The organism is Streptantibioticus cattleyicolor NRRL 8057 = DSM 46488 (genome assembly GCF_000240165.1).
GTDB classification, from domain to species: domain Bacteria; phylum Actinomycetota; class Actinomycetes; order Streptomycetales; family Streptomycetaceae; genus Streptantibioticus; species Streptantibioticus cattleyicolor.
The window spans coordinates 449915-565257 of the sequence record NC_017585.1; the positions used below are offsets into that span (position 1 = coordinate 449915).

Sequence of the window (115343 nt, forward strand, 5' to 3'; positions counted from 1 at the left end):
CGCCAGGCCGATGCCGGTACCGCTGTAGCTGTCGCGGCCGTGCAGCCGCTGGAAGATGACGAAGACCTTCTCGGCGAACTCGGTGGGCACGCCGATGCCGTTGTCGCTGACGGCAAGCAGCCAGTCACCGTCCCGTCGTTCGCAGGTGAGGCGGACCAGCGGCGGCTCGTCGGGGCGGCGGAACTTGACGGCGTTGCCCAGCAGGTTCTGCCACAGCATCACCATCAGCATCGGGTCGCCGATGATCTCCGGCAGCCGCTCGGGACGTTCGATCCGGGCGCCGGACTCCTCGATCGAGGCACCGAGGTTGGCCACCGCCTTGTCCAGCGCCGCGTCCAGGGCGACCGGCACGCTGGCGTCGTTGAGCCTCCCGACCCGGGAGAACGTCAGCAGGTCGTTGATGAGCACCTGCATGCGCTTGGCGCCGTCCACCGCGAAGTCCAGGTACTGCTTGCCGCGTTCGTCGAAGCTGTCGCCGTAGCGCTTCTCCAGCAGCTGGCAGAACGAGGCGACCTTGCGCAGCGGTTCCTGGAGGTCGTGCGAGGCGACGTAGGCGAACTGCTCCAACTCGGCATTGGAGCGGCGCAGTTCGACGGCCTGGGCGTCGAGGTCGGCGGTCTGTTCCACCAGGAGCCGGTGGGCGGAGCGTACGGTGCCCAGTTCGGTGACGATGCGGCGGCGCATGCCTTCGACGTCCCGGGCGACGGCACGCAGGTCGGCCGGGCCGTGGGCGGTGATGCGGTGCTCGAAGTCGCCGCCGGCCACACGGTAGGAGGCGGTACGCAGCCGGTCCAGCGGGCGGGTGACCAGCTGCCGGATGAGCACCGCCAGGACGACCCCGGTGATCAGGAAGGCGGCCACCAGTCCGCCGAGCACCCAGTCGCGTTCGGTGCGGGCTTCGGCCAACTCTCGCTGGGCGCGGGAGCGTTCCTCGGCCAGGTGGGTGTTCTGGGCGCGGAAGAGGGCGCGCAGGTGGTCGAACCTGGCCTTGCCGCCCTCGACCAGTGTCTTGTCCGGGGGGCGGGGGACGCCGGGGGTCACCGCCTTGATCATGGGTTCGGCGTAGTGGCCGCGCCAGTCGGCGGTGGCCCGCTCCACCGCGTCCAGGTCGGCGCGGAGCACCGGGCGGTCGCCGACCAGGCCGCGCAGCGTGGCGGCGAGCTGCGCCTCGCCGCGCCGGCCGTCGGAGTAGGGCTGGAGGAACTGCGGGTCGGCGGCGATGGCGTAGCCGCGGGCGCCGGTCTCCTGGTTGAGCACGGCCGCCTGGAGCTGGAAGGCGGCGCCCTGTGCGGGTTGTATCCGCTGGAGCAACTGGTCCGAGACGCGGGCGGTATGGGCGAGCACCTGGCCCCCCACCACACTGCCCGCCACGACGAGCAGCGTCATCAGCGCGAGCGCCAGCAGGAACCAGCCCTGCACCGTCATGGCGCGGAAGCCGCGGACGAGGTGCGGGTCGTCGGGCACGGGACGCGGGTCGTCGGCCACGGGCCGGGTGTCGTCGGATACGGGCGGGGTGTCGCCGGGCACGGGCGGGGTGTCGCCGGGCGTGGGACGCGGGACGTCGGCCACGGGCGGGGTGTCGTCGGCCACGGACCGGGTGCCGTCGGGCACGGGCCGGGTGCCGTCGGGCGTGGGACGCGGGACGTCGGGCACGGGCCGGGTGTCGCCGGGCGCGGGACGCGGGTCGTCGGGCACCGGGCGGGCGTCGTCGGGCACGGATCGGGTCATGCTCCGGTCTCCTCCTTCCGCCGGTCGCTCCAGCGCAGATGCAGTACGGCCACGTCGTCGGCGAGTCCGCCGTATTCCTCGGCGAGTTCCTCGGCGCGGGCGATGAGCCGGTCGACGAACGGCTCGGCGGGCAGCCCGGTGAGCGTACCGGCCAGCCGCAGCAGCCCCTCCTCTCCGAGCCGTTGCCCGTCCGGCCCGGAGCGGCCCTCGAAGAGGCCGTCGGTGAAGACCACCAGCCCGGCGCCGTGCGGCAGTTCAAGCTCCTGCACCGGCCAGTGCGCCCGGCCCGGCACGATACCCAGGGCCGGACCGCCGGGCACCTCGACCCAGCGCACCCCGTCCGCCTCCCGCCACAGCACCCCGTGGTGGCCGGCGCGTACCAGCCGGACCCGGCGCCGGTCGGGCGGCAGCACGGCGCTGGTGAGGGTGGCGAAGATCTCCGCCCCCGCCCGCTCGGCCACCAGGATCTCCTCCAGCAGCCGGAGCTGGCGCTGGGTGGGTGCCCCGCTGAGCACCAGGGTACGCCAGGCGATCCGCAGGGCGACGCCGAGCGCCGCCTCGTCCGGGCCGTGGCCGGAGACGTCGCCCACCAACGCGTGGACGGTGCCGTCCGGTTGCTGCACCACGTCGTGGAAGTCGCCGCCGAGCAGCGCCTGGCTGCGGCCGGGGCGGTAGCGGGCCACCACTTCGACGCTGTCGTCACCGTTGAGCAGCGGGGTGGGCAGCAGTCCGCGCTCCAGCCGGGCGTTCTCCTGGGCGCGCAGTTTGCCGGCCTGGAGTTCGGCGGCGGCCTTCTCGGTCTGCTTGCGCTGGATCGCGTAGCGGACGGCGCGGCCGAACAGCTCCGGTTCGACGCGCCCCTTGACCAGGTAGTCCTGGGCGCCGGCGGCCACCGCGGCGAGCCCGGTGCGTTCCTCGGCGAGGCCGGTGAGCACCACCACCGCCACGCCCTCGGCGCACTCCTGGACGGCCGCGAGCGCCTCGAGGCCGGAGGCGTCCGGCAGGTGCAGGTCGAGCAGCACGCAGTCGGGCACGGTACGGGCCAGTTCCGCGCGGGCCTGCGCCACCGAGCGTACCCAGGTCAGCCGCATCCCCATGCCGGGTGTGACGTCGGCCACCAGTTCCTCGACGAGCAGCGCGTCGGCGGCGTCGTCCTCGATGAGCAGGACCCGGGGCTCCGTCCGTCCCGGCGCCAGGTCGTCGGACGTAGCGTGTTCCACCGCGCCGCCGCGCGGCGCCGGGACCGGACCGCCGCCCCCCGTCACCCGGTCACCTCGGGACGAGGCGCCGACGGAGCTGAACTCGCCCGGAAGTACGGGTTCCGGCATCATCACCCAATCCTCTGTCCCCGGCGTTTCCTTGAGTCCTTCCACCACCGGGAGCCGACAGCGGAAGAATATCGACCGGGCCGGGCGGACACCGAACGTGTGGTTCCGTTACCCACGCTGACGCGCAGCGGCCCCCACGCCGCGGCTCACCGCCTACCGCGCCACCCCGCGACGGCGGCGGTGGCCAGCGCCGACGCCACCAGACCGGCACTGAGCCAGGGCACCGAACGGTAACCGGACCCGGCACCGAGGGCGGCGCCCGCCAGCGCCGGACCGACGGCGGCGCCCACGTTGAGCGCCGCGGTGGCGAACGAGCCGCCCAGCGACGGCGCTTCACCGGCCGCGTACAGCGCGCGCGTGACGAGGGTCGATCCCACGGCGAACGACAGCGCGCCCTGGACGAGGACGAGCGGCACGGTCGCGGCCGTACTGCCGACGGCGAGCGCGAGGAGCGCCCAGCCGGCGCAGAGCCCCGCCCCACCGGGCGCCAGCAGCCGCAGCGGACGTCGGTCGGAGAACCGGCCAGCGATCGTCACCCCGGCGAACGATCCCAGCCCGAAGAGCGCCAGCAGCGCCGGCACCCACCCGCCCGCACCCCGCCGGCCTCGGTGACCAGCGGCGCCAGATACGTGAACGTGGCGAACGTCCCGGCGTTGACGAGCGCGGCGAGCAGCAGGAGCACCAGCAGCGCGGGGCGGCGCAGCGCCCGCAACTCGTCCCGCGCGCGGGCGGCCGGGGCGCCGCCGGCCACCGGTGCCGACGGCACCGAACGCGCCACGGCGGCCACGGCCGGCAGCGAGAGCGCCGCCACCGCCCAGAACGCCGAACGCCACCCCAGCGCGGCCCCGGCCGGCACCCCGGCCACGCACGCCAGCGTGATGCCGCCGAGCAGCACCGAGGTGGCCCGCCCGGTCGCGTCCGGCGGCACCATGGCGACGGCGGCGGCCAGGCCGACGGCGAGGAAGCCGGCGTCGGCCGGCGCGGCGACGAAGCGGGTGGCCAGCAGTACCCCGAAGCTCGTGGTGAGCGCGCCGGCGACGTGCGCCGCCACGAACACCGCGAGGAAGCCCAGCAGCGCGCGCCGCCTGGGCCGGCGCAGGGCGGCCACCGCCATCAGCGGCGCCCCGACGATCATCCCCACCGCGAAGGCGGAGGTCAGCGCACCGGCGGCGGGAGAGACCCCCAGGTCACCGGCGATCCCCGGCACCAGGCCGGACAGCATGAACTCGGACGTGCCCTGGGCGAACACGGCAAGCCCCAGGACGTAGACGGCGAACGGCATGACGGACTCCACGGCCACGGTCGAGGACGGCAGCACGACGCCGCACCGCGAAAGGCGGCGGCAACGGCTCAGGGGTGCTGCGCGAACGGAAGGAACGGTCCTGCGACGGTGGTTCGGCGGCGGCCGGACATGCCTCAGCGGGGCGCGGCCCTCAGCGGCGGCGGCCCTTCAGCGTGACGAAGGCGTCAACCGGAAAGCCACCGAACGACCGGTGGCCGGCGTCTTGACGCCTCGGGAGCGGACATGGCGCCCACCCTGAAGAACGCGCGAACCCGTGGTCCAGCGCTTTTCCCGGCCGCGCCGACGGCCCGGACGGCCTGGACGGTCGGATGCGGGCGGATGCGGTCGCGTACGGTCGCGCGGGAACACCGCGGTCACGCCCAGCCGTACATCTCGTCGTCGTCCAGCCAGGCGGGACGCTCGCCGTCGTCGTGGACGGGTTCGTCGCCGCTCTCTTCGGGGAACTCGTCGGGGTCCATGCCCTCATGGTGCATCGGAGCACGGCCCGGCGCAGCAACCATCGCCGGGTCTCCCGGTGAACTTTCGCCGACGGGCGGTCAGAAGGCGGCGATCGAGGCCGGAGCGCGTTCGGCGCGGCCGAGGGCACGCAGCACGGCGGTGGGGCCGTGACGGTGTACCGCGAGCCGGGAGAGGAGCGCGATCACGGTGTCCACGGCGCCGGCCGGCAGCGGCGGGGTGGGGACGCCGACGCTGACGGCCAGGTCGTCGGCGTGCACGGCCAGTTCCATCATGCGGGTGGTCAGCATGTCGTCGAGGCCGAGCGACCAGGCGCCCCACAGCGGGATGCGCACCGCCCGGTCGTCCGCGCGCGGCAGAGCGGTCTGCAGGGTGTCGACCGCCCGGGCGGTGCGGTCGGCGAGCGCCACGGGCCCGTCGGCGGCGGCCCGTTCCCCCTCGTTGCGGATGCGGACGTTGGCCTCCTCGTCGAGGGCGGCCCCGATCCACCGCACCCGGCGGTAGTGCTCCAGCAGCGGGACGGTCTCCTCCCGGGGTTCGGGGGCCGCGAGCGCGTCGGGCAGGACGAGTACCTGGTAGGCGAGGTGGCCCGCGAGTCCGGCCACCCGGAAGCCGGGCAGCGCGCTGGGCCCGTGCCACGCCCCGGCGACCGCCGGCTCGCGCAGCAGCGCCACGGCCGACCGGGCCAGCGCCAGGAAGTCCGTTCTCACCTCGGCCATCTCGACCGCCTTTCCGGCTGGGGGACGCCGCCTCGACGCATCATCGCACCGCCGGCCCGGGCGGGCACCCGTCCGGCTCGAACCTGACATACCGTCAGTTCAGCCGCTGATGCGCGCCCGGGGTGTATCCGAAGGAGCGGCGGAAGACGTCGATGAAGGCACTGGTGGAGGCCCAGCCGCAACGGTGGGCGACGGTGGTGACCGGGGCGCCGTCGGCGAGCATCCGCAGCGCGTGGTAGAGGCGCGACTGGGTGCGCCACTGCGGGAAGGTCATGCCGAGTTCGGCGCGGAACAGCCTGCTGAGGGTGCGTTCCCCGGTGCCCGCGGTCCGGGCGAGGTGGGCCAGGGTGTGCCGGGCCGCCGGGTCCCGGTGGACCAGCGCGCACACGGCCGCCAGCCGGGGGTCGGCGGGGGCGGGCAGGTGCATCGGCCGCTGCGGGCAGGGACGCAACTGGTCGCGCAGGACGGCGCGGAGCCGATGGCGTTCCGGGGTGTCGTCGCCGGGCGCGGCAGTGTAGGCACGGATCAGTTCGCGCAGCAGCGGGGAGACGGCGAGCACCGTGGGAGCGTCGAGGCCCGGCGGGTTGTCGTCGGCGGGCAGGCCGACGAAGTGGAGTTCGAGGTGGCCGTGGGCCCGGTGGGCGTGGACGGTGCAGGCGGGCACCCAGATCGCCCGGGTGCCGGGGGCGAACCAGGTGCCGGCGTCGGTGGTGACCGCGAGCACACCGGAGCCCGCGTAGACGATCTGGTGGTCGTCGTGGTGGTGGGCGTCGATGCGTTCTCCGGGGGCCAGCGTGCGGACGCGGGTGGGGGCGTGCGGCTGGTGGCGGATTTCCGGCATGGGTCGGCAACTTATCGGAAGCGCGACGTCCGGTGGTACCGCGACGATCGGGGCATGCCGAGGAATCCGGGGGCCCGGCGGGGCGGGCCCGTGACGCTGTTGTCCGTGGGCCACGCCTGCGTCGACGTGTATCAGGGGACGGTGGCCGCGCTGGTGCCGTTCTTCGTCGCCGAGCGCGGCTGGGGGTACGCCGCCGCCTCCGGGGTGGTGCTGGCGGCCTCGTTGCTGTCGTCGGTGGTGCAGCCGTCGTTCGGGGCGCTCACCGACCGGTGGGCGCTGCCGTGGCTGCTGCCGGTGAGCACGCTGGCGGCGGGGGCCGGGATCGCGCTGAGCGGGGTGTGCGGTTCGTACCGGCTCACGCTGGCCGCGGTCGCGCTGTCGGGGATCGGGGTGGCCGCGTACCACCCGGAGGCGGCGCGGGTGGCGCGGGTCGCCGGGCGGGGCGGTCACACCGCGATGGGGTGGTTCTCGCTGGGCGGCAACCTCGGTTTCGCGACGGCGCCGTTGCTGGTGTGGGCGGTGGTGGCGGTGGACGGGCTGCGGGGTTCGCCGTTGCTGGCGGTGCCGGCGGTGGCCGGTGCGGTGGCGAGCGGGGTCGCGCTGCGCGGGACGCGGCGGGTGGCGGCCGAGACCGCGGGCGGGTCCGCGCGGGTGGCGGACGGCCGGGACGACTGGGGTTCGTTCGCGAGACTGTCGGGGGCGGTGGTCTGCCGTTCCGTGGTGTTCCTGGGGTTGTCCACCTTCATCTCGCTCTACGTGCGCCAGCGCACCGGCGGCGGCGCGGTGGCCGGCACCGCCGCGCTCTTCGTGCTCTACCTCGGCGGTGCGGTGGGCACGGTGGCGGGTGGCCGGCTGGCCGCGCGGTTCCGGCGGGTGACGGTGGTGCGGTGGGCGTACGCGCTCACGGTGCCGGCGGTGGCCGGTGTGGTCCTCGTGCCGGGTCCGGCGCTGTACGTGTTCGTGGCGCTGACGTCGGCCGGGCTGTACGTGCCGTTCTCGCTCCACGTCACGCTGGGCCAGGACTACCTGCCGCGGCGGATGGGCACCGCGAGCGGGGTGACGCTGGGGCTGACGGTGAGCGTCGGCGGCATCGCCAGTCCGGTGCTGGGCGCGGTGGCGGACGCCACGTCGCTGCGGACGGCGCTCGTCCCGCTGATCGCGCTGCCCGTGATCGGCTGGCTGTTGCTGCGTACCCTGCGCGAGCCCGAGCCGCCACGAGCCGCCGAAGGGCCGGCGACCACGGCGCGTTCCGGCACCGCGACGGCCCGTTGAGCGGGGCCGGTGACAACACCGGAAGCCACTTGCACATATAGTGCAGTTGCAAATAGAAGGCAACAAGTGAGCGCACCCGCCGACGGGAGGCGAGACATGACCGGATCACCCGTGGTCCTGGGCATCGAGTCGTCGTGCGACGAGACGGGGGCCGGTCTGGTGCGTGACGGGCGGTTGCTGGGGCACGCCGTGGCGTCGAGCCTGGACGAACACGCCCGCTACGGCGGGGTGGTGCCCGAGATCGCCGCCCGGGCGCATGTGCGCGCGGTGGGCCCGGTGGTGCGCCGGGCGCTGGACGAGGCCGGGCTGCGGCTGCGCGACGTCGGGGCGGTCGCCGTCACCACCGGCCCTGGGCTGGCCGGCGCGCTGCACATCGGGGTGGCGGCGGCCAAGGGTTACGCGTACACGCTGGGCGTTCCGCTGTACGGGGTGCACCACCTGGCCGGGCACGCCGCCGCCGACACGCTGGTGCACGGTCCGCTGCCGCAACCTTGTGTCGTCCTGCTCGTCTCCGGCGGCCACACCTCGCTGCTGCTCGTCCGCGACCTCGCCCGTGACCGGGTGGAACACCTCGGGGACACCCTCGACGACGCCGCCGGGGAGTGCTTCGACAAGGTCGCCCGGGTGCTGGGGTTGCCGTATCCGGGCGGTCCGGCGGTCGACCGGGTGGCCCGGGACGGCGACCCGCACGCCGTCCCCCTCCCCCGGCCGCTGACCGGGCCGCGCGACGACCCGTACGCCTTCTCCTTCTCCGGGCTGAAGACGGCGGCGGCCCGGTGCGCGGAGGCGGGCGGCCGTCAAGTCGCCGACGTGGCCGCCTCGTTGCGGGAGGCCGTCGCCGACGTGCTGACCCGCAAGGCCGTCGCCGCCTGCCTCGACCACGAGGTGGGCACCCTGGTGGTGGTCGGCGGCGTCGCGGCCAACTCACGGGTGCGCGAACTGGCCGGGCAGCGGTGCGCCACGGCCGGGATCACCCTGCGGATTCCGCCGCCGGGGCTGTGCACGGACAACGGCGCCATGATCGCCGCCGTCGGTGACCTGCTGGTCCGCGCCGGGGCACGGCCGGCCCCCTGGCCGGTCTCGGTCGACCCGTCGGCACCGCTGGAGTTCGCGGCGCTCCACCCGGTACCGTCCGGCGGCGCACTCGCGGCGTGAGCGGTACAGCCGTCCGGAGCCCCGCGCGTCCCGTCGCTCGCGTAGCCTGGCGTGCCATGCGTCCGACTCATCGCGTCGAGGCCGACATCCGGGCACTTTCCGGCCCGTCCCGCGCCGCCGCGCTGGACAGGCTGGTGGCCGAGTTGCGGTCCCCGGACCCGGTGGCGCGGGACGAGGGGGCGTACGTGCGGGCCCGGCGGTGGGTGCCGGAGCTGGACGCGGCGGAGCGCCGGTGGCTCGGTGACCGGATGGCCGGCCACTTCCGCGATCCGGCGGTCCAGGCGCGGACGTTCGCGCCGTTGGTGCTGGCCCGTCTCGTCGAGGCGGGCGAGTGGCGGCCGGGGTGGTGGGACGCCTTCGCGCGCTGGTATCCGGCTGAGACCGATCTGCGCGGTCACGACCGGGAACTCGGCCGGCTGCACGCCGTGGCCCACGGCGCCGACCTGCTGGCGGCGCTCTCCACGCGCCCGGACCAGGACCCGGTGCCGCTGGCGGCGCTCGCGACCGACCGGATGCTGGCGCTCACCGACCACCTCTTCGACGCCCAGGAGGACGACCGCCTCGCCCACGCCCTCGCCCGGGTGCTGTGCTCTCCCGCGCTCACCGTGGAGGCGTCCACGCGGTGGCTGGATCCGGTGGCCGCGGCGTTCCGTACCGGTGAGCCCGGTCCGGTGCCGCCCCGTACACCGCGTAGCGCCACGTCACCGCAGGGCGGCGGCGCGGGTGCGGAAGGCGGCGCGGTAGCTGTGCGGGGTGGTGCCGGTGACGCGTTTGAAGCGTTCCCGGAAGGCTGTCGGGGAGCCGAAGCCGGCTTGGCCCGCGATGCGTTCGATCGGGTGGTCGGTGTTCTCCAGCAGGTACTGTGCGCGGCGGACGCGGGCGCGCAGCAGCCATTGCAGCGGGGTGGTGCCGGTCTGCTCGCGGAAGCGGCGGCTGAAGGTGCGTTCGCTCATCCGGCAGCGCGCCGCCATCTGACGTAGCGTCAGCTCCTGGGCGAGATGGTCCTCGATCCAGGCGAGCACCGGTTCCAGTTCCGAGCCGCGCGGCACCGGTGGCTGGGTGTGGACGATGAACTGCGCCTGCCCGCCCTCCCGTTCCAGCGGCATCACCGACAGACGGGCCGCGTCCGCCGCCACCACCGAGCCGAAGTCGCGGCGGATCATGTACAGGCACAGGTCGAGTCCGGCCGAGGCCCCGGCGGAGGTCAGCAGCCGCCCGTTGTCGACGTAGAGCACATCGGGGCGCACCTCGATCTCGGGGTGGGCGGCGGCGAGCGGACCGGCGGCCAGCCAGTGCGTGGTGGCCGCCAGCCCGTCCAGCAACCCGGTGGCGGCGAGCACGAACGCGCCGGCGCAGATCGAGGCGATCCGCGCACCCCGGGCGGCGGCGTCCCGCAACGCGTCCAGCGCCGCGGCCGGCGGCGGCCCGGCCTCCTCCGAACAGCCGGGCACGATGATCGTGTCGGCGTCGGCCAGCGCCTCCAGCCCCCACGGCACCCGCAGCGTGAACGCCTCGCTGCGCACCTCCGGCGTCACCCCGCACGCCCGCACCCGGTAGGGCCGCCGGCCGTCCGGCAGCCGGACGCGGCCGAAGACCTCGATCGGCGTGGCGAGGTCGAACGGGACGACCCGGTCGAGGGCGAGCACCGCCACCGTGTGCAGAGCGCCGACGGCCGACGGGTTCCCGCCGGGCGGGAACCCGTCGGTGGACCACGCGACGGGCTGGGACATCGGAGGTGAGGACATGGCGTCCAGCATGGGCGGAAAGGGCGGCGCCGGCCACGGGCGTGGCGGGAATCCGTCGGTAATTGTCGTTCCGGCCCATGGGGCGGGGCGCGGCCGGGTTTCTAGCGTGTGCGGCGGCAGGTCCGGAGAGCGACGAAGGAGAGACCGCCGATGTTCGCCCATGTCCCGCTGTATGTCCGCCTCGACGGTGCCGAGCGGCGCGAAGGGTCCGGCCCGGGCGCGGCGCCGGTGGAGTGCCCGGCCGGCGCGGTGCGGGAAGGGTGACGCGGCGATGACCAAGTTCCTTCTCGCCGTTCACGTGCTGGCGGCCATCCTCGCCGTCGGCCCGGTTGCGGTGGCGGCCAGCATGTTCCCCGCGCTGGCGCGGCGCGCCGCGGAGCCCGACGCGGCCGGCGGGGCGCCGGCCGGGGCACGGATCACGCACCGCGTCTGCCAGGTGTACGCCCTCGCCGGGGCCGCCGTGCCGTTGTTCGGCTTCGCCACCGCGAGCATGCTCCGCGTGATGGGCAGCCCCTGGCTGATCGCCTCCATCGCGCTGACCGCCGTGGCCGCCCTGGTGCTCGGCTTCATGGTGCTGCCCGGGCAGGAAAGGGTGCTGGCCACGCTGTCGGAGCAGGGCGGAGCGGCCTCGCTCGACCGCTCCGCCACCGCTCGGCTGTCCATGGTCACCGGGGTGTTCAACCTGCTGTGGGCCGTCGTCACCGTGCTGATGATCGTGCGGCCGGGGTCGACCACCGGGGTGTGAGGGCCCGGGAGCCGGCCGCGCGTCAGACCGGGACGTGCCCGGTGTGCGACAGCGCCAGCAGGATCGCCGGCAGCGCGCCGACGAGCCCGGTGAGCGCGCTGATGGTGACGGGGACCCGCCGGGTGGGGCGCACCGCCTTGGCGAGGTGGCCGACGAGCAGGAAGTAGGCCAGGGTGACCACGACCCCGGCGGTCAGCCACAGGGCGGTCGAGGACGTACTGGTTGGGGTAGACATGACGATGCTCGCTCCTTGGTTACCGTGCCCGGTTCGGATGTGCGGCGCGCGGCGCGAGATGGCATCCGTCCGCAGCCCTTGGTAGGGAGGGCGCGAATCGGCTCGGCGCAGCCCGACGTGGCAATGACGGTAGCCCAAGGTGCCCGCTGTAGGCCAGAGTTGGCGGCGGGCACGAATGCGAGCAGGGGTCCCGGGATACCAGCCCGGGAAGCCCTGCCCGAGGCGCAAGCCGAACCGGGCGTGGTCACGGAAGCGCTGTCGCTCTATGCTGCCAGGCGGGGATAAGCGCCCGATGAACGAAGTTGAACGACCGATGAACACGGTGTCGGCCGCCGGAACGGACCCCGGCGGCACGAAGGGGGACCATGAGCGAGGTGACCGGGGTCCGCGCCATCGAGGCGACCCGGACCCGGCTGCGGTTCGCGCTGCTCGGCCCGGTGCGTGTGTGGCACGGTGACCAACCGCTGCCCGCCGGCTCGCCGCAGCAACGCGCCGTCCTCGCCGCGCTGTTGGTCAACCACGGCCGCCCCATGACCGCTGACGACCTGATCGACGCGGTGTGGGGCGACGATCAACCCAGTCAGGTGCTGGCGGCGGTGCGCACCTACGCGGCCCGGCTACGCAAGATCGTCGGTCCCGGGACACTGGTCTCCGAGGCAGGCGGCTACGTGCTGCGGGTACCGCCGGAGGCGCTGGACCTCACGCACGCCGAGAGGCACGCCCTGGAGGCCGAACGGGCGTCGGCCGCCGGCGACCACACCCGCGCCCGCCAACTGCTCACGGACGCGCTGGACCTGTGGGACGGGGAGGCGCTCACCGGGGTGCCCGGCCCGTTCGCGGAGACCCAGCGGACCCGGCTGGCCGAATGGCGGCTCACCCTGCTGGAACGCAGGCTGGAGGCGGACCTGGAGCGCGGGGCGCACGCCGAGGCGGCCTCCGAACTGACCGCGCTCACCGCCGACCATCCGCTGCGGGAACGGCTGCGCGCCCTGCTGATGCTGGCGCTCTACCGGGACGGCCGGCAGGCCGAGGCGCTGGCGGTCTACACCGACACCCGCCGCCTGCTCACCGATGAGCTGGGCGTCGAACCCGGTTCCCAGCTCAGGGAGATCCAGCAACGCATCCTGCGGTCCGACCCGGAGCTGCTGCGCGAGGAACCCGCCTCCGCCACGCCGCCCGTCCCGGCCCCCGCCGCGCCCGTGGTCCCCGCGCAACTCCCGCGCCCGATCCCGCACTTCCACGGACGCGAGGCCGAGATCCACCGCCTCACCGCGCTGCTCACCGCCTCCGACGAGCACGGCGTCCCGGTGCACGTGATCACCGGGCCGCCCGGGGCGGGCAAGTCGGCGCTCGCCTGCGTGGTGGCCCACGAGGTCGCGGAGGCCTACCCGGACGGGCAGCTCCACCTCGATCTGCGGGGTTCCGGGGGATCTCCGCTGGAACCGGCGCGGGCCCTGGAGGCGTTGTTGTGGGGTCTGGGGGCCGGCCCCGAGGGGCTGCCCGCGGACGCGGCGCTGCGGGCGGCGCTGCTGCGTACGGTGCTGGCCGGGCGGCGGGTGCTGATCGTGCTGGACGACGCCGAGGACGCCGAGCAGGTGCGGCCGTTGCTGCCCGGCACCCGGGGATGCGCGGTGCTGGTGACCGCCCGTGGCCGGCTGCCGGAGCTGTCCGGGGTGGACCGCACCGAACTGGGGCCGCTGGACCCCGACTCGGCGCTGCGGCTGCTGGCGGCGCCGGCCGGACCGTTCCGGACACAGGAGGAGAGAGCGGCGGCCGAGGAGATCGCCGTCGCCTGCGGTTTCCACCCGCTGGCGCTGGAGATCGCGGGCTCGCTGCTGGCCGCCCGCCCCGGCCGGCCGGTGGTCCGGCTCGCCGACGCACTGCGCGACGGTGACCGACGGCTGGCCCGACTGCGGCACGGGCGGCGGTCGTTGGAGGCCGTACTCGGCGAGCACTACCGGCGGCTCCCCCCCGACCAGGCGCACGCCCTCCGCCTGCTCGCCCTGGCGCCGCCCGGGTCCGTCCTCTCCCTCGACGCGGCGGCAGCCCTGCTCGACACCGGTCCCTCGACGGCGGAACACACCCTCGACGCCCTCACCGACCTCCACCACCTGCGTCCGGTCGGCACCCGGGGGTACGAACTCCCCGTGCCGCTCGGCGACTTCGCCAGGTTCCGCGCGGCCGACGCGGAGAGCCCCGCCGACCGGCGCGCCGCGCGCTCGCGGCTGCTCGGCTTCCACCTCGCGCTGGCCACGGCCGCGTACGCCGTGGAAAATCCGGGCGACCCGCTGCCGCGCCACCTCGCCACCCCCGGCCACCCGGCACCGCACCTGGCCACCCGCGAGGAGGCCCGCCAACGGGTCGACGACGAGCTGGCGTTGTTGTGGGCCACGGTGGAGCGGACCGTCGCGGAGGACGACCCGGACGGGACGACGCTGCGCCGCGCGGTGGACGCGCTGCTGGCCGCCGGGGCGCCGGAGCGGGGTGCCACCGCGTGGCAGGCGGAGCGGGTGCTGCGGGCGGTGGTGGCGGCGTCGGCGGCACGGCACGAGCCGGCCGCGGAGGGCAGGGCGCGGTTGCTGCTGGGCCATCTGCTGGCGGACGCCGGGCGGTTCGGGGCGGCGTGGGAGGAGGCCGTCCGTTCCCACCGGCTCGGGGCGGCCCACGGTGACCGGTGGTGCGCGGGGTACGCCGCCGTGCTGCGGGGCCGGCTCCGCGATCCGGAGGGCGCCGCGCTGCTGCGTTCGGCGTCCGATGTCTTCCGTGCCGAAGGCGACGCCTACGGTGAGGCGGCGGCCCTCGGCATCCTGGCCCGGACCGGCGATCCTGGCCCGGAGTCGGTCGAACGGGCGCGGCGGGCGGTGGAGTTGTACGCCCGCGAGGGGGCCGGCGCCCGCGCCGCCGACGGCCACTACGCGCTCGGCGTGGTGTTGTGCCGGACCGGCGCCGACGACGAGGCGCTGCCGGAGCTGGAGCGCGCCGCCGACCTCTTCCGGCAGGGGGTACGGCCGCTCGGCGCGGCCATGGCGTCGCTGCGTATCGCCCGGGTGCACCGCGCCGCCGGCCGGTCCGGTGCCTGCGTCGAGGCGGCGGGGCGTGGTGTGTCGCTGCTGCGGGCGCTCGGCCACGATTACCGCACGGCGTACGGGCTCGGCGTCCTCGGTGACGCGCTCGCCGGGGACGGCCGGCTCGACCGGGCCCGCGACTGCCACCTGGAGGCCCGGGCGCTCGCCGCCGCGCTGGAGGCCCCGGCGGCGGAACGCGTCCTGGCGCTCACCGGGGCCGCGGCGTAGGCGCTGTCGTGGCGGACGCACCACGGGCCATGGTGGGCGCCACCATGGCCCGGGCGTCCGTCGGCCGGGGCCCGCACACACCGGCCGACCGGCTTGGACGGTTTCAGAGGACGAGGCTCAGGCCCAGCAGGCCGCCACGGTACCCGCCGTATCCGTAGCCGTAGTCGCCGTAGTTCCAGTAGGCGTACTCGTAGTCGTCGCAGTAGCAGTCGTCCCAGCGGTGGTGGCGGTGGTGCCACGGGCCGGGTTCGTAGGCGCGGGTCTGGACGGTGACCGAGCGGGTGGCGGACGCCTGGTGGGCCGTGGTGGCGGCACCCGCGGTGCCCGCGCCGGCCACGACCGCACCGGCCGCCAGGACGGTGGTCGCGATGCCGGCGGCCACTCGGTGCATCGGACGGAATCGCATGGGTTACCTCCGTTGGTGTGCCCTGCGGGCGGCGGGGTGTTCCGTCGCCCTCACCCCTGCTTACGCCGAAGGGGCCGTCCTCCCCTCACCCGGAATCCGACGGCGCGTCAGAACCACTGGGGTTCCTGGCTACGTGTGGTGAGCCCGGACCCTCGGGTGGTGCGGAAGAGCGCGGTGTCCGGCCGGTCGCTTCGCGCGCCGCCCTTTCGGGGGAGTTGTCACCCGCGTTCCGCATGTCAGATTTGATGGGCAACGAGGCATCTTCTGTCCGGGGGGGGCGGGGTCTTCCGCTGCGTTTCCGCTCCTCTTCCGCGGCTGCCGGTGGCCGGTGCTGTCGGGAACACCGACGAGCAGGCCGCTCGCAGGAGCGTCGCAACTGGAGGTGACACCACATGACCGATCAGCGCACGCCGTACGACGTGTTGCTCACCGTGCTGGCGGAGAAGTTCGAGGTCGATCCCGGCCGTCTCGAACCCGACACCACGGTGGAGAACCTGGACCTGGACTCCATCACCCTGGTGGAACTCGTCGTCGTCCTCTCCGACGAACTCGGTGCGGAGATCGACGAGAACACACTCACCGGAGACCTCACGCTGCGCGAGGTGGCCGGGGTCCTCGAGGACGCCACCGGCGCGCGGCGGGGCGGCCGGTGACCGCCGGCCCCGCCGAGGTCGTGGTCACCGGCGTCGGGCTGGTGACCCCCGCCGGGATCGGCCGGGAAGCCACCTGGGAGGGGGTCTGCGCGGGCCGCCCGACCGCCCGCCGCGACCCCGAACTCGACGGCCTGGACGTGGACTTCGCCTGCCGGGTGCCCGGATACCAGCCACGCGAACACACCCCGGGCGGCCGGCCCTGGCAGTACGACCGCTACACCCAGTTCGCGCTGACGGCCGTGACGGAAGCGGTGGCCGACGCCCGGCTGGACCCGGCGCGCTGGAACGGCGACCGGGTGGCCGTCGTCTTCGGCACCGCCGCCGGCGGCACCGCCTCCCAGCTGGAACAGCACCGCACCCTCCTCGCCGACGGGCCGGGCCGGGTCTCGCCGATGCTGCTGCCGAAGTACCTGCCCAACATGGCCTGCGGGCACATCGCCATCCGCCTCGGCGCGCGCGGGCCGTCGCTGAGCACCTCCACCGCGTGTGCCTCCGGGGCCACCGCGATCGGCACCGCCTGGCAGTTGCTGCGCAGCGGTGCCTGCGACATCGCGGTGGCCGGCTCCGCCGAGGCGTCGGTGCTGCCGCTCTGGGTGGCCGGCTTCAACCGGATGGGCGCGCTCTCCCGGCGGCGGGCGGATCCGGCGACGGCCTCACGCCCGTTCGACGTGGACCGGGACGGTTTCGTGATGGGCGAGGGGGCCGGCGCGGTGGTGCTGGAACGCGCCGAGGACGCGCGGGCCAGGGGGTGCCCCGGGCGCGCGGTGCTGGCGGGGTACGGCGCCGCCACCGACGCCGTCCACGCGGTGGCGCCCGATCCGGACGGGCGCGGGGTGACCGGTGCGATGCGGGCCGCGCTGGCCGCCGCGCACACCCCGTTCGAGGCGGTGGACCACATCAACGCGCACGGCACCGGCACACCCCTCAACGACGCCGCGGAGGCCGCGGTGATCCGCCGGCTCTTCGGCCACCGGCCCACCGTGACCTCGGTCAAGGGGGCGCTGGGCCATCTGCTGGGGGCGGCCGGGGCGGTGGAGGCGGCGCTCACCGCGCTCACCGTCGAGCGCGGCATCGTCCCGCCGGTGGTCAACCTGCGCCGCCAGGACCCGGATCTGGAGATCAACGCCGTCACCGGCGACTGTCGCAAACAGCGGATCGACGTCGCCATCAGCAACTCGTTCGGCTTCGGCGGACACAACACGGTGCTGGTCTTCCGCGCCCGCTGACCCCCGCCCGCTGCCGAACGCGACCAGGAGAGGCTGTTTCCGCCATGAACATCGTCGCGGGCCTGCGCACCTGGGCCGCCGATCCCTCCTCCGAGCGTTGTCTGACGTTCCTCACCGGCGGTGAGGGCAGCGTCCGGGTGACCTTCGGCGAGCTGGACCGGCAGGCGCTGACGATCGCGCGATGGCTGTCCGCGCTGGGCCGCTGCGACCGGCCGGTGGCGCTGTTGTATCCGGCCGGGCTCGACTTCACCGCCGCGTTCCTCGGCTGTCTGTACGCCCGGGTGCTCGCCGTGCCGCTGCCGATGCCGCGGGCGGGCCGTCCGACGAAGGCACTGCGGGCGCTGATGCGGGACGCCGGGGTGGAGCTGATCCTCACCGACCAGTCCCAACTGGCCCCGCTCACCGTGGAGTTCCCCGAGGTGCCGGTGCGGGTCGCCGGGCTCGCCGCCCCGGTGGCGGACGGCACGGAGGAGTGGACGCCGCCGTTGCTGCGCCCGGACACGGTGGCCTACCTCCAGTACACCTCCGGCTCCACCAACGATCCGCGCGGGGTGGAGATCACCCACGGCGCGCTGGAACACAACCTGACGACGATCCGTACGCTGACCGGTCCGGCGTTCCCGCGGCGGCTGGCCGGCTGGCTGCCGCACCACCACGACATGGGGCTGGTGGGGCTGCAACTGCACGCCCTGCACGCCGGGGCCGACCTGGTCCTCACCTCGCCGTCGTCGTTCGTGGCCCGGCCGGTGCGCTGGTGGCGGATGGTCAGCCGGTACCGGGCGCAGCTGACGGTGGCCCCCGACTTCGGTTACGCCTGGAGCAGCCGGGTCGCCGAAGCGGACCTGGCCGGGCTGGACCTGTCGTGTCTGCGGTACGCGTTCACCGGGGCCGAACCCGTCCGGGCGGACACCTTGGCGGCGTTCGAGCGGCGTTTCGTCCCGGTGGGCTTCGACCCCGCGGCGTGGGTGCCGTGTTACGGCATGGCGGAGGCGACCTTGCTGGTGACCGGGGTGCGGCCGGGTGAGGGGGCCACGGTGCGCCGCTTCCACACCGGTCATCTGGAGCGCCACCGGGCCGTGCCGGACGCCGGCGGCACCCCGCTGGTCTCCTGCGGCCGGCCGGCCGGTCTCGAAGTGCGGGTGGTGCAGCCGCATTCGGGGCGGGAGTTGCCGGAGGGCGAGGTCGGCGAGATCCGGGTGGCCGGGCCCAGCGTGGCCCGTGGTTACCACGGCCGGGTCAGGGAGAGCAGGCAGACCTTCCGGGCCGGTGACGGCCGCTGGCTGCGCACCGGGGACCTGGGGTTCCGGCTGGACGGCGAGTTGTATGTGACCGGGCGGCTGAAGGACACCCTGATCGTCAACGGCCGCAACCTGTATCCGCAGGACCTGGAGCACGCCGCCGCCGAGGCGCACGCGGCGGCCGGGCAGGGCGCCGCGTTCGCCGTCACCCCGCCCGGCGGGCGGGAACACGTGGTGCTGGTGCAGGAGGTGCGGCGGGGACACGCGGCGCAGGCGGCGGAGGTCTCCGACCGGGTGCTGGACGCCCTCACCGCCGCCTTCGGGATCCCGCTCAGCCTGGTGGTGGTCGAGCAGGGCGGGGTGGCCCGTACCACCAGCGGCAAGGTGCGGCGGCGGCACATGCGCGATCTGCTGCTCGCCGGTGAACTCGCGCCGTTGCACGCCGCGTTGCAGCCGGCGGTGGCCAAGCTGACCGGGGTCCCCTCGTGAGCGCGGTGACCGGGCTGCGGGCCCGCTTCGCCCATCCGCTCGCCCTCGCCCTGGACGAGCGGGACGCCTTCCCGGAACGGGCCTGCCGGGACCTGGAGGAATGGGGGATGCACCACTACTACGTCCCGGCCCACCTCGGCGGGCGGCTCACCTCGTGCCCGGAGTTCCTGGGGCTGATCCGGGTCGTCGCGGCGCACGACCTGACGGTGGCGATCGCGCACTGCAAGACGTTCCTGGGCGCGGTGGCCACCTGGGTGGCCGGCACCCCGGAGCAGTCGCGGTGGCTGGCGGGGCAGATCCTGGCCGGCACCCCGGTCGCGCTGGGGCTGACCGAACGCGGCCACGGCAGCGACCTGCTCGCCGGGGAGACGACCGCCCGGCCGGTGCCCGGCGGCTACCGGCTGGACGGCGAGAAGTGGCTGATCAACAACGCCACCCGGGCCCCGCTGATGTCCGTACTGGCCCGCACCGTGCCGGACGGCGGCCCCCGGGGCTTCGACGTCCTGCTGGCCGACCGGCGGACCATGGCCGAGGGCGACTACCGCCTGCTGCCCAAGGAGTACACCCACGGCATCAGGGGCGCCGACATCAGCGGCATCCGCTTCCGGGGTGCCTTCGTCCCGGACCACCACCGGGTCGGCCCGCCCGGTTCGGGTCTGGAGACGGTGCTCAAAGGGCTCTTCCTCACCCGGATCCTGTGCACCGCGCTCTCCTTGGGGGCGGCGGAGCACGCGCTGCGCATCGCCGCCCGGCGCGAGGCGCACACCGCCGCGCGCCGCCGGATCCTCGCCGACGCCTACGCCGACCTGCTCGGCGCCGAGGTGCTGGCACTGCTGGGCGCCCGCGCGATCCATCTGCTGCCGGGCGAACTGTCGCTGCTCAGCGCCGCGGTGAAGTACACCGTGCCGACCTGGGTCAACGAGGCGCTCGACGCGCTGGCGCGCTACCTCGGGCCGGACGCGGGCGACCCGATGTTCCGCAAGGTGCGCCGGGACGCGGCGCTCGTCGGGCTCTTCGACGGCAGCACAGTGGTCAACCTGGCCGCGATCGCCAACCAGTTCGCCGTGCTGGCCGGCGGCCGGCGGGGCGCCCGTCCGCTGCCGGAGGCGCTGGCCGACGTGCGGTCCGCCCCGCCGCCGGGGTGGGACGCGCAACGCATCACGTTGCTGTCGCCGCGCGGGCTGTCGCTGCTGAACGGGCTGCCGGACCGGGTGGCGCTGCTGCCCCCCGGTGACTGCGCCCTGCTGGGCCGGCGGCTGGCCGCGCTGACCGCCGTCGTCCGCGCCGGGCTGACCCCGCCCGGGCCGCGTCCGTCGGCCGCCCACTTCGACGCGGCGGCGCGGCTCGCCTGCTGTGTCGCCGGGGCGGCGGCGATCGAGGTGTGGCTGGCCAACCGCCGCCACGCCACGGGTCCGTTGTGGCACCAGGGCACCTGGCTGGCGGCGGTGCTGACCCGGGTGCTGACCCGGCTCGGCGAGCGGCCGTCGGGCGACCCGGGACGCGACCGGCTGCTGTGTACGGTGGTGGCCGAACGCGTCCGGGCCGGCGCCCCGCTCTCCCTCGTCGAGGACCCGCGGTGAACCCGGCCCACGCCGCGCTGCGGGAGGCCGTGCGCTTCGCCGCCGCCCGGCGGCTGTACGGGACGGTGATCCTGGAACTGCCGCACGTCCGGGCCACCCTCGCCGGGGCCTTCGCCGATCTGCTCGCCGCCGACGCCGCGCCCGACCCGGCGACTGCGTACCGGCTGCGCACCGGGGCGTTGCGCGAGCTGGCCGTGGTGATGGGCGCCCGCGGCTACCTGCGCGGCGGCACCCACGCCGCGTTCGGCGCCACCATGTGGACGCTGCTGGGCACTCCCCCGCCGCCGGACGATCCGGCCGGCTTCGACGCCGGGCTGCTCCAGGCGGCCCGGCACGCGCTGATCCGGTGGCGGGCCGCCCGGCGCCTGGGCCAAGGCGACTTCCGTGCCGACGGCCACTGGATCAGGGCCGTCCTGCTGCGGGTGGCCGGCCACCGCTCCGGCGCCGTCCGCCCGCTGCCCGACCCGCTCACCGAGGCGCTGGTCACCGTACTCACCCACCCCACCACCGGCGGCCCGGAACCCTGCGGGCCACCGCCGACCCGACAGGAGGCCCCCATGTCCGAAGCGGACATCCGGCAATGGCTGACCGGACGGATCGCCGGCCACCTCGGCATCGCCCCCGAAGAGATCGACCCCGGCGTCAAACTCCGCACCTACGGCCTCGACTCGCTCGACGCCATGACCCTGTGCGTGGACATCGAGGAGGAGTACGGCCTGACCGTCGAGCCCACGCTGGTGTGGGACCACCCGACCGTGGAATCCATCGCCGGTCGGCTGGCGTCCCTGCTGGCGACGGCTTCGACGGGGCCCTGAACCCGGACGGCCACGGGTGGTGCCGGGGGCGCACGGTCCGGGGGGTGCGTCGGACACGGCTCACCGCCGCGCCCTCAGCCCCTCGACGATCAGGTTCAGACCGAACTCGAAGAGCCGGGTGAAGTCCGTGCTGGTGAGCGCGGGCAGCCCGGCCGCAAGGTGCGCGTACGTCCCGCCCGCCACCGCGTCGGCGAGGAGGCCCGGGTCGGCCGGGCCGTCGTTTTCCCCCTGGAGGGCGGCCTGCTCCTCCAGGGTGTGGCCCACGGTGAAGTTGGCCAGGGTGTAGAGCGCCCGCGCCGCGTCGTCGTCGGGGAAGCCGGCCGCGCGCATGACGCCGACGACCGTGTCGGCGAAGCCCAGCATGTTCGCCCCCGTCGAGTGCGTACCGGCGAACACCCGCGCTCCGTCACGGCGGGAGAGCAGGGCCGCGCGCATCGCGCGGGCCAGGGCGGTCAGCCGCTCGCTCCAGTCGCCGCCGCACGTCCCGGCGGCGGCGTCCACGACGCCGTCCATCATGCGCTCGGCCATCGCCGCCAGCAGGTCCTGCTTGGTCGCGAAGTAGCGGTACAGCGCACCGGCCTGCACGTCCATCGCGTCGGCGAGCCGCCTCATGGTCAACGCGTCCAGCCCCGACCGGTCCAGCAGGTCGAGGGCTGTCCGCACGGTGCGCTCGCGGTCGATGCGCGCGGGCCGGCCGCGGGCCGGGCTTGACGGGGAACTCATGGCGTCCCACTATACTGAACACTGTTCACGTGAACGTTGTTCACTAATAAGGGGAGGCCGACTCCGATGGACGTCGATGTGATCGTCGTGGGCGCGGGACCGACCGGGCTGATGCTCGCGTGCGAGCTGGCCCTGGCCGGTGTGCGGACCCGGATCCTGGAGCGCCGTACCGAGCCGCGGCGGGACTCGCGGGCGCTCACCCTGCATCCGCGCAGCCTGGAGCTGATGGATCAACGCGGGCTGCTGGACCGGTTCCTGGCGCTCGGCCGGACCGTGCCCGGCTGGCACTTCGCCCAGCTCCCCACCCGTCTGGACTTCTCCGCGCTGGACTCCCGGCACGGCTACACCCTCTTCCTCGCCCAGGCCCGCACCGAGGCGCTGCTCGCCGAGCGGGCCCGCGAACTGGGGGCGCAGATCCGGTACGGGCACGAGGTCGTCGCCGTGAGCCAGGACGGCGACGGGGTCGAGGCGCGGGTACGGGGCCCCCGGGGCGACGAGACGTTCCGCGCCCGGTTCGCGGTCGGGTGCGACGGCGGACGCAGCCGGATACGGGAGGCCGCCGGGATCGGCTTCCCGGGCACCGACGAGACACTCACCGGTGTGCTCGGCGACGTCGCCGTCATCGACGACGACCCGGCGGTCCTCGATGCGGCCCGGGCCCGTGGCGTTCTGGTCGCGCCGCTGGAGGACGGTCTGACCAGGCTGGTCTACGTGGACCCGGAACGGATGCGGGTGCCGGCCCGTGAGCCGGTGACCCTGGAGGAGTTCCGCGCGTCCCTGATCCGGATCTGCGGCTTCGACTGCGGTGTCGGCGAGCCCCGTTGGCTCTCCCGCTTCGGCAACGCCACCCGCCTCGCGGAGCGTTACCGCTCCGGCCGGATCCTGCTGGCCGGCGACGCGGCCCACATCCACTTCCCCGCGGCGGGCCAAGGGCTCAACACCGGCCTCCAGGACGCCATGAACCTCGGCTGGAAGCTGGCCGCCGCCGTCCACGGCTGGTCGCCGCCCGGCCTGCTGGACAGCTACGACGAGGAACGCAACCCGGTCGGCCGGGCGGTCACCGGGAACACCGAGGTGCAGACGCTCCTCGCGGAGCTGACGCTCGTCCCCCAGTACCAACGCCCCGGTGCGGCACTCCGCGAACTCTTCGACGAACTCCTGCGCGTCGAAGAGGTCAACCGCGAACTCGCCGCCCAGGTCTCCGCGCTCGGCACCGCCTACCCGCCGACGAACCCCGGGGCCGACCCGCTGGTGGGACGGCGGATGCCCGACATCGGTTTCACCACCACCGCGTCGGAGGCGACACGGGTCTACGAGCTGCTGCCCCAGGGCCGGTTCGTCCACCTCGACCTCGCCGGCGACCCTCGACTCGGGGCGGTCGTCACAGGCTGGGGCCCACGCGTCACCGCCGTCACCGTCACCGAACGGGACGACCACACGGACCTGGAGGGGGTGCGCGAAGTCCTCGTACGCCCCGACGGCCACATCGCCTGGGCCACCCGCACCGCCGACCTCGCCACGCGCCGCGACGAGCGGCACAACGCCCTCACCGCCTGGGCCGGGACGCCCTCCTGACAGCCGAACCCCCGCGAACGCGACCGGGCCCCGGCACGCGCCGACGCGTACCGGGGCCTGGCCGATGTCAACCGGTCAGGACACGCGTGTCAGCTTCGCGCCGAACGACGGCTCGGCGAGGTCCTTCTGCAACACCACGGGAACCCTCACCTCACCCATGCCGCCACCCGCCGTCAACTCGCCGACCCGCGTACCGGCCTTCGCCGTGTGCGGGAGGGCCTTGCCCCCGGTGGTGAGCTTCAGCTCGACCTTGAGACCGGGCCAGCCGACCACCGTCAGATCCTTGGCCGCCACCACCGGGGTCGTCCCGCCCAGGCCGTCGTCGACGTGGCCGACGACCTCGCCCTTCTTCACAACGGTGCTGGTGGTCAGCGCCTGGCCCACGGCCAGGACGAGCTGCTTGCTGTAGTCGGTGGCGGTGTCGATGATCGGGCTCCTGTGCTGCCCGAAGACCGCGCCGATGATCAGCTGCGTGGAGTCGCCGACCGTCTTCTCCGCGGCGAAGAGCAGGTTGCCACCGGCAATGGTCGTGGAACCGGTCTTGATACCGACGACGCCGTACATCGGGACGAGCTTGTTGAAGTTGCGCTGCGTCTTCTGGTACTCGACGCCGCTGCCCGTCCCGGACGCGGTCGTGGAGTCGTACTGGGTCGCCCTGGACATCTCCCGGAAGACCGGGTCCTGCATCGCCTTCTTGCCCAGCTTCACCTGGTCCTCGGCCGTGCTGACGGTGCTCTCCACCAGGCCGCTGGCGTCGGTGTAGGTGGTGTTCGCCATGCCGAGCTCCTTGGCGGTGTCGTTCATCTTCTTGATGAACGCCTCCTCGGTGCCCGCGTCCCAACGGGCCAGCAACCGCGCGACGTTGTTCGCGGACGGCAGCATGACCGCCTCCAGGGCCTCCAACTCGGAGATCTTCTGCCCCTTGTGGACCTCGACCACCGACTCCTTCTCCTTGAGGCCGTTGGTGAAGTCGTCCTCGGCCTTCTGGTCGACGTCGATCAGCGGCCCGTTCTCCCCCTTCTTCAGCGGGTGGTCGCGCAGGACGATGTACGTCGTCATCACCTTGGCCACACTGCCGATGGGCAGCGGCTTCATCTCACCGTACGAACCGACCCGGCCGAGCCCGTCGACGTCCACGATCGCCTGACCCTCGGTGGGCCAGGGCAACGACGGCGTGGCGCCCTCGAAGACGGAGGAGGACTTGCCGTCGATCGCCAGCTTCGGAGCAGGCAACGGGCGCATCGCCTGCACAACCACGAAGACGATCCCGAGGAGCACCACCAGCGGCGCCCAGATCTTCACCCGGCGAACCGCCGTGCGCACCGGGGTCACCGGCGGCGGAGTGTTCGTCAGCTGGGCGAGCAGGTCCAGCGGGGTCTGGGGTTCCGCCGGAGTCTCGGCCGGAGGAGCTGCCGCCGGCCGCGGAGGAGCCGCCGGTGTCGCCTCGGGCCTGGCCTGCGGCGTGGGTGCCTTGAACGGCGTGGGCGGCTTCGGCGCCGGGGCGTCGTCCGTCTTCAGCGGGACGAACGTGCTGGTGCGCGCGGGCTCGGAGTCGGAGGCCGCGTTCGTGTTCGCGTTCGCGTTCGCGTTCGCGGGAGCCTTGATCAGCTCGGTGTGCTGGTCGGCGGGGCCGGCCTTGCCGTCGCCGTCGCCGTCGCCGCCGTCCTCGGCCTCGGTGCCCCGGGCCGCGGGCTTGCCCTCACCGTCTGCACCGGCTCCCCAGGAGGCAGCCCTGGGCCGGGAGTTGGCCTCGTCCTCGGAGACCTTGCCGTTGTCGGCGGCGCCGGGCTTGGCGGAAGCCTGATCGGCCTTGTCGGCGGCACCGGCCGCGCCGTCTCGCATCGCCAGCCTCGGATCGGGACGCCCGCCGTTCCCGCCCTGTCGGGCCGCCTCGTTATCCCCGGTTCCCGAACCGGCATCGGCACCGGTACCCGCGTCCGAAGCCGACCGCCGGCCGCTCCGCTGCTCCGACATGTCGGGGGACTCGCCCGCCACCGATGCCTCCTCAGAATTCCCTCGCCGCAAACCCAGAGCCTCCGGACGCCAACGCGCCCCAGGGCCCGGACCTTCACTCACCGTCCACCAGCATCCTCTGTGATCGGCGCGCGATCGCGCACCCGCCCCCACAGAGGGCTTGGCCTGGGCTCACCCACGTATAGACGAGACGACATACCTGTCGGTTCCCACGGAGCCACCACGCGCTCCCGGCAGGCCGATGCGAGAGGGCGTGGTCGACGAGGAGCCGTCTGCCCGCCCCGTTGGAGCTATTCGGCCCAGGCACGCTCCAGATGGGTGCGGAAGGCGGCGGGCTCTCGCCCGATCAGCTCGGCCAGGGTCGGGTCGACAGCGGTGAACTCGCCATTGCGCGCCGCGGCGAAGATGCTCAGCATCAGGTCGGCGATCGGGGCCGGGGTGCCGTGCGCCAGGATCTGCTCGCGGAAGGCGTCGTCGGGGACGACGGTGCGGGTGAAGGGCCGTCCGGTGGCCTGGGACGCGATCTCGGCGACGGTGTCGAAGTCGAGCGCCGCCGGGCCGGTGAGCGGCGGGGTGGGCCCCTCGAAGCGGGCCTCCTCGGCGAGGATCACCGCGGTGGCCTCGGCGAGGTCGTCGTGGCCGGTCCAGGCGACGGGGCCGTCGGCGGGGAGGGCGATGTCGCCGGTGTGGCGGGCGGACTCCAGGAACTGCAGGGCGCTGGAGGCGTAGAAGCCGTTGCGCAGGGCCGTCCAGGGCAGGCCGGTGGCGCGCAGCAGGTCCTCGGTCCGGGCGTGGTCGCGGCATGCCTGGAAGCGGGCGTCGTGGGCGGCGCCCATCTGGCTGGTGTAGAGGATGCGGCCGACGCCGGCCCGCACGGCGGCGTCGATGGCGGCGCGGTGGCCGCTGACGCACTCCGGGCCCGTGCGGTCGAGGGAGACGAGGAGCAGTTGCTCGGCGCCCTCGAAGGAGTGCGCGAGCGAGGCGGGGTCGTCGAAGCTGCCCTGCCGGACGCGGACGCCGCGGTCGGCGAGGTCTTGAGCCTTGCGGGGGTCGCGGACGCTGACGCCGACGCGGTCGGCGGGGACGCGCTCCAGGAGACGCTCGACGGTGCGGCGGCCGAGCTTTCCGGTGACTCCGGTCACGATGATCATGGGGTTCTCCCGCCAATGTTTCCGATGGAATCAATCTAACGGTAACACTGGAAATTCCAGTGGAACCAGATCTTCGGTACCATCGGTTCATGGCTACGCGCGACTCCACCGACAGCCCTCGGCGCCGCATCGTCGAGGCGGCCGTCGAGCTACTGGAGAACGGCGGCCCCGACGCGGTGAGCACCCGCGCGGTCGCCGCCGCGGCCGGAATGCAGCCGCCGGCGATCTACCGCCTCTTCGGCGACAAGGAGGGGCTCCTCGAGGCCGTCGCCGAGCACGGCTACGCGCGGTTCCTGGAGAAGAAGCGCGAACAGCTCGACCCCGCCCCGCAGGACCCGGTGGAGGAGTTGCGCCGCGGCTGGGACATGGTGGTCGAGTTCGGGGTCTCCCGCCCCGAGTTGTTCGCGGTGATGAACCGGGCCACCGGCCGGGGATCGGACGCGGCGCACCGCGCGGGCCTGGAGATCCTCCATGGGCGGGTGCGTCGGCTGGCGGCCGGGGGGTGGCTGCGGGTCGACGAGGAGCTGGCCGCCCAGATCATCCAGGCAACCGGCCAGGGCGCTGTCACCACCTGGCACTCCACCCCCGCGGACCGCCGCGATCCGGCGCTGCTGACCGTCCTGCGCGAGTCCATGGTCGCGGCCGTCACCCGCGCCGAGCCGGCGGTCCCCGCCGCGGAGTCCGGCCCCGCCGCGGCGGCCCGCGCCCTGCGCGCCGCCCTCCCCGACGACGCCGATGTCCTGAGCGACGCCGAGCAACGCCTGCTGCGTGAGTGGCTCACGCGCCTGGCGGCCGACGGTGGCAGGCCGCCTACCTGATCACGCTCGGCCCTGGCCGCGGTCGGTCTCACTCCGGCGGGCCGGGCCGGGGCCCCGGCTGCCCCCCGTCCTCGGCATGTCTGCCGGCCGGAGCACGGTCTTGCGCCTGGTGGACGCGCTTCCCGAGCCGGACATGGCCGCGCCGCGGGCGGTCGGTGTCGACGAGTACGCGACCCGGGTGGGCCGAGGCGGTAGCGGCGACCGCGCCGGGGCCGGGCGGGACGAGCCCGGCCGTCAGGTGCCCTGGGGCAGCCGGGTCGGCGCTACGCCTTGAGGAGTCGTTCGCTCAGTTCCCACAGCCGCTGTGCGGACCGCGGGTCGATCGAGTGCGGCACGACGTTCTGCGAGCGGATCAGCTCGGCACCTTGGACGTCGGGATCCGGGGCCTCGTCCAGTGGTGAGACGTCATTGTCTTTCAGGTAGACGCCGCCGATCGTGTCGAGCAGCGGGCTGGTGGCCGCGAACACGATGGTCGCGGCCCCCTGCTGTGGCGTCTTCTTCCCGCTCCCGGGGTCGATGACCGGTCGGCCGGACTCGTCGACCAGCCCCATGGCCAGGTTCATGGCCCGCACCTGTTCCGCGGGCATGGAGTTGCCCAGATGGGTGCCCACAACGATGCCGGGGTGCGCCGCGTAGCCGCGGATCCCGTGGCCGGCCCACCGGCGGTCCAGTTCGACGGCGAAGAGCACGTTGGCGGTCTTGGACTGCGCATAGGCCAGGTGGCCGTCGTAGCCGGTGGCGAAGTGCGGGTCCTCCCAGCGGATGTCGCAGATGCGCGTCGCGCCGGAGGTGGTATTGACGACCCGGGCGCCGTGCGCGGCCCGCAGGGCGGACAGCAGACCCAGGGTCAGCTGGAAGTGTCCGAGGTGGTTGGTCGCGAACTGCACCTCGTAGCCGCGCGCGTCCAGCACCAGCTCGGCGGGGGCCATGATGCCCGCGTTGTTGAGCAGCACGTGGAGCGGACGACCGGAGTCCAGGTAGCGTGCGGCGAAAGCGTCGATCGAGGGCGGGTCCAGGAGGTCCAGCCGGCTCACCTCGACGCCCTCGATCCCGGCCAGCGCGGACGTCGCGCCGTCGGGGTTGCGCGAGCCGACGACGACCGAGGCGCCGGCCTCGGCCAGCGCACGAGTGGCCTGCAGACCGAGTCCGACGTGACCACCGGTGATCACGACATTCCTACCGGACAGGTCGATGCCGGCGAGGACCTCGTCAGCCGTCGATGCGGCGGTGAAACCGGACCCGATGGGGTGCTGCTTGTGTGTCATGCCGCCCAGTCTGAACCCGCCGACCGGCACTCTGAATAATTGACAGTGCGGATTTCCTTCGCGAGAGTACGAGTTGTGGCGCAGGTCGTGAACGATCAACTCTCCGAGGTGTTCGACCTCGTCAAGATCCGCGGTCTGGTGTCGGGCGGGTTCGCGTCCAGGGGTCCCTGGGTCGCGCGCGCCCCCATCGAGGACCCACTGAAACTCATCGCGATGGTGTCCGGCCGCTCCCGGCTGACCACCGACGGCGTCGACGAGCCGATCGAGCTCGAACCGGGCGACGTCGCCATCCTGAACAACCGGTCATGGATCGAGCAGGAGGGCGGCACCGGGGGCGGAGCCCGCACCGAGATCCTGCCCCAGGAGGACTTCGCGCGGCTTGCCGACGCCGACCGCGGCACCGACGACGTCGTCATCGGGATCGCCGTCGATCTCAACGCCGCCGGTCGGTCGCTGCTGTCGCAGGCACTCCCGGCGTTGGGACACGTCCGGGCATCGGCCGCCACCGCGACCAACCTGCGAGGCAATCTCGACCGGCTCTTCGACGAGGTGACCGGAGACCGGATCGGCTCCGCCTTCGCCGTGGGGCAGTACGGCCAACTCCTGTTGCTCGACGTGCTACGCGCCTACGTCGACCAGTGCGAACTGCCCCCTGGATGGCTGCGGTTGCTGACCGACGAACGGCTGCGCCCGGCGCTCAGCCTGATGCACACCGAACCCGCGGGGCGCTGGGGCTTGCGGGAACTCGCCAACGCCGCGGGGATGTCCCGCACATCGTTCGCGGTACGCTTCCGCACCCTGGCCGGCCAGCCGCCGCTGACCTACCTCAACCGTTGGCGGATGCTTCTGGCGCAGCGCGCACTGCGTGACGGGGATGTCCAGATCGGCTCACTCGCCGTCGAGCTGGGCTATGCGTCGGAGAGCGCGTTCAGCACCGCGTTCAAAAGGGAGTTGGGGGAGTCACCACTGCGCTACCGGCAGCGGCACCGGCAGTAGTTCAGGCCACCCGGATGCCGACGATGCAGGTGTCGTCGTCCGTGTCCGACCTGCTGTAGGTGAGCAGGCGGTCCAGCTGCTGATCCAGCGTCTTGGGCGCGGCGCGGGCCGTGCTCAGCAGGTAGGCCAGGGACTCCTCGACCGACCGGTCCCGCCGCTCGATCAGCCCGTCGGTGTACATCAGCAGTGTGTCCTCCAAGGCGAGCTGCACCTCGGCCTCCTCGTAGCCGGCTTCGGGGACCGCGCCCAGCAGCAGGCCCTGGACCAGTGGCAGCGGCGCCGCCTCCGAGCCGCGGACCAGGACGGGCGGAAGGTGGCCGGCCCGGGCCCAGCGCAGGGCGCGCCGGTCCGGGTCGTACAGGGCGCACACCGCGGTGGCGGTGACCGCGCCGGTCAGGTGGTGCGCCACGATGTTCAGCCACGACAGCAACTGGCCCGGTCCGGCCCCCGTCACGGCCAGGCCGCGCAGCGCGTTGCGCAGGACGACCATGCTCGTGGCGGCCTCGATGCCGTGGCCCGCGACGTCACCGACGCACAGCAGCACCAACCCGGACGGCAGCACCATGGTGTCGTACCAGTCGCCGCCCACCAGATACTCGGTCTCGGCCGGCCGGTACCGTACGGCGACCTCCAGGCCCGGCACCGTCTGGGGCGCCTGTTCGGGAGGCATGATCGCGTGCTGCAACTGCAGTGTCAGCCGGTTGCGTTCGGTCGCCTGCTGCTCGGTGTGGGCGAGCTGGTCCCGGGTGGCGGCGAGCGCGACCTCCGTCCAGTGCTGGGCGGATATGTCCTGGTAGGCGCCCCGCACGGCGAAGAGCCGGTCGTCGGTGTCGAGAACGGGCTCGGCGACCACCCGGATGTGCCGGGTCACGCCGTCGGGGCGCTGGAGCCGGAAGGCCGCGGAGGCCGAACGGCGGTGGTGGAACACCGTGCGCAGGAACCGGCGGAGGGAGTCCGCGTCGTCCGGGTGGGCGTGCGTGGGCAGTTCCTCCAGGGGGACGGGCGTGCCAACCGGGGAGTGGCCGTAGAGGTGGAACAGCTGATCGTTCCAGGTGATCTCGCCGGTGAGCAGGTTCTCCTCGAAGCCGCCGATGCGGCCCAGGCGCTGGGCGTGCTGGAGCAGGCTGGCCAGCCGTGCCGTCTCGTCCTCGATACGCCAGATCAGCAGCACGTTGTTGCCGTGCCGGCTGATGCTGATGTCCGCGACCGCCGCCAGGGCCACCTGGTCGACCAACGAGGTCAGTTGCATCCGGCTCGCCCGGAACGGCTCACCGGTGGCGTACACCCGCTCCACCCGCTGGAACAGTTCGCTCTTGCCCGCGGTCAGGGGGTACGCCTCCAGCAGGAGCGCGCCGTTGACCACCGCGCGCGGCCGGCCGGCCGGGTCCAGGAAGCGGGTGTTGACGTGCTGGATGCGGAAGTCGGCCAGTTGCCCCGAGTCGTCCACGTACGGCACCAGGACGAGGGCGGGGTCGTGCAGCCCGTCGGCCAGGTCCATCAGCTCGGCGGTGTCCGGCAGGACGCGCGGTTCCTGGCCGGGGCCCTGGTGGAAGGCGTCCCTGCCCAGGGTGTGCGCACACAGCTCGGCCAGGGCCTCCACCTGCCGGACGACCTGCGGCGGTTGCGGCTCCAGCGGCCTGGGCCAGGCGATCTCCAGGACCCCGTGGATGCGGCCTCCCGCGTCGGCGGGCACCGCGACCCTGCCCCCGTCCGGGTACACGTCCCGGCCGATGGTGGGCAGCCCCGTCTCGGCCAGGGACGCGAACCACTGGCCGGTGCGCTCGGTCAGGCCCCGGCGGGCCACCGTGGTCACCCCCGGAGGGACGTAACGCCACCGGGTGGCCTCCGCGGGGGAGAAACCGGCGCTGCCGGCCAGGGTCAGCGAACCGTCGGCGCCCGCGGCCCACACGGCCACGGCCGCCGCGCCCAGCGGACGCAGCGCGTGCTCCAGCAGGGAGTCGGCGACGGCCTGGGTGTCGTCCGCCGCCAGGGCCCCGCTCTCGGCCGCCCGCAGCCGCAGGGCGGCGGTGTCGCGCTCGGCGCTGCCCGCGGCGGAGGACAGGAAGGCGTCGGTGACCTCCGCCACCCGGTCGCGGGCGGCCTGGTTGATGACCTCCACCGCGAACTCCAGCGGCGTCACCCCGGCCTGCTCGGCCAGCTCGGTCAGTTGCCGGGCGGCCTGCGCCGGACCGCATCCCAGCCGCTCGACCAGGATGCCCTTGGCCAGCTCGATCAGGGCCCGGCCCTCCGCCTCCGCCTGCGCGGCGCGCACTTCGCGCCGGAGCCGCTCCACCGTGGCGGCCAGCCTGCCGACCGGGGAGGAGGGGGAGACACCCGCTGGATCCAGCGGCTCCGTGACACCCGCCGGGCCGGCCGGCTCCAGGGCGCCGGCGGCTGTCCGCGCGGCGTGCTCCGGGCGCGGTTCGACGGCGTCCGGCTCACGCGGCTGCTCGGTGATGCTCACGCTACGAATGCTCCTAGGCCGAAGGGCGCTCGCGCGCTCACGCGGACAGCCAGCGCCGGACGCAGGCGATGAGGTCATGGGTGTCGACCGGTTTGGTCACGTAGTCACTGGCACCCGCGGCCAGGGATTTCTCCCGGTCGCCAGGCATCGCCTTGGCGGTGACGGAGATGATCGGCAGCGCGGCGTACTGCGGCAGCTTGCGGATCTCGGCGGTGGCCGTGTAGCCGTCCATCTCCGGCATCATCACGTCCATCAGCACCAGCGCGATGTCGGGGTTGCCGAGCAGCGTGTCGATGCCCTTGCGGCCGTTCTCCGCGTGCAGCACCCGGAATCCGTACATCTCCAGGATCCCGCTGAGGGCGAACAGGTTGCGCGCGTCGTCGTCGACGACCAGGACCGTACGGCCGCCGAAGCTGTCGTCGACCGGCGGGGCGAGCTTCTGCCGGTCCTCGGTGCGGACCAGGGAGAGCACGTCCCCGGGTTCCTCCGCCGAAAGGTGCAGCGCGATGCGTTCCCGCAGTTCGTCCAGGCCGGACAGGAACTCCAGCGCCCCGTCGTCCTGGTGCGAGCCCAGTGCCTCGTTCCGTGCCACGTCCGGCCGGCGACCGCTGTGGATGAGCACCGGGACGCCGGCCAGACCCGAGTCGCCGCGCAGCGCTTGAAGGAAGCGGCCCGCTTCCCCGTCCGGCATGTCGAAGTCCAGTACGACGCAGTGGCACGGTTCGGCGGCCAGCGCGCCCGCCGCCTCCTGCGCCCCGACGGCGGTGATGACGTCCACCGCGGACAGCGGGGAGCCGTCGTCAGGGTTGTGCCGGGCCATGTCACCGACCACGCTCTCGGCCACCAGGGTCAGCAGCCCGCGAGGCCGCTCCTCCACGATCAGCAGGCGACGCTTGCGCTGCCGGGTGCAGGGTGCCTGCGCCGGGGCGGTGGCCGGCATGGTCGTGGCGGCCGGGACCAGTTCGGCCGGCTCCTTCGGCGCGGGACGGCCGGTACCGAGCATCTGCTCGTACTCCGGCCGGGCCGCCGGCAGGTACAGGGTGAAGGTGCTGCCGCGGCCGGGGGCGCTGTCCACCGTTACGGCGCCGCCGAGCAGGTGAGCGATCTCGCGGGTGATGGACAGGCCGAGGCCGGTTCCGCCGTACTTGCGGCTCGTGGTGCCGTCCGCCTGCTGGAACGCCCCGAAGATCGACTCCAGGTGCTGCTCCTGAATGCCGATGCCGGTGTCCTCCACCCGGAACGCCACGACGCCGCCGCCACGCACGACGCCCTGCGGCACCTCGTCGTCCGTGGCGGGCTCGATGGCCAGCTTGATGCCGCCCTTCTCGGTGAACTTCACCGCGTTGGACAGCAGGTTGCGCAGCACCTGCCGCAGCCGGGAGTCGTCGGTGAGCAGGTCGCCGGGGGCACCCGGCGCGGTGCGGACGGCGAAGTCCAGTCCCTTCTGGGACGTCATCGGCCGGAACGTCGCCTCCACGTAGTCGATCAGCTGGCGCAGCGACACCCGTTCCGGGGCGACGTCCATCTTGCCGGCCTCGACCTTCGACAGGTCCAGGATGTCGTTGATCAGCTGGAGCAGGTCGCTGCCCGCGGAGTGGATGATCCCGGCGTACTCGACCTGCTTCGGGGTGAGGTTGCGTGAGGGGTTCTGGGCGAGCAGCTGGGCGAGGATGAGCAGGCTGTTGAGCGGGGTCCGCAGTTCGTGGCTCATGTTGGCCAGGAACTCCGACTTGTACTTCGAAGCCAGCGACAACTGCTGGGCGCGGGCCTCCAGTTCCTGCCGGGCCTGCTCGATCTGGAGGTTCTTCGCCTCGATGTCGCGGTTCTGCGTCGCGAGCAGGGACGCCTTCTCCTCCAGTTCGGCGTTGGAGCGCTGCAGTTCCTCCTGCTGGGACTGCAACTCGGCCGAGCGTGCCTGCAGTTCGGCGGTGAGCCGCTGCGACTCCTGGAGCAGCTCATCGGTGCGGGCGTTGGCCACGATCGTGTTGAGGTTGACGCCGAGTGTCTCTCGCAGTTGTTCCAGGAAGTCCCGGTGGACCGGTGTGAACGCGGCGACCGAGGCCAGCTCGATGACGCCGAGCACCTGGTCCTCGAAGAGGATGGGCAGCAGGATCAGCGCGGCCGGCACCGCCTGGCCGAGCCCGGAGGAGATGGTGACGTATCCCCCGGGCAGGTCGTCGACGGTGATGGTGCGGCGGCTGCGCGCGGCCTGGCCGACCAGCGAGCGGCCGAAGGAGAACCGGGTGGGCCGCTCGTCGTCGTCGGGCCGGCCGTAGGAGCCGACGAGCCGCAACTCGGGGCCGCGCTCACCGTCCTCAGCGAGATAGAAGGCGCCGTACTGGGCCGCCACCAGAGGGGTGAGCTCCTCCATGATGAGTTCGGCCACCACGGGCAGGTCCCGGTGGCCCTGCATCAGGCCGGCGATGCGGGCGAGGTTGGTCTTGAGCCAGTCCTGCTCCTGGTTGGCCTGGGTAGTCTGACGCAGCGACTCCACCATGGAGTTGATGTTGTCCTTGAGCTCGGCGACCTCGCCGGAGGCTTCGACCGTGATCGAGCGGGTCAGGTCGCCCTCGGCGACGGCGCTGGCCACCGCGCCGATCGACCGGACCTGGCGGGTGAGGTTGCCGGCCAGTTCGTTGACGTTCTCCGTGAGCCGCTTCCAGGTGCCCGAGACGCCTTCCACCTCGGCCTGGCCGCCGAGGCGTCCTTCGGTGCCGACTTCGCGCGCGACGCGGGTGACCTCGTCGGCGAACGCGGACAACGTGTCGACCATCGTGTTGATGGTCGTCTTCAGCTCCAGGATCTCGCCCCGGGCGTCGACGTCGATCTTCTTCGACAGGTCGCCCCGGGCCACCGCGGTCGTCACCAGCGCGATGTTGCGCACCTGGCCGGTGAGGTTGTTCGCCATGGAGTTGACGTTGTCGGTGAGGTCCTTCCACGTCCCGGCCACGTTGGGCACGTGAGCCTGGCCGCCGAGGCGTCCTTCGGTACCGACCTCCCGGGCGACGCGGGTGACCTCGTCGGCGAACGCGGACAACGTGTCGACCATCGTGTTGATCACGTCGGCCAGCGCGGCCACCTCTCCCTCGGCCTCGACCGTGATCTTGCGCGAGAGGTCACCGCGTGCGACAGCGGTGGCGACCTGGGCGATGGAACGCACCTGACCGGTCAGGTTCGACGCCATCACGTTGACGTTGTCGGTGAGGGCCTTCCAGGTGCCCGACACCCCCTTGACGTCGGCCTGGCCGCCGAGGCGTCCTTCGGTGCCGACTTCGCGCGCGACCCGGGTGACCTCGTCGGCGAACGCGGAGAGCTGATCGACCATCGTGTTGATGGTGTTCTTCAACTCCAGGATCTCACCCACGGGCATCGACAGTGATCTTGTGGGACAGGTCCCCCTTGGCCACCGCCGTCGCCACCTGGGCGACGTTGCGAACCTGCGCGGTGAGGTTCCCGGCCATGAAGTTGACCGAGTCGGTGAGGTCTCGCCACGTTCCCTTGACACCCTTGACGTCGGCCTGGCCGCCGAGGCGTCCTTCGGTACCGACCTCCCGGGCGACCCGGGTGACCTCGTCGGCGAACGCGGAGAGCTGATCGACCATCGTGTTGATGGTGTTCTTCAACTCCAGGATCTCACCACGGGCATCGACAGTGATCTTCTGGGACAGGTCCCCCTTGGCCACCGCGGTGGTGACCTGGGCGACGTTGCGAACCTGGTTGGTCAGGTTCCCGGCCATGAAGTTCACCGAATCGGTCAGGTCCCGCCAGACACCGGCGACCCCCGGAACCTTGGCCTGGCCGCCGAGGCGTCCTTCGGTACCGACCTCCCGGGCGACGCGGGTGACCTCGCCGGCGAACGCGGAGAGCTGGTCGACCATCGTGTTGACGGTCTCCTTCAGCTGAAGGATCTCCCCGCGGGCCGGCACGTCGATCTTCTGCGACAAGTCGCCCTTGGCCACCGCGGTGGCCACCTGGGCGATGTCACGGACCTGAGTGGTCAGGTTCCCGGCCATGGCGTTGACCGAGTCGGTCAGGTCGGCCCAGGTTCCGGAGACCCCCGGCACCTCCGCCTGCCCGCCGAGCGTGCCCTCCGTGCCGACCTCCCGGGCCACCCGGGTGACCTCGGAGGTGAACACCGACAGCTGGTCGACCATGCCGTTGAACACGGTCGCGATCTCGCCCATCAGACCGTCGACGTCCTCCGGCAGCCGCGTACCGAAGTCGCCGTCCCGCACGGCGGTCAGCCCGGCCAGAAGCCGTAGCAGTTCCTGGTCACCCGGCACCGCGTCGGCAACCTCGATCCTGTCGCTGCTCATACCCACCCTCGCCCCGCTCCCCAGGAGCCCTCGCACGGCGAGGGCTCGTCCGCCCCGCCGGGCCCCGCGGGCCCGTGACGCAGTTGTGCGTCTCCGCATGTCACGGATGCGCACGATGAGAAAAATACGAGGCAGGCTACCCCAACCGGGTGGCGCGGGACAAAGATCGCGGCACCCGGCGGTCCCCCGAGGAACCGCAGCGGCAGCCGCGTCCGCCGGCAGTCGACGAGCACAGCTTCCGCGGTGGTGGCGTCCTGGCCTGGCCGGGCGGGTGCGCACGCATGGTCACCGGTGGCGCGGGGAAAGGGAGAACAACGGGTGCGGGCTGCCCGCCGTCCGTGCCGGGGAGGCGCCGATCATGCGTATATGGCAGGAGAACACCGAGGTGGGCCCGCGACCGGGTCGGATGTCGCCCTTGGGCGCGACGTTCGACGGTGCGGGGACGAACTTCGCCGTGTTCTCCGAGGTGGCGGAGCGCGTGGAGCTGTGTCTCTTCGACGAGGACGGCGCCGAGGAGCGTGTCGCCCTCAAGGAGGTGGACGGCTTCGTCCACCACATCTACCTGCCCGACATCGGCCCGGGCCAGCGCTACGGGTACCGGGTGCACGGACCGTACCGGCCCGAGCGCGGCGAACGCTGCAACCACCACAAACTGCTGCTCGATCCGTACGCCAAAGCGATCGAGGGCGACGTCGTGTGGGACGAGGCGCTCTTCCCGTACCACTTCGACGCCCCCGGCCGGCGGAACGATCTGGACTCCGCCCGGTACGCGCCGAAGTCAGTGGTGGTGAACCCCTTCTTCGACTGGGGCAGCGACCGCCCGCCGCGCACCCCCTATCACGAAACGGTCATCTACGAGGCCCACGTGAAGGGCATGACGAAGACCCATCCGGCGATACCGGAGGCGATGCGCGGTACGTACGCGGCGCTGGCGCACCCGGCCATGGTCGACTACTTCGTCACACTGGGCGTCACCGCGGTGGAGCTGATGCCGGTCCACCAGTTCGTCGACGACCACGTGCTGGTCCAAAAGGGCCTGTCGAACTACTGGGGTTACAACACCATCGGCTTCTTCGCCCCGCACAACGCCTACTGCTCGTCCGGGCAACGGGGTGAGCAGGTGCAGGAGTTCCGGTCGATGGTCAAGACCTTGCACGAGGCGGGCATCGAGGTGATCCTCGACGTCGTCTACAACCACACCGCCGAGGGAAACCATCTCGGGCCGGTGCTGTCGCTGCGCGGCCTGGACAACGCTGCCTACTACCGGTTGTCGGACCAGGACCCGCGCTTCTACTGGGACACCACCGGCACCGGCAACAGCCTGCGGATGAACCACCCGCACACGCTGCAACTGATCATGGACTCGCTGCGGTACTGGGTGACCGAGATGCACGTCGACGGCTTCCGCTTCGACCTGGCCGCCACCTTGGCCCGGCAGTTCCACGAGGTGGACCGGCTGTCGTCCTTCTTCGACCTCGTCCAGCAGGACCCGGTCATCTCGCAGGTGAAGCTGATCGCCGAGCCCTGGGACGTCGGCGACGGCGGCTACCAGGTCGGCAACTTCCCGCCGCTGTGGACCGAGTGGAACGGCAAGTACCGCGACACGGTGCGCGACTTCTGGCGCGGCGAAGGTGGCACACTCGGTGAGTTCGCCTCGCGTCTGACCGGATCGTCCGACCTGTACCAGAACGACGGCCGCCGCCCCTACGCGTCGGTCAACTTCGTCACCGCGCACGACGGGTTCACGCTGCGCGACCTCGTCTCGTACAACGACAAGCACAACGAGGCGAACGGCGAGGACAACCGCGACGGCGAGAACCACAACCGTTCCTGGAACTGCGGCGCGGAGGGCCCCACCCGCGACCGTGACATCCTGGCGCTGCGTTCGCGTCAGCAGCGCAATCTCCTGACCACCCTGCTGCTTTCACAGGGCGTACCGATGCTGCTGCACGGTGACGAACTCGGCCGCAGCCAGCACGGCAACAACAACGCCTACTGCCAGGACAACGAACTGGCCTGGATCGACTGGCCGAACGTCACCGAGGCCAGCGAACTGCCCGAGTTCACCCGCCAGCTGATCGCCTTGCGCCGCAAGCATCCCGTCTTCCGCCGGCGCCGGTTCTTCAAGGGCCGCGCCCCGCGGGACGGCCGTACGGGCGAGAAGGACATCGCCTGGTTCACCCCCGCCGGGCACGAGATGACCGGCACCGACTGGGAGACCGGCTTCGCCAGGTCCCTCATGGTCCACCTCAACGGCAAGGCCATCACCGAGCCGGACGCGCGGGGCCTGCGGGTCGAGGACGACTCGTTCCTGTTGCTTTTCAACGCCCACAGCCAGGCGCTGGGCTTCACCGTCCCCGAGGAACTCGATCCGTGGTGGGCGGTGGAAGTGGACACCGCCATCCCGTACACCGAGTACCGGCCGCTGATCAAGAGCGGCAGCAAGGTGGAAGTAGAGGCCCGTGCCATGCTCGTCCTGCGCGCCCACCAGGAGGGGTGACCTCAGCTCACGTGGACGTGCGGCCGGCGTCGCGGGTCCGGCTCGGCGCGGCGCAGCACCTCGCGGGTGACCGTGGCCACTTCGCCGTCCCCGAAGACCAGGAAGCGCAGCAGACGGCCCACCGGCCCGCCCTCGGTCCAGCTGAAGTACACATGCGGCACCTCGCCGGTGAGGTCTCGTAGCTCCAGCAGGATCGCCGCGATGGTGTTGGGGATCGTCGGGCCCTGCACCCGCAGGCGGGCCGCTCCGTCCCCCTCGGTGGCGTGGACGGTGACGTCCGCCGTGAAGTCCGACGAATCCCGCACCGACACTTCGAGGAGAAGGGGCGGCCCGCCGACGGGGACTTGAGCCGGCGCCTGCGGCATGAACCCCGGGGAGTTCCCGTGCTGTTCGGCTGGCTGATGAGCGATCAGCTGGAGCGGGCCCTCCGCGGCGGCCCGCCGCACCACACGCCGCGCCCGCGGATCCAGACGGACGTCCCCGACCCGCAGTTCGAACGCCCGGTGCACCCGCGAGCCGAAGGAGGTGACCAGGATGGCCACGGTGAAGATCGCCGCGATCTTGATGCCGTCGGGCCGTTCGACCACGTTGGCCACCAGGGTGTAGCCGAAGACCGTGGTGATCGAAGCGAAGCCGACGGTCGCCCACCGGTGGCCTCGGCGGTGCACCGCGACCGTGGAGGCGAAGGATGCCGACAGCATCAGCACCAGCATGCCGGTCGCGTAAGCGCCGCTCTGCCTGTCGACGTCCGCGTGGAACCACAGGGTGATGAGGACGGCCGCTGCCATCAACACGAGCACCAACGGGCGTACGGCCCGTGTCCATTCCGGCGCCATGCCGTAGCGCGGGAGGTACCGCGGGACGAGGTTCAGCAGGCCGGCGAGTGCGGAGGCTCCGGCGAACCACAAGATGGCGATGGTCGAGACGTCGTACACCGTGCCACCCGCCTGCCCGAGGTACTGGTGCGCCAGGTAGGCCAGGGCGCGGCCGTTGGCCGGTCCGCCGCTTTTGAAGGCGTTCTGCGGGATGAGGATCGTCGTCGTCACGCTGGACAGCAGGAGCAGGCAGCTCATGGTGACGGCGGCCGTGGTGAGCAGTCGGCGTGTCCCGCGGATGCGGCCCTCGGGCCTTTGGTACGTGTCCGACGGGTCGCCCTGGACCTGGGGCATCACCGCGACGCCCGTCTCGAAGCCGGACATGCCCAGGGCGAGCTTCGGGAACACCAGCAGCGCCACGCCTGCCATGGCCCACGGGGAACTGTGCGCCGCCGTCATCGCCTCCGTCCAGTCACGGATCCGCACCGGATGACCGACGACGTGCCACACCGCCACGGCGAGCACGACGACATTGACGGCGAGGTAGGCGCCCACCAGCACCACCGCGATGCCGATGGCCTCACGGAAGCCCTTCAGGAAGACAGCCGCGAGTATGCCGATCAGAACGAGCGTGATGGACAGGTTGGCGCTGTGCGACCAGTGCGGGGCGAACGGGTTCTCCACCACGTGCGCGGCGGCGTCCGCGGCCGAGAGCGTGATGGTGATCATGAAGTCGGTCGCGGCGAACGCGAGCAGCACCAGCACGAAGATCTTCCCGGGCCACCACGGCAGCAGCCGCTCCAGCATGGCGATCGAGCCCTCGCCGTGCGGACTCTCGCGCGTCACCCGCCGGTAGACCGGCAGCGCACCGAACAACGTCAACGCGATCAGCACCACGGTGGCGAGCGGAGACAGCAGGCCGGCCGCGAGCGCGGCGATACCGGGCTGGTAGCCGAGCGTGGAGAAGTAGTCGACACCGGTCAGGCACATCACCCGCCACCACCGGTGCCCCTCCTGCTCGGGACGGGGCCTACGGTGTGGACCCGGGTGCCGGGCCGCCTGCTCACTCAGGCCCTGCAGAAGCCAGGCCCGCCACCGGCCCGGCGCGCCGGCCGCCTCGGGTGCGCGGGATCTGCTGCCGGCGTCAGCCTCCTCCACGTCGGTCATGCGACCCCTTCCGCAGTCGATGGTCCCTGGTCACGCCGATCCGCAACCGGCAACGCCACCCGTCCCCTTGACCTCATGGACGGCACTCGGCACGGCCACCGATACCCCGCCACGGGTCGCGCAATCAGGGCACGGCTCAGAACCGATCAGCGCGCGTCAGCGGCATCGTGTTCTCCAGCTCATCGAGTCCGCTCGTGTCCGACCACGTGGGTCCCCGCAGCCACCAGCACCTCAGCGGTCGGCAAGGACAGCAGGGTGGCGAGTGCGCTCAACTCCTCCTCGGTGGGCCGGACGGGACCCGTCGCACCGTCCTCCCCGAAAGCCTTGATCCGCGGCGTCCGGATGCCGGTCCGGGCGGCAACCGCCTCGGCCGACAGGCCCCTTCGGCTCATGGCCCTTTGAAGTAGCCCCGCAAGCGCGTCCATCGTCGCCTCCTGCTCTCGACTTGTGAGCGCTCGCCTACCCACCGTGCACGAACCGACACGTCCCGAGCGCGGCGGCGCACGCGCTACCCCGCACGGCCCCTCCAGGAGAAATCCACCCGCCACCCACCCAGAGCATGCGAGCTCGTACCCCGGGTAAGCGCATAGCCGAAGGACCGCCGGACGAAGCGACGGCCATGGTGAAGGCGGTATCGAGGAGGTCGGCGATGGAATGGTGGGGTTGGGTGGTCTTCCTCGTCGCGGTGGCGGGCGTGCTCACCGCAACAGCACTGACGGTTCAGGCCAGACGCCGCAGCGGCACGGTGATCGCCATCCGTTCGGGCCGTGTCTCCGGCCGGGAGGGTCCGCGGTGAACGCCTACATGCTCGCCTCGGAGCTGACCAAACGGGTGGTCGTGACGTTGAGCGGCGAGGCGGTCGCCCAGGTCAGGGACACCGTTTTCGACGCACGGGCCGGCCGGATCACCGGCTTCACCCTGAGCGGGCGCGGGCTGCTGGCCGGCCCTCTCAAGGCGAGCCTGCCCTTCTGCGAAGTGCACGCCGTAGGACCGTCCGCCGTGATGATCCCCGGTGAAGCGGCCCTGGAGAAGCGGGAGGCGGTCATCGGTGCCGGAGAAGCCGAACGCGGTCAGGTCATCGGCGCGCCCGTCCTCACCGACCAGGGGACGGAGATCGGCACGATCCAGGATGTCGTGGTCGAGGCCGGTCGCAGCGGACGCGTGATCGGCTTCGAGATCGCCGCCAACGAGAACCTGGATCGCGAGCAGCGCAAGGCGTTCATCCCCCGAGGAGAGACGCTGGCCGTCTCCGGGCGCGCACTCGTCGTCCCCGCGCACGCCCGTCACTTCCTCGCCGACGACCTGCCCAGCTTCAGCGCCCAGGTCGAAGCCTTCCGCGCCCACCGCGCACAGCCGTACGCGGACACGGCCACCGCGGAAGGAGGCCAGGCATGATGCTGTTCACCCAGGCCCAGGGGCTTCCCGTGATCACCGCCGACGAGGCCGAACCACTTGGCCGGGTGGAAAGCCTGACCATCGACGCGCACACCAGGAGCATCGCCTGCCTGCGCCTGTCCCAAGCCCCGAAGCACGCCGCGGCCATCGCCTGGGACGCCGTCGAAGCCGTGGGGCCCGACGCCGTCATCGTGCGCTCCCGCACCGCCACCGATCCCGGCCAGAACACCTTCCCCACCCACCACGAGGCCCTCGGCCGGCGCGTCCTGACCGAAGACGGCACCAGTCACGGCACCGTCAAGGACATCGCCTTCGACAACACCACCGGACAACTCCGCACCCTGTACACAGCTCTCGGCGACATCCGCGGAGACCGACTGCTCGGCCTTGGTTCCTACGCCGTGGTCGTACGCGCCGACCCTTCTTTGACGAAGTCCCCGCAGCCGTAACGCAATCGGTGCCGCGGGTCGGCAGGCGGTCGGACGGGGCCCAGGTACGAGCGGCGCCCCGGGCGGGTTTCGCGGCTGCCGCCACCGGGCTCCGGCAGTGTCAAGAGTCCGCCATGGAGTTGCGTCGACGCGCAAGTGTCGGGCTACACTCGTGGAGGTTTGAAGAGGCACCTCGTTCGGTGAGGCGTCTGCACGGACACAGGCCACTGACCCCACGACGTCGAGAGACGCCCAGGGTCAGGACAGGTCTCCCCGGCCTAAGGGGTGACCCCAAGTGGCTTCCCCGGTACGGGGATCACGCCGTGGAGTGCCAAAGCTCTGACGAGTTGGGGTGAGCCGGCCGCGTTGATGCGGGACCGGCCGCTCCTTGCCGAGTCGATGACGACGCGCACGGTCGCGTCCCGGCCGGAAGGAGGCGACAGACATGGATTGCAGTAGCAGTCCGGGCCATCATCGGCCCCATCCCCGCTTGTCCTCGCATTCTTCCGGCACGCGGTAACCATCCTCCCTGCGCGGCCCCTCGCCGGCCCCGCGACCCCTGTGTGCGCACCCGCACGGCCCTTGTGCCGCCGCGGGCCGCCGTCCTGCGCCTCCGCGCAGGGGGGATGGCTGCTGCGTGCCCCCTGTCCGCCCCCTCCCGGGGGTACGGGAGGTACGCCATGACCCACACCACCACGGCCACCCCGGTGGAAACCCCCCGCGCCACGGCGGTACTCGACGACGCGCACGTCGGCGACATCCGCGGAGCACTGGGCACCATCCGCCTCGACGACACCGCACCGCGCACCGGCCTGACCGCGAAACTCAAGACGCTGCTGGCGATCGTCGGCCCCGGACTGATCGTGATGGTCGGCGACAACGACGCCGGCGCGTTCGCCACCTACGGCCAGGCCGGCCAGAACTACGGCACCCACCTGCTGTGGACACTGCTGCTGCTGATCCCCGTGCTCTACGTCAACCAGGAGATGGTCCTGCGCCTCGGCGCGGTCACCGGCGTCGGCCACGCCCGGCTGATCCTGGAACGCTTCGGGAAGTTCTGGGGCGCCTTCAGCGTCATCGACCTGTTCCTGCTCAACGCCCTGACCCTGGTGACCGAGTTCATCGGGATCACCCTGGCCGCCGGATACCTCGGGCTGCCCAAGGTGGCCGCGGTGGTCCTGGCCGCCGCCATCATCATCGCCTCGGCCTTCACCGGCTCCTTCCAGCGTTTCGAGCGGGTGGCCATCGCACTGTGCGCGGCCTCGCTGCTGCTGGTGCCGATCTACTTCATGGCCCACCCGGCCACCTCCACGATGGTCCACGACTTCGTGGTCCCCGGCATGCCGGGCGGCTCCGGCCAGCTGGCCACGGTGATGCTGCTGATCATCGGCATCGTGGGCACCACGGTGGCACCCTGGCAGCTGTTCTTCCAGCAGTCCTACGTCATCGACAAGCGCATCACACCGCGCTTCATGAAGTACGAGAAGGCCGACCTGTGGATCGGCATCGCCGTGGTGGTGATCGGCGCCGCGGCCATGATGGGCTTCACCGCCGCCACCTTCGCCGGCACCGGCGGCCAGGGCCACTTCACCGACGCCGCCGGCATCGCCCACGGACTGGCCGCCCACGCCGGCAAACTGGCCGGAGTCCTCTTCGCCATCGCACTGCTGGACGCCTCCATCATCGGCGCCTTCGCCGTCTCCCTGTCCACCGCCTACGCCATCGGAGACGTCCTGGGCCTGAAGCACTCCTTGCACCGCGGTGTCGGCGGCGCCAAGGGCTTCTACACCGTCTACGCCGCACTCGTGGCCGCCGCCGCCACGATCGTGCTGATCCCCGGCTCCCCGCTCGGCCTGCTCACCGAAGGCGTCCAGACCCTCGCCGGCGTCCTGCTGCCGTCCGCCTCGGTCTTCCTGCTCCTGCTCTGCAACGACAAAGCGGTCCTGGGCCCGTGGGCCAACGGCCCGAAGACCAACGCCTTCACCTCCGCGGTCGTCGGCGTCCTGGTCACCTTGTCGGTCATCCTCACCGCCGCCGTCCTCTTCCCCGACATCTCCGCGAACACCATCCTCGACATCATGGCTGCCTGCGGAATCGCCGGCGTACTGGCCGCGGGGTACGCCTTCACCCGCCGCCGCACCGGCACCAAGGAGGACCCGATCGACCGCACCGGCCGGGACACCTGGCGGATGCCGCCCCTGCACACCCTGACCCGGCCCACCATGTCCACCGGCTACAAGCTCGGCATGGGTGCCCTGCGGACCTACCTGCTCATAGCGATGGTCCTGGTGATCTTCAAGATCGTCCAGGTCGCGCTCAGCCACTGAGCCCCCGTACGGCGCCGGCACGCCTGCCCGCCGGTCGCCGTCGGCCCCCTGCCCGGCAACCCCTTCACACGGAAGGAGAAGCCGTCATGCCCGTCACCAGGCACCTCGCCGCCGTGCCCACCCTGAGACTCACCCTCCACGACGGCGCCGAACGCTCGTACCTGCTCGACGACCCTCTCACCGTGCCGACCGCGGCCGTTCCACCCCAGGCCGTCTATGAACCGCGAGTCCACATCGCCTATCTCCTGGCCCGGCAGGGCCACCACGCGGACTGGCTGGCGCGCTTCACCGACCTGCCGTACTCGGCCGCGCACCGCATCACCCAGGCCGCGACACCCCCGTAGCCCGGACACCCGACGGACCTGACCGACCGGCCACACCACCGTGCGCCAACGCACTCCTCCCAACCTCCCCGACAACGCGCCTTCCGGAGGTGACCTGTCATGGCACTCTTCCCGGCTCTGCACACCACATCCACCACCCCACGGGAGCACCGCTCCCTGCGCGCCCTCCTCTCTGGCGCCATCCGCCGTATCGCCGACAGCCCCTTGGACAGCCCTGTCCTGGCGGCCCTCCCCGCTCACCAGACCGTAGACCGGTCCGAACGCGCCCGTCGCAGGCCGCATGCCCAGTGGCAGCGGGTAACGGACCGCGAGGGCAAGCCTCGTTTGATCGCCACCTGGCATGCGGGCGGGTGAGCGGCACCAGTCGTTGCCGCCGGTGATCGGCTCCGGGCCGGGAGTTGTTGGTCCTTGACGACCGCGGTACCCGGCACCGGCCCGGCCCGGTCGTTTGCGGGGCCCGTCACTCCGTCGACGAAGGCGTGACGGCCCGCCCACGGTGGCTCGGAGGCACATGCTCCACCGCCCGGCCACTGACCTGGTTTCCATCGTGCGGTCCGCCTCCACCGGTGAAGCGCATTACCGGTGGAGGCGCTGATCACGACGACTGCGCCGCCGATTCACTGACCAAATCGTCGACCACCGCGACATCCACGTCGGCATCCCGCGCCAAGTCCTCGCGCGAGACGCCCGCCAGCGAAGCAGCGATCACCGCACGCCGCAGATCTTCCACACGAGCCACCAGACCGATCTCCGCGGCCTCTGCCGAGGCCGCGGCCAACGCTGCGCCCTGCTCGACCAACCGGTCCGCTGCTTCACGCACCGCACGGCGCGCATCCGCCATCCGCTTGTCGTTCACTGTGGCCTCCCGAGGAATGTGCCAGTGCTCAGCTGGCCGGGCCATACCCACGGGGGCTCGAAACAGCTCGGCTTCTGACCATCGGCCACGGCTAGGATCGCAGGCTTGGCGAGTCGCAGCAGGGAGACCACGCGGCAGCAGGTCCGAGCAGCTGAGCGGTTACGGCGAAATCAAAGGGCTACGGCGAAATCAAACGGCCATATAGCGCCGATTTCGCCGGCGAAGCGAGGGGGCGTCCGCCCGAGCGGATGCCCTTCTGTCGGCGGATGCGGGCGTTGACGGGGGCCTGGCCGACGAGGGAGTTTCGGGCGAGTCACGTGTCGAGTTGCGCGCGGATGAGCATGTCGAGTCGCCGCCAGGCAGGGGACGAGGCGTTGACGGTGCCCTGGATGAGGGCGGGGATCTCGGATGCGGCGTCCAGCTTGGGCAGTTCGTCGGGACCATAGCGTGCTCGGGTCGCTTCGGCGATCCGGCGGGCGATGTCGTTGATGCGGGGGTCGTCGGCGCCGAGGTCGTGCGCGTGGTCGTAATCGAGGAAGAGGCGCCGCGGCGCGGGGGCGGCCAGGGTCTCGTTCTGGTCGTGAAACAGTGTGCTCGCCTGGTCCGGGTGGGTGGCGAACACAAGGATCCACAGGTCGCGTTGCAGGTCCACCCAACGAGGGGTGAATCCCCAGCGCGCCAGGTGCTTCAGATGGGTGACGACCTCGGTGGGCAACGGTGCCAGCTGCCCGTCGGCGAGCTGGTGCAGGCGTCCTTGGGTTGCCCGCAGGTCGAAGTATCTTCGATCAGGTGCCGCCACTCCACGCGGCGACCGTTGCGGCGGCCCAAGCCTCGACGCGTTCCGTGAACTCCGCGGAGGGGAACGTCCCGTCGACGGCGACGTCTTGGATCGTGACGGAGAAATGAGATCGGGGCGCGTCCCGGTGCGGTGGCGCCGCGTCCGGGGTGACTCGGGAAGGATTGCCCTTCACACGGTGGGAGTTGCCGCGACGAGCTTGACCAACGAGCTGGTTCACTTGGTCGAGGCCGCCGTCGATGTACGCGCGCAGGAGTGCCCAAGCCATCGCGCCGTCGTCGGTGGGTAGCCGGCTGGGGTGTTGGAGCAGGAAGCAAGCGACCGAGACACCGTGCAGCGGACCCCACGGGGCCTGCCGCGAATGGTCCAATGCGAGCAAGGCGTGGAACAACTCGTCACAGGACCGCGGGTTCATCGGCGCACCGCACTCCGCGCAAGGTTCCATGCCTTCTCCTTGGTCCTCGAAGCACAGCCTAGTACTCCAGCCGAGACGTGATCTTGCCGGTGGGGCCGGCGCGGAGACGGGTGCGGCCACCGGTTCTTGCGCGGCAGGTCAAGCTGGTCTGCGTGGGGATCGCGTGGAGCGGGATGAATCCGACGGTCGCGGAGAGCGCGGAGGAACACGCGGCGCGGACGGCCCATCGGGGTGGGGGCGGAACCTCGACGACCCGATCCCCTGGGCGGTGGGGGGTGACTTCGGACATGGCCCTGTTCTCCTGGTGCGGCGGATGGCTGATTCCGAGCGGGTACCGTCTCCCCCGCTACCTGGACAGCAGGGTGAAGAACTCGCGGGGGCGGTGTTCGCGTTCATCGCGTTCGGTGATCACGCCGGAATCGCGGGCGGCGGCGAACGCCGCCTTCAGGGCCTCCGCGGACTCGAACCGGCCGGTTGTCACGACCGCTTCGCCGTCGGCCGTGACCCAGCATTCGGCCGTCAGGCAGGCCGGCCGGGTGCGCACGAACTCACAAGCCGTGCGCACTCGGCCGACGAACTCCTCGAAGTGCTCAGGTCCCGGGTAGTGGAAAGCAACGAAACCGACGGTCATGCCGTCGCCCCCCTCGTCTATACGGTGGCGTATAGCGCGAGACTAGCTCCACGTATACGGAGGCGTATAGATCGCGGCATGTGAGAGGGGGCACATCGGGTACGGCGGTCTGAAGCTCACAAGTCGCCAACGGAACGCTCACGTCCGGTCCGCCCGGTGCAGCAGCAGCGCGGCGACCGCTCCGCCGAGGAACACCGCGACGGCGCCGATCAGTTGGCTGGTGGCGATGCCGGAGGCGAAGGCGTGGGTGACGGCGGCGCGGTGGGGGGCGTCGTGGGCGGCGGCGAGGGCGGCGGGGAAGGAGGTGGACGGGCCGGGGGGTAGCAGGGCGGTGAACCGGGAGGCGAGGACGGCGCCGAGGACGGCGACCCCGAGGCCGTTGCCGAGTTCGGCGAGGGTGCCGTTGATGCCGGCGCCGACCCCGGCCCGTTCCGGCGGGATCGCCGACATCAGCGCCTCGGCCATCGCCGGGTTGGCCAGCGCGCAGCCGGCGCCCATCGTCACCAGCCCGGCGAACGGCAGCGCGTAGCCGTCCGTCCCGGAGAGCGCCACCAGCGCCACCCCGGCGGCCAGCAGGGTCATCCCCGCCGCGATCGCCGACGGGGCTCCGACGCGGCGGATGAGCCGGGCGCACACCCCGGTGAGGTTGAGCGCCACCACGGTCAGCGCGAGCGGCGCGGTGCGCAACCCGGCGGTCAGCGGACCGTATCCGCGGACGAACTGGAGGTCCTGGGTGAGCAGGAAGAGCGCGCCGCCCATCCCGAAGGTGACGAGGACGGTCCCGGCGACGGCACCGGTGAAGCGGCGGTCGCGGAAGAACCGTACGTCGAGCATGGGCGTGGCGGTACGCCTCTCCCAGCGGGCGAACACGGCGAGGGCGGCCACCGCGAGGGCGGCGGCGCCCAGGACGGGCGGGGCCGCCCAGCCGTCCCGGGGGCCGGAGACCACCGCGAAGACCAGCGCGGTCGTGCCGGTGACCGACAGCAGCGCGCCGGGCACGTCGGGGCGGGCGCCGACCGGGTTGCGTGACTCGGGGACCAGCAGGGCGACGGCCACCAGCGCGACCGCCACCACGGGCAGGTTGACCAGGAAGACCGCGCCCCACCGGAAGTGTTGCAGCAGCGCGCCGCCGATCAGCGGTCCGGAGGCGAAGCCGAGCGCGTTGACGGCGCTCCACACCCCGATGACCGCGGGGCGTTCCCGTTCCCCGAAGACCTGGAGGGCGACGGCGAGGGTGGTGGTCAGGATCAGCGCGCCGCCGACACCCATGCCGACCCGGGCGGCGATCAGCGCGCCCGCCGAGCCGGCGAACCCGGCCGCCGCCGACCCGGCGCCGAAGACCACCAGCCCCGCCGTGAGCATCCGGCGCCGCCCCCACCGGTCGGCCAGCGCGCCGGCGGTGAGCAGCAGCCCGGACTGCGCCAGGGCGTAGGCGCTCACCATCCACTGCACCGCCGCCGTGCCCGCGTGCAGCTGCCGGGTCAGCGAGGGGACGGCGACGTTGAGGACGGTGTTGTCGAGCACCACGGTCAGCTCGGCGAGGCAGACCACCGCGAGGATGGCCCACCGCGCCGGGTGCCGGTATTCGACGGCCGCCTCGGCGGCCCCGGTCGCCGTCGTCACCGCGGTCACCGCCGGGGCGCGTAGGGCGCGATGGGGTTGCGCAGGGTGCCGGCGAGCTGGAGGGCGCCGGACGGGTCCTGGAGGTCGACCATCTGCCGGTTGTCGCGCAGTTGGAGCCGGTTGAGGCAGGAGAGCGCGAACTCCTCGGCGAAGATGTCGTACCGGCGGAAGCGGTCGGCGAAGTGCGGTACGGATTCCTGGTAGTCGGTGACGCATTCGGCGACGCTGCGCCAGAACGCCTCCTCGTCCAGGACGCCCTCGGTGGCGAGGAGGGCGCCGAGGAAGCGGAGGAAGCAGTCGAAGACGTCGGTGAACAGGGAGAGGAGGCGCATGTCCTCGGGGACGTCGGCACGGATCCGCTCGACCTCGGGCGGCAGTACGGCGTCGGGGTCCATCACCGCGATCTCCTCGGCGATGTCCTTGAAGACGGCGCGTTGCACGGCGCCGTCCCGGAGCACCAGGATGACGTTCTCGCCGTGCGGCATGAACACCAGGTCGTAGGCGTAGAAGCTGTGCAGCAGCGGGGTGAGGTAGGCGTCGAGGTAGCGGCGCAGCCATTGCCGGGGCGGCAGGCCGGAGCGGGTGATCAGGGCGCCGGCGAAGGAGCGGCCCTGCCGGTCGGTGTGGAGCAGCGAGGCCATGGTGGCCAGGGTCTCGCCGTCCTCCAGGGCGGGCACCGGGCTCTCCCGCCACAGCGCGGCGAGCATCTTGCGGTAGGGGGAGCCGGGGTCGGTGGCGGCCTCGTAGCCGCGGTTGCGGTAGCCGACGGCGGCGCGTTCCCGGATGACGGTGAGCCTGGTGGACGCCAGCACCTGGTCGTTGTCGATCAGCCGGGCGAGCCAGTCGTTGATGGCCGGGGTGGCCTCCATGTAGGCGGCGGACAGTCCGCGCATGAAGCCCATGTTGAGGACCGACAGCGCGGTCTTGACGTAGTGCTTGGCGGGGTCGGTGGTGTTGAAGAAGGTGCGGATCGACTGCTGGGCGAGGTATGCGTCGTCGCCCTCGCCCAGGCACACCAGGCGGCGTTCGGCGATCTCGGCGGCGAACGTCACCGACAGCTTGTTCCACCACTGCCAGGGGTGGACGGGGATGAGCACGTGGTCGGCGAGGTCGAGGCCGAGGCCGGCCAGGGTGGCGGCGAACCGGGCCAGGGTGCCGTCGCCGAGTTCGGCGCGCATCAGGGTGTCGTGGTCGAGGCCCGCTCCGGCGGTGAAGGTGGCGTGGTCGCGGTGGGCGGCGAGCCAGATCAGCCGTACCGGGCCGGCGGCCTCGGGGGCGTAGGCGCGGTATTCGTCGACGCCGAAGCCGAGGCGGCCGTTGTTGGCCACGAAGCAGGGGTGGCCCTCGGTCATCGAGGTCTCGATCGCCTGGAAGCCGGCGGTGACCAGTTCCGCGGCGCTCGTCTCCGGCTTGGTCAGCTTGTAGGCGGCGCCGGCCAGGGTGGAGGCGATCTCCTCCAGGTAGACCGGCAGGATCTCGTCGGACAGGCCGAGGTGGTGGCGCAGTTCGGTGACGAACGCGGCGGCGTCCAGCGGGAGTTGGCCGTGGTCGCGGTGGTGGCGGGTGATGGTCGCCGGGTCGATGTGCCAGTGGTCGAGGGTGAGCACCTCGGCGGCGAAGCGGTACTCCACCGCCTCGTCGTCGGCGCGGACCACGTACCGTCCGGCGCCGAGCGGTTCGGGGCGCAGCAGCCGCTCGTGGGAGAACTCGGCGAGCGCCTTGCGGATCAGGGCGCGGGTCGCGCGGGCCCAGGTGTCGGGGGTGAGGTGGGCGACGGCGTCCTGGGGGTTCATCGGGTGACTCCTCGGGTGGCCAGGAACTGGTCACGGGTGCAGATGCTCAGCAGGGCGTCCTTCTCCGGCTTGTGGACGGTTGCCACGGGCCGGAAGCCGACGGCCGCGTTGAGGGCGTGGACGGCGGTGTTGCGTACGTCGGGTTCGACCACCACCCGGCGGGCGGCCGGGTCGGTGAAGAGGAACTCCATGACGGTGGTGATCACGGCGCGGGTGAAGCCGGGCAGCGGGTGGTCGGTGGGGGCGCACAGGAAGTGCATGCCGACGTCGCCGGGGCGGGCGTCGTAGAGCCCGGTGAGTTCCACCCGGGCCGGGTCGTACCGTTCCACCAGGAAGGCGGGGGTGCCCTGGTGGAGGCCGAGGAAGGCGTCGTGGTGGGGGTGGTCGGCGATGGCGGTGTACTCCAGGGCGACCCGGTCGACGTCGGCGTCCTGCATCATCCAGAAGACGGCCTTCGGGTGGGTGACCCAGCGGTGCAGCAGCGGGGCGTCGGCGTGCGGGTCGAGCGGGCGCAGCGCGAAGGCGCCGAGCCGGTCGTCGTGGCGGGTGAAGACGGTTGCGGTCACGCCTCCGCCACCTCCTCGGCGCCGGCCGGCACGCCGAACTCCTGGAAGGCGATGGCCTTTTCCACCGGGTAGTGCTCGCGGCCGAGCATCTCGCGGATGATGACGGAGTTGCGGTACGGGCCCATGCCCAGGTCGGGTGAGGTGACGCTGTGCGCGTGGCTCGCGGCGTTCTGCAGGAAGACACCGCGCCCGGTGGTGTCGATGCTGTAGTTGCGGGCCACCTCGAAGCGGCCCTGGCCGTCCCAGCGGAGGCGGTCGCGTACCGGGGCGAGGAAGTCGGGGACGTGGTAGCGGTAGCCGGTGGCGAAGACCAGGCCCTCGGTGGTGAGCGAGAAGTCGCGGTCCTGTTCCTCGTGGTGGAGGCGGAGCGTGTAGGAGGCGGCCCGTTCGTCGTAACGGGCGCCGGTGAGCGCGGTGTTGGTGAGCAGCCGGGTGTCCACCGGGCCGGCCGCGCTCTTCTGGTACAGCAGGTCGTAGATGGCGTTGATCAGTTCGGCGTCGATGCCCTTGTAGAGCCCCTTCTGACCGGCTTCGAGGCGGTAGCGGGTGGCCTCGGGGAGGGCGTGGAAGTAGTCGACGTACTCCGGGGAGGTCATCTCCAGGGTGAGCTTGGTGTATTCCAGCGGGAAGAACCGCGGGGAGCGGGTGACCCAGGTGAGCTGGTAGCCGTGGGTGTCGATGTCCTGGAGGAGGTCGTGGTAGATCTCGGCGGCGCTCTGTCCGCTGCCGACGACGGTGATGGACTTCTTGCGCTGGAGCGCGGGTTTGGCGCTCAGGTAGCCGGAGTTGTGGACGGCGTCGCCGGGCAGTTCGGCGCAGCCGGCGGGTATGTACGGCGGGGTGCCGGTGCCGAGCACGAGGTGGCGGGCGTGGTATTCGGCGTCCTGGGTGCGTATCCGGTAGTGGCCGGTGGCCGGGTCGTGGTCGACGCGGGTGACGGTCTGGCCGAAGCGCACGTTGCGCAGCCGGGCGGCGGCCCAGCGGCAGTAGGCGTTGTACTCGGTGCGCAGCGGGTAGAAGACCTCGCGGATGTAGAAGGGGTAGAGCCGGCCGGTCTCCTTCAGGTAGTTGAGGAAGGAGTACGGCGAGGTGGGGTCGGCGAGGGTGACCAGGTCGGCCATGAACGGGGTCTGCAGGGTGCTGCTGTCGAGCAGCATGTCGGGGTGCCAGGCGAAGTCGGGCTTGCTCTCCAGGAAGAGCCCGTCCAGCTCCTCGATGGGCTCGGTCAGGCAGGCGAGGCCGAGGTTGAAGGGGCCGAGTCCGACGGCGACGAAGTCGTGGACGTGCGGGTTGTCTGCGGTGGTGGACACAGGGGTTCTCCGGTGCGGGGAGGGTGGGGTCAGCGGGCGAGGGAGCCGGTGAGTTCGCCGTGGTGGCGTGTGGTGGCGCTCTGCTCGGCCAGGTGGGCTTCGGCGTGGCCGGCGATCAGGTCGAGCACCGTGGCGATGTCGTGCAGTGTCGTGTGCGGGTTGAGCAGGGTGAACTTCAGGTGGTGGCGGCCGTCGACGACGGTGCCGGCCACGATGGCCTCGCCGGAGGCGAAGAGGGCGTCGCGGGCGTGGAGGTTGGCCCGGTCGACGGTGGCGTCGTCGTGGTCGCCGGAGGGCAGGTAGCGGAAGACCAGGGTGCTCAGCTGGGGCCGGGTGACCACCTCGTAGCGGGGGTCGGCGGCCAGCAGTCGCCAGGCGTCGGCGGCCCGGCCGACCACCTCGTCGAAGAGGTCGCCGATCGCGTCGGCGCCCATCACGCGCAGGGTGAGCCAGAGTTTGAGGGCGTCGAACCGGCGGGTGGTCTGGAGTGACTTGTCGACCTGGTTGGGGATGCGGCGCTTCGCCATCCGGGCCGGGTTGAGGTAGTCGGCGTGGTAGGTGGCGTGCCGCAGGGTGGCGCGGTCCCGGACGAGCACGGCGCTGGAACTGACCGGCTGGAAGAAGGACTTGTGGAAGTCGACGGTGACCGAGTCGGCGCGTTCGACGCCGTCGAGCAGGTGGCGGCGGGTGCGGGAGACCAGCAGGCCGCAGCCGTAGGCGGCGTCGACGTGGAACCAGGCCCCGTACCGGGCGCACAGGTCGGCGATCCGCGGGAGCGGGTCGATGGAGCCGAAGTCGGTGGTGCCGGCGGTGGCGACGACGGCCATCGGCACCAGGTCCCGCTCGGCGCAGCGGCGCAGTTCGCGGGCGAGGGCGTCGGGGCGCATGCGGCGGTCGGCGTCGCACTCCACCTCGATCACCGAGTCCTCGCCGAGGCCGAGGAGTTTGGCCGACTTGCGGACGCTGAAGTGACCGCAGGCGGAGGCGAGGATACGCAGCCGGCCGGGTTCGGCGCCCGCCTCCTCGCGGGCGAGCAGCAGGGCGTGCAGGTTGGACTGGGTGCCGCCGCTGGTGAAGACGCCGTCGGCGTGCGGGCCCAGGCCGATGCGTTCGGCGGTCCAGTCGATCAGCCGGCGTTCGATCAGGGTGCCGCCGGCGCTCTGGTCCCAGGTGTCCAGCGAGGAGTTGACGGCGGACAGGACGGCCTCGCCGAGGACGGCGGGGATGACCACCGGGCAGTTGAGGTGGGCGAGGTAGCGGGGGTGGTGGAAGTAGACGGCGTCGCGGAGGTAGACGTCCTCCAGCTCGTCGAGGGCGGCGGTGGTGTCGCCGAGGGGGCGGTCGAGGTCGATGGCGGCGACCTCGGGGGTGAGCGCCTCGGGTGAGATCCCGGTGAACGGCCGCCCGGTGGTGGCGAACCGCTCGGCGAGGCGGGTGACGCCTTCGGTGAGCGAACGCCGGTAGCGCTCGGCCGTCTGGTCGCCCAGCAGGTGGCTCCTGCTGTCGGCGGCGGTCGCCGCTCCGTCGGGTGCCGACTCGATGAGGTCTGCCTGCGAAATCAATGCCTGTCCTCCCGGTTGCGCGATCCGCAAGATCACGGTGACTTAGGTTAGCCTAACCTAACTTCCCTTGCAGGTCGGACGGGGGGTACCCGCCGGGGACGGACCGGCCGCCGGTACGCCGAGGGCCCCGCGGCAAACTGCTCGCGGGGCCCTTCGGATGTGGTCAGGCGCGGTCTCGGGCGGCGCCGGAGAGCGCCTCGGCCCGCAGGTCCTCCTCGGTGGCACCACGCCGCCAGTAACCGCTGAACGTCACCCGGCGGCGGTGGAAACCGCGTTCACCCACGAGATGCCGGCGCACCCCGCGCACCGCCCCGGACTCCCCCGCGATCCACGCGTAGGGGGCGCCGGAGGGCAGGTGTGCCGAACGCACGGCGTCCAGCAGCAGGTCGCAGCGGGGCGCCGGGGCGCTCTCGCGCACCAGCCAGCTGACGGTGGCGTCCGCCCGGGTGGCCAGGTCGCGTACGTCACCGGCGTGCGGCACCTCGATCCACACCCGGGCCCGGGTACCGGCCGGCAGCCAGTCGAGGATCCCGGCGACCGCCGGCAACGCGGTCTCGTCGGCCGCGATCAGCACCCAGTCGGTGCCCTCGGGCGGCCGGAAGCCGACGCTCTTGTTCTCCGGGTCCGCCGGGCCCAGCAGCTTGACCCGGTCACCGGGGCGGGCCCGTCCCGCCCACCGCGAGGCCGGCCCGAGGTCCCCGTGGAGCGCGAACTCCACGTCCACCTCGCCCTGTTCACGGCGTTGCTCGCGCACCGTGTACGAACGCATCACCCCGCGCTCCGCCGGGTCCATCGCCCGCCAGCGCGCGAACCAGCCGGTGCCCGCGTCGGTGGGGACCACCGGGTGGCTCTGCCCGGGATGGGGCAGGAAGAGCGAGAAGCTCTGGTCGCGCCCGCCACTGGCGAACTGGTCCAACTGCGCGCCGCCGAAGGTGACGCGGACCATGGAGGGCCCCAGGCGCGCGCTGCGCACCACGTGCGCGTCGAAGAACCGGAACGGGGCTGCGGTGGCGGTGGTCATGCGGATCTCCTCCCGGAGCGTGGTGGGGAAGGTCAGCCGGCCTTCTTGGCCTGCCGGATCGACGCGGCCAGGGACTCCAGCAGCGGCGCGGCCCCGGCGTAGGAGAAGCGGGGCACCGCGTCCCAGCGGGCCACCTGGCCGGCCTTGACGGCGGGCAGCTTCGACCAGGCGGGCTTGGCCGCCAGGTCCTTGGGCTGCAAGGCGGTGGAACGGTCGTCGAGCAGGATCAGGTCCGCGTGGTACTTGTCGGCGTTCTCCCAGCTCAGGCTCTCGAAGTAGCCGCCCTTGTCGAGCTTTTGGGGCACCACGAAGTCGACGCCGAGCTGGCGGAAGTACATCAGGTCGGTGTTGACCGCGGGGTTGGAGACGTAGAACAGGTCGGTGCTGCCGGAGGCGGCCATCACCTTCAGGCCGCCGTTGGCCTTGGCCGCCTTGCGCACCGACTCGGCCGCCGCCTCGAACCGCCGCTTGTCGTCGGTGACCTGTCTGGCCGTCAGGTCCGCGCCGAGCGACCGGGCGAGCGCGGCGTACCGCTCGATGGGCCGGGTCATCGGCACCCGGGCGGTGGTGACGGCGACGCTGGGCGCCAGCTTGAGGATCTGGGCGCTGCTCTGGGCCGGCACGTACCACAGCGCGCCGGGGTCGTACATGTGGGTCACCAGCAGGTCCGGGCGGAGCGCCGCGTACTTCTCGACGTTGAACTCGCCGTAGACGTTGCCGAGGATCCGCACCTTGTGCACATCCAGGTGGCCGGCCTGCGGGTCGGGGGCGCCGTTCTTGCCGACCGTCTCGCCGAAGACACCGACGAGCTGGTCGCGCACGCCGAAGTCCCACAGCGCGGCGGCGGTGCCGGTGTAGGCGACGATCCGGCGCGGGGTGCTCCCGGCGGTCACCTTGGTGCCGCGGTCGTCGGTGAACGACCAGGCGCCGCCCTTGCCGGACTCGGTCCGCCCCGAACCGCCGCCGCTGCCGCAGGCGGTGAGCAGCGCGCCGAGACCGACGGCACCGCCCACGGCCAGCAGTCCCCGGCGGGAGGGGTTGACGGTTTCGGCGTGGAGCATGGAACTGCCTTCTCTCGTACGTGACGGACCGGGACCCGGGCATGCCGGGGCCGGCGGAACCCGGGTGACCGGGCCCGGGACCGGGTCGTGTGGTTAGGTTAACCTAACCAAAGTTGTTGTCGAGCGGCCGGGAGCGCCATTCCGGCCCGACCGGAGCCCCTATGCCTTTGACCACGTCACCGCAGGCCCGCCGGGACGCACCGGCGGTCGCGCCGGCCTCCCGGCGGTCCCCCGGCGGCCGGGCCGCGCCACGCGCCGCCGGGCTGCTGGGCGCACTGCTCCTCCTGCTCGCCGTCCTGGTCCTCAGCATCGCGGTCGGCGCCCGGCAGCTCACGCCGGCCGAGGTGTGGCACGGGCTCTTCGACGCCGGCTCGCCGGGTTACACCGTGGTGCACCAGATGCGGCTGCCCAGAACGCTGTTGGGGCTGCTCGCCGGGTTGGCGCTGGGGCTGGCCGGCGGGGTGATGCAGGCGCTGACCCGCAACCCGCTGGCCGACCCGGGGCTGCTGGGCATCAACGCCGGCGCCTCGGCGGCCGTCGCCTCGGCGATCTGCTTCGCCGGGGTGAGCACCTTCGGCGGTTACGTGTGGTTCGCCTTCGCGGGCGCCGCGGTGGTCTCGGTGCTGGTGTACGCGGTGGGCGGCGGCCGGGCGGCGACCCCGGCCCGGCTGGCGCTGGGCGGAGCCGCGCTCAACGCCGCGCTCTACAGCTACGTCAACGCGGTGATGGTGCTCAGCGCCGCCTCGCTGGACCGGATGCGGTTCTGGACGGTGGGCTCGCTGGCCGGTGCCACCATGACCACGGTGACCCGGCTGGCGCCCTTCGTCGTCGCCGGTCTGCTGCTGACGCTCGCGCTGGCCAGGCCGCTCAACGCCCTTGCGCTGGGCGACGATTCGGCCCGGGCGCTGGGGGCCCGTCCGCAGCGGGTACGCGCCGCCGCCATCGTCGCGGTGACGCTGCTGTGCGGTGCGGCCACCGCGGCCTGCGGGCCGATCGTCTTCGTCGGCCTGATCGTGCCGCACCTGGTGCGCGCGCTCACCGGACCCGACCAGCGCTGGCTGCTGCCGTACTGCGCGGTGCTCTCCCCGGTGCTCTTCCTCGGCGCCGACGTCGTCGGCCGGGTGGTCGCCCGCCCCGGTGAGCTGGAGGTCGGCATCGTCACCGCGGTGCTGGGCGGCCCGGTCTTCCTCTTCTTCGTGACGCGGCGGAAGGTGGCGCGGGCATGAGCGCGGTACGGCAGGCGGAGGCGGTGCGGCCGGCCGGGGTCACGGTGCGCGGGGTACGCGTGCTGCGGGGCGCGGGCGGCCGGTCGGTGCGGTTCCGGCCGCGTACGGTGGCGGTGGCCGCCGGTTGCGTGGTGCTGGCGCTGGTGGCGGCGGTGGGCGCCATCGGCAGCGGTGACTTCCCGATGTCCCCGGCGGACGTGCTGCGGACCCTGGCCGGGAACGGCGGGCCGGCCGAGACGTTCGTCGTGGACCAGGTGCGGCTGCCCCGGGTGGTGGCCGCGTTGCTGGTGGGCGCGGCGCTGGCGCTGGCCGGCGCGGTCTTCCAGGCGGTGGTGCGCAACCCGCTGGGCAGCCCGGACATCCTCGGCTTCACCCAGGGCGCCGCGGCCGGGGCGCTCACCGTGATCGTGGTGGTCGGCGGTGGCAGCCTGGCGCTGGCCGGCGGCGCGGTGGCCGGCGGGGCCGCCACCGGTCTGGTCGTCTACGCGCTGACGGCCCGTCACGGACTGCAGGGCTACCGGCTGGTGCTGGTCGGCATCGGCGTCGCCGCCTTCCTCACCGGCGTCAACGGCTATCTGCTGACCCGGGCGAAGATCCAGGAGGCGCAGCGCGCGGTGCTGTGGCTCACCGGCAGCCTGGACGGCCGTGGCTGGGCCGAGGCGCTGCCGTTGCTGGCGGTGCTGGCGGTGCTCGTCCCCGTGGTGGTGCTCGGCTGCGGACGGGGCCTGCGGATGCTGGAGATGGGCGACGACGCGGCGCGGGCGCTGGGGGTGCGGGCGACCCGGCTGCGGGTGGTGCTGCTGGCGGCGGCCGTGCTGCTGTCGTCGGTGGCCGCGGCGACCGCCGGCCCGGTGGCCTTCGTCGCGCTGACCGCCCCGCAGCTCGCCCGCCGGCTCACCCGGGCGCCCGGGCCCAACCTGGTGCCCTCGCTCTGCCTGGGCGCCGCGATGCTGGTCATCGCCGACCTGGTGGCCCAGCGCGCGGTCGCCGGCCACCAGCTCCCGGTGGGCGTCGTCACCGGCATCCTCGGCGGCGGCTACCTGATCTGGCTGCTCGCCACCGAACGCAGGGCGGGCCGGATATGACCGCCGCCACCCCCCGTACCACCGACGAGAACGGAGCATCCGACATGGGCGACGGCCCGGCACCGGCACCGCTGACCGACGCGGCACGGCTGAGGGGTGACGGCCTCACCCTCGCCTACGAACGGCGGACCATCGCCGAAGGGCTCGACGTCGCCGTCCCCGACCGGTCCTTCACGGTCGTGGTGGGCCCCAACGCCTGTGGGAAATCGACCCTGTTGCGGGCGCTGTCCCGGATGCTCAAGCCCGCCTCCGGCACCGTGCTGCTGGACGGCGCGGACATCCACTCGCTCCCGGCCAAGCAGGTCGCCCGCACCCTCGGGCTGCTCCCGCAGTCGTCCATCGCCCCGGACGGCATCACCGTCGCCGACCTCGTGGCGCGCGGGCGCTATCCGCACCAGTCGTTGCTGCGGCAGTGGTCCGAGGAGGACGAGCGGGTGGTCGCCGAGTCGATGGCGGCCACCGGGGTCCACCCCCTCGCCGACCGCGCGGTGGACGAACTCTCCGGCGGCCAGCGGCAACGCGTCTGGATCGCCATGGCCCTCGCCCAGCAGACCCCGCTGCTGCTGCTGGACGAACCCACCACCTACCTCGACATCGCCCACCAGATCGAGGTGCTCGACCTGTGCGCCCGCCTCCACCAGGAGCAGGGCCGCACGCTCGTCGCCGTCCTCCACGACCTCAACCAGGCGGCCCGCTACGCCACCCATCTGATCGCCATGCGCGACGGCCGGGTGGTCGCCGAGGGGCCGCCCTCCCAGGTGGTCACCGCCGAACTCGTCCAGGAGGTCTTCGGGCTGCCCTGCCGGGTCATCGACGACCCCGAGTCCGGCACCCCGCTGGTGATCCCGGCGGCCCGGGGCCGGGAGCGGGCGGCGGCGGGGTGAGCCCGGCTCAGCCCCCGGCGGGCAGGTACGCCAGGCCGTGGGCGCCGCCCTCGCCACCGTGGGCGACGCGGAGTTCGCCGACGACGGCGGGGCCGGCCAGGTCGACCACGGTGACGGTGGAGGAGAGCACGCAGGAGACGTAGGCGGTGGTGGCGTCCGGCGAGGAGGTGATGGTGAGCGGGAACCGTCCGACGGGGACCCGGCCGAGGAGTTCGAGGGTGCCGGGCGCGTGGACGCCGAGCACCCCGGCGGCCTCGGCGCCGTCGGCCCGGCGTTTCTCCGCCACCAGGAGGGTGCCGTCGGCGGTGGTGTGCACCGGCACGACGAACCCCTCGGTCTCCAGGATCCGCCGGACGCACCCGGTGGCGGTGTCGATCACGCGCACCCCGCGCGTTGCGGTGCCGGCCGGGTTGGCGTCGGGCGCGGCGGCGTACAGTTCGCGGCCGTCGGGTGAGACGGCGATGCCCTCGCTGCCGGGGACGCCGATGCGTCCGACGAGGGTACGGGAGTCGAGGTCGACCACGGACAGGTGGCGGGCCTCCTTGTTGGCGGCGTAGCCGTGGCGGCCGTCGGGGGTGATGACGAACCAGTGCGGGCCCGGCGCCATGGTGTCGATACGGCCGACGGTCTCGCGGGTGGCGGTGTCGACGACCAGGACGCCGCCCGGGGCGTGGTCGCGTTCCTCGACGCTGACGTAGAGCAGGCCGCGCCGCCGGTCCAGGGCGAGCCCGTGCGGGGCGTGTTCCGGTGCGACGTCGATGACGTCCGTCACCTCGCGGGAGGCGGTGTCGATCACCGCGATCTCGTGTGCCGGGCCGGAGTTGGCGCGGTAGTAGCCGGAGCGGTAGGTGATGGCGCAGTAGAGCACGCCCCGGTCGGGGTCGTGGCACAGCTCGTGCGGTTGCGCGGGGGTCCGCACGGTGGCCACCGGTTGGTGGGTCACGGCGTCGAAGAAGGTGACGGCGGCCCCGCTCTGGCTGACGACGGCGAGCAGGTCGTGGTCGGTGTGCATCCGGTTCCCTTCGGTGGTCATCCGATGGCGATCACCGGATGCCGGGCCGGATCGATCCAGCGCAGGACCCGGGTCAGCACGCCCGCCGGTACGGCGACGCAGCCCGCGGTCGGGCCGGCCTGCGGGCCGAGGTCGTGCAGGAAGATCCCGGCGCCCCGGCCGGGGACCACGGGGGCGGTGTTGTAGTCGACGACGAGGGCGTGGTGGTACGGGACGGGGTGGGCGGCGAGGTGTTCGCTGCCGTGCTCTCCCGCCTCGGTGAGCGGGAAGCCGCCGTACCGTTCGTCACGCATCCGGTTGTACCAGCGGGAGTCGGGGTCCTCCACCCACCAGTCGTGCGGGGTGACGTGGTGGTAGGGCAGCGCGGTGCCGGGGTCGGGGCCGACGCCGAAGGCCCGGGTGACGGGGTAGGTGCCCGTCGGGGTGGTGCGGCTGCCCTGCCGCCGGGTGGCGCCGTCGGTCACCCCGTGCGCGCCGACCCTGGCGTGCGTGGTGGTCAGCACCCGGTGCCAGCCGGAGCCGTCCGCGCTCCAGGCGGTGACGGTGGCGTACGAGCCACGGGCCCGCACGGTGATCACCTGGGTCGCCCGGCCGACGGCCACCGGCACCGGGAACGGCCGGGCCGGCGGCGGGGCCCCGGCCGCCGTCGCGGCGACCGCCGCCATGACGAGCGCCGCGCGCACGGTGGCGTACCGGCGCCGGCGGATGGTGAACGCCATGCCTCCTGGTTACCCCGGAGCGGCGCCGCCCTATCGCCTCAGGCGGTGGCGGTGAGGTGGGCCAGCACCCGGTCGGCCGCGTCGAGGTGGGGCGCGCGGACCACGTACCGGGTGATGCCCCAGCGGCGGCGGTGGCCTTCGAGGGCGGCGGCGATCTCCTCGACGGTGCCCAGCCACACGTAGGGGACGGCGAGGATCTCCTCCGCCGTGGTGCCCAGTTCCCCGGCGAGCCGCTGGGCGGCGGCCCCGGCGTCGTCGGTGACCTCGACGACCTGGACGAGCGCTTCCAGGGCGGGGGCGGACGACCGGCCGACGGCGCCCTGCCCGACGAGTTCCACCTGGCGGTCGATCTCGGCCCGGCGCCAGCGCACATCGTGGTTGTACCCGTCCGGCAGGGTGCGCCCGAGGCCGCTGAGCCCGACCACGTCGGCGTGGCGGCCGGCCCAGCGCAGCAGCGTGGAGTTGCCGCCGCCGAAGGTGAACGGCACCGGCTGCCGTACCGGGCGCGGGGCGGTCAGCGTGGCCTGGTGCGCGTGCACGTCGGGGCCGGTGAGGGTGACCGTGGCGCCCGCGAGGAGGTCGCGGCAGGCCTCGGCGACCGCGGTGAAGCGGCGTACCCGCCCGGCGACGTCGGGCCGCCGGCCGCCGGTCATGGCCCACTCGGCCGGGGTGTGGCCGGCCCCCAGCGCCAGCCGGGCGCGCCCGGCGGAGACCACGTCCAGCGTGGCCACGTCGGAGGCGAGCAGCAGCGGTTCGCGGATCCCGGCGTGCGAGACGTACGAGCCGAGTTCGAGCCGGGTGGTCACCGAGGCGGCTGCGGCGAGGGCGACGAACGGGGAGGCCACGGCGCCGGGGTGGTCGGCGGCGAGCAGCGCCTCGTACCCGGCGGCCTCCACCCGGCGGGCCAGCTCCGTCCAGGAGGCGGCGTCCTGCGGCTGGGCCTGTACCGACACGCGGGGGATCTCCATGGCCGGAATCTACGGTCCCGCGGGGCCGGACCGCCAGCGGGTTCCGCGCCGGGCGAACACCTCGTCAGCCGCACGGCACGCGCACCGCGTCCCACAGCGCCCCCGCGTAGTCGGGGGCGACCAGCGGCACCGGGCGTTCGGGCACCGGGGTGGTCAACCCCGCGCGCAGCAGCGGGAGATGGGGCAGCAGCGCTTCGCAGAGCCGGTCGGCGGTCTCCGGCAGCGAACGCAGCGTGCGGGGCGGCAGGACACCGGTCGCGACGAGGGCACCGGCGTGCCGCTGGGCCTGGGCGACGCCGAAGAGAGCGGCCAACGGGCGTAGCGCGGCGCGCAGTTCGGGGCTGGTGAGGTGGTCGGTGGTGTCGTGGACGCAGCGGGCGAGCATGGTGGCGGCGGTGGCCTCGCCGAGGTCGCGGGCGCGGGGCAGCAGCGGGTTCCACAGGTCGGCCCCGGTGCGGCCGTCGGCCTGGTGGGCGGTGACCGCGTGCCGGAGTTCGGCGGCGAGCCGCTGTTCGTGGGCGCGGGCGGTGCGCAGCCACCAGGTGTGGGCGTCGGGGACGGTGGGGTGGCCGGCGCCGGGCTCGGCCGGTGCGGGAGGCTGCGGTGCCGGGTCCGGTGCGGTCAGCGCGGCGCGGCCGGCGTCGAGGAAGATGAGCTGGTTGTCGCCGCCGGCCACGGTGAAGGCGCGGGCGGCGCCGTGGTAGCCGGCCAGCCGGTTGAGGTCGAGGAAGCCGGCCAGGCCGCAGTGGCGGCGGCAGACCGCGGCCACCCGGGCGGCCCCCTCCGTCGCCAGCGCCTTGAACAGCGCGAGGGAGCGGTCGACGGCCACCCAGGGCGAGAACGCGGCGGCCGGTGACGGGGCGCCGCCTTCTCCGGTGCCGCCGTGCGCGGTGGCCGGCCACACGTCGAGGGCGGCCTCGGCGGCGCAGGTGAGGGCGTACGACTCGGCCAGGGCGCCGAACAGCGCGCGTTGCTGGGTGCGCCGGGCCAGCAGCGGGGTGCCGGGCACCGGGCCGCCACGGCTGCTCCGGCCGCCGCTGAACCGCAGCGCGGAGACCGCGCACTCCCGGGCCATCGCCGCCATCGCCGCCGGCACCGTCGCCCACAGCCGCTGCCCCACCGACATGGTGCGCCGCAGCCGTGCGTCGGGCGAGCCGAGCGGATCGTGCAGGCGGCCGACCGGGTCGAGCCACGCCCGGTCCGACAGCCAGCGCTCGGCCGGGACGCGTACGCCGCGGAACCGGATCAGGGCGTACTCCAGCGGCAGCGCGCTCACTTGCAGGGGCCCGGAGATCTCGACGCCGGGGGCGGGTCCGTCGGTGCCGGTGAGGTCGACCAGGAACGGGAAGGCGCCGCGGTCCGCGCCGTCCACCACGGTCCGGGCGATCACCACCGCCAGGACGCGCACCCCGTGCGGGGTGACGCTGGAGAACTTGGCGGCGGCGGCGTCGGGCGTGGTGAGGACGAACTCCCGGCGCTCCGCGTCGTACACCGCCGTGGTGCGCACCCCGAGGTGGCTGCCGGCCCTGCCGATCTCGGTGACCAGGTAGACGCCCTTGGCGGCGCCCTCCTGGAGCGCGGTGACGCAGGACTGGAGCGGTGCGGCGGCGCCGAACTCGGTCACCGAACCGAGGCAGAGCACGTAGTGGTTGACGAGCGCCATGTACACCGCCGGGTCGACGACCGCCGCCCACGCCTGGACGTCGGCCAGCCGGTGCGGATCGGCCAGCAGCGCCCCGGCGGGCGGCAGTCGGGGCGCCAGCCGCAGCAACGCGGCCTGGGCGCGCCCGCCGTGGCGGACGGCGCACGGCGGGTCGGCGCTGAGCGCGGCGAGCGTCTCGGTGCGGAGCGCGGGGTCGCAGCCGACGTGGGCGAGGGCGGCGAGTTCGGCGCGGGCGGCGGTGAGTTCAGGGGTCACGGGGCACCTTCTGGGGGTCGGCCGGCGCGGGCCGGAGGACGGCGGAGGGTTCTTCCCACGGGTGGGGGACGGCGGCCAGCGCCGCGCGGGCCACGGCGTCCCGGCCGGTGAGCACCCGGCGCGCGCTGCCGGTCAGCGCCTCTCCGGTGCCGGCCTCCAGGATCACCGCCGGGCCCCCGCCGACCGCCTGCCGCAGCGCCACCGGCAGCCGGGCGACCCGGATCAGCCCCTGGGCGAGCGCCTGGTGCACGTCCTCGTCCGGGCGGTAGGGGCGGCCGAGGACCGAGGAGTGGACGGGGAAGCGGGCGGGGTGCGCGGGCAGGCCGCGGATGCCGTCGGCGAACGTCTCGGCCTCGTCGGCGAGTTGGGGGTGGTGGCACAGGAACGGCAGCCGCAGCCGCTCGACGCGCAGGCCCCGCGCGGCGGCGAGGTGTTCGGCGCGGGCGACGGCCGGCGCGGGTCCGCCCAGGACGACCTGGCGGTCGTCGTTGACGCAGGCCAGGGCGAGGTCGGTGCGGCCGGTCGCGGTGATCAGCGCGTGCGCCCGGGTCTCGGCGTCCTGCGCGCCGTCGCCGCCGGTCTCCAGCAGCAGCAGCGCGCCGGGGTGGCGGTGAAGCGCCCGCGCGGCGCGGCAGGCGATCCGGGCGCCGTCGGCCAGCGAGAACATCCCGGCCGCGGTGCACGCCGGGATGTCTCCGAAGCTCATCCCCACCGCCCGCCCGGCCGGCAGCCCGCCGGCGGTGAGCGCGCCGTGCACCGCCATGGCGGCGACGAACAGGGCGTACTGGACGGTACCCGGCTCCTCCCCGGCCAGGTCGCGCAGGCTCGGCGGGCGGGCGCCGAGCAGCCGCGGGGCGAGCGGCGCGATCCCGTTCTCGGCCGCCACCGGATCGGTGCGGGCGGCCACCGCGCGCAGCGCCGCCCGCAGCACGGGCTGGGTGCGCAGCGCCCGTACCAGCGGGGTGAGCGCGAAGTCCCCCTGGCCCGGGAAGGCGTGCACCACCAGGCGCCGGCCGGGGGCGGACGCGGCGGGTGCTCGGCTCATGGCGGCTCCGGTCAGGGTCGATGCGGTGGGGTCAGGCGAGGTTGGCGCAGGGCCGGGGGCGGGCGCGGTGCGCGGCGCCGGGCGCGGTGCGGATGGCGGAGGCGCCGGTCCAGCGCAGCAGCGCGGTGCCCCAGGTGACGCCGCCGCCGAAGGCGACGAAGAGCACCAGGTCGCCGGGGTTGAGCCGGCCGTCGGCGACCGCGGTGGCCAGGCCGTAGGGGATGCTGGCGGCGCCGATGTTGCCCACCTCGTCGCCGACGATGACCAGTTGGCGCGGGGTGATCCCGGCGGCGTGGGCGACCCGTTGCAGCAGTACGGGGTTGGGCTGGTGGGTGATGACCACGGCGATGTCGGCGAGGGTGAGGTGGTGGCGGCGGAGCGCGTCGGCGACGATGCGCGGGAAGATGTCCACGATGAAGTCGCGCACCCCGGGGCCGTTCATGGTCACCTTGTGCCCGCGGCTCTCCAGCGTGGTCAGGCTGGCTGGGTGGCGGCTGCCGCCGGCCGGGATCAGCGCGTGGTCGGCGAGTTCCCCGTTGGAGCCGAGCGCGAACCCCAGGAAGCCGCCGTCCTCCGGCACCGGGCCGAAGACGGTGGCGGCGGCGCCGTCGGCGAAGAGCACGGCGGTGGCCCGGTCGGACAGGTCGAGGAACTTGGAGTACGCCTCGACGCCGACGACCGCCGCGTACCGGGGGCGGTCGTCCAGCGCGAGCCAGTCGTGCGCCACCTTGGCCGCGAACAGCCAGCCGGAGCAGGCGGCGGTGACATCGAGGGCGACCGCGTCCCGGGCCCGTACGTGGGCCTGGACCCGGCACGCGGTCGAGGGGCCCAGCTCGTCCGGGGTGGAGGTGGCGACGACGAGCAGGCCGATGCGGTCCAGGTCGAGGTCGGCGGCGCCGGCGGCGGACTTCACGGCGGCGGCGGCCAGGTCGGAGGCGGCCTCCTCGGGGGCGGCGACGTGGCGTCCGCGCACCCCGGTGCGGCGGGTGATCCAGTCCGGGGTGACCCCGGCGGTGGCCGCGATGTCCTCGTTGGTGCGCCGGCGGGCGGGCAGGTAGGAGCCCACCCCGACGATCCCGATACGCCTGCGTGGGGCGGCAGTTGTCATGGGCGAACGCCTCCTGTGCGGTGGACGTATGTCCGGCGGTCACCCGGCCGGGCCCGCGGAGGGGCATATGCCGGGAGGGTGGCCGTTCACCGTTGTCGCACAGGCCACACGCCGCTGGGTAGGCGCGCGGGGGTCGAGTGGGGCTCGCGTGGTGACGGGCACGCGCCCGCGGTCACGCCAACGGCGCGAAGGCGGGCGGCCACCGGTGCGCGGCTCGGGCCCGCGCGCCGGTCTGCCTACCCGCTCCCCTTTACAGGCCGCCGCGCCACGGGCTTAAGGTGAAGACCGCGTCAGCGCCGTGCCAACGGCGATCACGCTGACCGTACCGGGCCACGACACCGTGCTCAGGCACCCGCACGCCGAGCACCGCCGGCCGGCCGCGCCGGCTCCGCCTTCCGTGCCCGTCCTCAGTGCCGCACGGGCACCTCCGCCGGTCCGGCGATCACGCCTTTCTTCCGCCACGTCGCAGCAGCATCCGCCGCGAGGAGCGATCCACCATGCCCGACGGTGCCTTCAGGACGCCCCCCGGCGGCGGGCGCGGGCCGGTGACCCGGGCGCCCGGCCGGCCCCGGGGTGCCCGTACCCCCGGCCGCGCCGTCCGAAGACCGCCCCGGGCACGTCCGGCGGGGTGGCCCGCGCCGCCTCGGCGTCCGTTCCGGCGCGTCCGTCCCGAGAGGCAGGTCACCTTGAGCACCACCCGTTGCGTCACCCCCGTGCCCACCGAGGAGCGGGCCGCGGAGTACCTGGACACCCTGGTCCGGGTGGACGGCCAGGGGCCGGTCCGGCGGCCCCGGTTCGCCGAGGTCCGGCGGGCGCTGGCCGCGTCGGGGGTGGCGGAGGGGCACGCGGTGCTGATCTGCGTGGCCGACGCGCACACCCGGCTCACCGCCTTCCTCGCCGCCCACTACCTCGGTCTGGTCCCGGCGTTGCTGCCGCCGGGGTGGGCCGAGCACCGGCTGCGTCCGGTGTGCGACGCGCTGGGCGCCGCCGCGGTGGTCTGCGCCGGACCGGGGCCGTCCGGGGTGACGGTGCGCAGGTCCGGTACGCCACGGCTCCAGCCGTACGAGGCGGGGCAGGCGGTGCTGCTGACCTCGGGCACCTCGGGGCCGGCCGGCGGCTGTCTGCACCGCGTCGCCTCGCTCTTCGTCAACGCCCGCCGGCACGCGGCGGCGATCGGGCTGCGCCCGACGGACACCGTGCTGGTCAGCCTCCCGCTGCACTACTCCTTCGCGCTGGTCGCCCAGGCGCTGGCGGGGGTGGCCACCGGTGCGCGACTGGTGCTCGGTGGGCCGCCGTTCACCCCGGCCGGCTACCTGGACTCGCTCACCCGGCACGACGTCACGGTCTCCTCGCTCTCCCCGTCCCTGGTCCGCGCGCTGCTCGGTGAGGACCGCCGGCCGCCGCGCTCGCTGCGGGTGCTGACCGTGGGCGGGGACGTGCTGGAGGCCACCCGGGTACGGGAGTTGCGCCGCCGGCACCCGGAGGGCGAGCTGTATCTGACGTACGGGCTGACGGAGGCGGGCCCACGGGTCTCCACGCTGGCCGTGCACCGGGAGCCGGAGAGCAGGTACACCTCGGTGGGCCGGCCGCTCCCCGGCGTGGTCACCACAGTGCGGGACGTGGCGCCGGACGGCTCCGGCGAGTTGCTGGTGACCACCGGCACCGCGATGGTCCGCCGGGTCGGCCACCCCGGCACCGCGCGGCGCGACCTGGTGGGGCCGCACACGGTGGCCACCGGTGACGTCTTCCGGCGGGATCCGGAAGGCTTCCTGTTCTTCTGCGGACGGCTGTCGGACTTCGTGGTGGCCGGCGGCGACCGGCTCTCGCTGCGCTGGGTACGGGAGTTGGTCGGCGCCCTGCCCGGGGTGCTGCACGTACGCACCGAGCTGGTGCGCGGGCCGCTGGGCCGGGGCGGTCTGGTACGGCAGCGGTACCGGCTGCACGTGGTGGCCCGGGACGTCACCCCGCGGCTGCGGGAGCTGGTGCGGCGCCGGCTGAAGGAAGTGCTGCTGCGCGTGGAGTTCCCGTGCGACGTGGTCTTCTCCGAGCAGAACGCCGCCGAGTTCGCCAAGTGACCGCCCCGTCCCGTCCCCCCGCGACCGTCGCCACCGTCCCGACCGCCACGACCGTCACGACCTCGGAAGGATCCCCCATGACCGTGACCGACCTGTTCCGGCTGGACGACGTACGGGCCCTGATCACCGGGGCCTCCCGGGGCATCGGCGCGGCGATCGCGCAGGCCTTCGCCGAGTCGGGCGCCCGGGTGGCGCTGGCCGCCCGCACCGAGCGGGCCACCGAGGACGTCGCCGGACGCATCGGCCGCTCCTGCGGCACCGAGGCCCACCGGGTCGCCGGTGACCTGGCCGACCCCGAGGTGGCGCCCCGCCTGGTCGACCAGGCCGCGCACGCCCTCGGCGGCCTGGACGTGCTGGTGCACAACGCCGGTGTGCTCCCCACCGATCCGCAGGGCAACCCGGTGCTCAAGCCGTTCGCCCGTTCCACGCCCGAGGAGTGGCAGCCGGTGGTGGCGGTCAACCTGGCCGCCACGGTGGCGTTGTGCCGCGCGGCCCACCGTCATCTGCTGGAGTCGCCGCGCCCCAGCGTGCTGCTGGTCTCCTCGGTGGCCGGGCTGATCGGGGTGCCCACCATGGAGGCGTACGGGGTGACCAAGGCGGCCCAGGTGTCGCTGGCCCGTTCGCTGGCCACCGGGTGGGCGCCGCAGCGCATCCGGGTCAACGCGCTCTGCCCCGGCTGGGTGCGTACCGACATGACCTCCGTGGTCCACGGCGACGAGGCGCTCTCCGGCCACCTGCTGCGGCACGTGCCGATGCGCCGGTGGGCCGACCCCGGGGAGGTGGCGGGTTCGGCCGTCTTCCTCACCTCGCCGGCGGCCTCGTTCATCACCGGCCAGGCGCTGGTGATCGACGGCGGGCTGTCGGTGCCGCACGGCGGACTCGCCGACCTCGCGGCCGGCCCGCCGGACGGGATGTGAACGCTCACACGGCCGACGCCACCGCCATCACGGCGTACGCCCGGCCGTACCCGGCGACGACAGCTACCGAAGGGACGGTACGACCGTGTCACAACCGACCGCCGCGCCCCGGCCGACCGGGACGGCGCCGCCCGCCCGGGACCGGATGACGCCCAAGGACCGCCTGGTGTGGCGTCTGGAGACCGATACCGACATCCGGCCGATCATCGTGCTGCTGTTCCTGCTCGACGGCGAGGTCACCACGCCCGCGGTGGTCGAGTGGCACCGCTCCGCGTGCGCCGTCGTACCACGGCTGGCCGCCCGGGTGGTCACCCCGCGCCGCCCCGGCGCCGGACCGCGCTGGGAACCCGACCCGCACTTCGACCCGGCCCGGCACGTACTGCGGGTGGCGCTGCCCGGCAAGGGCACCCGGGCCGAACTGCTCTCCCTGGTCGAGGAGTTGGTGCAGACACCGTTCGTCCCGGGCCGGCCGCTGTGGCAGTGCTACCTGGTCGACGGGGTGGAGGGCGGCCGGACCGGGTACGTGCTGAAGATCTCGCACACCATCGCCGACGGGCTGCGGTTGCGGGAGTTGTTCCTGCACCAGTCCGCGCAGGCGCGGATGCTGGGCGGCGTCAAACCGGGCGGGCGCGGGAACGGGGCGGGCGGCCGGGGCCGGCGGACCGCGGAGGCGCTGCGCTTCTGCGGCCAGGTCGCCCGGGACATGGCCGATCCGCCGGGCCGGCCGCGCGGCACCGGGGACGGGGTGGCCCGCCGCTTCCACACCGTCGACCTGCCGATGGCACGGCTGCGGGAGATCGCCCGGGGCGCCGACGGATCCGTGCAGGACGTGCTCGTCGCCGGGCTCACCGAGGGGTGCCGCCGGTACTACCAGCACCGGGGGGTCCACCGCCCGGTGCTCACCGTCTTCTCCCCCTACGGGCGCGCCCCGCTGACCCGGGACGACCCCAGTCCGATGGGCAACCACTGGTTCATCATCCGCTTCCCGGTACCACTGTGCCCCGGCGACCCGGCCGCGCGGGTACGGGCCGCCCGCGCCGCCGTGCGCGAGGTCTACCACCGCGGCGCACCGGACTGGATGGGCGCCGTGGCCCGCGTCTCCCCCGCCGTTCCGGGGCGTTGGCTCCAGACCACCTTCCGGCGCTTCTCCGCCTCGCACGACTTCATCATCAGCAACATCCCCGGGCCCAGGCGGGCGATCCAGGTGGCCGGCGCCACGGTGACCGAGATCTACGGCATCGCCCCCACGCTCGGCGCCGCGCTGACCGCGACCACGGTGTCGTACGGCGGCACCTGCCATGTGGTGCTCAGCATCGACCCGTTCGTCGTCCCCGACCCGGCGGTCTTCGCCGACTGCCTGCGCGGCGGTCTGGAGGAGGTCACGGCGGGCGGCTGAACGGCGGGCGGGCCGGTCCGCCATGCGGGTGCGACCGGAGGCGGCGTGCTCGGACGCGGTGGTGGGGCCCGGCACAGTGTGGGTATGCCGTGCCGTCCGCTGCTGCTCGCCGCCGTTGTCGTCGTGTCGCTGTCGGGGTGCGCCACGGTGCGTCCGGATCCGGTGCCGGTGCGGGTGCGGGTGGCGCCGGCCGTGATCCGGCCGGGTGCGGCGCGTACCGGGATGGTGACGCCGCAGCCGGTGCCGTCGCCGTCCGCGTCCGCGTTCCCGTCCCGTGCCCGGGTGCGGCGCCTGCCGGTTTCCGCGCGCCAACACGGCCGTCCGGCGCGCCGCCACCGCTCGGGGTCCCGGCACCGGCACCCCGGGCCCGTCCGCCGCGCCCCGGACGGGTGGTGGGACGCCGGCGGTACGGCGGTGTGCGCCCCGGGTGCGGCGCTGCGGTTGCCGGTGGACTGGACGGAGGTCTGCCGCGGGCTGGTGCGCTGACGTGACGGACGGGGCGCGCGGTCACCACGGCACCGGTCACCACGACACGGTTCACAACAACGTCCGCCAGTAGAACCAGAACCGGCACCCCACCAGCACCACCACCGTCCCACACCACACCACCGGCACGGCCCACGGGAACTCCAGCACGGCGATGGCCAACCGGCGGGGCGTGGGCAGCAGACCGCGACGGACGATGTGGTGCGCGCTCACACAGCAGGCGACGACGGTGACCGCCCACACCAGGCAACACCACAGGCACAACGCGCCGATGGCGTAGAGGGCCTGGGACATCAGCCACATGCAGAACCCGGCACCCAGCAGCGTCCCGGCGCCCAGGGCGAGGCAGTACCACCTGCCCAGCCGCGCCCCGCCCAGCAACGCGGCACCGGTGGCCACCAGCACCGGATAACCGGCCAGTCCCAGCAGCGGGTTGGGGAACCCGAACACCGACGCCTGGGCGCTGACCATGACGTCGGTGCAGGAGAGCACCGGGTTGATGGTGCAGGCCGGACGGAAGTGCGGGTCGCGCAGGAGTTCCAGCTTGTCGACGGTGATCACGAACGAGGCGATCAGCCCGAGCACCCGGTGACCACGAGCGCCCACGCGGTCGCGGCGGACGCCCTCCCCGCCGCCGGACCCCGGCTCACCGGGCGCCCTTCCCGGCCCCGCCGCACCCCGCGTACCGAACCGTTCCGGCCGGCCACACCACGCGCACCGGCTTCCCCAGCCCACCCGCGAACGCGACCAGATGCGCGGTGGCATCCCGCCCGTCGGACGGCGAACCGTCCCACACCGCCACCAACTGACGGCAACAACGCACCAGTTGCTCGTCGGCGGCGACCCGGTCCTGCCGCACAGCCGGGTCGTACGGCAACAAATGGACGCGTTCGGCGAGGGCCAACAACTCACCGGCGGCACGCCGGTCACCCTCGGGCAGACTCCCCCGGGCCGGCAACACAACCACCACCGGACGCCCCACCCGCCGCGCCGCCCTCCCCGCCACCACCGGCAACCTCGCCGCCGCCCTCACCACCACCGGATCCCCCACCGGCGCCACCCCCTCCAACGCCCCTTCCAACTCCCGCGCCACCACCTCCAACACCCCCGCACTCAAACCCCCATGCCCCACCAAACCGATCACCACTCACCTCCACGCATCCACCACCGTCCTCCCCCGACACCCAACCCACCCCCCACCCACCCCCACCAGGGCCGAACGTCCCGCCCGCCAAGTGCCGTTCGGGCATGCCCCCCGACGACGGGCTCAGGCGGTGGGGGGCATCGGGATGGCTGCGGACGCGGGGGGTGTGAGGGGGCCGCCGGGTTCGTGAGCGCGCACAACCGCCGCTCGGTGCGGTGGTGGTCGGCCGCAAGCACGGAAGGCAGGGGCGTCGGGGGGGACGGTGAGCGCTCACAACCGGGCGGGTCGGCGACGACCGTAACCCCCCGTTCACGCCGCCCGGGCGACGAGCCGGTCGGCGAGTTTGCACAGGCGGCGCACCGTGCGGTCGTCGGTGGCCACCGGGGCGGCCGGGGAGGGGGCGGTGCGGTCGTAGTAGGTGCCGGGGCGGATGTCGGTGGCGGGGTCGCAGAGGCGTACGACGTGGGCGGCGCCGTCGGCGGCGGGGTCGCCTTCGTGGGCGTAGAGGGGGAGGAGGGCGGTGTCGCAGATGCCCGGGTGGACGCTGACCGCCGTGCAGTTGGAGTCGGCGGGGACGGCGGCGCGGGTGAAGACGGTGAGGGCGAGTTGTGATTGCGCGTAGGCGGCGAGTCGGGAGTAGCGGCGGGCCCGGTTGACGTCGTTCCAGGCGATGGAGGCGGTGCGGTGCATGGAGGAGGAGACGTTGACCACGCGGCTGCCGGGGCGGGCGGTGAGCGGGCCGGCGAGGCGCCGGGTGAGCAGGTAGGCGGCGAGGAAGTTGACCTGGAAGGAGATCTCCAGTCCGTCCCCGGTGAGGGTGTGGCGTTCCGGGGCGGCCACCGCCGCGTTGTTGACCAGCAGGTCGAGCACGGGGTGGACGGCGGCCGTGACCCGGGCCAGTTCCTCGACCTCGGCGAGCCGGGTGAAGTCGGCCGCGACGGGCTCCAGCCGGTCCGCGTCGGCGCCGGCGGCCACCAGCCGGTCGACGGCGTCGCGGGCGGACACGGCGTCCCGGGCGTGCACGAGCACGGTGCAGCCCTGTGCGGCCAGGAGACGGGCGGTCTCCCAGCCGATGCCGGAGGCGGCTCCGGTGACCAGGGCGGTACGCGACGGCAGGGGTGAGCGGGTCATGGGTCCTCGTCCAGAGTGCGGGATATGGGATACGGGCAGGCCGGGCCCGCGGAAGGCAGGGCGCGGTCGGCCGGCGTGGTGGTGTGTGGTGATGTGAAGCGAAGTGATGCGGCGACGCCGCCCCCGGGTCAGTTCACCGGGCGCGGACGGCGTGCGGGATCGACGGCGGCACCCGTACTCGGTGGCCGGTCGTCGTGGCGCGGACCGCTGTTCACCCCGCCATGGAAGCCGACCGGGCCGGGCGGTTCAAGCGCCCGGCGGGCTCGCTGACGTTTCCCTGACGTACCCGTTCCGGCGGGGCGGCCGGGTGACGTCGGTCCTGGCGGGAAGGGCGGTGCGCGAGGTATGCAGGGGTATGGACTGCGAAACGCGAGAACGGCCCGTGGTGGCCACGAAGTACGGCCCGGTACGCGGGGTGCGCGAGGAGAACGGGGTGGCGGCCTTCCGTGGTGTGCCGTACGCCGCCCCGCCGGTGGGCGCGCTGCGGTTCGCCGCGCCCCGGCCGCACCCGGGGTGGGAAGGTACGTACGACGCGGCGCGCCCCGGCCCTTCGGTGCCGCAGAACCCGTCCCGGCTGGAGGCGGTGATGGGAGCCAGGGTGCCGGACTGGGACGAGGAGGGCTGCCTGAACCTCAACGTGTGGGCGCCGCCGGGCGATCCGGTGCGGCGACCGGTGCTGGTCTGGTTCCACGGCGGCGGCTTCACCAGCGGCAGCGGCGGCTGGGACTGGTACGACGGCGGGCGGCTCGCGGCCCTCGGTGACATCGTGGTGGTGACCGCCAACTACCGCCTGGGGCCGCTGGGTTACCTGTGGCTTCCCGGCATCGGCGCGGAGAACGCCGGCTGCCTGGACCAGGGCGCGGTGCTGCGGTGGGTGCGTGACAACATCGAGGCGTTCGGCGGTGACCCGGGACGGGTGACGGTCGGCGGGCAGTCGGCCGGGGCGTTCTCCGCGCTCCACCTCGCGGTGGATCCGGCGACCGCGCCGCTGGTGCACCAGGTGGTGGCGGAGTCGGGGCCGTGGGATCTGGCACCGCAGGAGCCGGCGGAGGCGGACGGGGCCGCCGCGGACTTCCTGCGCATCCTCGGCGTCGAGGGGGACGCCGACCCGGGGGCGGCGCTGCGGGCCCGGCCGGTCGAGGAGTTGCTCGCCGGGTACGCGCGGCTGATGGCGGAGCGCGCCGGTGGTGTGGCGCCGCCGATGTATCCGGTGCTCGGCGGCCCCGGTGTGCCGCGTGCCGCCATGGCCGCGGTGGCGGACGGCGCGTTGGACGGCAAGGGGGTGCTGCTGGGCAGCACCGAGGACGAGATGACGGCGTTCTTCGCCTTCAACCCGGCCGTGCAGGCACTCGGCCGCGAGGAGGTGCTCGCTTCGCTGGGCGACGACGCCGAGGCCCGTTACGCCTCGTACGCGGCCCGGCGGCCCGGGGCGACCCCGGCGCGGGTGCTCACCGACGCCGTCACCGACCGGGTCTTCGGTGACGGCGTCCGGGAGATCGCCGCCCGGTGCGCGGCAGGTGACCACCCGGCGTACGTGTACCGTTTCGCCCGCCGTCCGTCGGTGGACGAGGCGGGGCTGGGCGCCACGCACTGCGCCGAACTGCCATTCCTGTTCGGCACGTTGGATGCCTTCGCGGTGGCGCCGATGCTCGGCCCGGTGGACGACGGCGACCGGGAACTGGCCGCTGCCTTCGGCGGTGCGGTGGCCGCGTTCGTGTCCGCCGGGGACCCGTCGGCCCACGGTTTGTCTTCCTGGCCGCCGTATCTGGCCGGGTCGGATCCGTTCGTGCGGCGTTTTTGACGTGTGATGTCTGACGGTTGGTCAGCTCACCGTGACCCGCCAGTCGCTGTTGGGTGTGACCACTTGGCTGTGGATGCCGGCGCACAGGTAACCGGCCGGGTCCATGGCGGGCTTGGGGAAGACGGAGGAGTTGGCGGGGACGGCCGCGGACCAACCGGCGGCGTCGCGGATCTGCGTGGCGCCGCTCTCCACCGTCCGCCCCGCCAGGTCGTCGCAGACCTGGACGTTGCCGGTGGCCGGATCGACCGCCGAGTAGTACTCGAACATGTCCCAGCCGTAGGCGACGCCGCTGTGGTCGGTGCCGTTGCTGGTGAAGAAGGTGCGCCAGACGCCGGCGGAGTAGTCGTAGAGGTAGGCGGTCCAGGTGTTGCTGGTCGCGTCGGTCTGCTCGACCTTGGCGCTGTAGGCCGTGCGTCCGCCCACGGTGGTGCCGTAGCGGGCGAGGAAGGCGTCCTCGACGGTGACGGTGGCGCCGATGTCCGTCCCGGAGTTGGTGCACCAGTCCCAGGCCCAGATCTCGGCACCGGAGTCGGTGTGCACGGTGACCAGTTCGATGCAGGCACCCGGGCCGGGCTTGAAGGTGGGCGCGTAGAGCACGTCGTCGGCGTCGCTGAGGGTGAGCGCGGGGTCGAGGGTCTGGGTGGCGCTCAACCCCAGGACGCCCGCACCGCCCGCGGCCACCTTGGTCCCCCACCACTTGTGATTGGTGCTCGCCGCCGGACGCAGCGCGCCCGCTCCGCCGCGCAGCCGCCGGAACCGCTCGACGGCGGCACGGTCACGTGCGGTGACAGCATGCGTGCCGATGGCCCGCCCCGGCACGGTTCCGCGGGCCGGCGCGGTGGGCGCGGGCACCACCGGACGGGCGGTCGCGTCCTGCGGGCCACTCAACCCGGCAGCCAACAACACACCAGCGACGACGACCCCGGCACCCCGCAGGGCTCTCCCGGTTCCGCCGCGCTTGACGGGCACACGCATGGCGGACGCCTCCTCGGCACCTCGACAACGGGCGCCGCCCATGGTGGGCCCGCCCGACCGCACTCACCAGCAGGCGCGCCCGACGTGAAACAGCAATGGCGGGAACATGACAGCTTCGTGCTCCGGCACGTCGATGTCTTCAGCGGGGCGGGGTGGTAGCTCAGGCATGGCGGGGGGGTTGGCGGTCCGCCGGTTGGGGGGTGACGGAGGCGGTGGAGCACAGCCATTCCGCCGGGTCGACGGTGGTGGTGAGCCGCGTTGTGCCGGGTGGGGAATCCTCGCGGGCGCGGGGACGACGGCGGGTTGAATCGGTAGACGCCGCGGCGCACCGGGCAACCCCCGTGGGCGCGGGGAGGACCTTGAGTCACGGGGACAGCGTCCTGCTGGTCACCGGGCCCTTCACCGGCCACGATGATTTCGCGGTGGCCCCCGCGCCCTATGGATTGCACGCGCGCCGGGACAGCTCGTCGTACTGCTCCGACCGGCAGTACCGGGTTCGGTCGGCCTGCGAGGGGACGGCGGATCCGCCCGGAAGCGGATGCGGCTGTCCACTCCTGAGCTGACGTCAGGCGCCTGGCTGCGACCTAGTTTCTGGGGCATGACCAGTATCCGCCGCGCGGCTGTGGCCGCCGCGCTCGCCCTCGTTCTGCCGTTGCCGATTGCCGCGGCGGCACCCGCCTTCGCCGCCGCGCCGTCCGCCGAGGCCTCCGCCGGCCCGGCGCCGGTTGGTTTCACGGCTGAGCTGCCTCGTCCGACCGGCCCGTACGCGGTCGGCCGGGACCTGCTGCACCTCGTCGACCAGCATCGCCGGGACCCCTGGGTGCCGTCGGCGGGAGCGCGGCAGCTGATGGTGTCGATGTACTACCCGGCCCGGCCTGGGAGCGGGGTGCCCGCTTCCTACATGACCACCGACGAGGCCCGGCTGTTCCTCCAGGAGAAGGCCCCGGGCTCCGGCATTCCACCCGAGGCACTGACCACCGTCCGCGCCTGGGCGCGGACGGATGCGCGCCCGGCGCCCGGGCGGTTCCCGCTGGTGCTGCTCTCACCCGGTTTCACCCTCCCGCGGGCGCTGTTCAGCAGCGTCGCCGAGGACCTGGCCAGCCGCGGGTACGTCGTCGCACTGATCGACCACACCTACGAGACCCCCGGCGTCACCTTCCCCGACGGACAGACCCTGCCCTGCGCCATCTGCGACCAGCCACCGACGGGCGGGCTGCCGGCCGTCGCCGAGAGCCGGGCGAAGGACGCCTCCTTCGTGATCGACCGGCTGACGTCCGCTCACTCACCCTGGTCCTACGCCCATCTGATCGACCGGCGACGGATCGGCATGGCCGGGCACTCCATCGGCGGCGACGCCGCCGCCGTGACCATGGCTGCCGACCGCCGGGTGCGGGCCGGGGTGAACATGGACGGCACCTTCCAGGTGCCGGTCCCGACCACCGGTCTGGACGGCAGGCCCTTCCTCCTGTTCGGCGCCCAGTCCGACGAGAGCCCGGGCATGGATTCCAGCTGGGACGACGCCTGGACGAGCCTGGACGGCTGGAAGCGCCGGCTCACCATTGCCGGCGCCGAGCACGGCACGTTCAGCGACCTGCCGTTGCTCTCCCAGGCGGTGGGCCGGCCCAGCCCGCCCGGGGCGATCGCGCCGCTGCGCGGGCTGGCGATCACCCGGACGTACCTCGGGGACTTCTTCGATCTTCAACTGAAGGGCGAACCGGAGCCACTGCTGGACGGGCCGTCCCCGGACGAGCCGGAAGTCGCCGTCCAGCTCCCGTAGCGCCGCGCGCGGTGTCCCCGTTCACACAGGCTCAGCCGGACGGGGACACCAGGCCCGCATCGTAGGCGGCGATGACGAGTTGGACGCGGTCGCGGGCGTCGAGCTTGGTCAGCAGCCGTGCCACATGGGTCTTGGCGGTGGCGGGGCCGATGAAAAGCTCCTCGGCGATCTCGCTGTTGGACAGGCCGCGCCCGATCAGGGTCAGCACTTCGCGTTCCCTGCCGGTGATGCCGTCGAGCCGTCGATGTTGCCGGGCGGGCGCCGGGCGCCCGGCGAAGTCCTCGATGAGGCGGCGGGTGACGCTCGGCGCGATCAGGGCATCGCCGGCCGCGACCACGCGGATCGCCGCGATGATGTCCACCAACGCCATGTCCTTGACCAGGAACCCGCTGGCACCCGCGCGCAGCGAGGCGTAGACGTTCTCGTCGTCGTCGAAGGTGGTGAGGATGAGGACGCGTGGCGTCGGGGAATCCGCGGTGATGGCCCGGGTGGCTTCGATGCCGTCCGTACCGGGCATGCGGATGTCCATCACCACGACGTCGGGTCGGACCTCATCGGCCAGTCGGACGGCTTCGGCGCCCGTTCCGGCCTCACCCACGATCTCCAGGTCAGGGAGGCCCGTGATGACCATGCTCAGTCCGGCGCGCACCAGTTCCTGGTCGTCGGCCAGTACCACTCGGATCGTCATAGCGGCAGCTGCGCCGCCACTCGGAAGCCGCCCTCGGGCCTGGTGCCCGCGCTGAACAGGCCGTTCAGCAAGGCGACCCGTTCCCGCATCCCGGAGATCCCGTATCCTGACCCCGAAGCGGCACCGGCCCGCACATCTGCTCGCGCGCCGGCCCGGCCCGCCCCGCGTCCGTCGTCGACGATCTCGACGGCCAACTCCTCGTCCCCGTAGTCCACGGACACCTGGCAGTGCCGGGCGCCGGAATGGCGCACCGTGTTGGTGACCGACTCCTGGATGATCCTGAAGGCGGCCACGTCGACCTCGGGTGGCAGCGGCCGGCGCTCGCCCTGCCAGTGCACCTCGACCCGTACTCCGGCGTCCGTCGTCGTCTCGGCCAGCCGGTCGACGGCCTCCAGGCCCACTGCCGCAGGCGGCGTTGCCGTGTCGTCGTCGGCTCGGCGCAGCGAGACGAGCATGCGTCGCAGTCCGGCCAGCGTCTCGCGGCTGGTGGTCTCGATGGCGTCGAGCGCCTTGCGTGCGTCCTCCGGCCGGGTGTCCAGGACCAGGCCTGCCGCGCCGGCCTGGATCGCGATGACGCCCATGCTGTGCGCCACCATGTCGTGCACCTCCCGGGCGATCCGCAGCCGCTCGGCCGTCAACGCCTGTGTGCGCAGTGCCTGGCCGTAATCCCGTTGCCGGCGTACCGAGTTGCCGGTCAGCCAGGCGATGGCGACCACCGCGATGAGGGCGGCCATCATGCTGAGGAAGTCGCTGAGCGCCTCCTGCGCCTGGTCCATCGCCCACCACTGGCAGGGCCAGGCGGCCAGCTCGACGCAAGCGGCCGCGAGGGCGGTACGGCGCGGACGAGTGGCCGCGAGGTAGCCGACCAGGACGGCCATCACCAGGAAGAACGGCCAGGTCTTCGCGCCGACCGCGGCCGCCGCGCACGATTCGGCCAGCAGCACCCCGAACACCGGCAGTGGCCGACGGTGGGCCCATCCGAGGGCCAGCGCCGACGCGACGGCCATCGCCTCCCGGGGCAGGACGCCCACGGAGACGGACTCGTGGGACGGCAGCGGGAGCGGTCCCATCCGACTGGTCGTGGTGACGAACAGCAAGAGCGCGAACAGAGCGGCAGCGCACCAGGTCAGCGCCGACCACACCGGCGACGGCAGCCGTCTCGGCCACGGAGGACGCGGCATCGCTCGATCCACACCGGGATCGTAGCCGTCCCCCACCCGCCGGGAGTCCCCCTGCGGCCGTACGCCCGCAGGGGGAGCGGCTCACCCCGTCCGCCGACGGCCGGCCGCCACACCGGCCCGACCTGCGAAAACGTTGACGGCGACGGCGCTGGAGCCGAGCCGGTCGGCCGATGTAGCGGCCGGTCCCGACGCACCCGGAAGCGGCGAGACCCGGTGCACGGTCGGCTTTTCGGACCACCACTCAGGAGGACACAGCGTGACCGCCGTCTTGCGGGCCCAAGCGCGGGGCACGAGGTACAAGCAGCGCCGGGCCTTGTCGGACTGCACGCTGGACGTCCCGGCCGGTCGCGTCGTCGGGCTGGTCGGCCCCGACGGAGCCGGGAGGTCCACGCCACAGAACCTCGCCGCCGGCATGCTGACACCGACCTCGGGCGCCATCGAGGTGTGCGGCAGCCTCCCGGCCGACGGCGCGGCGCAGCTGGCGAAGGTGTGTTTCGTCGCCCAGGACACCCCCACCTACGCCGGCCTCAGCATCGAGGATCACCTTCGGCTCGCCGCCCATCTCAACCCGGGCCGGAACACGCCCAGTTGGCACGCGATCGGATTCGGCGACTCGGTCTGCAACCCGGTCAGCGGGCGGGGAGGCTCTCGGGCGGGCACCGGATCCGCGTCGATCTCCTTGGGCGCCGGCATGGCGCAGCCAGCGGGCCTCGGAGGTGAAGCCGAGCATCGCCTGCATCATCGCCAGTGTTACCAGCTCGGCGTCGCCGAGCCGCGGCACGATGCCCACGGCCGGGCGGTGCGGGGCGAATTGCGGCGAGGCCTTCAGCAGGCCCGTCGGTCTTCACATGGAGTGCGGTCGCGAGGGCGTCCAGGTCGTTCGTCACAGACTGACCGTGGGTGCCCTCGCATCGTCCGCGCAGTCACTACCAGAACTTCGCTCAGCTGGGAGCGACGGGCTGTTCGAGGAGCTCGGCCGGGCGGTCGAATCCGCAGCGCCGGTACAGCGGCGCGCTGCGCTCGGACGGCCACACGATCAACGTGTCCAGGCCGTGAGCGCGCGCATAGCCGGTGGCCTCTTCGAGCAGGGCCCTGCCCAGACCGCGATCGCGCTGTTCAGGGACAACGTAGAAGTTGGTCACGTAACCGAGCGCATCGGAAGCCGGATAGGGACTCGGGACCTTCTCCACGAGACACACGAACACGTGGCCACAGGGCCGACCGCCCACTTCCGCGATCCAGACGCGCCACGGCCCGGCCATCCGGGAACGCAGCCACTGCTCGCACTCAGCGGTGAACTCCTCCTCATCCTGCGGGACTTCGTCTCCGCCGTCCTCCACCTTGAACCGCCAGCGCATAGCTGCCAGCGCGGGCGCGTCATCGGATTCTGCTCGACGGATAACCACGTCACTCATAGCCACACTCTCCCAGGCTGATCCGCCGGAGGAAATGGCCCTTGGCTGTCCAGCGACCCCTTGAAAATGATCACCTGGTCAGAGCTGGTGCCCAGCCTGCTTGCTTGTCGGTCTTGAGAGGACGTTCTCAACCGCTTTACCCGGTTCGACCGCTGGCTTGGCCAGGTGGGCTGGATGGCGCGGAGTGACACGGTTGCCAGGCCGGCGCAGGGCGAACGAGGTGGACCCTATGCTGACGGTCATGCAGGTACTGGGCGTGAGCAGTGAGGACGAGATGGTCGCCTGCTTCTTGCGCGGCGAGCTGTCCAGCCAGAGGTTCGGCCAAAACCTCCGGTCCCAACTTGCGGTGGCCGGGCAGGCCGAGCAGTTGCTGACGCATCCAGACCTCGCCGACGCCGGAGCGAACTTCGCACGTCGCGCTCTGCTCGCTGCGACGCGCGGGTACGGCGAGAACCGCGATCTGTTCGAGAACTTCCCCACTCAGGTCACGTGGACCAGGGCACTCCTGTCCGCCGACGAGGCGGCCTGCGTGCGCTACCTCGACTATTCCTACTGGGTTGAACTGTCGGGTGGTAGCCGCCGGCCGACCGACGCTGCTGCACGCGTCAAGGCAGGGCTACGGACGTTCGACGTTTCCAACGAACCGTTTGTCGACGCGGCCCAGGCACTCCTCACGGGAGAGCAGTTTCCTCCGCTCATCCTCGTCGGTGAGAGGCAGGACGACCTGGTCTGCCTTGAGGGCCACCTGCGCCTGACCGCCTACGCCCTCATCGGCTTCCAGACCGAGATCGAGTGCCTGATCGGCATCGCGCCGAACATGGGACGCTGGGCGAAGTAGCCGCGCCGAACTCTCGGCGCCCCGAAGGTCAGGAGGACCGGTGAGCCGGGGAGTCCGGGTTGGGCCGCATCAGTAGCATGTCCTCGCCCCAGGCGTCCAGCACCGCCGCATGGCCGGCGGCCCGGGCAACCGCCTCGACCCGGGCGAAGAGCCGCTGCTGCAGCGGCTCTTCGCGGGTCGCGGTGATCCGGGCAACGGTGTCCACGGCGCTCTCCCAGCCGGGCAGCGGGAACCGGTCCAGCTCCCAGGCCAGGTACTTGTTATAGGGGCGCGGTCGGCGGTCCAGGGCGAAGAGCGGGTCGAGCAGGAACCCGTCACCGGCGCCGCGTCGACGTGGCAGGCGAGCGGGTTGCCGTCACGGTGGTTCTTGAACGCGCGGTAGAGCGAGTTGGCGTAGGCGTCCGGCAGGGCGTCGCCGCGCGCGCTCACCGCCTACGACCACTGAACCCCTTGGAATTGATCATCTAGCCGGCGCCGGCAGGCGGCGCACCGCCTTGAGTACCCGGCGCACGCCTTGCGCGGTCCCTGTCGACGGTCACGTCATTCCCCAGGTGCTGGCAGGCGGGCGGAGCATCCACGCCGCGGCCGCGGCAAATCTGTTCGACGGCGCTGGCCGCGGCGGGCATGATCCGCATTCGTGACAATGACGAAGCAGTCTCTGGTCCAGGCGGCCGCCCGCAACAACGCCGAGTGGTGCGCCGTGATGAGCCGATCGCACGGTTTGAGTAGCTCGTTCGGGCGGCAGGCATGGTCCGCTCCGGTCCGGACGCCGCTGTACTACCCCGACGCGGTGACGCTGGTGCCGGGCGCCGATAGAGCCGATCTGCTGGCACGGATCGATACTGGGGTGCCCGGCGCCAGTGTCAAGGACAGCTTCGCCGACCTCGACCTCACGCCGGCAGGCTTTCAGGTGCTGTTCGACGCGCAGTGGATCCACCGTCCGGCGAGCGCTCCAGCCGCCGCGCCGGACCTTGCCTGGGGCGTGGTCGACAGTCCGGAGATGCTGCGGGCCTGGGCACTCGCCTGGGACGACGGCGGGAGCAACGCGGACCTGTTCCGGCCCGAGTTGCTCGACGATGCGGCCACATTCGTGCTCGCCGGCCGGCGCGACGACGGTCGCGTGGTTTCCGGCGCTGTGGCGAGCCGCAGCGGCCACGTGGTCGGGATCTCCAACGTCTTCGCGTTGGAAGGCGGCAGCGACGCGGCCTGGCCGGCGGTGCTGGACGCGGTGTACTGGCTGTTCCCGGCCCTGCCCGTAGTCGGCTACGAGCACGGCGAGGATCTGAATACCGCCGTCCGCCACGGGTTCGAGGCGATCGGGCCACTGCGGATCTGGCAGCGGGGCTAGCATCCGGAAGGCGAACTTCACCGGCGGACAGTCGCCTCTGTCCGTGCGTTTGCCCTGGTCAAGGGCGACGTGAGTCTTGACCAGCTCGCTCTCGTGGAAGACCTGGACCATGGTCGCGGTGGAGCGGACGTCCACGCGCCGGCCGATCAGCTCCAGGGCACCGAGTAGAGGGTGCGGCCGGCTTTGACGTGGATGTCCGGGCCGACGGTGGCGGTGGCGGTGGCGGTCAGCGAAGCCAGCACGGCCACGATGCCTCGGCGCCACCGCCGACGGTAACGCGAGGCGCTGTCCGGGTCCTTCATCATGCGCGGTGCCCCTTCTCCTGGGAAGCGCCCGACGCCCGGCGCAGACAAGCGCGTGCCGCCGGGGACGGGCCGGAAAACAGAGTGGATGCGTGCGCCGCAGACGGACCGGCAGCGGATGCCGAGAACGACAAGGAGGCGGGCTCGGCTTTTCCGGGGCAGCCGCTGCGGCGTGGTCCTGTCGTACCGGCCGGAGCGCTCGTCCCTCTACGCCGGGGCGTTCACCGTGATGTTCACTGAACAACCCCCTGCGCGGTGAACAACGCTTTCCGCAAGTCAGGGAACGAGTCGTGCCCCTGGCGCCAAACGCTCCGGCACACCGACGCCGCGCTGACAGCCGGGCGGGGTTGCGGGCCGGAGCAGACGCCAGCGTCGCCGTTCACGGCGTCGTCGCCCACACCCGGCGCGCCAATCCGCTCCGCACGGAGGCACTCCCCCGCCTCCCGCCGCTCGGCCTGCCGGATGACCGCGGCGGCTGTCCCAGGGAAACGCGCACATCGATGACACTGGCCGCACCCGGCCGGGGTTCCGGGCCGTCGCCGGGCCACCCCTCAAGCTGTGCCCTGGGGCAGCACACCCGGTCGGCCCCGTTCGACTCCGCTGCTCGCCGAGGGCCGGGTCCTTGTGTGCCGGTCCTGCGACCAGGACCCTTCGCCGTTCTCATGGTGCGGATACGCCGAACATCTCCTGCCTCGCCGGGTGCGTGCCAGAATCGTGGCATGGTCCAGTCGTCGTCCGCCGCCGCGTTCCCGTCCGCCGCCGAGGTGCTGCGCGCCCGGTACACCGGTCGGCTGCCCGCCCGCCTGGAGGACCTGGCCGGTCCCCGGCATGGCCGGGTCGACCTGCCGCTGCACATCGCCTGGTCGGGTCTGCGCACTCTGGATCTGGACCGGCCCCGGCAGCGGATGAGCCTGTACCGCACCGTGCTCGCCGAGGGCCGGCACGACGACCGGACCGCGCTGCTCGACCGCGACCTGCTCCTCGACCAGTGGCCGGTGCTGCGCACCCTGGTCAGCCGGCACATCCGCACCGCCTGGGAGAACGCCTTCCCCCTCCTGGCCCACCGGGCGGCCACCGCCGCGTGAACCTCAGCGACCTGCACCGCCGGCTCCTCGCCGACGTCCTGGCCATCGGCACCCCCTAACCCCTGGTGATCACCGGCGGCTACGCCGTCCAGGCCCACGGCCTGGTCGACCGCCTCAGCCAGGACCTGGACGTCGCCACCGAGAACCCCGCCCCCATGCCGGAGATCACCCGCGACCTGGAACAGGGCCTGACCCAGCGCGGCTGGCACGTCACCGTCGTCGGCACCGACCCCCTGGCCGCCCGCGTGCTGGTAACGGAGAACCCGCGTCCTCCGCGTCGCGACGAGAGCAGCCCGCCATGACGACCCGCGCCCACCGTAAGGCTCACGCGGCCGATGAGGCGTGGAACACCCTCAACCCGGAGCAAGTCGCGCTCACGGGCACGGCGGACCCCGTGTGGCGCAACTGCAACCGCAACCGTGATCGATACATCACCGGTCGGGATGCCGTCGTGACGTTCCTGCGGGAGAAGTGGTCGCGTGAACTCGAGTACGCGTTGCGGAAGGAGTTGTGGGACTTCCACGGCGACCGCAGCGCGGTGCGGTTCCGGTACGCGTATCACGAGGCGAAGGGCCAGCGGTGGCGTGCCTAGGGCAACGCGTTGTGGGGCCATCAACGACGTGGCCATTGCCGAGGGTGAGCGACATGTCGCCGGTCCGCGCCGGGCGGAGGGACGGAGGGGCGAAGGGGGCGGGCCGCCGCGCTCTCCGTGTGGTGAGCGCGGCGGCCCGCCCCCGAGGTCAGCGCTTGACCTGGTACTGCCCGACCTCCAGGAAGTGCCGCAGTTCCTCGGGGGTGCCGTCGATGGCCTTGCCGGCCGCCGCGCGCAGGGCGTCGCTGCTCTTCGGGTCGGCGAGGATCCGGGCTATGGCCACGCGGTCGTCCTCGGCCCGGGCGAGCCGGAAGCCGCTCTCCAGGAAGGCGCGCAACGCCTCCGGAGTACCCGCGTCCAAAGCCTTGTTGGCCTCCCGCACCACCGCCTTGCCACTGCTCTTGTCCGCCAGGATACGAAGGATCGCCACCCGGTCGTCCTCCGCCCGCGCCAGCCGGTAACCGCTCTCCAGGAACGCGCGCAACGCCTCCGGAGTACCCGCGTCCAGAGCCGCGTTGGCCTCGCGCACCACCGCCTTGCCGCTGCTGTTGTCGGCCAGGATGCGAAGGACGGCCACGCGGAGGTCGTCCAGGGACATCTGGTCGACGGGGGTGGTGGCGGGGGCTGTGGCGGTGGTGGTGGGGGGCGGGGTGGTGGCGAGGGCGGGGGCGGCGGTGAGGAGGAGGGCGGGTGTCATGGCGGCGGCCACGACGAGGAGTGCGGCGCGGGTCGGCCTCATGGGTGGGTCCTTCCTGAAGACCGTTGATGGATGATCATCTTGATCTGTGCCCGCTGTGAGATCAATGTGAGCGCCGTGTGATGTGCGCGGCAGGCCGTCCTGGGCCGGCCAGGTCCGCCGCGATGTCCGCCGGGACGACGAGGTCGGCGCCGGCGCGGGCGCAGACGGCGGCGGCCGTGCGGGCGCCGAGGCGGAGGGCGTCGTCGAGTTGATGGTGTGTCAGGTCGGCGAGGGAGTCCGGGGCGAGGAGGCCGGATCCGGCCAGCCGGGCGAGGAGGCCGGCGGTGAAGGCGTCCCCGGCGCCGATGGTGTCGACGACCTGGACCGGGACCACGGGGACGTCGACGCGCAGGCCGCCCGGGGTGAACGCGGTGCTGCCGTCGGCGCCGCGGGTGAGCACCACCAGGCGTCCGTCCCCGGCCAGCCGGCGGCAGGTGTCCTCCACCGGTTCGTCCGGCCACAGCAGCCGTACGTCCTCGTCGCTCACCTTGACCAGGTGGGCCAGTTGGCACAGGCGCACCAGGCGGGCCCGGCCCTCGTCGTCGGTGCCGGACCGGGCGTTGGGGTCGACGACGAGGGTGGAGCGCGCCGCCGCGGCCTCGGCGGTGGCGGCCACCGCGTCGTGGGCCGGGGCGGTCACGGCGGCCAGGCCGCCCACGCAGACGGCGGCGTACCGTTCCAGTCCGTCGGTGAGGGCCGGGACGCGGAAGGTGGCGGTGCCGGTGATGTGGAAGTCGTAGGCGGTGCCGTCCGGTCCGGGGTCGGCGACCGCGAGGGCGGTGGGCAGGGCGGTACGGGCGCTGGGCGTGAGGTCGACGCCGGCGCCGGTCAGCCGGTCGGCGCCGAGGGCGGCGAAGGCGTCGCGTCCGATGCCGCCGGCGAAGGCGACCGGGAGTCCGAGCCGGGCGAGCCCGACCGCCAGGTTGGCCGGTGCCCCGCCGGGGTACGCCACGTAACGGCTGCCGTCGCCGTCGGCGGCGGGCACCAGGTCCACCAACGCCTCCCCGGTCACCAGCAGCGGGGCGCTCATGACCGCGCCTCCGCAGCCGTGGCGGGCCCGGCCGTCCGGCGCGCCGGGTCGATGTGTATCTTGCGGCCGGTGCCGGCCCGGAAGGCGGCCACCGCCTCGTCGAACTGGTCGAGTCCGAAGACGTCGCTGACCAGCGGGTCGAGGTCGAGTCCGGCGGCGAGCAGGTCGATGGCGGGCTGGAAGCCGTGGTGGACGGCCATCGAACCGATGATGTCGATCTCGGCGTTGTAGACCCGGAACGGGGAGAGCCGGGCGGCCTGCGCCGGGTCGGCGACGCCGAACTGGAGGAAGGTGCCGCCCTTGCGTACCCGGCCCAGTCCGTCCTCGATGGCGGCCACCACCCCGGTGGCGTCGATGACCACTTCGAACCCCTGGGGGCGGTCGAGCATCCCGGCACCGGTGGCGACGGCGTCGGCGCCGAACCCCTTGGCGAAGGCGAGCCGTTCCTCGTTGGGGTCGACCATGGAGACCGAGGCGGCGCCGGCGTGGCGCACCACCGCGGACATCATCAGCCCCATGGTGCCGGCGCCGTAGATCAGGTAGTGCTCGCCGGGGCGGCGGGGCAGCCGGCCGACGGCGTGCACGGCGCAGGCGAGCGGTTCGACCAGGCCGGCGGCGGCCGGGGAGAGCGCCTCGGGGAGCGGGTGGCAGCAGCGGGCGGGGACCGCGACCAGTTCGGCGAAGCCGCCGTCCCGGGTGACGCCGACGGCGGTGTAGTCGTCGCACAGGTTGCCGCGGCCGATGCGGCAGTAATGGCAGGCGCCGCACGGCATGTTGGGGTCGACGGCGACCCGGGTCCCCACCGCCACCCCGGTGGCCCCCGGACCGCACTCCACGACCTCACCGGCGAGTTCGTGTCCGGGTACCAACGGGTAGCGGGCGGAGGGGAGTTCGCCGTCCAGGATGTGCATGTCGGTGCCGCACAGGCCGCACGCGTCGACCCGCACCACCACCTCCCCCGGCCCGGGCCGCGGATCCGGCACCTCGGTCGGGACGGCTGCGCCGGGCTCGGTGACCATGACTGCGCGCATGCGTCGGATGCTCCTCACTTCGCTGTGCGGTACGGGTGGTTGGGTGTGCGGTAGGGGTACGTGATGTGCGGCGGCCGTGCCGGGCGTGCGGCGGCACCGCCGTGGACGGTACGAGCGCCGGGCGCGGCGTCAACCGGTGGCGGCGGGGGCGCCGGCCCGGATGACCTGGGGGCCCAGCATCGAGTAGCGGCGGGCCTCGGCGGCCGGCAGACCGGTGTCGGTGACGATCGCCTCCAGGTCGGCCACCTCGGCGAACCGGCAGAAGCTCACCGCGCCGAACTTGCCGCGCACGCCCGCGAAGACGACCCGCCGGGCCGACCGCACCGCCTGCGCCTTGACCTCGCCGACCGCCGGATCGGGGGTGGTGAGCCCGTAGCCTCGGGAGATGCCGTTGGCGCCGAGGTAGGCGAGGTCGATGACGAAGCCGGCGAGCATCCGCACCGCGGAGTGGTCGACGGTGGCCAGGGTGCCGCCGCGTACCCGGCCGCCGAGCAGCAGGACGGTGGCGTGTTCCCGGTCGGCGAGGGCGGCGGCCACGGTGAGCGAGGCGGTCACCACGGTCAGCGCCCGGTCGGCGGGGAGCGCTTCGGCGATGAGTTGCGGGGTGTACCCCTCGTCCACGAAGACGGTCTCGGCGTCCCCCAGCAGTCCGGCGGCGGCCGTGGCGATCCGGGACTTCTCCGGGACGTGCTGGGTGGTGCGGAAGGCCAGGGTGGTCTCGAACCCGGCGGACTCCACCGGATACGCGCCGCCGTGGGTGCGCCGCACCAGTCCGTGGCCGGCCAGCACGGCCAGGTCGCGGCGGACGGTCTCCTTGGAGACGGCGAACTCCGCCGCGAGCCGGACGACGTCCACCGAGCCCTCGGTGCGGGCCCGTTCCAGTGTCCGCCGGCGCCGCTCATCCCCGTCCACGGCGCGCCTCCTTCCGGCTCCCGGTTACCGAACGGTCGTGGTGTGATGCCCGTTCGGGCTCGACCAGGTCGATTCAAACAAGCAGGTGCCCGCGTTCGCCAGGGCGGACGTGGCATCGATCATGCCCGTTCGTGCCCGGTTCAGCGGGACGTCGGCGCAGGTGGGGGCGGGTTCCGGGGGAAACGGTCTTCCGTGGCGGCGATGCGGGCGCCCGAACGGTGCCCGGAACCGCCGTGCCCGGCACGGACTCCGGGGCCGGCCCTGTTCGGGGCGGCGGGGTGAACGGTGGCCCCGGAGTCCGGTGGCCGAAGGTAACAGCTCCGGCGCCCGCGGGTAAGTCCTTGCGCAAGTTCTTGCGGTGCCGGGGAAGCCGGTGTGCCGTCGCCGTACGGGAACGGCTGCCGTGCCCGTACGGTCACCGGCCGTACCTGACGTTGCGTCAGCAGGTGGCGCGCTCGTACCCGTGGTCGCCGGGGGTGGAGACGTCCCGGTCGCGGCGGACGATGCTGAGCCGGCCGCCGAAGCCGGAGCATGCCTTGGCCATGCCGGCCTTGGTGTATTCGACGACCAGGACGCGGTCGTGGAAGGCGGAGGCGTAGGTGGCGCACTCGTCGTTCTCGGCGCACTCCTCGGCGACCGCGAAGTCCAGGTGGGTCTCGTCGCTCCGGTCGGCCAGCTCGGCGGTGTTCTTCTGCCCGATGGCCAGGTGCTTGGCGTGGGCGTGGTCGGCGAGCATGGTGATGAAGGCGGTGGCGTCGTCGTCGGTGAGCCGGTCGCCGGAGCGGGTGTAGCTGTCGTAGTTGTCGGGTTCGACGGCGTCGAAACCCTTGGCGGCGCACTCGTCGATCCAACCGTCGACCTTGGCGGCGATCCGGCGGCGTTTGGCGGCGGTGGAGATGTCCAGCAACGCCTCGTTCCAGTCCTTGTCGATCACCACCTTGCCGTGGTCGTCGCGGAGCAGGAGGTCGGCGGGCCACTGGTGTTCGGCGTCGGGCTGGGCCTGGAAGGCGTTGACGTAGCAGACGTTGTACAGCCCGCGGGCCGGGGTGGCGGAGTGGTCGCGGCTGACGACGCGTACCCCGGCGGGGGGCTGGTAGGGGCCGCCGATCTGGTAGTCGAAGCCGGCGTGCACCGGGGGCAGCCGGACGGCCTGGTGGGTCGCGGTGCTGGGCCGCGGGGCGGGGCCGTCGTCGTCGTGCTGTGGTGCGGCGCACGAGGTGAGCGCCACGGCCAGGGCGACGGCCGGCGCCGACCGGGCGGCCTTGCGGAAGCAGGCGGCGGACGCGGCGTTCATGGTGTGCTCCAACCCCGGACGCCTGTCGTGCCTTTCGGCGGTCGGCCCGCGTCCTTGCCGACCACGGCGCCAGTCTACCGGCGGCCCGTCCGGCGCCATCGCCGGCCGTCGCGCGGCCCCGGAACGCGGGTGGCGTTCCGGGGCCGGCCGGTTCAGTGGGTGGCGATCGCCGGGTCGCTGGTGCTGGGGTGCCCGGTCTCCACGTGGCCGGCCAGGCGGCGGACGAAGCGGGCGTCGGTGTCGCAGGTGACCGTCAGGTCGTACCAGCCGTGGCCGTGCCGGGTGGGCGCGAGGTGCACCGTGCGGGCGCCGGGGCGCAGCCGGTGGACGGCCGGGCGGGCGGAGCCGTAGGCGTCGGTGATGGTGACCCGTACCGTGCCGGGGCCGCTGTTGGCGATCACCAGGCGCACCTCGCCGGTGCGGCCGTCGTGCCGGGCGGTCACCTCCAGCCCGGTGCCGCCCGGGCGTCCGGCGAACCGCCGCAGGAAGCCGCCGGGGCCGTGCACCGTGAGGTCGTAGTCGCCCGCGCCGCCGGCGGCCGGGTGCCACTGCCCGGTCAGCCGCCGGCCGGATTCTACGGTGTAGCTCCACGGGCCGCTGCCGTCGGCCGAGGTGACGTGGAACGAGGCGCCGGCCGGGCCGTGGCTGGCGAAGTCGACGGTCAGCTCACCGGCGGCGGACAGCCGGGCGTCGGCGGACAGGTCGTACGGGAGCGGCCGGGCCGGGCGCAACCCCGGTTCCTGCTTGGGCAGTTCGCCCTGGGCGGGCGGGGTGGGCACGTAGTCGGGGTGCCGGTTGCGGTCGGGCGGGAAGTAGCCGCTGGTGTCGGGGAGGCGCGGCACCTTGCGGTCGGTGCGGTCGAAGTCGAAGGCGGAGGTGAGGTCGCCGCAGACGGTGCGCCGCCAGGCGGAGATGTTGGGTTCGTGGACGCCGAACCGCCGCTCCATGAAGCGGATGATGGAGGTGTGGTCGAAGACCTCGGAGCAGACCCAGCCGCCCTTGCTCCACGGGGAGACCACGAACATCGGCACCCGCTGGCCCAGTCCGTAGGGGCCGGCCACGTTCTGGTCGGAGCCGGTCGGGTGGAACAGCTCACCGGTGGTGTCGACGGTCGAGGCGCCCTGCTGCTCGGACGGCGGGGCGTACGGCGGCACGACGTGGTCGAAGAAGCCGTCGTTCTCGTCGTAGGTGATGAACAGCGCGGTGCGCGCCCACACCTTGGGGTTGGCGGTGAGCGCGTCCAGCACCTGGGAGATGTACCAGGCACCGTAGTTCGCCGGCCAGTTGGGGTGTTCGGTGAACGCCTCGGGGGCGGCGATCCAGGAGACCTGGGGGAGCCTGCCGGCCATGACGTCGGCCTTGAGGATGTCGAAGAAGCCCTGGCCGGACTTGGCGTTGGTGCCGGTGCGGGCCTTCTCGTGGAGCGGGTCGCCAGGCTTGGCCTGGCGGTAGTTGTCGAAGTACAGCAGCGAGTTGTCGCCGTAGTTGCCGATGTAGGCGTCCTGGGTCCAGCCCCAGGAGCCGGCGGCGTCCAGCCCGTCGCCGACGTCCTGGTAGATCTTCCAGGAGACGCCGGCCCGGTCCAGCCGTTCGGGGTAGGTGGTCCAGGAGTAGCCGGCCTCGGCGTTGGTGATCACCGGGCCGCCGCCGGTGCCGTTGTTGCCGACGCACCCGGTCCACATGTAGTAGCGGTTGGGGTCGGTGGGGCCCAGCAGCGAGCAGTGGTAGGCGTCGCAGATGGTGAAGGTGTCGGCGAGGGCGTAGTGGAACGGGATGTCCTCGCGGGTCAGGTACGCCATGGTGGTGGCCGTCTTGGCGGGCACCCAGCGGTCGTACCGGCCCTGGTTCCAGGCCTCGTGACCGCCGTTCCAGTCGTGGTTGAGGTCCTGGATGAACTGCAGGCCCAGGTTGTCCGCCCGCGGGCGGAACGGCAGCACCTCCTTGGTGCCGTCCGACTGGTACCACACCGGCTTGCCGTTCGGCAGCGACACCGGCCTCGGGTCGCCGAAGCCGCGTACCCCGCGCAGGGTGCCGAGGTAGTGGTCGAAGGAACGGTTCTCCTGCATCAGGACGACGACGTGGTCCACGTCGCGCAGCGTTCCGGTGCGGCGGTCGGGGGCGATCTCCGCCGCTCGGGCGATGCTGGTCGACAGCGCGGACAGGGCGGCCGTACCACCCGCCAGTTGCATGAACCTGCGGCGATCGAGGGATGTCATCTGGTGCTGTCTCCTGACGTCCTGGGCGGAGTGGTGCGGGGGCAGTGTCCCCAGCCGGCCGGGAACATATCGGTACCCGCGGGCGAAGTCACGACGAACCTTCGGCCAACTCGGGCGACGGCGGGCGCCCACCATACTCACCGCCCTCCACCCCCGCACCACCCCTGGACCTGCCCAAACGCGGCCGGTAGCCTGATCACCGACCGTGCCGCACCGGCCGTTGCCGCGCCGCGCGGACGCCCGCCACCACACGCGCCGACGCGGAGGCCGAACAGATGACGGCAGAGCGGACCTGGGCCGGGGCCTTCCCCCTCACCGACGTCACCGGCGCGCTGCCGGGCTGGCCGGTTCAGGTCGCCGCGGTGCTGCTGGAGGGGATGGCACCCGCCGACACCGGACAGTGGGCGCGACAGGTACAGGACCAGCTCGCCCGGATGGCCGCACGCCATCGTCAGGTGCCCTTCACCGTGGTGCACCACTGGCACTCCGGCGACGTCGGCCCGCTGCTCGCCGAGGCCGCCGGCCACCACGGCGAGGACCCGGCGGCACAGCACGCGGTGACCGCCCTCCACGACCGCGCCCTGGCCGGCGAAGCCGTCCCCGAGGAGGTGTGGCGCGCCACGCTCGAACCCGCGCTGCGCCAGGTCTACCGCTGGGCCTACGCCTACCAGGACGCCTACACCACCGCCTCCGACGCGGCGCGTGCCTTCGCCCTCAGCCGCGGTTACGACGAGGCCGAGGCCACCGCGTACGGCGAGAGCTACGCCCAGCTGAACACCGAGGCCAACGCCCGGGTGCACGCGGAGGCCAACGCGTCGGCCAACGCCGCCGCCGCTGCCGCCGCGTTCGCCGGGGCGGACCCGGCCGGTTACGCCGCCTGCGTCCCGTACGCGCACGTCCGCGCGTGCCTGCGGGCCTACGCCGGTGGCGACGGGCGGCGTCACCGGGACGGCTGCGTGCGGCTGGCCGGTGGTCTGGTGCGGGGCCTGACCCGGGTGGCCTGACCCCGCACCGGTGGCTACCCCTGGAGCGGTCCGCCGTTGATGGCGACCCGCTGGCCGTAGCGGGCGAACGGGTAGTAGTCGTAGGTGGCGTGGTGCTGGACGCAGCGGTTGTCCCAGAACACCAGGGTGTTGGGACGCCACCGCACCCGGCAGTTGAGCACCGGGCGGCGGGCGATGAAGTCGAAGAGCATGTCGAGCACGGCCCGGCTCTCGTCGGCGGAGAGCTGCGGGATGCGGGCGGTGTACGCCTTGTTGACGTAGAGCAGCTTGCGGCCGGTCTCCGGGTGGCGCACCACCAGCGGGTGTTCGTTCTTGGGGACCACGTATCCGGCGGGGACCTCGTACCCCTGGAAGGCGACCATGCCGTCGTGGACGGCGGTCATGCCGTCGAGCATGGCGCGCATCGCCGGGGAGAGCATGGCGTAGGCGAGGTGCATGTTGGCGAAGAGGGTGTCGCCGCCGCTGCCGGGCTCGGGGGTCTTCGTGATGTAGAGCATGGAGCCGAGCGAGGGTTCGGCGTCGGCCGTGCCGTCGGCGTGCCAGCCGTTGCCGGCTACGTTGGCGGCCTCCGGTGAGGTGCTGATCTCCAGGATGTACGGGTCGCCCTCGGGCGGCGGCGGGTTGACCGGCCGCAGCTCGCCGAAGTGGCCGGCCAGCCGCTTGTGCTGCTCGGGGGTGATGACCTGGTCGCGGAAGACCAGCACGTGGTGGTCGAGGAAGGCGGCTCTCAGTTCACCGAGTTGCTCCTCGGTGAGTTCCTCGGCGAGGTCGATGCCGGTGACCTCGGCGCCGATGACCGGGGTGAGGGTCTCCACCTCGATGGTGCGGTACTTCCGGGCGGGCTGGGTGGTGATCTGCGCGATGGCGTCGAGTTCGTACTGTTCCACGACTTCCTCCGGTGGGGTGGGTGGGGTGTGCGGTCACAACCCGCGGGCCAGCAGTTCGGCGAGGATCAGCCGGCCGAAGGCGAGGTTTCCGTGGATCTCGTCGTCGGCCTCGCACAGTTCGGGGCGCTGGAGGCCGTCCGCGCCGGTGGTGGTGGCGCGCAGGTCGACCACCTCGGCGCCGGCCTCGGTGACGGCCCGGCGGACGGTTTCCTGGGCCGCCATGAAGACGGCCCGGTCGGCCTGGCCGGGGACACGTTGCGGTGGCATCAGGGCCAGCACCCGCAGGCCGAGCGCGTGGGCGTGCCGGTAGAAGGCGAGCGCGTCGCGGACGGCGGCGCGGACGATGGCGTCGAACAGGGCGCCGTCGAGGAAGGCGGGCGGCAGGGATCCGTCGCGGTCGCGGTAGATGTGCCAGTTCTGGGTGGTGGCGACGAAGTGCGCGGAGAAGCCGAAGGTGGCCACCAGCGGGACGGTCAGCTCGGCGAGCGCGGTGACCCCGAGTTCGCCGAGGAAGCCCCGGTAGTACCCCTCGGCCTCGGGACCGCGGAAGACCACGTCCCTCTCGCGCGGTTCGAAGAAGGCGTCGGTGAACTCCCGTCCGGCGCCGATCGGTCCGCCCTGGAACGGGATGCCGGCCGCCTTCGCCGCCCGGCCGACCGGTCCGGCGTGCGAGTCGCCCAGCAGCAGGAACCTAGCGGGGGCCGTAGTAGTCGAGGACGGCGTCGTCACAGATGTCCCCTCCCTTCAGCGGCCGGACGGGTGCGGTGGACCGGCGCGGTGCCGCGGCGCGGCCGGCCCCGGTGACCGCGGCGATGAAGTGGCGCATCACGAAGGCCACGCCGTCCTCGGTCACGGTGCGCAGGTTGGGCTCGTAGAAGGCGGCACGGAACGGGGCGCCGGTGACGAGTTCGTAGGACGGGAAGTAGTCGACGCCCTCGTCCTCGGCGGCCAACTGCCCGGCCGCCGCGCGCAGTACGGACTTGCTGTAGGTGTTGGCGGTCAGGGCGTGGCCGCCGGTGGCGGTGGCGGTCAGCGGTACCGGTGAGACGGTGAGCAGGAACCGCAGCGCGGGGTTGGCGGCGCGGGCGATGGCGACCGCCTCGGTCAGGTCGCGGTGGACCTCGGCGGTGGTGTGGTTGTGGAAGACGTGACGGGTCTCGTCGAAGGTGCCGCGCACCGTGCCGGGGCAGACGGGCAGCACGGTGCCGTGCCGCCGGTCGAGCCACGCCTCGGTGAGCCCCAGGGTGAACACCAGGCAGCTCGCGCCGGTGACGGCACGGCGGACGGCGTCCAGCGTGGTCCGCCGGGAACGCAGCATCTCCTCGGCGTCGGCGTGTCCTTCGGGTTCCACGCTCGGCCGGTACGGGTCGTGGGCGCGGCCCTGGTCGTACCACGCCTCGTCGGGCGGCGTGGTGTGGCCGAAGGCCCAGGAGAGCCACTGGCGCAGTACGGCGGCGGTGTAGATGTTGCCGGTGCGGAAGGAGAACTCGCCGTAGTGGCGGGCGGTGCGCTGCGCCGCGGTGAGCCCGGGCGGGGCGGGTTCGGCGTCGTACCAGTTGTATCCGGCGGCCAGCAGCGCCGGGCCGATGCGGGCGGCGAAGCAGGAGCCGGCGGTCAGCACCGGGTCGTCCTGGCCGATGGCGAACGCGGGTTCCCACAGGTCGCCGATGTCCTGTGGCTCCGGCTCGGCCACGGCCGGGCGCCAGAACGAGCGCGCCGGCAGCGCCTGGTAGGGGTTCACGGTGTCGCATCTCCGATCGTCGGACGTCGGCGGGTTGACGGGGCGCCCAGGGCCTGGGCGATGGTGTGCGCGTACGGGGGGCGGACGACGCCGTAGTGGTCGGTGCCGAGCCGCTGGTGGCGTGTTCCGGCCGGCAGGTACGGGAGCCAGCGGGCCTGTTGTTCGCCGGGAGTGCCCGGGGAGGGCAGGCCGGGCACCGGGTGTTCGGCGAGCCACAGGGTGCTGGGGGTGGTGGTCAGCGGGCGTATCCGGTGTTCGGCCAGGGCGCGCAGGTTGGCGCGGCAGCGGCGGGCGAGGCGTTCGGCGTACCCCTTGGCGGCGTCGCCGGCGGCGTCCGGGTGGAGGCCGAGTTCGTGCGCGAAGACGGCTTCGAGCTGGCTGTCGTCGTAGCCCTGGAAGAGCGGCCCGGAGCCGGGCGGTGGCGGGTCGACGAGGTGGAGCGCGGCCACCGGGGCGCCGGCCGCCTCCGCCTCGGCGGCCATCTCCAGGGCCACCCAGCCGCCGAACGACCAGCCGGCCAGCCGCAGTCGGCCGGGGTCGCCGGGGAAGCGGGCCAGCAGCGCGGCGTGGTAGCGGCGGGCCCGTTCGGTGAGCGTCCAGTCGGGCAGGGCGGGGTCGCGCAGCGCCGGGTCGGCGATCAGGCAGACGGTCAGCCGCGGGTCGAGCGCGGCCACCAGCGACCGGTACGCCTGGATGTCACCGCCGACCGGGTGCACCAGGCAGAGCACGTCGTCCCCGGTGCCCTCCTGCCACACCTCCGGTGTGACCTCGGAGGAGCCCGCCGCCCCGGTGGCGACCGGTCCGGCGAGCAGGGAGACGATCTCGCCGAGGCTGACCCGGTGGCTGAAGGAGGCGAGGTCGAGTTCGACGTCGAAGTGGCGTTTGACCTCGCTGATGAGGTCGAGCATGGTCAGCGAGTCGGCGCCGAGGTCGTACAGCGGTGCGTCGGGGTCGAGGTGGTCGACGTCGAGCCAGCGGCACAGCCAGTCGGTGAGCAGGCCGGCCGGTGTGGTGGCGGGGCGCGCCGGTGCGGTGGCGGGGGCGGGCTCGGTCGCGGGCGGGGTGTAGAAGACCCGGGACTCCTCCAACTCCGTGACGGAGACGAGCAGTTGGGGCAGGCCCGCGCCGAGGGCCCGGGCGAGGACCCGCTTGCCCTCGGCCACGGTGAGGCCGACGGCGAGGTGGGCCTGGTGGCGGGGGTCGGTGCGGGAGGTGCGCAGCGCCATGCCGGCCTCGCGCCACACGTCCCAGTCGACGGTGACCCGGGTGGTGGCCGTGGTGTCGTCGGGACGGTGGTGGGCGAAGGCGTCGAGGAGTCCGGCGGCGGCGGCGTAGTCGTACTGGCCGACGCCGCCGAGCAGGGCCGACATCGAGGAGCAGTAGACCGCCAGCCGCGGCCGGTGGCGGGCGATCACCTCTTCCATCAGCAGGGCGCCGTCCAGCTTGGCCGCGGTTCCGGCGCGCATCGCGGTGGCGTCGCGGGTGGCGATCAGGGCGCCGGAGGGGACGCCGGCGGCGTGGACGACGGTGTGCAGCCGGCTGGTGTGTCCGGCGATCAGGGCGGCGAGGTCCGGTGCCGGGGTGGTGGCCAGGTCGGCCTCGACGAGGGTGACGCGGTCGGCGTGGCCGGTGAGTTCGTCCGGCAGGCGGGGGGTTCTGGACAGCAGCAGCACGCGGCCGTCGGTGTGGTCCAGCAGCCAGGCGGCGACGGCGGTGCCGATGCCGCCGGTGCCGCCGAGCACCAGGTGGTCGCCGCCGTCGGCGGGCAGGTCGGGCGCGGGGACGGTGGCGGGCACCGGGAGGGTGACCTGGTGCCACCAGTAGCCCTGCCGCAACGCCAGTTCGCGTGCGGTGTCCTGGCCGGCCCCGGCGGTCAGCGCGGCGAGCGGGGCCGCCCAGTCGGCCGGGTCGGCGCCGGGCAGGTCGAGCCAGTGGCCGTCCAACGAGCTTTCCTGCGCGGTCACTTGGGCCGCTCCGGCCAGCAGTCCCAGTTCCGGCCGGCGTACCGGGCCGTCGGCGGGGCGGGCCCGGTACGACAGCCACCACGGGTGCACCGGTGGCGTTCCGGGGCGCGCGGCCACCGCCCGCACCAGGGCGGCGGGGGTGTCCAGGCACGCGTGGCGGGCGCGGTCCAGCGCCTTCGGGCCGACCGGGCCGGTGACCGCGAGCGGCAGCGCGTGCAGCCAGTCGATGCCGTCGGCCCCGGCGTCGGCGACCGCGTCGAGCAGCAGGCGCAGCGACTCGGGGTCGGCCGGGTCGGCCCGGTACTCGTCCTGCCCGTGCCGGGCGAAGGCGTCCGCGGCGACGACCCGTACCACCCGCGCGTACACCTCCTGGAAGGCGTGGACGGCCGGGGCCGGCAGCGGTTCGCCGGTGACGATGACGAGGAGCCGGGTGGTGCGCGGCGCGGTGGTGGCGGCGCGGTGCAGCCGGGCCCAGTGCGGCTGGTGGAGCCAGTCGGACTCGGGGAGGCGGCGGGGGGTGCCGGAGGTCTCGGGGGCGGCGCGCGGGAAGTCGTATGCGGCCAGGTCGAACGCGGGTGGCGGGAAGTCCCACGGGGCCGGCGCCGGGCCGGCGGGCCAGGTGAGGGCCGCCCCGGTCAGCCAGTCGGCGGCCAGTTGGGCGGGGGTGCGTCCGGCGGACGGCAGCGGCGGGCCGGCCGGCTCGACGGTGACCGGGGCGGCCTGGCGCAGCCAGGTCACCGCGGCGGCGGCGTCGGGGCAGACGGCGGCGGCGCGCACGGGGTGCTGCGGGCGGCCCGCCTGGAGGTGGCGCAGCACCCGGGGGTAGTGCTCGGGGTGGCGGGTCAGGTAGTCGGCGACGCGGGCGGCGTCGGCGCGCAGCGCGGCCTCGCTGCGGGCGGAGAGCACAAGGCAGGGCGGTGGTTCGGGGGCCGGTGCGGTGGGTTCGGCGGCTTCCAGGACGAGGTGGGCGTTGGTGCCGCCGATGCCGAAGCTGCTCACCGCGGCCACCCGGTGGCGGCCGGCCGGCCACGCCTGGGCCCGGACCGGGATGTGGAACGGGGTGGGGTCGGGGCCGATCTGGGGGTTGAGGGCGTGGAAGTCGACGTTGGGCGGGATGACCGCGTGGTGGACGGCGAGGGCGGCGCGGACCAGGCCGACCACCCCGGCCGCCGCGCCCAGGTGGCCGATCTGGCTCTTGACGGAGGCGAGGGCGCAGCGCCCGGACTCGGTGACGTCGAACGCCTGGCGCAGCGCGCCGACCTCCACCGGGTCGCCGAGGCGGGTGCCGGTGCCGTGCGCCTCGACGTAGCCGACGTCGGCGCCGGTGCGGCCGGCTCGGCGCAGCGCGGCGCGGATGACCTCGCGCTGTCCGGTGAGGGAGGGGGCGCTGTAGTTGAGTTTGGTGGCGCCGTCGTTGTTGACGGCGGAGCCGGTGATGACGGCGTAGACGGTGTCGCCGTCGCGCCGGGCGTGGCTGAGTGGTTTGAGCACCACGACGCCGGCGCCGCTGCCGCCGATGGTGCCGCTGGCGTCGTCGCTGAACGGGCGGCAGTGTCCGTCGGTGGAGAAGATGTGCTGCGGGCGGTAGTGGTATCCGGCGGACATGCCGGTGTCGATCAGTACGCCGCCGGCCAGCATCAGGTCGGCGTCGCCCTGGCGCAGCAGCCCGGCCGCGAGGTGGACGGCCACCAGTGAACTGGCGCAGGCGGCTTGGGTGGTGAAGGCGGGGCCGGTCAGTCCGAGGTGGTAGGCGGCCTTGGTGGCGAGGAAGTCCTTCTCGTGGTGGATGGCGAGTTGGAAGCGGTCCGGCAGGGCGTCCGGGTCGGCCTCGCGGAGCATGTCCTGGAAGTAGGTGTTCTCGCCGGCCCCGGCGACCAGTCCGACGCGCAGTGCGGCCGGGTCGCCGTAGCCGGCGTGGGCCAGCGCCTCGACGCAGCTCATCAGCAGGTGGCGGTGTTGCGGGTCCATCAGCCGGGCGTCGTGGCGGCTGATCCCGAAGTGGCCGGGGTCGAAGTCGAGCAGCCCGTCGGCCTGGCTGCGGGCGCCGACGACGCCGTCGGGCGCGTCGAAGTGCTCGATGCCGCGGCGGCCGGAGGTGACCAGGTCCCAGAAGGCGGCCAGGTCCCGGGCGCCGGGCAGGCGTACCGCCATGCCGATGACGGCGATCGGCTCGTCGGTGGCGGTGTGGTGGTCGCGGCTGTCTTCGTCCGGTGTGGTGGCGGGGCCGGACAGGAAGCGGGCGAGGGCGCGTACGGTGACGTGTTCGAAGAGGTCGGCGACGGTGAAGCGCAGCCCCAGTTCGGTGACGCAGTGCAGATGGAAGCGCATCAGGCCGAGGCTGGAGGCGCCGGCGTCGAAGAAGGTCTGGTCGGGGCCGATGGGAGAGCCGGTCACGGCCTCGAAGGCGGCGGCGAGTCGGGCCTCCGGCCCGGTGGCGCCGGTCGCGGTGGCCGGGCGGCGGGGCAGGTCGGTGCCGGTGGCGCGCAGCGCGGCGCGCCGGTCGAGCTTGCCGCTGGGGGTACGCGGCAGCGCGGTCAGCCGCCGGTAGCGGTGGACGCGTACGTAGCCGGGCAGCAGCGGTGCCAGGTGCGCGGAGAGGTCGTCGGCGGTGGGCAACGGCCCGTCGGCATCGCGGAGTTGGAGGCAGGCCACCAGCTTGCCGTCGTCGAGGACGACCACGGCGGCCACCACGGCGGGGTGGCGCAGCAGGGCGGCTTCCACGTGGCCGAGTTCGAGGCGGTGTCCGCTCAGCTTGATCTGCTGGTCGTCGCGGCCGAGGTAGTGCAGCAGCCCCTGGCGGTCGAAGCGGGCGCGGTCGCCGCTGCGGTAGTACAGGCCGTCGCCGGGGACCTCGGTGAAGCGCTCGTCGTTGAGGGCCGGGTCGCCGAGGTAGCAGCGGTGTGCCATGGTGCCGCCGAGCAGCAGTTCGCCGGGGCAGTCGGGCGGCACCGGCAGCCCGGCCTCGTCGACCACGCGCAGGACGGCGCCGGTGACGGGGTGGCCGATGGCCGGGCGTTCCGGCCAGCGCATCGGGTCGCCGTCCAGGCACAGCGCGCTGACCACGTGGGTCTCGGAGGGGCCGTACTGGTTGAACAGCTTCGCGCCGGGCAGTCCGGCGAACCAGCGGCGGACGGCGTCGGTGCACACCAACTGCTCGCCGGCGGTGACCACCTCGCGCAGCCGGGAGGGGTAGCGGCCCAGGTGGACGCCGTGTTCGGCGAGGAACTGCAACGCCACGTAGGGCATGAAGATCCGTTCCACGCCGGCCGATTCCAGCGCCTCCAGCAGCGCGGGCGGGTCCTGCCGCCACCCCGGGCGCACCAGGTGCAGCAGGCCGCCCTGGCACAGGGTGCCGAAGATCTCCTGGAAGGAGACGTCGAAGGAGAGCATGGAGAACTGCTGGGTCACCGCCGGGGTGCCGAGGCCGCCGGCGCCCTCCTGCCACTGGAAGAGGTTGCACAGCGTGCGGTCGTGGACCTGGACGCCCTTGGGGACGCCGGTGGAGCCGGAGGTGAACAGGGTGTACAGCGGCCGGGTTCCGTCGTGCGGGGGCACGGCGGGCGCGGGCTCCGTCGACAGGGTGACCGGGTGGCGTACCACGCCGCCCGGGTCCACCTGGGCGAACGCGGCCTCGGCGCCCGGCGGCAGCAGCACGCACACCGGGTCCACCTGGGCGAGGATCTGCCGCAGCAGCGCCGGCGGGTAGGAGGGGTCGAGCGGCACGATGGTCACGTTCAGCCGGGCCAGCGCCAGCAGGCAGACCACGTGTTCCACGGAGGGTTCGAAGTACAGGGCGATCCGGCAGGGTGTGTTGTCGGCGGGCAGCCGGTGGCGGGCGCGCAGTCGCGCGGCGAGCGCGGCGGCGTAGGCGTCCAACTCGGCGTAGTTGGCGGTTCGTTGGCCGTCGCGTACGGCGGGGGCGTCCGGGGTGCGGGCGGCCTGCCGGGCGAAGCCCTCGGCCACCGTGCGGTAGGTCAGCGGGGCGGTGGCGCCGCGGCCGGGCTGGGGCAGGGAACGGCGGTGGGGTGCGACGAGCGTGGCCGGGGTGGCCGGTTCGGGGGCGGCCAGCAGGTCGAGGGCGCGCCGCAGCAGGGCGGCCATCGCCTCGGCGTCGGTGGCGTCGAAGTGGCTGTCGGCGTACTCCCACAGCAGGTCGAGGCCGTCGGCGTGGTCGATCACCGACAAGGTCAGCGGGCACTTGGCCTCGGCGGGCGCCGTCCACAGCGGGCGGGCGGTGCAGCCGGGCAGGGTCAGGGCGCCGAAGTCGGTGTTCTCCAGCACGAAGAGGAAGTCGAAGGGCGTGCTGTCGGTGCCGGGGGCGCGGGCGGCGAGGACGTCGGCGAGGGCCACGTCCTGCCCGTCCAGCACCTCGCCGGCGGCCTGGCCCAGTCGGGTCAGCTGCTCGCGCAGTTCCTCGCCGGGGTCGACGGTCAGCGGCAGCAGCACGGTGTTGGCGAACATCCCGACGCCGGTCTCGAACTGGCGCAGCGGCCGGCCCGCCACGGGGGCGGCGATCCGGGGCCGGGTGCGTCCGGTCACCCCGTATAGGGTCCAGGCGAAGACGGCGAGGAGCAACTGGAAGCGGGTGAGGCCGAGTTGGGCGCAGAGCCGGTCGACGGCGGCGCGGCGGACCACGTCGAGGGTGGTGTGCAGCAGGTGTCCGGCCGGGTGGTCCTGGGGCCGGGCGGCGGGCAGCGGTTCGGCGCCGTCGTCGGAGGTGGTGTAGTGGGCGACGAGCCGGTCGCGTCGGTCCTGGTAGGCGGGGGTGGCGAACCAGTCGGCCTGCCACAGCGCGTGGTCGAGGGGGGTGGGCGCGTCGGCCTCGGTGTCGGGCTCCGCCCCGGTGAGGGCGGCGGCGTAGCCGGTGGACAGGTCCTGGAAGAGGAGCGTCATCGACCAGCCGTCGACCGCGATGTGGTGCAGGTGCAGCAGCAGGACGCCGCCGTCCCGCCCCGGCAGCCAGCAGGCGCGCAGCATGCGGGGCCGGGCGAGGTCGAAGGGGCGGGCGAAGAAGCGGTCGGTGAAGGCCCGTCCGGCGGCGGCGTCGCGCAGCGCCTCCGGGTCGGGCTCGGTCCACGGGTCGTAGGGGTCGCCGACGATCTGCCGCAGGCCCTCCTCGGTGGCCTCGAAGGCGGTGCGCAGCGCGGGGTGGCGGGCCACCAGCGCGCGCAGCGAGCGGCGCAGCGCGGCGGTGTCCACCGGTCCGTCCAGCCGGAACGCCTGGCCGACGTGGTAGGCGCGGGAGCCGGGGGAACGCTGCTGGTGGAGCCAGAGGCGTTGTTGTTCCGCGGTGGCCGGCGCGGTGCGCCGCCCGGTGGGGGCGGGGGGCGCCGGGTACGGGGAGCCGCCGGTGCCGCGGGCGGCTGCGACGGCGTCGGCGAGTTCGGCGAAGTCGGCGCGGAGCACCAGCGGTGCGGGGAGTTCGCATCCCCAGCGTTCGCGGATCCGGTAGCGCAGCCGCAGTGCCTTCAGCGAGTCGCCGCCCAGCGCGATCCACCGGTCGTCCAGGCGTGGCTCGGGGACGCCGAGCACGTCGGCGGCGAGGGCGAGCACCTCGCGCTGCCAGGCGGTGGCGGGCCGGTGTGCGCCGTCCGGGCGCCGCCAGGGCGGCAGTTCGCGGGCGAGCAGCGCGGCCTCGTCGACCTTTCCGTTGGCGTTGCGCGGCAGGGCGTCGAGGCGGTGGACGCGGTGCGGGCGCATGTAGGACGGGAGGCGGGCGGCGAGGTGGCGGTCGAAGTCGTCGAAGGAGAGGGTGTCGTCGGCGACGAGGTAGGCGAGGAGTTCGTTGGGTCCGCCGTCGCCGTCGCGGCGGGTGCACACGTGGGCCTGGCGCACCGCGGGGTGGGCGGTGATCTGCCGTTCCACCTCGCCGGGTTCGATGCGGAAGCCGCGTACCTTGACCTGGCGGTCGGCGCGGCCGACGTAGTCGACGCTGCCGTCGGCGCCGACCCGGACCAGGTCGCCGGTGCGGTAGTGGGGCCGGTGGCCGTCGTCGTACCAGGGCAGGGTGGTGAAGCGGCGGCCGGTCTCCTCGGGCAGGTTGCGGTAGCCGGCCGCGAGGGCGTCGCCGGAGACGAGGAGTTCGGCGACCTCGCCGGGGGCGGCGGTGCGTTCGGTGCCGGGGACGACGAGCACCGCCCCGGTGTCCGGCAGCGGCCGGCCGATCGGCACGGAGTCGCCGGTGAAGTCGCGGGGGATGGGGTGCCACAGCGCGAAGGTGGTGGTCTCGGTGGGGCCGTAGGCGTTGACCAGTCGGGTGGCGGCGGTCGCGTTGTGGTGGTACCAGCGGCGGATCACCCCGGCGTTGAGCCGTTCGCCGCCGATGAGCACCTGGCGGGTCCCGGCGAAGCAGTCGGGGACGGTGTCGGTGACCGCGTTGAACAGGGCGGTGGTGACGAACAGGGTGTGGACGCGTTCGCGCAGCAGGGCGGCGGCGAGCCGGTGCGGGGCCTGCACGTCCTCGTCGGCGAGGACGACGCAGCAGCCGCCGGTGAGCAGCGGCACCCACACCTCGAAACTGAGCGCGTCGAAGGCGGGGTTGGCCAGGCAGGCGTACCGGGCGCCCTCGGGCAGCTCGATCCAGCCGGGCCGGGCCAGCCGCAGGATCCCGGCGTCGCGCACCTCGACGCCCTTGGGGCGGCCGGTGGTGCCGGAGGTGTAGAAGAGGAACGAGACGGGGGCGCCGGTGTACGGCGGCCCGGGTTCGCCCGTCGCGCCGTCCTCGGGGTCGAGCAGGTCGCCGATGCGCAACGCGCGGGTGCCGCCAGGCAGTTCGGCGGGGGCGGTGCCGTCGTGGACGAGGGCGACGCTCGCCGAGTCGGTGAGGATGTGCCGACGGCGGTCGGGCGGGCTGAGGGTGTCGAGCGGGACGACCACGCCGCCCAGGCGCAGGATGCCGAGCATCGCGCAGACCAGCCGCCAGGAGCGCGGCAGGGCGACGGCGACCGCCTGCCCGGGGCGGACCCCGGCGCGGCGCAGCGCCTCGGCGACCGTCGCGCCGGCCGCGTCCAGGGCGGCGTAGTCGAGGCGTCGTTCGCCGTCGGCCACGGCGGGGGCGCCGGGGGTGCGCAGCGCCTGCTCGTGCACCCCCTGGGCCACCCCGGCGAGGTGGCCCGGGTTGTCGGTTCCGGGTCGCATCATGCCTCCAGCGCGGCGGACGGGCCGGTGGGTACGGAGGAGGGGGTGGCGGGCCCGCGGGCCAGTTCGGCCGCGATCAGCTGGGCGATCCTGGGCAGCGCGGCGCTTTCCAGCAGGTCCCAGTGGCCGCAGTCGACCGGCTCGACGGTGAAGCCGCCGTCGGCACGGCGCCGCCAGAAGTCCCGCACCGCGGCCCCTTCCGCCTCGTCGGTGACGTCGGCGGCGGCCTGCACGAACAGCAGCCGGGCGGCGGACGGCCGGGGTTCGAAGTCGCGGGCGGTCGTCCGGTTGTGGTTGTAGATGCGGTGGTAGCGGTCGATCTGGGCGTCGTCGATGCCGGGGTACATGCCGTTGAACCGGACGAGTTTGTCGCGGAACTCGGCGGCGTCGACCGGTTCGATGGCGGCCCGCGCGGCGGCGTCCTCGGTGCCGTGGGTGTCGAGCAGCACCACGGTGACGCTCGGGTGTCCGGAGGCGGCGAGGAGGCGTCCCATCTCGTGGGCGACCAGGCCGCCGTAGGACAGGCCGCACAGCACCAGGGTCTCGTCCGGGCGGGGGGCGACCAGTTCCAGGTAGGTCCGCGCCATCGCCTCGACGGTGGGCAGCGGTTCCTCGCCGGCCTCGATGCCGGGTGACTGGATGCCGCACACCCCGGTGTCCTCGGGGAGCGCGGCGGCCAGCGGCAGGTAGCAGAAGGCGGTGCCGCCGGCCGGGTGGACGCAGACCACGCGCCGCTTTCCGGCGCCGGGCCGGAACTCGATCAGGCTGCCGCCGGCCGGGCGGGATCCGGCGCCCTGCCGCACCCGTCCGGCCTGCGCCTCGATGGTCGGGTGCAGCATGATGTCGCGGATCGGCAGCGGGGTGCCGAACTCCGCCTCGACGGCGTGGGAGAGCTTGATGGCGGAGATGGAGGTGCCGCCGATGTCGAAGAAGTCGTCGCGGACGCCGATGGCGGGGTGGAGCAGCAGCCGGCGCCAGATGCGGTGCAGCGCCATCTCCACGTGGTCGCGCGGGGTGGTGGTGTTGACCTGGGCGGGGTGTGCGGTTCGGGCGAGTTCGCGCAGGGCGGCGCGGTCGACCTTGCCGCTGTGGTTGAGCGGCAGTCGCGGGAGTTCGACGAAGACGGCCGGGATCATGTAGTCGGGCAGCCGCCGGGAGAGTTCGGCGCGCCATTCGTGGGGCGGCCGGGGCTCCGCCGCGCCGCGTCCGACGCCGGCCACCAGGCGTGGCTGGCCGGCCGCGTCCTCGTCGGTGAGGACCACGGCCTCGGTGACCCCGGGCACCTCGCGCAGCGCCGCCTCGACCTCGCCGGGTTCGATCCGGAAGCCGCGCAGTTTGACCTGGTCGTCGCGGCGGCCGAGGTACATCGCGGTGCCGTCGGGCAGCCGGCGGGCGAGGTCACCGGTGCGGTAGAGGCGTTCGCCGGGGAGGAAGGGGTCGGGGAGAAACCTTTCCTCGGTGAGGTCGGGGCGGTGCAGATAGCCCCGGGCGAGGGCGGCGCCGCCGAGGAAGATCTCCCCCGGCACCCCGTCCGGCACCGGTTCCAGGCGCTCGTCGAGCAGGTACATCCGGGCGCCCGGCAGCGGGCGGCCGATCGGGCACTGCCGTTCCAGCGGCCGGAAGTCGTCGTGCACCGTGGCGTAGAGGGTGGCCTCGGTGGGCCCGTAGCCGTACAGCACGCGCAGCCCCGGCAGCAGCCGGCACATGCGGTGCAGGGCGGCCTCGGGGAGCGGTTCGACCCCGGTGAGCAGTTTGCGCAGCGGCAGTCCGGCGAGCCGGGTTTCGGGGTCCTCGTCGATCCACTTGACGTAGGCGGGCGGCAGGAACGCCTGGGTGACGTGGTGTTGGCGCATCCAGTCGAGCAACGCGCGGGGGTCGCCGCGCAGTTCGTCGGGGACGAGGTGGAGGGCGGCGCCGGTGGTGAGCGGCATCAGCAGTTCGTGCACCGAGGCGTCGAAGCCGATGCTCGACCAGGCGGAGGCGGCCTCGCCGGGGGCGGCGCCGATCCGGTGGAGCCAGTGGTCGAAGAGGTTACGGACGCTGCGGTGGGTGACCGCGACGCCCTTGGGCCGCCCGGTGGAGCCGGAGGTGTAGATGACGTAGGCCAGGTGGTCGTCGGTGACCGAGACCCCGGGTGCGTCGGTGCGGTCGCCCTCGGCCTCGACGGCGGTCAGCGGCAGCCAGCCGTCGGCCGGCGCGGCGGCGTCACTCAGGACGAGGACGGGGGCGGCGTCGGCCACCATGGCGGCCAGGCGTGCGGCGGGCTGGCCGGGGTCGAGCGGCAGCCAGGCGGCGCCGGCCTTGAGCACGCCGAGGACGCCGACCACCAGGTCCACGGTGCGTCCGGCGTGCACCCCGACGACCTGGTCGGGTCCGGCGCCGCGGGCGATCAGGGCGTGCGCCAGCCGGTTGGCGCGCCGGTCCAGCGCGGCGTAGTCGAGGCGTTCCCCGCCGGCCACCACGGCGTCCGCGCCGGGCCGGGTGCGTACCTGGGCCTCGAAGCGCTCGACGAGGCCGGGTCCGGCGGACGGGACGGCGGTGTCGCGCGCGGCGCCCGAACGGGCCAGCACCTCCTGGCGTTCCGCGGCGTCCAGCAGGGAGAGTTCGGTCACCGGGCGGTCGGGCTCGGCGGCGAGCTGGGTCAGTACCCGCAGCAGGTAGCGCGCGTACCGTTCGACGGTGGCGTGGTCGAACAGGGCGGTGGCGTAGTCGAGGCTGCCGACCACGCACCCGTTCTCCTCGGCGAGGGCGAGGGCGAGGTCGAACTTGGCGGGGGCGTGCTCGATGTCGAGCGGTTCCACCGTCACGTCCGGCAGCCGGAGTTGGCCGTCGAGCGCCGGGATCCAGGCGAACATCGTCTGTACCAGGGGCGTGTGGGCGGCGCTGCGGGGCGGGTTGACCAGTTCCACCACGCGCTCGAAGGGCAGGTCGACGTGGCGCAGTCCGTCGCGGAGCACCTGGCGTACCCGGGTGAGCAGTTGGCCGCCGGTGGGCGCGTCGGTGAGGTCGACGCGGAGCGCGAGGGTGTTGACGAAGAAGCCGATGATCCCCTTGACGTCGTCGCCGCCGCGGTTGGCGGTGGGGGCGCCGACAACGATGTCCGTCTGCCCCGACAGCCGGGAGAGCAGTATCGACCAGCCGGTGAGGATGGTGGAGTACAGGGTGACGCGGTGGCGGCGGGCGAGGGCGGTCAGGTCGGCGGTGAGCCGCTGGTCGAGGCGTACGGAGACCCGGCCGCCGCGGTAGTCCTGTTCGGCGGGGCGCGGCCGGTCGGTGGGGAGTTCCAGCAGCGGCGGGGCGCCGGCCAGGCTGCGCGTCCAGTGGTCGGCGTGTGCGGCGGGCTCCGGTGAGGCCATCCAGGCGTGCTGGCGGCGGGCGTAGTCGGCGTAGGTGAGGGGCAGCGGCGGCAGGCCGGGGTCCTCGCCGCGCAGTCCGGCGGCGTACAGCGCGCCGAGTTCACTCAGCATCAGCTGCTGCGACCAGCCGTCGAAGACGATGTGGTGGACGGTGACGAGCAGCACGTGGTCGTCGGCGCCCAGCACCACCAGCCGGCCCCGGGCCAGCGGGGCGCGGTCGAGGTCGAACGGGGTGACCGCCTCCTTCCGCACCAGCTCGGCGAGGCGCCGTTCGGCGTCCGGGTCGTCCGCCAACTCCTCGACGGGCAGGGGGAATCCGGTCCCGGGCGGTTCGATCCACTGGACCACCTCGCCGTCCTGGGCGACCAGGCGGGTGCGCAGCGCCGCGTGCCGGGCGGTCAGCGCGTCGAACGCCCGGGCCAGCACGGTGCCGTCCAGCGGGCCGCGCAGCCGGAACGCCATCGGCTCGTTGTACGCCTCGTTGGCGCCCTCCAACTGGGCGAGGACCCACAGGCGTTGCTGGGACATCGACAGCGGGGCGGTCGTGACGCCGTCGGTGCGGGGCGCCGCGTTGTCCGGTGTTCCGGCGTCCGCCGCCGCTGCCGGGCGGTGCCGGGCGGTGGACGTGGTCTGCTGGAAGGTGGGTATCGCCGACAAGACCAACCCTTTCCCCTGGGGAAGGTGATTGCTCGGTTGCGTCACGGTCCGGGGCCCGTGCGGGGACGGGCACGATGGGTGAGGGAGTGCGTCGGAACGGCCGTCGCCGCGGTCGTGCGGTGACGGGGAAATGGGGCAATGCCAATTGACGTCGGCCCGGCCGGTCGTACGGCGGAAGGAAAAATCGCGGTGCCCCCTCCGCGCTCTCCCCGCCGGATGACCAACTGACCGGAGTGGCAAGCGACTTGGGCCACTTGGATCACTTGCGTCACTCGTCCGACGATGATTGGGCAAGTTTTCGATCGTGTCAATGGGTGGCCGATGCACGAGGCGCGGTCCGCCGCAGGTCGGTGCCCGTCCGTACCCGGTCACCTGGTACGGCGGGGTGCCGGCCGGTCGTCCCGGTGGGGTGGTGGCTTTCCTCGTCGGCGGTCGGCGGAATGCCGGGGAGGGTCCGTGGGCGGCATTCGGCGGTGCCATTCGGTGATTCCCCGCGTGGTGCGCCGGAATTCGGCGCGGGATGCCGTTCCGTTGGTTACCGACGGGAACATCGCATCGTCGCCGTACCCCGTCCCGCCCCGGCGTGACAACGCCGGCCGCCCTCGCCGCGCACCCCGGCGGAATACCTCCCGCACCGCAAGAACCGGCGTTCCGGGAACGGCCCCCCGAATCCGGCGGCCACCCCGGGAATTCCGTCCGGGCGCCATTCCCGGCCGCCACGCCCGGTTTCCCGCACCCGGGACCGGCGCGCTGCCCGAACGGGCACCCCGCGCGCCGGGCGGAACCGGCCGCGTAGTACGCTTCCGCTAGTCAACTAGTGGAATGGCGGTAAGGTGATCGAGTACCGCATCGAGCGGCGCGGCGGGGTCCCCGCCTACCAGCAGATCGTGCAGCAGACCGAGCGGGCGCTGCGACTGGGCCTTCTCCAGCCGGGGGACAAACTGCCCACCGCGCGCGAGGTGGTCGAGGCGACGGCGATCAACCCCAACACGGTCTTCAAGGCCTACCGCGAGCTGGAACGCGCCGGCCTGGTCGAACCCCGCCCCGGACTGGGCACCTTCGTGCTGCGCGGGCTCGGCCGGGCCGGGGACCGCGCGCTCCGCGCGGAGCTGGAGGCATGGGTGGACCGGGCCCGCGCCGCGGGTCTGGCCCCGGAGGACGTCACCGCGCTGGTCGGCTCCGTGGTGGAGCAGCGCTACGCGGTCGGCGCCGCCGCCGGGAACGTGGAGCGCGCATGAGGGAGCCGACGGCCCGCCGCACCGCGGTGGAAGCGGTCGGGGTGGGATCGCGCCGACGCCGCAAGCGGGTGCTGGACGGCTGCTCGTTCCGCATACCCACCGGCCGGGTGTGCGGGGTGGTGGGCCCCAACGGTGCCGGAAAGTCCACCCTGTTGGCGCTCGCCGCCGGGCTGCTGCGGCCGGACGAGGGCACGCTGCGGGTGTTCGGCGCGGCCCCGCGGGACGCCGTGGCGCGCGCCGCGCTGGCCTTCGTCGGCCAGGACAAACCGCTCTACCACCGCTTCACGGTGGCCGCGCTGCTGCGCATGGGGCGCGATCTCAACCCCGGCTGGCGCGACGACCTCGCCGAGCGCATGCTCGACCTGCCCGCCTCGGCGCTGCGCACCCGGGTCGGCGCGCTCTCCGGCGGTGAACGCACCAGGGTGGCGCTGGCGCTGGCACTCGGCAAGGCACCCGCCCTGCTGCTGCTCGACGAACCCCTCGCCGACCTCGACCCACTCGCCCGCCGCCATGTGATGGGTGTCCTCCTGGCCGACGCGGTGGAACGCGGCACCACCGTCGTGATGTCCTCGCACGTGCTGGCCGAACTCGACGACGTCATCGACTACCTGCTGCTGGTCGACGGCGGCCGGATCCGGCTCGCCGGGGAGACCGACGAGATCCTGGCGGCCCACCGGCTGCTGGTGGGCCCCGCGGCGGACGGGCCGCCGACCGGCCGGGTGGTCGAGTCCCGCGTCAATGGACGCCAGCGGACCCTGCTGCTGCGCGCCCCGGCGGCCGACCCCGGCCCGGCCTGGCAGGTCGACGAGCCCGGGCTGGCCGAACTGCTCCTGTCCTACCTGCGGTCGCCGCAGGCCCCGCCGCTGCTGACGCCGACCGCGGACACCACGCTCGGCGCCGGACACCCGGGGGTGACGGCATGACACCGAAGATCGTTCCGCTGCGCGTCGTCCGCCTGGCACCGGCCCCCGTCCGTACCCCGCTGCGCGGGCTGTACCGGCTGGTGCTGCGGCAGAACCGGACGCTGGGCTGGGGGGCGGTGGTGTGTCTGGTGGCCGCCGCGGGGTGGGCCGCCCAGGCGCGGTCGGCGACGGCCGCGGCGGCCCGTGAGGTGGCCGCGTTGTGCCCGGTCAGCAGGGCGGCGTGCCCGGCCGCGATGGACCGGCTGATGTCCGCCGCCTCCTCCGCGCAGGGCCTCCAATTCGCCCTGCTGGCGCTGCCGTTGCTGATCGGCATGTTCGCCGGGGCGCCGTTGGTCGCCCAGGAGGTGGAGCACGGGACGCACCGGCTGGTGTGGACCCAGTCGGTCTCGCGGACGCAGTGGCTCACCGCGAAACTGCTGGTGCCGGCGGCCGGGCTGGTGGCACTCTCCACCGGCGCCTCGCTGATCGGGACGTGGCTGCGGGCCGGGGTGCGTCACCACACGCCGCTGAACTACTGGGGCCGGTACCAGGACGCGGTGTACAACACCTTCGGGGTGGTCCCGGTCGCCGCCGCGCTGCTGGCGTTCGCCCTCGGGGTGCTGACCGGCGTGGTGCTGCGGCGCACCATCGCGGCCATGGCCGGCGCCGCCGGGGCCTACGCCGTGATGGCTCTCGCCTTCAACTGGCTGCGCCGTTACCTCCAGCCGGTGCACACCTGGGTGGGCACCGGCGGGTACAACCTCGACGGCGACGTGTGGCTGATCAGCGACGGCGTGGTGATGGCGGACGGGACGCGGGTGCCCTATCCCGAGTGTCCGCCGAGCGGCGCGTGCGAGTCGGCGCCGCGGACCTTCGAGCTGTACCACACCCCGGGGCAGTTCTGGCCGATGCAGTGGACGCAGGCCGCCCTGATGCTGGCGGTCGCGGCGCTCGCCGTCGCCGTCACCTACCGGCTGCTGCACCGCCGGCCGTTCTGAGCGGACGGCGGTGATGTCCACTCCCCCGCCGCTGCCCCGGCGTGCCGCGGTGGCGGCGGCCCCGGCCGCCTTCATGCTCGTCTCCGGGCTGTGGGGCATCGGCCGCCACCACAGCCTGTGGCGGGACGAGGCCGCCACCTGGCAGGTGGCCCACCGCACGGTGGCGCAGATCTGGTACATGTCCGGCCAGGTCGACCTGGTGCACACCCTGTACTACGTGGTGATGCACCAGGTCTTCGCGGTGCTCGGCGACAGCCTGCTCGCGCTGCGGCTGCCGTCGGTGCTCGGCGCGACGGTGGCGGCGGCGCTGACCGCGCGGATCGGAGCGCGCACCGGCGGTCCGCTCACCGGGGTCGCGGCCGGTCTCTTCTTCGTGCTGCTGCCGTCCGCCCAGCACTACGCGCAGGAAGGGCGCTCCTACGCGCTGGTGCTGGCGGGCGCGGCGACGGCGACCTGGCTGCTGGTACGGGCGCTGGACCGGCCGCGCGGGCGGGCGCACTGGGTCTGCTACGGGGTGGCCGTGCTGGTCACCGCGTTGCTCAACTGGTTCTCGCTGCTGTTGCTGCTCGGGCACGCGCCGACGGTGTGGCGGGCGGCTGCGGGGCGGGGCGCGCGGACCGGCTGGGCGGTGTCGTCCGCGGCGGCGCTCGCCGGTGCGCTGCCGTTGGTCCTGGCCAGCCGGGGCCAGGCCGACCAGGTGTCGTGGATCCGTCCGCCGGGTTGGGGGACGCTGCTGACGGTGGGCGCGCCGCTGGTGTGCGGTGCGGTCTGCGCCCGTCTCGCCCGCCGGGGGCCGGGGCGGGTGGCGCTGCCGGTGGTGGCGCTGCCGCTGCTGGCCGCGCCGTCGCTGGCGTTGCTGGCGGCCTCGGCGGTGAAGCCGCTGTACGTGGACCGGTACGTGCTCTTCACCCGGGTCGGGCTGGCGCTGCTGCTGGGGGCGGCGGCTTCGGCCACCGTACGGGCGGCGGCGGCCCGGCGGTACGAGCGGCCGTGGCTGCTGGTCCCGATGACGGCGGCGGCCGTGGTGCTGGCGCTGCTGCCGGTGGCCCGGCGGGAACGGACGCCCGCCGCGCGGGTGGACGACGTGCTGGCCGCGGCGGCGACGGTGGCCCGGGTGTCCCGCCCCGGCGACGGCGTGGTCTTCGTCCCGGCCGCCCGGCGCGACACGAAGCTGGTCTCCCCGCGTGACTTCGCCGGCCTGGACGATCTCGCGCTGGAACGCGGCCCGGTGGCCTCCGGCACCCTCAAGGGCGAGGAGGCGCCGCCGGACCGCGTCCGCGCCGCGATGCTCGCCCGGCCCAGGATCGTCCTGGTCACCGACGCCCGCTCGGTCACCCGCCCGGCGCTCTCCCCGGTCGACCGGGTCAAACTCGCGGTGCTGCGGGGCGACTTCACGCGCGGCGCCGACACGGAGGTCAACGGCCGCCGCGTGACGCTGTACGTGCGCCGGGACGGGCTGAACGGCATACCTGACGCTACGTCAGTCGTCCGCCACCGGCTCGCTGTACCCCCGGTTGGCCCGGTCGACCTCGGCCATGTGCTCCTCGGCCCAGGCGCGGACGGCGGCCAGCGGGGCGTCGAGGGAGAGGCCGAGCGTGGTGAGCCGGTAGAAGACGGCGGGCGGGACGGTGGGCTCGACCCGGCGGTGGACCAGGCCGTCCCGGGCCAGGGCGCGCAGGGTCACCGAGAGCATCTTCTGCGACACCCCCGGCATCCGGCGCCGCAGCTCGGCGAAGCGCAGTTCGCCCGGGGACGCCTCGGCCAGCACCTTGACCGCCATCGACGTCCACTTGGTGCCGATCCGGTCCAGCAGCCGGCGGGTCGGGCAGTCCGGGTCGAAGAGGTCACCGCGCGCGCCGCCGGGGACACGTCCGTGCCGGGAGGTCACCTGGAGCTCACCACCTGTCGGGAAAGTGCCTTCTTGGCTCCCCGACCCTAGCCACCTACCGTCAGCTTGTCACCTTTGGTTACCGCCACAGAGCTGGAGATACCCATGACCGCC

87 protein-coding genes, 7 pseudogenes and 1 riboswitch (2 of these 95 running past the window's edge) are annotated in these 115343 nt (G+C 73.4%); of the genes and pseudogenes, 39 read left to right on the plus strand and 55 right to left on the minus strand.

Translation table 11 applies throughout. The features are described from left to right. The 5 genes and pseudogenes from SCATT_RS29625 to SCATT_RS29645 form a co-directional block, all read right to left on the minus strand. Positions 1-1728 carry the 5' portion of a sensor histidine kinase gene (locus tag SCATT_RS29625; protein WP_014151716.1) on the minus strand. It extends 171 nt beyond the left edge of the window, so only the first 1728 of its 1899 coding nucleotides appear in the window; it begins with the start codon at positions 1726-1728; its stop codon lies off the left edge, out of view. Beyond that, a complete protein-coding gene (locus tag SCATT_RS29630) occupies positions 1725-3059 on the minus strand; it encodes a PP2C family protein-serine/threonine phosphatase (protein ID WP_014151715.1) in 1335 nt (444 codons plus the stop codon). The genes SCATT_RS29625 and SCATT_RS29630 overlap by 4 nt, the downstream gene beginning before the upstream one ends. A 143-nt stretch (positions 3060-3202) precedes the next feature. After that, a pseudogene (locus SCATT_RS29635) lies at positions 3203-4338 on the minus strand (Cmx/CmrA family chloramphenicol efflux MFS transporter). Between the two features lie 557 nt (positions 4339-4895). Beyond that, complete coding sequence (locus SCATT_RS29640) at positions 4896-5534, minus strand: maleylpyruvate isomerase N-terminal domain-containing protein (protein ID WP_014151714.1); 639 nt, start codon at positions 5532-5534, stop codon at positions 4896-4898. Between the two features lie 94 nt (positions 5535-5628). Further along, entirely contained in the window at positions 5629-6375 is a 747-nt protein-coding gene (locus SCATT_RS29645; RefSeq protein WP_014151713.1) for an AraC family transcriptional regulator, read from the minus strand. 54 nt (positions 6376-6429) lie between these two features. Between SCATT_RS29645 and SCATT_RS29650 the strand changes: the two genes are divergently transcribed. The 3 genes and pseudogenes from SCATT_RS29650 to SCATT_RS39875 form a co-directional block, all read left to right on the plus strand. Beyond that, positions 6430-7647 (plus strand): MFS transporter, encoded by a 1218-nt coding sequence (locus tag SCATT_RS29650; protein ID WP_041823707.1) that lies wholly within the window; start codon positions 6430-6432, stop codon positions 7645-7647. A gap of 96 nt (positions 7648-7743) precedes the next feature. Then, a complete protein-coding gene (gene tsaD, locus SCATT_RS29655; RefSeq protein WP_014151711.1) occupies positions 7744-8802 on the plus strand; it encodes a tRNA (adenosine(37)-N6)-threonylcarbamoyltransferase complex transferase subunit TsaD in 1059 nt (352 codons plus the stop codon). 248 nt (positions 8803-9050) lie between these two features. Continuing rightward, a pseudogene (locus SCATT_RS39875) lies at positions 9051-9443 on the plus strand (DUF2785 domain-containing protein); the annotation flags it as partial. 60 nt (positions 9444-9503) lie between these two features. Here SCATT_RS39875 and SCATT_RS29665 read toward each other — a convergent pair. Continuing rightward, entirely contained in the window at positions 9504-10463 is a 960-nt protein-coding gene (locus SCATT_RS29665; protein ID WP_041824096.1) for a GlxA family transcriptional regulator, read from the minus strand. Positions 10464-10818: 355 nt separating this feature from the next. Here SCATT_RS29665 and SCATT_RS29670 point away from each other — a divergent pair, with 355 nt between their 5' ends. After that, a complete protein-coding gene (locus SCATT_RS29670) occupies positions 10819-11292 on the plus strand; it encodes a DUF2269 family protein (RefSeq protein WP_014151709.1) in 474 nt (157 codons plus the stop codon). A gap of 22 nt (positions 11293-11314) precedes the next feature. On the opposite strand, the gene SCATT_RS29675 is transcribed toward SCATT_RS29670, so the two are convergent. Continuing rightward, on the minus strand, positions 11315-11527 hold the full coding sequence (locus SCATT_RS29675) for a hypothetical protein (protein WP_014151708.1): 213 nt from the start codon (positions 11525-11527) through the stop codon (positions 11315-11317). Between the two features lie 365 nt (positions 11528-11892). Here SCATT_RS29675 and SCATT_RS29680 point away from each other — a divergent pair, with 365 nt between their 5' ends. After that, complete coding sequence (locus SCATT_RS29680; RefSeq protein ID WP_014151707.1) at positions 11893-14820, plus strand: AfsR/SARP family transcriptional regulator; 2928 nt, start codon at positions 11893-11895, stop codon at positions 14818-14820. A gap of 103 nt (positions 14821-14923) precedes the next feature. On the opposite strand, the gene SCATT_RS29685 is transcribed toward SCATT_RS29680, so the two are convergent. Beyond that, complete coding sequence (locus SCATT_RS29685; RefSeq protein ID WP_014151706.1) at positions 14924-15226, minus strand: hypothetical protein; 303 nt, start codon at positions 15224-15226, stop codon at positions 14924-14926. A gap of 392 nt (positions 15227-15618) precedes the next feature. On the opposite strand from SCATT_RS29685, the gene SCATT_RS29690 reads away from it, so the two are divergent. The 5 genes from SCATT_RS29690 to SCATT_RS39880 are packed head-to-tail and all read left to right on the plus strand — an operon-like array spanning position 15619 to position 21227. Further along, positions 15619-15879, plus strand: coding sequence for an acyl carrier protein (locus SCATT_RS29690; protein ID WP_014151704.1), 261 nt, complete (start codon positions 15619-15621; stop codon positions 15877-15879). Beyond that, positions 15876-17105, plus strand: a complete 1230-nt coding sequence (locus SCATT_RS29695) for a beta-ketoacyl-[acyl-carrier-protein] synthase family protein (RefSeq protein ID WP_014151703.1) — start codon at positions 15876-15878, stop codon at positions 17103-17105. The genes SCATT_RS29690 and SCATT_RS29695 overlap by 4 nt, the downstream gene beginning before the upstream one ends. A 44-nt stretch (positions 17106-17149) precedes the next feature. Next, complete coding sequence (locus tag SCATT_RS29700; protein WP_014151702.1) at positions 17150-18832, plus strand: fatty acyl-AMP ligase; 1683 nt, start codon at positions 17150-17152, stop codon at positions 18830-18832. After that, on the plus strand, positions 18829-20412 hold the full coding sequence (locus tag SCATT_RS29705; RefSeq protein WP_014151701.1) for an acyl-CoA dehydrogenase family protein: 1584 nt from the start codon (positions 18829-18831) through the stop codon (positions 20410-20412). Before SCATT_RS29700 ends, SCATT_RS29705 begins: the two co-directional genes overlap by 4 nt. Next, positions 20409-21227 (plus strand): acyl carrier protein, encoded by an 819-nt coding sequence (locus SCATT_RS39880; RefSeq protein WP_014151700.1) that lies wholly within the window; start codon positions 20409-20411, stop codon positions 21225-21227. Before SCATT_RS29705 ends, SCATT_RS39880 begins: the two co-directional genes overlap by 4 nt. A gap of 60 nt (positions 21228-21287) precedes the next feature. Here SCATT_RS39880 and SCATT_RS29715 read toward each other — a convergent pair whose 3' ends face one another. Continuing rightward, entirely contained in the window at positions 21288-21950 is a 663-nt protein-coding gene (locus tag SCATT_RS29715) for a TetR/AcrR family transcriptional regulator (RefSeq protein ID WP_014151699.1), read from the minus strand. A 66-nt stretch (positions 21951-22016) separates the two neighbouring features. On the opposite strand from SCATT_RS29715, the gene SCATT_RS29720 reads away from it, so the two are divergent. Further along, the gene (locus SCATT_RS29720) at positions 22017-23525 is read left to right on the plus strand and encodes a monooxygenase (protein WP_014151698.1); all 1509 of its coding nucleotides are present in this window, start codon (positions 22017-22019) and stop codon (positions 23523-23525) included. 75 nt (positions 23526-23600) lie between these two features. Here SCATT_RS29720 and SCATT_RS29725 read toward each other — a convergent pair whose 3' ends face one another. Together SCATT_RS29725 and SCATT_RS29730 are read right to left on the minus strand one after the other, a co-directional pair. After that, complete coding sequence (locus tag SCATT_RS29725) at positions 23601-25367, minus strand: D-alanyl-D-alanine carboxypeptidase family protein (RefSeq protein ID WP_014626790.1); 1767 nt, start codon at positions 25365-25367, stop codon at positions 23601-23603. 422 nt (positions 25368-25789) lie between these two features. After that, positions 25790-26650, minus strand: coding sequence for an SDR family oxidoreductase (locus tag SCATT_RS29730; protein ID WP_014151696.1), 861 nt, complete (start codon positions 26648-26650; stop codon positions 25790-25792). Positions 26651-26739: 89 nt separating this feature from the next. Between SCATT_RS29730 and SCATT_RS29735 the strand changes: the two genes are divergently transcribed. Beyond that, positions 26740-27468 (plus strand): TetR/AcrR family transcriptional regulator, encoded by a 729-nt coding sequence (locus SCATT_RS29735; protein WP_014151695.1) that lies wholly within the window; start codon positions 26740-26742, stop codon positions 27466-27468. 263 nt (positions 27469-27731) lie between these two features. Here the strand turns inward: SCATT_RS29735 and SCATT_RS29745 are convergent, their stop codons facing one another. Beyond that, positions 27732-28733: an SDR family NAD(P)-dependent oxidoreductase gene (locus SCATT_RS29745; RefSeq protein ID WP_041824091.1), complete on the minus strand. Its 1002-nt coding sequence runs from the start codon at positions 28731-28733 to the stop codon at positions 27732-27734. Between the two features lie 75 nt (positions 28734-28808). On the opposite strand from SCATT_RS29745, the gene SCATT_RS29750 reads away from it, so the two are divergent. Next, the gene (locus SCATT_RS29750) at positions 28809-29729 is read left to right on the plus strand and encodes an AraC family transcriptional regulator (RefSeq protein WP_014151692.1); all 921 of its coding nucleotides are present in this window, start codon (positions 28809-28811) and stop codon (positions 29727-29729) included. A gap of 1 nt (position 29730) precedes the next feature. Here SCATT_RS29750 and SCATT_RS29755 read toward each other — a convergent pair whose 3' ends face one another. Both SCATT_RS29755 and SCATT_RS29760 read right to left on the minus strand, forming a co-directional pair. Next, positions 29731-32193, minus strand: a complete 2463-nt coding sequence (locus SCATT_RS29755) for a SpoIIE family protein phosphatase (protein ID WP_014151691.1) — start codon at positions 32191-32193, stop codon at positions 29731-29733. Between the two features lie 37 nt (positions 32194-32230). Further along, positions 32231-36509: pseudogene (locus SCATT_RS29760) on the minus strand (HAMP domain-containing protein). Between the two features lie 358 nt (positions 36510-36867). On the opposite strand from SCATT_RS29760, the gene glgX reads away from it, so the two are divergent. Beyond that, on the plus strand, positions 36868-39009 hold the full coding sequence (gene glgX / locus SCATT_RS29765; protein WP_014626794.1) for a glycogen debranching protein GlgX: 2142 nt from the start codon (positions 36868-36870) through the stop codon (positions 39007-39009). Positions 39010-39011: 2 nt separating this feature from the next. On the opposite strand, the gene SCATT_RS29770 is transcribed toward glgX, so the two are convergent. Beyond that, the gene (locus SCATT_RS29770) at positions 39012-40991 is read right to left on the minus strand and encodes an amino acid permease (protein ID WP_014151688.1); all 1980 of its coding nucleotides are present in this window, start codon (positions 40989-40991) and stop codon (positions 39012-39014) included. Between the two features lie 649 nt (positions 40992-41640). Here SCATT_RS29770 and SCATT_RS39115 point away from each other — a divergent pair. The 5 genes from SCATT_RS39115 to SCATT_RS29795 all read left to right on the plus strand — a co-directional run bounded on the left by SCATT_RS39115 (position 41641) and on the right by SCATT_RS29795 (position 45485). Beyond that, entirely contained in the window at positions 41641-41787 is a 147-nt protein-coding gene (locus SCATT_RS39115) for a hypothetical protein (RefSeq protein ID WP_014151686.1), read from the plus strand. Beyond that, on the plus strand, positions 41784-42386 hold the full coding sequence (locus SCATT_RS29780; RefSeq protein WP_014151685.1) for a PRC-barrel domain-containing protein: 603 nt from the start codon (positions 41784-41786) through the stop codon (positions 42384-42386). The genes SCATT_RS39115 and SCATT_RS29780 overlap by 4 nt, the downstream gene beginning before the upstream one ends. After that, complete coding sequence (locus SCATT_RS29785; protein WP_014151684.1) at positions 42383-42835, plus strand: PRC-barrel domain-containing protein; 453 nt, start codon at positions 42383-42385, stop codon at positions 42833-42835. The genes SCATT_RS29780 and SCATT_RS29785 overlap by 4 nt, the downstream gene beginning before the upstream one ends. Positions 42836-42999: 164 nt before the next feature. Beyond that, positions 43000-43173: riboswitch (M-box (ykoK) riboswitch) on the plus strand. A 321-nt stretch (positions 43174-43494) separates the two neighbouring features. Then, complete coding sequence (locus SCATT_RS29790; RefSeq protein ID WP_014151683.1) at positions 43495-45141, plus strand: NRAMP family divalent metal transporter; 1647 nt, start codon at positions 43495-43497, stop codon at positions 45139-45141. An 86-nt stretch (positions 45142-45227) separates the two neighbouring features. Next, on the plus strand, positions 45228-45485 hold the full coding sequence (locus tag SCATT_RS29795) for a hypothetical protein (RefSeq protein ID WP_014151682.1): 258 nt from the start codon (positions 45228-45230) through the stop codon (positions 45483-45485). Between the two features lie 595 nt (positions 45486-46080). Here the strand turns inward: SCATT_RS29795 and SCATT_RS29805 are convergent. The 11 genes from SCATT_RS29805 to SCATT_RS29855 all read right to left on the minus strand — a co-directional run bounded on the left by SCATT_RS29805 (position 46081) and on the right by SCATT_RS29855 (position 57119). Next, positions 46081-46341 carry a hypothetical protein gene (locus tag SCATT_RS29805; RefSeq protein ID WP_014151680.1) on the minus strand — a complete coding sequence of 87 codons (261 nt, stop codon included), beginning with the start codon at positions 46339-46341 and terminating at the stop codon, positions 46081-46083. Positions 46342-46654: 313 nt separating this feature from the next. Next, positions 46655-47140 carry a hypothetical protein gene (locus SCATT_RS29810; protein ID WP_014626799.1) on the minus strand — a complete coding sequence of 162 codons (486 nt, stop codon included), beginning with the start codon at positions 47138-47140 and terminating at the stop codon, positions 46655-46657. Beyond that, positions 47127-47582, minus strand: coding sequence for a DUF5946 family protein (locus SCATT_RS39885; protein WP_014626800.1), 456 nt, complete (start codon positions 47580-47582; stop codon positions 47127-47129). Before SCATT_RS39885 ends, SCATT_RS29810 begins: the two co-directional genes overlap by 14 nt. 316 nt (positions 47583-47898) lie before the next feature. Next, entirely contained in the window at positions 47899-48183 is a 285-nt protein-coding gene (locus tag SCATT_RS29820; RefSeq protein ID WP_014151677.1) for an antibiotic biosynthesis monooxygenase, read from the minus strand. A gap of 138 nt (positions 48184-48321) precedes the next feature. Further along, entirely contained in the window at positions 48322-49815 is a 1494-nt protein-coding gene (locus SCATT_RS29825; RefSeq protein WP_014151676.1) for an MFS transporter, read from the minus strand. After that, positions 49812-51599, minus strand: a complete 1788-nt coding sequence (locus SCATT_RS29830; protein WP_014151675.1) for an IucA/IucC family protein — start codon at positions 51597-51599, stop codon at positions 49812-49814. The genes SCATT_RS29825 and SCATT_RS29830 overlap by 4 nt, the downstream gene beginning before the upstream one ends. After that, positions 51596-52165 carry a GNAT family N-acetyltransferase gene (locus SCATT_RS29835; protein WP_014151674.1) on the minus strand — a complete coding sequence of 190 codons (570 nt, stop codon included), beginning with the start codon at positions 52163-52165 and terminating at the stop codon, positions 51596-51598. The genes SCATT_RS29830 and SCATT_RS29835 overlap by 4 nt, the downstream gene beginning before the upstream one ends. Beyond that, the gene (locus tag SCATT_RS29840; protein ID WP_014151673.1) at positions 52162-53475 is read right to left on the minus strand and encodes a lysine N(6)-hydroxylase/L-ornithine N(5)-oxygenase family protein; all 1314 of its coding nucleotides are present in this window, start codon (positions 53473-53475) and stop codon (positions 52162-52164) included. The genes SCATT_RS29835 and SCATT_RS29840 overlap by 4 nt, the downstream gene beginning before the upstream one ends. A 29-nt stretch (positions 53476-53504) precedes the next feature. Next, positions 53505-55034: a pyridoxal phosphate-dependent decarboxylase family protein gene (locus SCATT_RS29845; RefSeq protein WP_322972900.1), complete on the minus strand. Its 1530-nt coding sequence runs from the start codon at positions 55032-55034 to the stop codon at positions 53505-53507. Between the two features lie 166 nt (positions 55035-55200). Continuing rightward, a complete protein-coding gene (locus SCATT_RS29850; RefSeq protein ID WP_014151671.1) occupies positions 55201-56058 on the minus strand; it encodes a siderophore-interacting protein in 858 nt (285 codons plus the stop codon). Between the two features lie 32 nt (positions 56059-56090). Further along, positions 56091-57119 carry an ABC transporter substrate-binding protein gene (locus SCATT_RS29855; protein ID WP_014151670.1) on the minus strand — a complete coding sequence of 343 codons (1029 nt, stop codon included), beginning with the start codon at positions 57117-57119 and terminating at the stop codon, positions 56091-56093. A gap of 161 nt (positions 57120-57280) precedes the next feature. Between SCATT_RS29855 and SCATT_RS29860 the strand changes: the two genes are divergently transcribed. The 3 genes from SCATT_RS29860 to SCATT_RS29870 are packed head-to-tail and all read left to right on the plus strand — an operon-like array spanning position 57281 to position 60314. After that, on the plus strand, positions 57281-58345 hold the full coding sequence (locus tag SCATT_RS29860; RefSeq protein WP_014151669.1) for a FecCD family ABC transporter permease: 1065 nt from the start codon (positions 57281-57283) through the stop codon (positions 58343-58345). Next, positions 58342-59430, plus strand: coding sequence for a FecCD family ABC transporter permease (locus SCATT_RS29865; protein WP_014151668.1), 1089 nt, complete (start codon positions 58342-58344; stop codon positions 59428-59430). Before SCATT_RS29860 ends, SCATT_RS29865 begins: the two co-directional genes overlap by 4 nt. A 44-nt stretch (positions 59431-59474) precedes the next feature. After that, positions 59475-60314: an ABC transporter ATP-binding protein gene (locus SCATT_RS29870; protein ID WP_042507763.1), complete on the plus strand. Its 840-nt coding sequence runs from the start codon at positions 59475-59477 to the stop codon at positions 60312-60314. 7 nt (positions 60315-60321) lie between these two features. Here SCATT_RS29870 and SCATT_RS29875 read toward each other — a convergent pair whose 3' ends face one another. The 6 genes from SCATT_RS29875 to SCATT_RS29900 form a co-directional block, all read right to left on the minus strand. Continuing rightward, the gene (locus SCATT_RS29875) at positions 60322-61347 is read right to left on the minus strand and encodes a YncE family protein (RefSeq protein WP_014151666.1); all 1026 of its coding nucleotides are present in this window, start codon (positions 61345-61347) and stop codon (positions 60322-60324) included. Beyond that, a complete protein-coding gene (locus SCATT_RS29880; RefSeq protein ID WP_014151665.1) occupies positions 61344-62045 on the minus strand; it encodes a L,D-transpeptidase family protein in 702 nt (233 codons plus the stop codon). The genes SCATT_RS29875 and SCATT_RS29880 overlap by 4 nt, the downstream gene beginning before the upstream one ends. 38 nt (positions 62046-62083) lie before the next feature. Further along, positions 62084-63013, minus strand: a complete 930-nt coding sequence (locus SCATT_RS29885; protein ID WP_014151664.1) for an LLM class flavin-dependent oxidoreductase — start codon at positions 63011-63013, stop codon at positions 62084-62086. Positions 63014-63077: 64 nt separating this feature from the next. Further along, positions 63078-64931, minus strand: a complete 1854-nt coding sequence (locus tag SCATT_RS29890) for an acyl-CoA dehydrogenase family protein (RefSeq protein WP_014151663.1) — start codon at positions 64929-64931, stop codon at positions 63078-63080. Then, positions 64921-65976: an acyltransferase domain-containing protein gene (locus tag SCATT_RS29895; protein WP_014151662.1), complete on the minus strand. Its 1056-nt coding sequence runs from the start codon at positions 65974-65976 to the stop codon at positions 64921-64923. Before SCATT_RS29895 ends, SCATT_RS29890 begins: the two co-directional genes overlap by 11 nt. 31 nt (positions 65977-66007) lie before the next feature. Continuing rightward, complete coding sequence (locus SCATT_RS29900) at positions 66008-67084, minus strand: 3-oxoacyl-ACP synthase III family protein (protein ID WP_014151661.1); 1077 nt, start codon at positions 67082-67084, stop codon at positions 66008-66010. A gap of 686 nt (positions 67085-67770) precedes the next feature. Between SCATT_RS29900 and SCATT_RS29905 the strand changes: the two genes are divergently transcribed. The 4 genes from SCATT_RS29905 (at position 67771) to SCATT_RS29920 (ending at position 71958) form a co-directional block, all read left to right on the plus strand. Beyond that, positions 67771-69159, plus strand: coding sequence for a class I adenylate-forming enzyme family protein (locus tag SCATT_RS29905; protein WP_014151660.1), 1389 nt, complete (start codon positions 67771-67773; stop codon positions 69157-69159). Positions 69160-69236: 77 nt separating this feature from the next. Then, entirely contained in the window at positions 69237-70076 is an 840-nt protein-coding gene (locus SCATT_RS29910; RefSeq protein ID WP_014151659.1) for an SDR family NAD(P)-dependent oxidoreductase, read from the plus strand. Positions 70077-70161: 85 nt separating this feature from the next. Then, positions 70162-71472 carry a wax ester/triacylglycerol synthase domain-containing protein gene (locus SCATT_RS29915; protein ID WP_231904933.1) on the plus strand — a complete coding sequence of 437 codons (1311 nt, stop codon included), beginning with the start codon at positions 70162-70164 and terminating at the stop codon, positions 71470-71472. An 84-nt stretch (positions 71473-71556) separates the two neighbouring features. Further along, entirely contained in the window at positions 71557-71958 is a 402-nt protein-coding gene (locus SCATT_RS29920) for a hypothetical protein (protein ID WP_014151657.1), read from the plus strand. A gap of 51 nt (positions 71959-72009) precedes the next feature. Here SCATT_RS29920 and SCATT_RS29925 read toward each other — a convergent pair whose 3' ends face one another. The 3 genes from SCATT_RS29925 to SCATT_RS29935 form a co-directional block, all read right to left on the minus strand. Then, on the minus strand, positions 72010-72564 hold the full coding sequence (locus SCATT_RS29925) for a vitamin K epoxide reductase family protein (protein ID WP_014626807.1): 555 nt from the start codon (positions 72562-72564) through the stop codon (positions 72010-72012). Between the two features lie 40 nt (positions 72565-72604). Next, complete coding sequence (locus SCATT_RS39895) at positions 72605-73102, minus strand: hypothetical protein (RefSeq protein WP_014151655.1); 498 nt, start codon at positions 73100-73102, stop codon at positions 72605-72607. A 309-nt stretch (positions 73103-73411) separates the two neighbouring features. Further along, the gene (locus SCATT_RS29935) at positions 73412-74233 is read right to left on the minus strand and encodes an SDR family NAD(P)-dependent oxidoreductase (protein ID WP_014151654.1); all 822 of its coding nucleotides are present in this window, start codon (positions 74231-74233) and stop codon (positions 73412-73414) included. A 355-nt stretch (positions 74234-74588) separates the two neighbouring features. On the opposite strand from SCATT_RS29935, the gene SCATT_RS29940 reads away from it, so the two are divergent. Next, positions 74589-76034 carry a carboxylesterase/lipase family protein gene (locus SCATT_RS29940; protein ID WP_041823699.1) on the plus strand — a complete coding sequence of 482 codons (1446 nt, stop codon included), beginning with the start codon at positions 74589-74591 and terminating at the stop codon, positions 76032-76034. Positions 76035-76055: 21 nt separating this feature from the next. Here the strand turns inward: SCATT_RS29940 and SCATT_RS29945 are convergent, their stop codons facing one another. Continuing rightward, a complete protein-coding gene (locus SCATT_RS29945) occupies positions 76056-77009 on the minus strand; it encodes a hypothetical protein (RefSeq protein WP_014151652.1) in 954 nt (317 codons plus the stop codon). Between the two features lie 598 nt (positions 77010-77607). Here SCATT_RS29945 and SCATT_RS29950 point away from each other — a divergent pair. Continuing rightward, complete coding sequence (locus SCATT_RS29950) at positions 77608-78786, plus strand: alpha/beta hydrolase family protein (protein ID WP_014151651.1); 1179 nt, start codon at positions 77608-77610, stop codon at positions 78784-78786. A gap of 31 nt (positions 78787-78817) precedes the next feature. Here the strand turns inward: SCATT_RS29950 and SCATT_RS29955 are convergent, their stop codons facing one another. Both SCATT_RS29955 and SCATT_RS29960 read right to left on the minus strand, forming a co-directional pair. Then, positions 78818-79474, minus strand: coding sequence for a response regulator (locus SCATT_RS29955; protein ID WP_014151650.1), 657 nt, complete (start codon positions 79472-79474; stop codon positions 78818-78820). Further along, a complete protein-coding gene (locus SCATT_RS29960; RefSeq protein ID WP_231904931.1) occupies positions 79471-80667 on the minus strand; it encodes a sensor histidine kinase in 1197 nt (398 codons plus the stop codon). The genes SCATT_RS29955 and SCATT_RS29960 overlap by 4 nt, the downstream gene beginning before the upstream one ends. Positions 80668-80911: 244 nt before the next feature. On the opposite strand from SCATT_RS29960, the pseudogene SCATT_RS37090 reads away from it, so the two are divergent. Then, positions 80912-81333: pseudogene (locus SCATT_RS37090) on the plus strand (ATP-binding cassette domain-containing protein); the annotation flags it as partial. Positions 81334-81337: 4 nt separating this feature from the next. Here SCATT_RS37090 and SCATT_RS39900 read toward each other — a convergent pair. Further along, a pseudogene (locus SCATT_RS39900) lies at positions 81338-81542 on the minus strand (IS982 family transposase); the annotation flags it as partial. Positions 81543-81596: 54 nt separating this feature from the next. Further along, complete coding sequence (locus SCATT_RS29965) at positions 81597-82070, minus strand: GNAT family N-acetyltransferase (protein WP_231904930.1); 474 nt, start codon at positions 82068-82070, stop codon at positions 81597-81599. A gap of 229 nt (positions 82071-82299) precedes the next feature. On the opposite strand from SCATT_RS29965, the gene SCATT_RS29970 reads away from it, so the two are divergent. Beyond that, on the plus strand, positions 82300-82908 hold the full coding sequence (locus tag SCATT_RS29970; protein ID WP_014151647.1) for a hypothetical protein: 609 nt from the start codon (positions 82300-82302) through the stop codon (positions 82906-82908). 28 nt (positions 82909-82936) lie between these two features. Here the strand turns inward: SCATT_RS29970 and SCATT_RS39905 are convergent. Then, positions 82937-83310: pseudogene (locus SCATT_RS39905) on the minus strand (hypothetical protein); the annotation flags it as partial. Between the two features lie 241 nt (positions 83311-83551). Here SCATT_RS39905 and SCATT_RS29975 point away from each other — a divergent pair. After that, positions 83552-84256, plus strand: coding sequence for a hypothetical protein (locus SCATT_RS29975; RefSeq protein WP_014151645.1), 705 nt, complete (start codon positions 83552-83554; stop codon positions 84254-84256). Positions 84257-84402: 146 nt separating this feature from the next. Here the strand turns inward: SCATT_RS29975 and SCATT_RS39910 are convergent, their stop codons facing one another. Then, the gene (locus tag SCATT_RS39910) at positions 84403-84561 is read right to left on the minus strand and encodes a hypothetical protein (protein WP_014151644.1); all 159 of its coding nucleotides are present in this window, start codon (positions 84559-84561) and stop codon (positions 84403-84405) included. Between the two features lie 716 nt (positions 84562-85277). Here SCATT_RS39910 and SCATT_RS29980 point away from each other — a divergent pair. From SCATT_RS29980 to SCATT_RS29990, 3 genes and pseudogenes are all read left to right on the plus strand, one after another. After that, positions 85278-85643, plus strand: a complete 366-nt coding sequence (locus tag SCATT_RS29980; RefSeq protein WP_014151643.1) for a hypothetical protein — start codon at positions 85278-85280, stop codon at positions 85641-85643. Between the two features lie 62 nt (positions 85644-85705). After that, positions 85706-85903 (plus strand): annotated as a pseudogene (locus tag SCATT_RS29985) (nucleotidyl transferase AbiEii/AbiGii toxin family protein); the annotation flags it as partial. Positions 85904-85941: 38 nt separating this feature from the next. Then, positions 85942-86235 carry a DUF1348 family protein gene (locus SCATT_RS29990; protein ID WP_014151641.1) on the plus strand — a complete coding sequence of 98 codons (294 nt, stop codon included), beginning with the start codon at positions 85942-85944 and terminating at the stop codon, positions 86233-86235. Positions 86236-86383: 148 nt separating this feature from the next. Here SCATT_RS29990 and SCATT_RS29995 read toward each other — a convergent pair whose 3' ends face one another. The 6 genes from SCATT_RS29995 to SCATT_RS30020 form a co-directional block, all read right to left on the minus strand. Next, positions 86384-86974 carry an ALF repeat-containing protein gene (locus SCATT_RS29995; protein WP_014151640.1) on the minus strand — a complete coding sequence of 197 codons (591 nt, stop codon included), beginning with the start codon at positions 86972-86974 and terminating at the stop codon, positions 86384-86386. A 61-nt stretch (positions 86975-87035) separates the two neighbouring features. Next, on the minus strand, positions 87036-88004 hold the full coding sequence (locus SCATT_RS30000) for a PfkB family carbohydrate kinase (RefSeq protein WP_014151639.1): 969 nt from the start codon (positions 88002-88004) through the stop codon (positions 87036-87038). After that, positions 88001-89035: a zinc-dependent alcohol dehydrogenase family protein gene (locus SCATT_RS30005; RefSeq protein WP_014151638.1), complete on the minus strand. Its 1035-nt coding sequence runs from the start codon at positions 89033-89035 to the stop codon at positions 88001-88003. Before SCATT_RS30005 ends, SCATT_RS30000 begins: the two co-directional genes overlap by 4 nt. Positions 89036-89164: 129 nt before the next feature. Beyond that, positions 89165-89947, minus strand: a complete 783-nt coding sequence (locus SCATT_RS30010) for a DeoR/GlpR family DNA-binding transcription regulator (protein ID WP_014151637.1) — start codon at positions 89945-89947, stop codon at positions 89165-89167. A 439-nt stretch (positions 89948-90386) separates the two neighbouring features. Further along, complete coding sequence (locus tag SCATT_RS30015; protein ID WP_014151636.1) at positions 90387-91241, minus strand: endo alpha-1,4 polygalactosaminidase; 855 nt, start codon at positions 91239-91241, stop codon at positions 90387-90389. A gap of 152 nt (positions 91242-91393) precedes the next feature. Continuing rightward, positions 91394-93457: a phosphocholine-specific phospholipase C gene (locus tag SCATT_RS30020; RefSeq protein ID WP_014151635.1), complete on the minus strand. Its 2064-nt coding sequence runs from the start codon at positions 93455-93457 to the stop codon at positions 91394-91396. A 275-nt stretch (positions 93458-93732) separates the two neighbouring features. On the opposite strand from SCATT_RS30020, the gene SCATT_RS30025 reads away from it, so the two are divergent. Next, positions 93733-94461: a hypothetical protein gene (locus SCATT_RS30025; RefSeq protein WP_014151634.1), complete on the plus strand. Its 729-nt coding sequence runs from the start codon at positions 93733-93735 to the stop codon at positions 94459-94461. 14 nt (positions 94462-94475) lie between these two features. Here the strand turns inward: SCATT_RS30025 and SCATT_RS30030 are convergent, their stop codons facing one another. Genes SCATT_RS30030 through SCATT_RS30050 form a run of 5 tightly spaced genes read right to left on the minus strand, consistent with a single transcriptional unit; the run spans position 94476 to position 110203 of the window. After that, positions 94476-95348 carry a TauD/TfdA dioxygenase family protein gene (locus SCATT_RS30030; RefSeq protein ID WP_014151633.1) on the minus strand — a complete coding sequence of 291 codons (873 nt, stop codon included), beginning with the start codon at positions 95346-95348 and terminating at the stop codon, positions 94476-94478. 33 nt (positions 95349-95381) lie between these two features. Beyond that, a complete protein-coding gene (locus SCATT_RS30035) occupies positions 95382-96077 on the minus strand; it encodes a hypothetical protein (RefSeq protein WP_014151632.1) in 696 nt (231 codons plus the stop codon). Beyond that, positions 96040-97089 carry a GSCFA domain-containing protein gene (locus SCATT_RS30040; RefSeq protein WP_014151631.1) on the minus strand — a complete coding sequence of 350 codons (1050 nt, stop codon included), beginning with the start codon at positions 97087-97089 and terminating at the stop codon, positions 96040-96042. The genes SCATT_RS30035 and SCATT_RS30040 overlap by 38 nt, the downstream gene beginning before the upstream one ends. Continuing rightward, positions 97086-106193 carry a non-ribosomal peptide synthetase gene (locus SCATT_RS30045; RefSeq protein ID WP_014151630.1) on the minus strand — a complete coding sequence of 3036 codons (9108 nt, stop codon included), beginning with the start codon at positions 106191-106193 and terminating at the stop codon, positions 97086-97088. The genes SCATT_RS30040 and SCATT_RS30045 overlap by 4 nt, the downstream gene beginning before the upstream one ends. After that, positions 106190-110203 (minus strand): non-ribosomal peptide synthetase, encoded by a 4014-nt coding sequence (locus SCATT_RS30050; RefSeq protein WP_014151629.1) that lies wholly within the window; start codon positions 110201-110203, stop codon positions 106190-106192. Before SCATT_RS30050 ends, SCATT_RS30045 begins: the two co-directional genes overlap by 4 nt. Positions 110204-111036: 833 nt before the next feature. On the opposite strand from SCATT_RS30050, the gene SCATT_RS30055 reads away from it, so the two are divergent. The 3 genes from SCATT_RS30055 to SCATT_RS30065 are packed head-to-tail and all read left to right on the plus strand — an operon-like array spanning position 111037 to position 113341. Then, on the plus strand, positions 111037-111441 hold the full coding sequence (locus SCATT_RS30055; RefSeq protein WP_014151628.1) for a GntR family transcriptional regulator: 405 nt from the start codon (positions 111037-111039) through the stop codon (positions 111439-111441). Beyond that, positions 111438-112364 (plus strand): ATP-binding cassette domain-containing protein, encoded by a 927-nt coding sequence (locus SCATT_RS30060; protein WP_014151627.1) that lies wholly within the window; start codon positions 111438-111440, stop codon positions 112362-112364. Before SCATT_RS30055 ends, SCATT_RS30060 begins: the two co-directional genes overlap by 4 nt. Continuing rightward, positions 112361-113341, plus strand: a complete 981-nt coding sequence (locus SCATT_RS30065; RefSeq protein WP_014151626.1) for an ABC transporter permease subunit — start codon at positions 112361-112363, stop codon at positions 113339-113341. The genes SCATT_RS30060 and SCATT_RS30065 overlap by 4 nt, the downstream gene beginning before the upstream one ends. Before the next feature lie 507 nt (positions 113342-113848). Here the strand turns inward: SCATT_RS30065 and SCATT_RS39915 are convergent. After that, a complete protein-coding gene (locus SCATT_RS39915; RefSeq protein ID WP_231904929.1) occupies positions 113849-114709 on the minus strand; it encodes a hypothetical protein in 861 nt (286 codons plus the stop codon). Between the two features lie 112 nt (positions 114710-114821). Continuing rightward, complete coding sequence (locus SCATT_RS37105) at positions 114822-115229, minus strand: winged helix-turn-helix transcriptional regulator (protein ID WP_078590575.1); 408 nt, start codon at positions 115227-115229, stop codon at positions 114822-114824. 105 nt (positions 115230-115334) lie between these two features. On the opposite strand from SCATT_RS37105, the gene SCATT_RS30075 reads away from it, so the two are divergent. Beyond that, positions 115335-115343, plus strand: partial view of an alpha/beta fold hydrolase gene (locus SCATT_RS30075; RefSeq protein WP_014151624.1) — the 5' portion only. Its footprint extends 876 nt past the window's final position; the window shows 9 of its 885 coding nt (coding positions 1-9); its start codon is at positions 115335-115337; its stop codon lies off the right edge, out of view.

Coding starts and splice junctions, on each gene's coding strand:
- SCATT_RS29630 (WP_014151715.1), bottom strand. CDS start 3,059: ATGATGCCGGAACCCGTACTTCCGGGCGAGTTCAGCTCCGTCGGCGCC.
- SCATT_RS29640 (WP_014151714.1), bottom strand. CDS start 5,534: ATGGCCGAGGTGAGAACGGACTTCCTGGCGCTGGCCCGGTCGGCCGTG.
- SCATT_RS29645 (WP_014151713.1), bottom strand. CDS start 6,375: ATGCCGGAAATCCGCCACCAGCCGCACGCCCCCACCCGCGTCCGCACG.
- SCATT_RS29650 (WP_041823707.1), top strand. CDS start 6,430: ATGCCGAGGAATCCGGGGGCCCGGCGGGGCGGGCCCGTGACGCTGTTG.
- tsaD (WP_014151711.1), top strand. CDS start 7,744: ATGACCGGATCACCCGTGGTCCTGGGCATCGAGTCGTCGTGCGACGAG.
- SCATT_RS29670 (WP_014151709.1), top strand. CDS start 10,819: ATGACCAAGTTCCTTCTCGCCGTTCACGTGCTGGCGGCCATCCTCGCC.
- SCATT_RS29675 (WP_014151708.1), bottom strand. CDS start 11,527: ATGTCTACCCCAACCAGTACGTCCTCGACCGCCCTGTGGCTGACCGCC.
- SCATT_RS29680 (WP_014151707.1), top strand. CDS start 11,893: ATGAGCGAGGTGACCGGGGTCCGCGCCATCGAGGCGACCCGGACCCGG.
- SCATT_RS29685 (WP_014151706.1), bottom strand. CDS start 15,226: ATGCGATTCCGTCCGATGCACCGAGTGGCCGCCGGCATCGCGACCACC.
- SCATT_RS29690 (WP_014151704.1), top strand. CDS start 15,619: ATGACCGATCAGCGCACGCCGTACGACGTGTTGCTCACCGTGCTGGCG.
- SCATT_RS29700 (WP_014151702.1), top strand. CDS start 17,150: ATGAACATCGTCGCGGGCCTGCGCACCTGGGCCGCCGATCCCTCCTCC.
- SCATT_RS29715 (WP_014151699.1), bottom strand. CDS start 21,950: ATGAGTTCCCCGTCAAGCCCGGCCCGCGGCCGGCCCGCGCGCATCGAC.
- SCATT_RS29720 (WP_014151698.1), top strand. CDS start 22,017: ATGGACGTCGATGTGATCGTCGTGGGCGCGGGACCGACCGGGCTGATG.
- SCATT_RS29725 (WP_014626790.1), bottom strand. CDS start 25,367: ATGCGAGACGGCGCGGCCGGTGCCGCCGACAAGGCCGATCAGGCTTCC.
- SCATT_RS29730 (WP_014151696.1), bottom strand. CDS start 26,650: ATGATCATCGTGACCGGAGTCACCGGAAAGCTCGGCCGCCGCACCGTC.
- SCATT_RS29735 (WP_014151695.1), top strand. CDS start 26,740: ATGGCTACGCGCGACTCCACCGACAGCCCTCGGCGCCGCATCGTCGAG.
- SCATT_RS29745 (WP_041824091.1), bottom strand. CDS start 28,733: ATGACACACAAGCAGCACCCCATCGGGTCCGGTTTCACCGCCGCATCG.
- glgX (WP_014626794.1), top strand. CDS start 36,868: ATGCGTATATGGCAGGAGAACACCGAGGTGGGCCCGCGACCGGGTCGG.
- SCATT_RS29770 (WP_014151688.1), bottom strand. CDS start 40,991: ATGACCGACGTGGAGGAGGCTGACGCCGGCAGCAGATCCCGCGCACCC.
- SCATT_RS39115 (WP_014151686.1), top strand. CDS start 41,641: ATGGAATGGTGGGGTTGGGTGGTCTTCCTCGTCGCGGTGGCGGGCGTG.
- SCATT_RS29785 (WP_014151684.1), top strand. CDS start 42,383: ATGATGCTGTTCACCCAGGCCCAGGGGCTTCCCGTGATCACCGCCGAC.
- SCATT_RS29790 (WP_014151683.1), top strand. CDS start 43,495: ATGACCCACACCACCACGGCCACCCCGGTGGAAACCCCCCGCGCCACG.
- SCATT_RS29795 (WP_014151682.1), top strand. CDS start 45,228: ATGCCCGTCACCAGGCACCTCGCCGCCGTGCCCACCCTGAGACTCACC.
- SCATT_RS39885 (WP_014626800.1), bottom strand. CDS start 47,582: ATGGAACCTTGCGCGGAGTGCGGTGCGCCGATGAACCCGCGGTCCTGT.
- SCATT_RS29820 (WP_014151677.1), bottom strand. CDS start 48,183: ATGACCGTCGGTTTCGTTGCTTTCCACTACCCGGGACCTGAGCACTTC.
- SCATT_RS29830 (WP_014151675.1), bottom strand. CDS start 51,599: ATGAACCCCCAGGACGCCGTCGCCCACCTCACCCCCGACACCTGGGCC.
- SCATT_RS29850 (WP_014151671.1), bottom strand. CDS start 56,058: ATGACCACCGCCACCGCAGCCCCGTTCCGGTTCTTCGACGCGCACGTG.
- SCATT_RS29855 (WP_014151670.1), bottom strand. CDS start 57,119: ATGCTCCACGCCGAAACCGTCAACCCCTCCCGCCGGGGACTGCTGGCC.
- SCATT_RS29860 (WP_014151669.1), top strand. CDS start 57,281: ATGCCTTTGACCACGTCACCGCAGGCCCGCCGGGACGCACCGGCGGTC.
- SCATT_RS29865 (WP_014151668.1), top strand. CDS start 58,342: ATGAGCGCGGTACGGCAGGCGGAGGCGGTGCGGCCGGCCGGGGTCACG.
- SCATT_RS29870 (WP_042507763.1), top strand. CDS start 59,475: ATGGGCGACGGCCCGGCACCGGCACCGCTGACCGACGCGGCACGGCTG.
- SCATT_RS29875 (WP_014151666.1), bottom strand. CDS start 61,347: ATGACCACCGAAGGGAACCGGATGCACACCGACCACGACCTGCTCGCC.
- SCATT_RS29880 (WP_014151665.1), bottom strand. CDS start 62,045: ATGGCGTTCACCATCCGCCGGCGCCGGTACGCCACCGTGCGCGCGGCG.
- SCATT_RS29885 (WP_014151664.1), bottom strand. CDS start 63,013: ATGGAGATCCCCCGCGTGTCGGTACAGGCCCAGCCGCAGGACGCCGCC.
- SCATT_RS29895 (WP_014151662.1), bottom strand. CDS start 65,976: ATGAGCCGAGCACCCGCCGCGTCCGCCCCCGGCCGGCGCCTGGTGGTG.
- SCATT_RS29900 (WP_014151661.1), bottom strand. CDS start 67,084: ATGACAACTGCCGCCCCACGCAGGCGTATCGGGATCGTCGGGGTGGGC.
- SCATT_RS29910 (WP_014151659.1), top strand. CDS start 69,237: ATGACCGTGACCGACCTGTTCCGGCTGGACGACGTACGGGCCCTGATC.
- SCATT_RS29920 (WP_014151657.1), top strand. CDS start 71,557: ATGCCGTGCCGTCCGCTGCTGCTCGCCGCCGTTGTCGTCGTGTCGCTG.
- SCATT_RS29935 (WP_014151654.1), bottom strand. CDS start 74,233: ATGACCCGCTCACCCCTGCCGTCGCGTACCGCCCTGGTCACCGGAGCC.
- SCATT_RS29940 (WP_041823699.1), top strand. CDS start 74,589: ATGGACTGCGAAACGCGAGAACGGCCCGTGGTGGCCACGAAGTACGGC.
- SCATT_RS29945 (WP_014151652.1), bottom strand. CDS start 77,009: ATGCGTGTGCCCGTCAAGCGCGGCGGAACCGGGAGAGCCCTGCGGGGT.
- SCATT_RS29950 (WP_014151651.1), top strand. CDS start 77,608: ATGACCAGTATCCGCCGCGCGGCTGTGGCCGCCGCGCTCGCCCTCGTT.
- SCATT_RS29955 (WP_014151650.1), bottom strand. CDS start 79,474: ATGACGATCCGAGTGGTACTGGCCGACGACCAGGAACTGGTGCGCGCC.
- SCATT_RS29965 (WP_231904930.1), bottom strand. CDS start 82,070: ATGAGTGACGTGGTTATCCGTCGAGCAGAATCCGATGACGCGCCCGCG.
- SCATT_RS29970 (WP_014151647.1), top strand. CDS start 82,300: ATGCTGACGGTCATGCAGGTACTGGGCGTGAGCAGTGAGGACGAGATG.
- SCATT_RS29975 (WP_014151645.1), top strand. CDS start 83,552: ATGACGAAGCAGTCTCTGGTCCAGGCGGCCGCCCGCAACAACGCCGAG.
- SCATT_RS39910 (WP_014151644.1), bottom strand. CDS start 84,561: ATGATGAAGGACCCGGACAGCGCCTCGCGTTACCGTCGGCGGTGGCGC.
- SCATT_RS29980 (WP_014151643.1), top strand. CDS start 85,278: ATGGTCCAGTCGTCGTCCGCCGCCGCGTTCCCGTCCGCCGCCGAGGTG.
- SCATT_RS29990 (WP_014151641.1), top strand. CDS start 85,942: ATGACGACCCGCGCCCACCGTAAGGCTCACGCGGCCGATGAGGCGTGG.
- SCATT_RS29995 (WP_014151640.1), bottom strand. CDS start 86,974: ATGAGGCCGACCCGCGCCGCACTCCTCGTCGTGGCCGCCGCCATGACA.
- SCATT_RS30000 (WP_014151639.1), bottom strand. CDS start 88,004: ATGAGCGCCCCGCTGCTGGTGACCGGGGAGGCGTTGGTGGACCTGGTG.
- SCATT_RS30005 (WP_014151638.1), bottom strand. CDS start 89,035: ATGCGCGCAGTCATGGTCACCGAGCCCGGCGCAGCCGTCCCGACCGAG.
- SCATT_RS30015 (WP_014151636.1), bottom strand. CDS start 91,241: ATGAACGCCGCGTCCGCCGCCTGCTTCCGCAAGGCCGCCCGGTCGGCG.
- SCATT_RS30020 (WP_014151635.1), bottom strand. CDS start 93,457: ATGACATCCCTCGATCGCCGCAGGTTCATGCAACTGGCGGGTGGTACG.
- SCATT_RS30025 (WP_014151634.1), top strand. CDS start 93,733: ATGACGGCAGAGCGGACCTGGGCCGGGGCCTTCCCCCTCACCGACGTC.
- SCATT_RS30045 (WP_014151630.1), bottom strand. CDS start 106,193: ATGATGCGACCCGGAACCGACAACCCGGGCCACCTCGCCGGGGTGGCC.
- SCATT_RS30060 (WP_014151627.1), top strand. CDS start 111,438: ATGAGGGAGCCGACGGCCCGCCGCACCGCGGTGGAAGCGGTCGGGGTG.
- SCATT_RS30065 (WP_014151626.1), top strand. CDS start 112,361: ATGACACCGAAGATCGTTCCGCTGCGCGTCGTCCGCCTGGCACCGGCC.